Annotated in this window: 69 protein-coding genes and 1 pseudogene (2 of these 70 cut by a window edge); 12 read left to right on the top strand and 58 right to left on the bottom strand. The window is 37.8% G+C overall.

What is annotated here, in order from left to right; genetic code table 11:
- Both Q0983_RS20940 and Q0983_RS20945 read right to left on the bottom strand, forming a co-directional pair.
- Positions 1-195, bottom strand: the 5' end (the start) of a protein-coding gene (locus tag Q0983_RS20940) for a sodium:solute symporter family protein (RefSeq protein WP_299557291.1). Its footprint begins 1,683 nt before the window's first position; only the first 195 of its 1,878 coding nucleotides appear in the window; the start codon lies at positions 193-195; its stop codon lies beyond the left edge, outside the window.
- Complete coding sequence (locus tag Q0983_RS20945) at positions 192-2,456, bottom strand: GH92 family glycosyl hydrolase (RefSeq protein WP_299557293.1); 2,265 nt, start codon at positions 2,454-2,456, stop codon at positions 192-194. Before Q0983_RS20945 ends, Q0983_RS20940 begins: the two co-directional genes overlap by 4 nt.
- A 124-nt stretch (positions 2,457-2,580) precedes the next feature.
- Here Q0983_RS20945 and Q0983_RS20950 point away from each other — a divergent pair, with 124 nt between their 5' ends.
- Complete coding sequence (locus Q0983_RS20950) at positions 2,581-3,642, top strand: sensor histidine kinase (RefSeq protein WP_299557295.1); 1,062 nt, start codon at positions 2,581-2,583, stop codon at positions 3,640-3,642.
- On the top strand, positions 3,639-4,349 hold the full coding sequence (locus Q0983_RS20955) for a response regulator transcription factor (RefSeq protein WP_299557297.1): 711 nt from the start codon (positions 3,639-3,641) through the stop codon (positions 4,347-4,349). The genes Q0983_RS20950 and Q0983_RS20955 overlap by 4 nt, the downstream gene beginning before the upstream one ends.
- Before the next feature lie 52 nt (positions 4,350-4,401).
- On the opposite strand, the gene nagB (Q0983_RS20960) is transcribed toward Q0983_RS20955, so the two are convergent.
- The 5 genes from nagB (Q0983_RS20960) to Q0983_RS20980 all read right to left on the bottom strand — a co-directional run bounded on the left by nagB (Q0983_RS20960) (position 4,402) and on the right by Q0983_RS20980 (position 14,429).
- Positions 4,402-6,315, bottom strand: coding sequence for a glucosamine-6-phosphate deaminase (gene nagB, locus Q0983_RS20960; protein WP_299557299.1), 1,914 nt, complete (start codon positions 6,313-6,315; stop codon positions 4,402-4,404).
- Positions 6,316-6,740: 425 nt separating this feature from the next.
- Positions 6,741-8,105 (bottom strand): MFS transporter, encoded by a 1,365-nt coding sequence (locus Q0983_RS20965; protein ID WP_299557301.1) that lies wholly within the window; start codon positions 8,103-8,105, stop codon positions 6,741-6,743.
- Positions 8,106-8,213: 108 nt separating this feature from the next.
- Positions 8,214-9,752, bottom strand: a complete 1,539-nt coding sequence (locus tag Q0983_RS20970; RefSeq protein WP_299557303.1) for a RagB/SusD family nutrient uptake outer membrane protein — start codon at positions 9,750-9,752, stop codon at positions 8,214-8,216.
- Between the two features lie 17 nt (positions 9,753-9,769).
- The gene (locus Q0983_RS20975) at positions 9,770-13,126 is read right to left on the bottom strand and encodes a TonB-dependent receptor (RefSeq protein ID WP_299557305.1); all 3,357 of its coding nucleotides are present in this window, start codon (positions 13,124-13,126) and stop codon (positions 9,770-9,772) included.
- A 127-nt stretch (positions 13,127-13,253) separates the two neighbouring features.
- On the bottom strand, positions 13,254-14,429 hold the full coding sequence (locus Q0983_RS20980) for a FecR family protein (RefSeq protein ID WP_299557307.1): 1,176 nt from the start codon (positions 14,427-14,429) through the stop codon (positions 13,254-13,256).
- Positions 14,430-14,541: 112 nt separating this feature from the next.
- Between Q0983_RS20980 and Q0983_RS20985 the strand changes: the two genes are divergently transcribed.
- A complete protein-coding gene (locus Q0983_RS20985; RefSeq protein WP_299557309.1) occupies positions 14,542-15,141 on the top strand; it encodes an RNA polymerase sigma-70 factor in 600 nt (199 codons plus the stop codon).
- Between the two features lie 278 nt (positions 15,142-15,419).
- Here Q0983_RS20985 and Q0983_RS20990 read toward each other — a convergent pair.
- The 16 genes and pseudogenes from Q0983_RS20990 to Q0983_RS21065 form a co-directional block, all read right to left on the bottom strand.
- Positions 15,420-15,653: pseudogene (locus Q0983_RS20990) on the bottom strand (acetyl-coenzyme A synthetase); the annotation flags it as partial.
- A gap of 81 nt (positions 15,654-15,734) precedes the next feature.
- Positions 15,735-16,586, bottom strand: a complete 852-nt coding sequence (locus Q0983_RS20995; RefSeq protein ID WP_299557311.1) for a BadF/BadG/BcrA/BcrD ATPase family protein — start codon at positions 16,584-16,586, stop codon at positions 15,735-15,737.
- Positions 16,587-16,916, bottom strand: coding sequence for a hypothetical protein (locus Q0983_RS21000; protein WP_299557313.1), 330 nt, complete (start codon positions 16,914-16,916; stop codon positions 16,587-16,589). It lies immediately after the preceding gene.
- Between the two features lie 139 nt (positions 16,917-17,055).
- Positions 17,056-18,984, bottom strand: a complete 1,929-nt coding sequence (gene nagB / locus Q0983_RS21005) for a glucosamine-6-phosphate deaminase (RefSeq protein ID WP_299557315.1) — start codon at positions 18,982-18,984, stop codon at positions 17,056-17,058.
- Between the two features lie 41 nt (positions 18,985-19,025).
- Positions 19,026-20,354: a sugar MFS transporter gene (locus Q0983_RS21010; protein WP_299557317.1), complete on the bottom strand. Its 1,329-nt coding sequence runs from the start codon at positions 20,352-20,354 to the stop codon at positions 19,026-19,028.
- A 324-nt stretch (positions 20,355-20,678) separates the two neighbouring features.
- Positions 20,679-21,032, bottom strand: coding sequence for a hypothetical protein (locus tag Q0983_RS21015; RefSeq protein ID WP_299557502.1), 354 nt, complete (start codon positions 21,030-21,032; stop codon positions 20,679-20,681).
- A complete protein-coding gene (locus tag Q0983_RS21020) occupies positions 20,990-21,982 on the bottom strand; it encodes a DUF1080 domain-containing protein (RefSeq protein ID WP_299557319.1) in 993 nt (330 codons plus the stop codon). The genes Q0983_RS21015 and Q0983_RS21020 overlap by 43 nt, the downstream gene beginning before the upstream one ends.
- 36 nt (positions 21,983-22,018) lie before the next feature.
- Positions 22,019-23,362 carry a Gfo/Idh/MocA family oxidoreductase gene (locus Q0983_RS21025; protein ID WP_299557321.1) on the bottom strand — a complete coding sequence of 448 codons (1,344 nt, stop codon included), beginning with the start codon at positions 23,360-23,362 and terminating at the stop codon, positions 22,019-22,021.
- Between the two features lie 38 nt (positions 23,363-23,400).
- The gene (locus Q0983_RS21030) at positions 23,401-26,592 is read right to left on the bottom strand and encodes a glycoside hydrolase family 2 TIM barrel-domain containing protein (protein WP_299557323.1); all 3,192 of its coding nucleotides are present in this window, start codon (positions 26,590-26,592) and stop codon (positions 23,401-23,403) included.
- Between the two features lie 30 nt (positions 26,593-26,622).
- Positions 26,623-28,002, bottom strand: coding sequence for a Gfo/Idh/MocA family oxidoreductase (locus Q0983_RS21035; protein WP_299557324.1), 1,380 nt, complete (start codon positions 28,000-28,002; stop codon positions 26,623-26,625).
- A gap of 142 nt (positions 28,003-28,144) precedes the next feature.
- The gene (locus Q0983_RS21040; protein ID WP_299557326.1) at positions 28,145-29,443 is read right to left on the bottom strand and encodes a serine hydrolase domain-containing protein; all 1,299 of its coding nucleotides are present in this window, start codon (positions 29,441-29,443) and stop codon (positions 28,145-28,147) included.
- Between the two features lie 6 nt (positions 29,444-29,449).
- A complete protein-coding gene (locus Q0983_RS21045; RefSeq protein ID WP_299557328.1) occupies positions 29,450-32,089 on the bottom strand; it encodes a glycoside hydrolase family 3 C-terminal domain-containing protein in 2,640 nt (879 codons plus the stop codon).
- A gap of 28 nt (positions 32,090-32,117) precedes the next feature.
- Positions 32,118-35,426, bottom strand: coding sequence for an FG-GAP-like repeat-containing protein (locus Q0983_RS21050; RefSeq protein ID WP_299557330.1), 3,309 nt, complete (start codon positions 35,424-35,426; stop codon positions 32,118-32,120).
- A 202-nt stretch (positions 35,427-35,628) separates the two neighbouring features.
- Entirely contained in the window at positions 35,629-37,215 is a 1,587-nt protein-coding gene (locus Q0983_RS21055) for a RagB/SusD family nutrient uptake outer membrane protein (RefSeq protein WP_299557332.1), read from the bottom strand.
- A gap of 29 nt (positions 37,216-37,244) precedes the next feature.
- Positions 37,245-40,559 (bottom strand): TonB-dependent receptor, encoded by a 3,315-nt coding sequence (locus tag Q0983_RS21060; RefSeq protein ID WP_299557334.1) that lies wholly within the window; start codon positions 40,557-40,559, stop codon positions 37,245-37,247.
- A gap of 231 nt (positions 40,560-40,790) precedes the next feature.
- Positions 40,791-41,951 (bottom strand): FecR family protein, encoded by a 1,161-nt coding sequence (locus tag Q0983_RS21065; RefSeq protein ID WP_299557336.1) that lies wholly within the window; start codon positions 41,949-41,951, stop codon positions 40,791-40,793.
- Between the two features lie 105 nt (positions 41,952-42,056).
- On the opposite strand from Q0983_RS21065, the gene Q0983_RS21070 reads away from it, so the two are divergent.
- Complete coding sequence (locus tag Q0983_RS21070) at positions 42,057-42,653, top strand: RNA polymerase sigma-70 factor (protein WP_299557338.1); 597 nt, start codon at positions 42,057-42,059, stop codon at positions 42,651-42,653.
- A 217-nt stretch (positions 42,654-42,870) separates the two neighbouring features.
- Here the strand turns inward: Q0983_RS21070 and Q0983_RS21075 are convergent, their stop codons facing one another.
- The 14 genes from Q0983_RS21075 to Q0983_RS21140 form a co-directional block, all read right to left on the bottom strand.
- On the bottom strand, positions 42,871-44,460 hold the full coding sequence (locus tag Q0983_RS21075; protein WP_299557339.1) for a sulfatase: 1,590 nt from the start codon (positions 44,458-44,460) through the stop codon (positions 42,871-42,873).
- Positions 44,461-44,484: 24 nt separating this feature from the next.
- A complete protein-coding gene (locus Q0983_RS21080; protein WP_299557341.1) occupies positions 44,485-46,134 on the bottom strand; it encodes a sulfatase in 1,650 nt (549 codons plus the stop codon).
- Between the two features lie 6 nt (positions 46,135-46,140).
- Entirely contained in the window at positions 46,141-46,842 is a 702-nt protein-coding gene (locus Q0983_RS21085; protein WP_299557343.1) for a hypothetical protein, read from the bottom strand.
- Position 46,843: 1 nt separating this feature from the next.
- Positions 46,844-50,056, bottom strand: coding sequence for a hypothetical protein (locus Q0983_RS21090; protein WP_299557345.1), 3,213 nt, complete (start codon positions 50,054-50,056; stop codon positions 46,844-46,846).
- A gap of 100 nt (positions 50,057-50,156) precedes the next feature.
- The gene (locus Q0983_RS21095) at positions 50,157-51,794 is read right to left on the bottom strand and encodes a beta-N-acetylhexosaminidase (RefSeq protein WP_299557346.1); all 1,638 of its coding nucleotides are present in this window, start codon (positions 51,792-51,794) and stop codon (positions 50,157-50,159) included.
- 53 nt (positions 51,795-51,847) lie between these two features.
- Positions 51,848-55,093 (bottom strand): hypothetical protein, encoded by a 3,246-nt coding sequence (locus Q0983_RS21100; protein ID WP_299557348.1) that lies wholly within the window; start codon positions 55,091-55,093, stop codon positions 51,848-51,850.
- A 22-nt stretch (positions 55,094-55,115) separates the two neighbouring features.
- Positions 55,116-56,414 carry an aryl-sulfate sulfotransferase gene (locus Q0983_RS21105; RefSeq protein WP_299557350.1) on the bottom strand — a complete coding sequence of 433 codons (1,299 nt, stop codon included), beginning with the start codon at positions 56,412-56,414 and terminating at the stop codon, positions 55,116-55,118.
- 6 nt (positions 56,415-56,420) lie between these two features.
- A complete protein-coding gene (locus Q0983_RS21110) occupies positions 56,421-59,702 on the bottom strand; it encodes a hypothetical protein (protein ID WP_299557352.1) in 3,282 nt (1,093 codons plus the stop codon).
- Positions 59,703-59,712: 10 nt separating this feature from the next.
- A complete protein-coding gene (locus Q0983_RS21115) occupies positions 59,713-61,476 on the bottom strand; it encodes an SGNH/GDSL hydrolase family protein (protein WP_299557354.1) in 1,764 nt (587 codons plus the stop codon).
- Positions 61,477-61,511: 35 nt separating this feature from the next.
- The gene (locus Q0983_RS21120; RefSeq protein WP_299557357.1) at positions 61,512-62,888 is read right to left on the bottom strand and encodes a Gfo/Idh/MocA family oxidoreductase; all 1,377 of its coding nucleotides are present in this window, start codon (positions 62,886-62,888) and stop codon (positions 61,512-61,514) included.
- 613 nt (positions 62,889-63,501) lie between these two features.
- Entirely contained in the window at positions 63,502-66,912 is a 3,411-nt protein-coding gene (locus tag Q0983_RS21125; RefSeq protein ID WP_299557360.1) for an FG-GAP-like repeat-containing protein, read from the bottom strand.
- Positions 66,913-67,051: 139 nt separating this feature from the next.
- Positions 67,052-68,632 carry a RagB/SusD family nutrient uptake outer membrane protein gene (locus Q0983_RS21130; protein WP_299557364.1) on the bottom strand — a complete coding sequence of 527 codons (1,581 nt, stop codon included), beginning with the start codon at positions 68,630-68,632 and terminating at the stop codon, positions 67,052-67,054.
- Positions 68,633-68,674: 42 nt separating this feature from the next.
- Positions 68,675-72,058: a TonB-dependent receptor gene (locus tag Q0983_RS21135; protein ID WP_299557367.1), complete on the bottom strand. Its 3,384-nt coding sequence runs from the start codon at positions 72,056-72,058 to the stop codon at positions 68,675-68,677.
- A gap of 159 nt (positions 72,059-72,217) precedes the next feature.
- Positions 72,218-73,366: a FecR family protein gene (locus Q0983_RS21140; protein ID WP_299557370.1), complete on the bottom strand. Its 1,149-nt coding sequence runs from the start codon at positions 73,364-73,366 to the stop codon at positions 72,218-72,220.
- Positions 73,367-73,497: 131 nt separating this feature from the next.
- On the opposite strand from Q0983_RS21140, the gene Q0983_RS21145 reads away from it, so the two are divergent.
- Entirely contained in the window at positions 73,498-74,085 is a 588-nt protein-coding gene (locus Q0983_RS21145; RefSeq protein ID WP_299557373.1) for an RNA polymerase sigma-70 factor, read from the top strand.
- 143 nt (positions 74,086-74,228) lie between these two features.
- Here Q0983_RS21145 and Q0983_RS21150 read toward each other — a convergent pair whose 3' ends face one another.
- The 8 genes from Q0983_RS21150 to Q0983_RS21185 all read right to left on the bottom strand — a co-directional run bounded on the left by Q0983_RS21150 (position 74,229) and on the right by Q0983_RS21185 (position 89,135).
- Positions 74,229-77,264 (bottom strand): polysaccharide deacetylase family protein, encoded by a 3,036-nt coding sequence (locus Q0983_RS21150; RefSeq protein WP_299557376.1) that lies wholly within the window; start codon positions 77,262-77,264, stop codon positions 74,229-74,231.
- Positions 77,265-79,820, bottom strand: a complete 2,556-nt coding sequence (locus Q0983_RS21155) for a hypothetical protein (protein ID WP_299557379.1) — start codon at positions 79,818-79,820, stop codon at positions 77,265-77,267.
- A gap of 28 nt (positions 79,821-79,848) precedes the next feature.
- The gene (locus tag Q0983_RS21160) at positions 79,849-80,967 is read right to left on the bottom strand and encodes a glycosyl hydrolase 53 family protein (protein ID WP_299557382.1); all 1,119 of its coding nucleotides are present in this window, start codon (positions 80,965-80,967) and stop codon (positions 79,849-79,851) included.
- A 13-nt stretch (positions 80,968-80,980) separates the two neighbouring features.
- Positions 80,981-81,718, bottom strand: a complete 738-nt coding sequence (locus tag Q0983_RS21165) for a GDSL-type esterase/lipase family protein (protein ID WP_299557385.1) — start codon at positions 81,716-81,718, stop codon at positions 80,981-80,983.
- A 138-nt stretch (positions 81,719-81,856) separates the two neighbouring features.
- Positions 81,857-83,032 carry a SusE domain-containing protein gene (locus tag Q0983_RS21170; protein ID WP_299557388.1) on the bottom strand — a complete coding sequence of 392 codons (1,176 nt, stop codon included), beginning with the start codon at positions 83,030-83,032 and terminating at the stop codon, positions 81,857-81,859.
- Positions 83,033-83,051: 19 nt separating this feature from the next.
- Positions 83,052-84,605, bottom strand: a complete 1,554-nt coding sequence (locus tag Q0983_RS21175) for a RagB/SusD family nutrient uptake outer membrane protein (RefSeq protein ID WP_299557391.1) — start codon at positions 84,603-84,605, stop codon at positions 83,052-83,054.
- 11 nt (positions 84,606-84,616) lie between these two features.
- Positions 84,617-87,862, bottom strand: coding sequence for a TonB-dependent receptor (locus Q0983_RS21180; RefSeq protein WP_299557394.1), 3,246 nt, complete (start codon positions 87,860-87,862; stop codon positions 84,617-84,619).
- Positions 87,863-87,968: 106 nt separating this feature from the next.
- The gene (locus tag Q0983_RS21185) at positions 87,969-89,135 is read right to left on the bottom strand and encodes a FecR family protein (protein ID WP_299557397.1); all 1,167 of its coding nucleotides are present in this window, start codon (positions 89,133-89,135) and stop codon (positions 87,969-87,971) included.
- Positions 89,136-89,266: 131 nt separating this feature from the next.
- Between Q0983_RS21185 and Q0983_RS21190 the strand changes: the two genes are divergently transcribed.
- Positions 89,267-89,860, top strand: coding sequence for a sigma-70 family RNA polymerase sigma factor (locus tag Q0983_RS21190; protein ID WP_299557400.1), 594 nt, complete (start codon positions 89,267-89,269; stop codon positions 89,858-89,860).
- Positions 89,861-90,019: 159 nt separating this feature from the next.
- Here Q0983_RS21190 and Q0983_RS21195 read toward each other — a convergent pair whose 3' ends face one another.
- Genes Q0983_RS21195 through Q0983_RS21205 form a run of 3 tightly spaced genes read right to left on the bottom strand, consistent with a single transcriptional unit; the run spans position 90,020 to position 93,861 of the window.
- On the bottom strand, positions 90,020-92,371 hold the full coding sequence (locus Q0983_RS21195) for a TonB-dependent receptor plug domain-containing protein (protein ID WP_299557403.1): 2,352 nt from the start codon (positions 92,369-92,371) through the stop codon (positions 90,020-90,022).
- Positions 92,372-92,375: 4 nt separating this feature from the next.
- A complete protein-coding gene (locus Q0983_RS21200) occupies positions 92,376-93,290 on the bottom strand; it encodes a FecR domain-containing protein (protein WP_299557405.1) in 915 nt (304 codons plus the stop codon).
- Positions 93,291-93,339: 49 nt separating this feature from the next.
- Complete coding sequence (locus Q0983_RS21205) at positions 93,340-93,861, bottom strand: sigma-70 family RNA polymerase sigma factor (protein ID WP_299557408.1); 522 nt, start codon at positions 93,859-93,861, stop codon at positions 93,340-93,342.
- A 124-nt stretch (positions 93,862-93,985) separates the two neighbouring features.
- Between Q0983_RS21205 and Q0983_RS21210 the strand changes: the two genes are divergently transcribed.
- From Q0983_RS21210 to Q0983_RS21235, 6 genes are all read left to right on the top strand, one after another.
- Positions 93,986-94,411 carry a thioredoxin family protein gene (locus tag Q0983_RS21210; protein WP_299557411.1) on the top strand — a complete coding sequence of 142 codons (426 nt, stop codon included), beginning with the start codon at positions 93,986-93,988 and terminating at the stop codon, positions 94,409-94,411.
- 7 nt (positions 94,412-94,418) lie between these two features.
- The gene (locus Q0983_RS21215; protein WP_299557499.1) at positions 94,419-95,495 is read left to right on the top strand and encodes an FAD:protein FMN transferase; all 1,077 of its coding nucleotides are present in this window, start codon (positions 94,419-94,421) and stop codon (positions 95,493-95,495) included.
- Positions 95,401-95,616 carry a DUF4266 domain-containing protein gene (locus tag Q0983_RS21220; RefSeq protein ID WP_299557414.1) on the top strand — a complete coding sequence of 72 codons (216 nt, stop codon included), beginning with the start codon at positions 95,401-95,403 and terminating at the stop codon, positions 95,614-95,616. Before Q0983_RS21215 ends, Q0983_RS21220 begins: the two co-directional genes overlap by 95 nt.
- Before the next feature lie 79 nt (positions 95,617-95,695).
- Positions 95,696-97,171 (top strand): DUF3570 domain-containing protein, encoded by a 1,476-nt coding sequence (locus Q0983_RS21225; protein WP_299557417.1) that lies wholly within the window; start codon positions 95,696-95,698, stop codon positions 97,169-97,171.
- A gap of 97 nt (positions 97,172-97,268) precedes the next feature.
- A complete protein-coding gene (locus Q0983_RS21230; RefSeq protein ID WP_299557420.1) occupies positions 97,269-99,116 on the top strand; it encodes a hypothetical protein in 1,848 nt (615 codons plus the stop codon).
- Between the two features lie 709 nt (positions 99,117-99,825).
- On the top strand, positions 99,826-100,005 hold the full coding sequence (locus Q0983_RS21235; RefSeq protein ID WP_299557423.1) for a hypothetical protein: 180 nt from the start codon (positions 99,826-99,828) through the stop codon (positions 100,003-100,005).
- 40 nt (positions 100,006-100,045) lie between these two features.
- On the opposite strand, the gene Q0983_RS21240 is transcribed toward Q0983_RS21235, so the two are convergent.
- From Q0983_RS21240 to Q0983_RS21285, 10 genes are all read right to left on the bottom strand, one after another.
- Entirely contained in the window at positions 100,046-100,816 is a 771-nt protein-coding gene (locus tag Q0983_RS21240; protein WP_299557426.1) for a T9SS type A sorting domain-containing protein, read from the bottom strand.
- Positions 100,817-100,898: 82 nt separating this feature from the next.
- Complete coding sequence (fucP, locus tag Q0983_RS21245; RefSeq protein ID WP_299557428.1) at positions 100,899-102,206, bottom strand: L-fucose:H+ symporter permease; 1,308 nt, start codon at positions 102,204-102,206, stop codon at positions 100,899-100,901.
- A gap of 118 nt (positions 102,207-102,324) precedes the next feature.
- The gene (locus Q0983_RS21250; RefSeq protein WP_299557431.1) at positions 102,325-103,971 is read right to left on the bottom strand and encodes a sodium:solute symporter; all 1,647 of its coding nucleotides are present in this window, start codon (positions 103,969-103,971) and stop codon (positions 102,325-102,327) included.
- A gap of 16 nt (positions 103,972-103,987) precedes the next feature.
- Positions 103,988-105,514, bottom strand: a complete 1,527-nt coding sequence (locus tag Q0983_RS21255) for a cellulase family glycosylhydrolase (RefSeq protein ID WP_299557434.1) — start codon at positions 105,512-105,514, stop codon at positions 103,988-103,990.
- 2 nt (positions 105,515-105,516) lie between these two features.
- Positions 105,517-106,533, bottom strand: coding sequence for a glycosidase (locus Q0983_RS21260; RefSeq protein WP_299557436.1), 1,017 nt, complete (start codon positions 106,531-106,533; stop codon positions 105,517-105,519).
- 33 nt (positions 106,534-106,566) lie between these two features.
- On the bottom strand, positions 106,567-109,203 hold the full coding sequence (locus Q0983_RS21265; RefSeq protein ID WP_299557439.1) for a glycoside hydrolase family 2 protein: 2,637 nt from the start codon (positions 109,201-109,203) through the stop codon (positions 106,567-106,569).
- A gap of 1 nt (position 109,204) precedes the next feature.
- Entirely contained in the window at positions 109,205-110,725 is a 1,521-nt protein-coding gene (locus Q0983_RS21270) for a hypothetical protein (RefSeq protein WP_299557442.1), read from the bottom strand.
- Between the two features lie 48 nt (positions 110,726-110,773).
- Complete coding sequence (locus tag Q0983_RS21275) at positions 110,774-111,649, bottom strand: hypothetical protein (RefSeq protein ID WP_299557445.1); 876 nt, start codon at positions 111,647-111,649, stop codon at positions 110,774-110,776.
- 17 nt (positions 111,650-111,666) lie between these two features.
- Positions 111,667-113,154 (bottom strand): RagB/SusD family nutrient uptake outer membrane protein, encoded by a 1,488-nt coding sequence (locus Q0983_RS21280; protein ID WP_299557447.1) that lies wholly within the window; start codon positions 113,152-113,154, stop codon positions 111,667-111,669.
- A gap of 11 nt (positions 113,155-113,165) precedes the next feature.
- Positions 113,166-115,343, bottom strand: partial view of a TonB-dependent receptor gene (locus Q0983_RS21285; protein ID WP_299557450.1) — the 3' portion only. The gene runs 843 nt beyond the window's last position; 2,178 of the gene's 3,021 nt are visible here — the last part of the coding sequence; its start codon lies off the right edge, out of view — the gene reads right to left on this strand; it ends in the stop codon at positions 113,166-113,168.

Genomic DNA, 115,343 nt, shown 5'->3' on the forward strand with positions numbered 1-115,343 from the left:
ACCAACCATCCAGGCGGTTCCGGAGACATCAAACATCCCCGAGCCATTACTCAAGCCAAGGAAATACCATTTTATGTTATTGCCTCCCAGGAAATAAGATTTAAGTCCTTTGGACGCCTTTTTAGAAACCCATATTCCAACGAAAAGCGTGAGAAGCAGATATACTAATATTATGGATGTATCAACGATACTCATTCGGTGTCACTGTTTTTGATTAATCCCCAGTTCTTGTTAGGTTCGGGTCCCATAACCAAATGCAATGTGCCCCCATTCAGAATGTCCTGATGTGCAATGGATGTACCTTTGAGTGTTTCACCATTTAACGTAGCTTCCTGGATGTATATATTTTTGTTACTCAAATGTTCGGTTGTAATACTAAATTGTTTTTCAGAATTCGGAATATTGATCTGAACACTTTTAAAAAGCGGAGTCCCCAACTCATAGTGTCCGGATGCAGGATTTAAAGGATAGAATCCCATGGCGCTAAATACGTACCAGGCAGACATCTGCCCGCAATCTTCATTACCGCTCAGTCCGTTTGGCGTGGTATTGTATTGGGTATCCATAATATGCTTTGTCCAATACTGTGTACGCCAGGGTTTACCGGCATGATTGAACAAATAGGCTATATGGTGACTGGGTTCATTACCATGGGCATACTGGCCGATAAGGCCGGAAATATCAGCAGAAATATTGTCCCCTGTAATTTCAGAAGATTCAGTAAATAACTGCTCCAGGCGCTGCGTAAATATAGATTCGCTGCCATGCATATCAATGAACGACTTTGTATCATGTGGTACAAACCAGCTATGTTGCCAGGCATTCCCTTCGGTATAATCGGTATGTTCCCGGTGATTGGAATATTTGGGATCAAAAGGGGTGTTCCAGGTTTTTCCATCATCTGCCTTTCCTCTCATAAATCCGTTTTCGGGATCAAACAGGTGTATATAGGCTTTAGAACGTTCCAGGAACATCTTGTAATCGTCTTCTTTACCAAGTGCTTTTGCCATCTGTGCCACGCACCAGTCATCAAAAGCATACTCCAAGGTAATGGTGACCGATTCATCCAAAAGGTTGTAAGGTATATAGCCATATTCTTTATAGAAATTGAGTCCCCTGTCATCATTCATCATGGTGGTTTTCATGGCTTCAAAAGCCATGTTGGCATCAAACCCCCGAACGCCCTTAATATAAGCTTCTGCAATAACGGGAATGGAATGATAACCGGTCATAGTATTGGTCTCATTGGCGTAAAGTGTCCAAACCGGAAGCACACCCCGTCCTTTATAATATTCCAGCATGGAATTAATAATATCCGAAGTTTTATCAGGTTCGAGTAAGGTTAGTAGCGGATTTTCAGCCCTGAATGTATCCCAGAGCGAGAGGGTTGAATACGCGGTATAATTGTCAGCTGTAACAATACTATCATTTTCTTTTCTGAACTGGCCGTTCTTATCGCTATACGTTACCGGAGCTAACATGGTATGGTATAAAGCAGTATAGAATATAGTCTTAAGGGAATCCACATCTGTTTCAACCTGGATCTTCGATAAGTGATCTTCCCATACTTCCTGAGCTTCCGCTTTAACCTGTTCGAAGTTGAATTGGTTTTTATAATCGAGATTCTCTTTGGCATTTTCAATACTTACCGAAGATATGGCTACTTTAACTGCCAGATTATTGCCTTCATTTTCACCAAAGAACAACTGCGCCGAGGTTTTATCTGCTTCAACGCGTTTCTCATCTAATAGTTCATGATTGGCGTGGAGGTTATAACCAGTTATAGGTTTGGAAAATTCTACTACAAAGAACACCTTTTGGTTCCGGGCCCAACCTTTACTGAAACGATAGCCACTCACTGTATTTTCGTCCTCTATGTTAATGGACGTCTGTGTAGGGCTGTCCCAGTTTATGGCAAATCCCAGATCCATAACAACCGATTTCGGATCTTCTTCCATAAACGTATAGTTGTGGAAAGCCGTACGCTGTGTAGAGGTTAACTCCACATTAATATCATGGTCCTTCAGGTACACCTGATAATATCCCGGAGCAGCTTGTTCCTGACTATGGCTGTAAACGGAACGGTATGCTATGTCATCTCTGGACTCGGGTTTTACAGTCAGATCCACTTTTTTATTTACCGGTATGATCAATATATCGGTTAGATCCCCTATACCGGTTCCACTTAAATTCAAATGTGAAAACCCAACTAGCAAAGAATCCGAATAATGATAACCGGAACTCCAGTCCCAACCTCCAACACCATTAACGGGGCTTACCTGTAACATGCCAAACGGAACAGTTGCTCCGGGATAGGTATGACCGTGTCCGCCGGTGCCTATAAAGGGATTTACATAATCAGTTATTAAGTCTGTATTGGCTTCCTTGTCCCTGTTAATCTGGTTACAACTAAACATAAGGACGGTCAGTAATGAAATTAAGGTAATGTTCTTCATACGCTTACTCTGGCTATTTAGTTTATAAAAATTTGTAATTTTGGTCGGACGAAAAATAAATTTAGACGGATAACGTGTAATTGAAGCTAAACGGCAAAAAACGAAGTAATCGGTTCTTTTAAATATGAAATTTAATTCAAGTAAGTTATATCAAATCTCACTGTCTCACCATGTTATTTTCTGGTCTGTCTATTTTTTATTCAATACGTTTCGCTGGGGAAGCTATTTTAACGACTACGTGTATTCACTCCAAACCAATTTATTGGGCTTTCCTATACATATGGTTTTGTGTTATCTCAATATTTATGTATTGATGCCGAAATTGGTTTTTAAGAAGCGGTACCTCTCGTATGTTATTCTTTTACCAACCTGTATATTTTTAATGGTGCTGCTTAAATTTAATCTCACCTATTTTTTAGTGAGTGAAGATGTCTGGCCTGAAGGTCCGGAGGTCATCAATCGTATTACGCTTAATTATACCATTGATATGATGATCGGTGAACTTTATGTGATAACATTTGTCACCGCCATTAAGATCACACTTGATTTTTTGAAAGAGCATAAACGTGTAACCGACCTGGAAAAGGCACAGTTAGAGACCGAGCTCTTATTTCTAAAAGCGCAGATATCTCCGCACTTCTTTTTTAATACGCTAAATAATATTTATTCGTTGGCAGTTGAAAGGTCGAAAAAAACGCCTCAGATTATTCTCAAGCTATCGGAATTAATGCGTTATCTGCTTTATGAGACCAAGCACCGGCGTCAGTCTTTAGAAAAGGAAGTGCTCTGTATTCAAAATTATCTCGACCTTGAACGCATACGTCATGGCGAATTATTAGAGGTCAATATGTCCATTTCCGGAGACATCAGAGGTAAAAAGATCGCCCCTATATTACTGTTATCTTTTGTTGAAAATGCTTTTAAACATGGAGCCAATGCAAATATTGGTAAAGTAAAAATCGATATTAATTTTATGGTTCAAGAAGATTTTCTTTATTTTACAATCTCTAACCCGAAGCCGACCCTAAGTAAAAACAACCAAAGTCAAAAGATAAGTTCCAGCGGTATCGGGATTGAAAATGTAAAGAAGCGACTTGCTCTGGGGTACAAAAAGAACGATTATAAATTGACTTTTAATACAGACGATGATCAATTCATTGTAGACCTGAAAATAAAAGTAGCATGAAAATTAAATGCCTGATTATTGATGATGAACCGTTGGCGGTAAATGTTATTAAGAATTACCTCGAGCAAATAGACGATGCTGAGTTGTCAAATACCTTTAACAATGCCATAGACGGGCTTAATTATCTAAAGAATAACAGCGTTGATGTCATCTTTCTCGATATCAATATGCCTGTGCTTGACGGACTTGGTTTTATTAAAAGCCTGGAAAACCCTCCTTTGCTCATTATCACCAGTGCTTATGATGAATATGCCATAGAAACCTATGAACTGGATGTTCTGGATTACCTGGTTAAACCGGTTGAATTCCCCAGGTTTATGAAGGCATTTAATAAGGTGCATCGTCGTTTGGGCATTAAAAAAGCGTCTCAGGATAAGCTTAACGAACGCCCCTACCTGTTCATTAAGATAGACAAGAAGAAAATGAAAAAGATCTTCCTGGATGAGATCCTGATCATTGAATGTTTAAAGGATTATTTGAAGATCAACACCACCACCGGGAAATATATTGTGCACAGTACGCTATCTGATTTCACCAATTTATTACCCGCCAGGAATTTCATTAGAATCCATCGTTCCTATACCGTGGCTATTGATAAGATTGAAGCTGTGGAAGGCAACAGTGTTGAAATAGATGGACTTCGTTATGTTATCGGGCGTTCCTACATCGATCAGGTTAAGGGCAAAATCCTGAATTCCACAACCTGATCACCTCAGTTGCAATACGTAGATAAAAACTTGATATTTTTTGAGCCCTACTCTAGAATAAATAGCGCTTAAAAGCTTCCATGGCGGCATAATCGGCCAGCCCCATATCATTGTATTTTTTGGCTGTTAACCGGTTTCTGTCCTCCACGCGTACCCAAAACTCCCTGGAATCATCTCCCTGGAACATCACGCCATCTTTTTGGGACTGATGATAAAATATGGCATGGCGTTTTTTAAGTACCTGATCCGGGCTCATGGGAACTGCCATATCAATTTCATAAAGCTCCCACTCGTGCCAGGCACCGCGGTATAGCCATACCCAGCAATCCTTCATATAATCCTTATGCTTTAAAGCCTCTATAGCCATAAACAAAGCATCTAAACATACTTTATGGGTACCATGGGGGTCAGCAAGGTCTCCGGCGGCATAAATTTGATGGGGCTTAACGCGTTCAATGATGTCACACATGATAGCGACATCTTTTTGCGACAAATTATTTTTCTTGATGGTGCCCGTTTCATAAAACGGGAGGTCCAGAAAATGCACATGACTATCATCAAGGTTTAGATACCTGGTGGCGGCCAGTGATTCGCTACGACGGATATTGGCTTTCAATTTTCTAACTGGAAGTGTATCGATGTCATTTTCGGTTTTCTGATTTAAAAATTTGATGATAGCATCAGCATCTTTTGAATCGGTGCTAAGGGATTTAGCTATTTCGGCAAATTTCAATGCTTCTTCGTCAGATACGGCAATATTCCCGGAAGTCTGATAAGCTATATGCACCTCGTGCCCCTGCTCTACAAGCCGGTCGAATGTACCTCCCATAGAGATCACATCGTCGTCCGGATGTGGGCTAAATATAATGACCCGCTTTTGCTCCGGTTGTGATCGTTCGGGACGGTAAGTATCATCGGCATCCGGTTTACCTCCGGGCCAACCGGTAATGGTGTGTTGCAGTTTGTTGAACATCTTAATGTTCAGATCGTAAGCAGTTCCTTCTTCAGTCAAAAGACCGGACATCCCATTGTCATTATAATCCTTATCGGTTAATTTTAAAATGGCTTTATTAGTTAATTCACTTAACCAAACCACCGCTTTTAATTTTAAAAAATCGGTCCAGATACAAGAGGTTACCAACCAGGGAGTCTTCACGCGGGTCAACTCTGAGGATGCCCCCTTATCCAGCACAAAAGTTGTATTGTTGTGTTCCTGCAAATAGGTTGCGGGAACCTGGGAGGTGATCGCTCCTTCAACAGTCTTCTTAACAATATCGGCCTTACTCACACCCCATGCCAAAAGGACAATGCGCTTTGCTGCCCTTACCGTACCTACCCCCATAGTAATGGCTTTTCGGGGCACATTATCTATACCCAAAAAAGCAGGTGCCGCATCCACTCTGGTAATATGATCCAGCGTAATACTTCGCGTTCCCGAATTGTAATGCGAGCCGGGTTCATTAAAACCGATATGTCCGGTTCGGCCTATGCCCAACAACTGAAAATCAATACCTCCATACGATTTGATCTTCATTTCATAGTCGATACAATGCTGATACAGCGCCTCAGCCCTAACACTACCATCCGGTATATTAATATTTTCAGGCAGTATATCTACATGGTCAAACAAATGCTCTTGCATGAAGTAGTAATAACTTTGGATATTCTGCTTGTCCATCGGATAATACTCATCCAGGTTAAAGGTAACGACATTGGCAAAACTGAGCCCTTCTTCTTTATGCATTCTCACCAGTTCTTCATATACCTTTATTGGTGAAGATCCTGTGGCCAGGCCTAAAACACAGGTTTCATTCAGTGCTTCTTTCTTCCTGATGAGATTGGCCATTTCCCGGGCAACAAGTACGGAGGCCTCCCGGGAAGAATCAAATATGACGTTGTGGATACGCTCAAACCGGGTGTCTTCAAATTTGCCGGCTTCAGTGTAGGTAATGGTTTGATCTAACATGATTGCAACATTTCCAATTAATAAAAATAAATTTAGGTATTGTGGTTATTTCAAAAATCAAAATTTCGACCAACAACGGCTGGCACAAGACAAAGGTATTAGCCATTATTGCCCGTCAATCGGATTTAGCTATGAATTCTTAGGAGAATATATTTTACTATCAAATTCTTGTTTAAATTAAATACACTTTTATAAAATAAAAGCGCAGTACACCGCTACGCTTTTAACTAACTCAAACTAAACTAATCTTAACAATTTATTGGTGTATATTAAGGAAAACGATGAAGTAATTTTTATAAGGGCTACACCTCAAATGATATAAATGGGTGTAGCCCAACCAAACTAAACTAACTATATAATCACTCAAATAATAGAACTTTTGTATTTACGGACGTCTCTTCATTAATTCACAAATAATTTAGTCTTCAATCATTTACATTAATGCTTTTAATATCTCCTCTTTCTTTTTTCCATGTCGTTATAACCAAAAGAAGACAAAGTATTGAAGCTATGGCGCATGAGGCATACATAGCAAACCATCCAAGAGTATCGGTAATATAAGCTAAACCGACACCCGAAAACGTGGCTCCGACATAGCCAAAAATACCCGTCATGCCACATGCACCGGAAATGGCTTCTTTTACCGTAACCCTTGAAGCCTGAACGCCACTAATTAAATTCTGCGGACCATCAATGAGAAAACCAATTAACAATAAGGAAACGCCCGTTAGGATAATATTATCGGGGCCGGAATAAAAATAAAAACCAATGATACTGAAGGTTAATAAAATGAGATAAATAACATTTATGGGGACACATCGGCCATTCCAATACCGATCTGCCAAATACCCTGCAACGATACCTCCGGGTATGCCTGCTAATGGCATCAATGTCCAGAATATGGCAACACTAACTTGATCAATGCCCTTGATATCATACAAAAAAATAGTTGCCCAATCCAAGGTGCCATATCTTACAATGTAAATAAACATATTGGCGATACTCAAGATCCAAATATATTTATTGGTAAATATGTATTTTTTTAATATCTCCCAATGCGACAAACCGGAGGAGCCCAGCTTAACAACGGCTCTGTCATTTTTATAGTTTTCAATTGGAGGCAGACCTAATGACACCGGTCTATCCCTTAAAGTAATAAACAAGAAAATAGCAGTCAGGCAACCAATTATTCCGGGTACATAAAAAACCGCTTCCCAGCCAACTATTCCTTTATAATACAGATTTATTATTCCGGCAATAAGTAACCCCACACCAAAGGTACCTGCCGTATGTGAGGAAGACATAATGGTCCATTTCGTTGCCCTTTCTTTCGGGGAAAACCAATGCACCAAACCTTTCGCTATTGGCGGGAAACCCATTGAATTGAAAGCTGCGTTTAACCCCCAGAAAAAAACTATTAAATACAGACTATTCAAGTAGCCAATAAACAAATGGATAATGGAGGCTAAAAAAAGACCTATTGCCAAAAATATCCTGATATTAGCCCTGTCCGCTATCATGCCACTAATAAACTTTCCGATACCATAGACTACATAGAACACACTACTTAAAATCCCCAATTCCACAAGATCTATTTCTAACTTCTCACTTATAAGCGGTAAAGCCGGTGAAATGTTTTTTCTTGTAAAATAAAAAATGGTGTACCCAATATACATACCAATAAACATTCTCCACCGCCAATGTTTGTATGTCTTATCAATTAGGTTTTTAGGCACTTCATATTCTGAAGGCTTTATCTGCCTTAATGAAGGTAATTTTCGAAATAACATGCTGAATTGAGTTAGGATATATGTGCCTTCAACAGACACACATATCCAGCTTTAGATTAGTGATTTTAACTATTGGATTTTTTTTGAACTATTATGGTATGAAATCTATTACCAGCCTTCATTTTGAGTTATTGTACCATCACTGGTACTTATAACTAATGGTGGTATGGGCCATACATGATAAACATCCGGTTTATATTGTGGACGCGCCGGCCATATTTCTTCAACAGTAAAAGCTGAGTTAGGATCTGTTTTGTCAACATGGATTCTTCCGTGTAAGGCATTTGGAATTACTGAAGCTGCATCACCCCATCTAACCAAATCCTCATATCTTCCAAATAGTTCTCCGGCAAATTCAGCTCTTCTTTCATACTTTAAGTCATCCATAGTCGCCCCGGATAGGGATGCCAAACCGGCTCTTTCCCGTACCTCGTTTAATGGCCCGTCACCATTTTGCCCTTGCATTAATAAAGCTTCAGCCTTCATCAATAAAATATGAGAGTATCTCAATAAAGGCAGGTTTAAATCTGTGGTTGGATGATCTCCATTACCATTTAAGTGCTGCGCATCCGGATAACTATAGGGTTCCATATACTTATTAAATTGAAACCCTGACCAATTAATTGTTGACCAATATTGTCTTTCTTCTCCAAAGTAGGTAAATGTATCCCCAAATTTTAATAACGTGGCTTCTCTCCTGCTATCGCCTGAGAGATAAGATTCGTATAATTCCAATGTAGGCGCGAAATACCCCCAACCATTATATTTACCCCATCCTTTATTCTCTAAAGAAGCCCCGGGAAAAATACTGCCTCCTATTTTGTTACTTGGAACTGACCATAAATACTCCGGTCCCCAATTGTTTACAATAGTAAAGACATCTTTAAAATTAAGCTCCAGGGCATTCTTCCCTGAATTGATCACATCATTACATGCTTCCACAACTTTTGACCAGGAACCTGAGTCATATTGAGCATTGTGCAAGTGTGTACGTGCTAAATATCCTAAAGCAGCATTTTTGTGTGGTTTTCCATAATCCGCCTGATTTAACTGGTCAAAATATGGCAGCATCTCGGCGGCTTTGGTAAAGCTTTGGGCAGCAAAAGCATAACTTTCACTCACATGACTAGGTCTTTCTATAAAGAACGTCTCAGTATTTTCATCTACAATGGGAATACCTGCCCGATGGTCCCCATAAATAACTGACAACTGAAAATAACATAACCCGCGCATAAAATAGGCCTGGCCCAATGCAAAATTCTTAATATCGGTATTAATATCCATATTGGGAACATTAGTTATAATATCATTTGCACGTTTAATTACTATAAAATGCTTCCCCCAAATATCTCTTGTATAAGACCCTGAGCCATCTGTATAGAAGTTCTTAATATCTTCTATTTGCCCTTTTGATTTTCCAACGATGAAATCATCGCTTGGAATTAAAGAGTACAAGTGCATCCCTCTACCATAGGTTCCTTGAAAATCATTCATTATATATAGACCATTGGTAGCAGCCGTTACATCTTCAGCCGATTTCCAAAAAGTTGCCAAAGTTGGAGCGCCTTCGGGTTTAAGTTCCAGAAAGTCACCATCACATCCTGTTAGGATGAGTAATACAAATGTTAATTTTATAATGTTTTTCATCTCTTCAATTTTTATTATTAAAATGTTAGATTTATACCAAGCGTAAAGATTCTGCTTATTGGATATTGCCCGCCATCGATACCTTTATTCGCAACTTCCGGATCTAACCCTGAATAATTGGTAATCGTAAATAAATTTTGTCCTGACACATAGGCTCTTAACCTGCTATAAAACTTTGACTCCGGAAACGTATAACCGATCGTTAAATTCTTCAGTCTTAAATAATCAGTACTTTCAAGCCAGAAGTCCGAAGGTCTTAAGTTGTTATTAGGATCATTATTTGATAATCTAAAATTTGACGCATTCATGTTTCCGGGATGCCAGGTGTTAACAGCTTCGGCTGATAAGTTTGCCCCGGCCACTGAGGTTTGAGCCGGATAAAGGGTAGTTAACTTAAAGCCGTTATAAGCTTTAGAACCACTTACGCCCTGGAAAAATAAATTAAGATCAAAGTTCTTATAATTAAAAGTCGCATTTAAGCCATAAGTGAAATCAGGAAATGCGCTTCCTTTGTAGACTTTATCCTCACCATTGATCACGCCATCATTATTCTGGTCTTTGAACCTTAAATCTCCGGCAACTGCATTAGGGTGTGCGGTATCCGCGGACGCCTCACTATCCGATTGAAAAATGCCATCAGCCTCTAAAAGATAAAATGAGAATAATGGTTCCCCAATTACAGACTCTATAGGAAAATGGGTTGCAACCTGGGTAAAATCTAAAATATTGGTAATGCCGTTATCTAATGCTACTAATTCGTTATTTATTTTAGAAATATTTGCAGAAATATTATAGGTGAAATCACCTTCATACTTTTGATAGCCTAATGATAATTCCACACCCTTGTTACGCACTTGTCCCGCATTTACAAAAGGGGCATTACTTACACCGGCAAGCGAACTAATAGGCAGTGGTAAAATTAAATCTTTAGTATCCTTTATAAAATAATCTGCAGTAAGGGTTAATCTACTATCCAACATGGATAAATCAACTCCAAAGTTCAACTGCTCTGTGGTTTCCCACACAATATCCGGGTTAGAAATACCGTCTAAAGCAAAACCGCTTACATAATTTGGGAGCCCAAGAATTACTTGTGTTTCAGACAAGGGCACATTAGTTGGATAATTACTTAAAGATGAAATATTGCCTATTCTACCCCAACTTGTTCTAAGCTTCAAACTATTTATTGATTTACTTTCTTTTAGAAAATTCTCCTCAGATAGTTTCCATGCCAGCGCTAAAGAGGGGAAAGTACCCCATCTATTTTCTTTAGCTAGTTTGGATGTGCCGTCTCTTCTAACACTGGCAGTTAATAAATACCTGTCTTTAAAAGTGTAGTTTACCCTGCCAAAATAAGATGTTAATCTGTTCTCTTCTTTTCCTTGTACAGGTTTATCAAACGACGTTGCGTTTACCAAAAAAAGTGAATTAGAGTCCTCACTTGATAAATCCCGTCCTATAATTGAAAAATATTCCTGGGAATAACTTTGTAGTGTATATCCGCCTAATAATGTAAGCGCATGTATATCTTTAAAAGTTTTGTTATAAGAAATAGTATTTTCTAAAGACCAATCAATTTGTTTTACTTCAGCAACTTGCAAGCTGTTAGTCGTTTTCTGGGTTTTAGATACTTCAGGAACACGCGGATCAAATTCTTTATAGGATTCATTCTTAAAATTTATTCCAAAGCTTGATTTAAACTTAAGCCCCTCTAAAATGTCATAATCCAGATACAAATTTCCAAAGAGGTCTGTAGTTGGATGATCTATATCAATTCGTTTTAAAGTTGACACAGGATGAATGGTAAGTCCGTAACCGGCATCCGGCATATTAGAATAATTCCCATTTTCATCGTAAACGGACAAATGCGGAGGTGCTTTTATAGCTTGTGCAATAATACCATTATAATTGGTTTCACCATTGGCCGCCTGGGTACCGGTAAATGCACTGTTACCATTAATTCTTGTATATGAAATATTCTCCCCAACCTTCAATTTATCGTTAATTCTAAATTCTGAATTAAACCTGGCGGTTATACGATTAGCTATGGTATTAAGAAGCGTACCTTCCCTTTCATTGTAACCCAATGAAGATGAAAATATATAGTTTTGATTACCTCCACGGATACCCAGATCATAATTTTGAATAAACCCGGTCTGAAATATTTCGTCCACCCAATTAGTTCTGGTAATCTGACCATCGGGGTTCTGAGAAGGATCATGTACAGGATCTCTGGCCAAACCCGAATTATCTGCTGAAATGTTATAATACTCAGCTTGTTGTGCTGCATTTAGAGCTTTTGGCTTCTTCCAAACACTTTGTGTCCCCGTGTAGGCGTTAAAATCAATTTTCAAATCGCCATCTCTCCCCTTTTTAGTAGTAACAAGAATGACCCCACCGGCCGCTCTCACACCATATATAGCAGTGGCAGAAGCATCTTTTAATATGGCCATAGACTCAATGTCAAAAGGATTTAGAGGCCCTCCGTAATATGGCACGCCGTCAACAATCCATAAAGGTGATTCGTCTGATGTTGTACCAACACCTCTGATTCGGACTTTAGGAACACTTGTTGGGTCTCCTCCGTCACCAATAACGGTTACCCCAGACACATTACCCTGAAGTGCTTCTTCTGTATTAGTCACTGCTCTGTCCTCAATATTTTTCACACTTGAAACGGCACCTGTAAGATCCTTTTTAGCAACGGATCCATAACCGACCAGAACTACTTCATCCAATACGGATGCATCCTCAATAAGAACTATATCTATTTTTGTCTTATTCTCCACTAAGATCTCCTGAGTTTTAAAACCTATATACGATATGACCAAAGTTGTATTTCCTGTTGAAAGATGTATTGAATAATTACCATCAAAATCAGTTTGGACACCATTAGTAGTCCCTTTTTCTAAAATATTTGCTCCGGGTAAAGGTTGGCCGGATTGATCAGTAACAGTTCCTGAGACTTCATGCTCCTGCTTATTCTTTAGTGGAACAAGTGTACCCGGTTTCTTTTTAATCAGGACAGTATTATCATTGGTCACTACAATATTAAAATTACCGCTCGACAGACTTTTATTTAATAATCTATTCGCTTTTATAGTTCCTTTTTTAACCTGAACTTTAGGAAAATCATCAAAAATGCCTTCCTGATAAATAAATTTATAATCTGTTTGATCCATAATAAGATCGAAAACCTGATCTACCGTAAGAACCTTATCGCTATCTATTTTAACTTTAGAATTTTGCGAAATAATAGTATTCGGTGTCAAACCAAATACTGTTGTAAAGCACAAAAAAATAAAGGTTCTCATGATGTTAATTAATACCTTCTTTCCAATATTGGATAGAAGCTTGTTTGAATTAATTTTCATAAATTTGATTGTTATTAGTTGATTAAACATTTAATTAATTAGTAATCGATATCAAGGGGATGGAGTTTTATACTTTCCACGGTCTAAACTCTGTTCCCTTTTTTTTAGCATGATATGCTAAAAGGTCTTATTCTAGTGTAATTGTTTTTCCATTTATTTCATAGTTTTTGATTATACTTAATGTTTGTATGGTAGTTAAAATTTCTTCCAGGTTTTGATTCTTGCCTAACACCCCCTTAAAGGTAATGTCTTCCAACTGCTTATTTTTAAAAGCCACATCCACATCATACCATCTGGAAATAACTTTCATAATATCTTTCAATGGCTTACCCTTAAAACTAAACACACCTTCTTTCCAGGAAATTTCGCTTTCAACATCTACTTCAGCAACCGAAACGGTATTGCTCACTACATCTAAAATTGATTGTAGGTTTGGCGTTAAGTTTTGTTTCTTGTTATCATAACCTACGGTAACCTTACCCTCTACCAGCGTAGTATAAATATTAGTTTCGTCTCTATAAGCTTTGATATTGAACTCTGTACCTAAGACCTCTACTTCCTGTGATTTATTTAATACGATAAACTTAGAACCGTTATGCGCTGCACTTGATGTTACATCAAAATACGCTTCGCCATACACCAATTCCACCTGACGTGTTTCTCCTTCAATGAAACTAACCGGATATTTCAACTGAGATTCGGAATTTAACCAAACCTTTGTACCGTCTGACAGCACTATATAAAACTGTCCGCCTCTTGGAATGGTTAGATAATTGTACACCAGTTCTTTTGTTTTCCTACCTCCGGCTTCATAAACAATTTGCTCCCCATTACTATTGGCATTTGAAGTTTGAAAGGAAGCACCTTTTTCCAAAGGCACTTGCTCTCCATTTGCTAAAGTCAAGGTGGCTTTGTCTGTGCCCGGCGCTATGATATTTGTATTTACAATTACAGGAGTGACATTGTCATCAACAGATTCACTAAACAAATCATACTTAAAGAAATAAGCTGTCACAAATAACCCTATTATAATAGCCGCGGCGTACTTAGAATACTTTTGTATTCTTTTTAGCCTGATCAATCGCTTTTCTTCTTTTATAAGTTGATCAAGTTTCTTTCTGGTATTATCTGAATTGAACTGCTTCAAATTGTATTCTACTATAAAATTTGTTTTAACATAGTTGCTAAATTCTCTTTCATTATCCGGATTTTTAACCCATAACTCCAACTCATCCAGTTCTGAAGAAGATGCCTGATTTATAAGATATTTAGTCAGGAGTTCCTGAATTTTTTTTGACGCCATAATAATTACATTCTATACCCATAAAGCGAAGCTAAATTGAACAACCCTAACTTTTTTGATAAGTTTTTTTATATTTTCGCATTAAATCATATCAAATTTTATCATTTTACATATGCACGTAGTATTTAAAAGTGATGTTATTCTTATTAAAGCTTTAAAAGATGGTAACCCTAAGGCATACAGCTCTTTAGTTGACACCTACCACCATAAGCTATGTGTTTATGCTCATGGTTTGACAAACGACCATGACCTCTCAGAAGATATTGTACAGAATGTATTTGTTTATGTATGGAAAAACAGAACGAAACTTAAAGATGACTTTTCCGTAAAAAATTATTTATACCGATCTGTATACAATGAATTTATTGACCAGTACAGAAAACGAAAATCTGTTTTGGCTATAGAAAAGAAATATATTGATGCCTTAAGTCAAATTGTTGAGGAAGAAGAGAATTCATTGGAAAAACTGATAGCTCTGGTAAAACAAGAAATTGAAAATCTCCCCCCTAAATGCAAGCAGACTTTTTTATTAAGCAAGCAAGATGGGTTGACTAATATAGAAATAGCTGAATATCTGAACGTATCCATAAAATCAGTTGAAGCACATATTACCAAGGCCTTTTCCATTTTACGCAAGACAGTTGGTAATAAAATGGACGGTATTCTGTTTTTGCTGTTCGGAGCCAATAGAAAAAACTATTCTTCAAATTAGATCTTGCAGTAATAATTAAGTTTTAGCCAACATTTGTGATTAGTTGTATTTTGAGTTATAAATGAATCCATCCTGTAGTCAAGTCCAAATTCGGAGCGTTGCTTTTCATTCACAGTGAAGCCTATCAATGGAACCATTCGAACTTCAAAGTCATAGCCTTTTTCGAACTTCTTTAACCTTTCATTAACTACACAAAATAAAACGAAGCTATTATTTTCAAATATTGAAAAAACGTAATTGCAACTAAAACTAAACTATGTTGTGCTTCCTTTTCTATTTTATTCAACTCCTCCTATAATACTTTGAACAACCTCAGGATTCAATAATGTTGATGTATCTCCTAAATTACGGGTGTCCTTATGGGCTATCTTTCTTAAGATGCGCCTCATGATCTTTCCGGATTGTGTCTTTGGTAAGCCACTGGTGGATTGGATCTTATCCAGTTTGGCTATAGGCCCTATATGTTCCGTAATGATCTGATTGATCTCTTCCCAAAAATGCTCCGGATCCCTGACCTATTTTCTATAAACCTGATAATATTCCTCTAAATGTTTTATGTGGTAATTGCTCATATCTTAAACTTGATGTTATCTTTAAGCGATAATAGTTTCCAAATTGTTAATCACATTATCTATGGGTCTTTTGACAAATGACCTAATTTTTATATTTCTTCTTTTGGCTTCTTCCAGGATCTCACCTTGCAGATAAAACCCTATGGAACCTACAAAGTGTAACGGTTTATCTATAAGTTCCTGTTTATAACAACTAATTAGGTTATCGAACAACTCTTTTATACCCTTTTCTATAATCTCACTTAAAAAGGGCTCCGATCTATTATCTATTAAAAAAGGGGTGAATCTTGCCAGGTAGGCACTTGGATTATTAACTTCGTAAAGATTTTTGAGCACTGTTTCCAAAGACACATCAAAGACGCCCTCAAATTCCTCTTTCAGATGTAAGGGCATCTTATTATAGAAATATGCATTTAACAATTGCTTCCCGAAATAATTACCACTGCCTTCATCCATGATAATGAAACCTAAGGAAGCCTGATGAACATGTGCTTGCTCTCCATCAAAAAAACAACAATTAGACCCCGTTCCTAAAATACAAACTACACCGGGTTCATTCGTTGTCCCATGGATAGCCGCCATGAGATCTTCTTCCACAACCACCCTGGCCTTCGGAAAAAATTCTGCTAATATTTTTTTTAGAAATAATTTGGTAGTATTGGCACCACACCCGGCGCCATAAAACAGAACCGTATTTACATCCTCATAAATACTAACCAGGGTCTTATTTTGAAATAAAATATCACTAATCTGGGATATATTGAGCAATACCGGGTTTATACCCTGGGTCGTTATTCTGGAAATAACATTTCTAGTTGAATCTAATAATACCCAATCACATTTCGTAGAGCCACTATCTGCTATTAATATCATTTATATATTGTTCTTTAAATTTTGAAAGTATTTTACATGATCGTAAATACTTTTTAGCCTTAGTTTCACTTGCTCACAGGCCAATTTAGACTTCCCTTCTACTTTTATCTCCATAACAAAGCCCTCATTGCTTTTATTTAACCGTCTTATTACAAACCAACCATTTGGAAAGTATACTTTCAATGCTTTGGACTCCTGTTTTTGATATAGATCGAATTCTCCAGATACCCAATTGATATACCTTTCATAGACCTCAGTATTTTCCATATACTCATTTTGAGTCCAGTTATAAGTATAATTCATAATCAATATATCCTCCTTGATTTCCATAAACCATACATTAATTGTAATGCTTTTGCACAAAAAGGCAGGCTACTCTGATGCTAACTATAATGAAATAAAATCACCAATAGTAGCCCTATCCTTTCAACTAAACATAAAACTAACTCTTAATTTTCTTGCCTAAATCCTAATATCTATACCTTACAAAGGCTTCCATGGCCGCATATCGGGCCATCCCCAATTGATCATATAGATCTGCCGTCTCCTTATTCCTATCCTCAGCACGTTGCCAGAACTCCCTGCTGTCACTCCCCTGGAACACTACACCATCTTTTTGTGACTGGTGCTTGAATATACCCTTGCGCTTTTCTAGAACCTGGTCTGGTCCCATAGGCACGGCCATTTCAATATCTTCTACACCCCATTCTTGCCAGGCCCCTCTATATAACCATAACCAACAGTCATCCATGAACTCCTTGGGCTTTAAACGCTTCATAGCTTCAAACACTGCATCTAAACACACCTTATGGGTCCCATGTGGATCTGCCAGATCACCTGCCGCATAAATTTGATGTGGCTTTATTTTTTCTATAAGATCCATTGTAATTTGAATATCTTCTTCGCCTATAGGCTTTTTCTCTATGGTTCCTGTTTCATAAAACGGCAATTCCATATAATGAATCTGACTATCGGGAACACCAACAAAATGACAAGTTGCCCTGGCCTCACCCTTTCTTATAAGCCCCTTAATATGTCTTACTTCGGGACTATCAATTTCACTGTCCTTTTTATTCTGGAGAAACTTGAGGGCTTTTTTGTAAATGGTATTGGCCTTTTTGTTCTCAATGCCGAACTTCTCATTGTAATCACATACAAAATGGGCAAACCTTAGGGCCTCATCATCAGCCACGGCTATGTTCCCAGAAGTTTGATACCCTACATGTACTTCATGCCCTTGTTCCTGCAGGCGCTTGAAAGTCCCTCCCATACTGATGATGTCATCATCCGGGTGCGGACTGAATATGAGCACGCGTTTTTTTGCCGGCTCTGCCCTTTCCGGTCTATTACTGTCATCGGCATTGGGCTTGCCCCCGGGCCATCCGGTTATAGTATGCTGTAAACTGTTGAATATCTTTATATTGATATCATAGGCAGGCCCCGAATCGGCCAAAAGATCGCTCATACCGTTCTCAATGTAGTCGGCATCCGTTAGCATCAATATGGGTTTATCAATCTTTAATGCAAGCCCCAATACCGCCTTCCTTGTCAGTTTATCGGTCCATGTCACTTTTTCAACCAGCCAAGGGGTTTCTATACGCGTGAGTCTTGAGGCCGCAGCCTGATCCAAAACAAAGGTGGCATTGTTATGCTCCTGCAAATAACTGGCTGGAACCTGGTTGGTCACCTCTCCCTCCACCGATGATTTAATGATATCAGCCTTTCGCTCTCCCCAGGCCATCAAGATTACCCGTTTGGCTTCCATGATCCTCTTTACCCCAAGGGTTATCGCCGTTCTGGGTGTCCTGTCCAGACCCCCAAAGTCGCCACTGGCGGCGACCCTGGTGATATGGTCTAGGGCTACTAATCTGGTTTTGGAGTTCTTAAGGGAACCGGACTCATTAAAACCGATGTGGCCGTTACCGCCTATACCCAATATCTGGAGATCTATGCCTCCAATGGCCTTTATCTTTGATTCGTACTGGTCACAATAGGATGCTATGGCCTCCTTAGATAGGGTACCGTCAGGGATATGGCAGTTCTCCGGAAGGATATCCACTTGATCGAACAACAGTTCCTTCATAAAACGCACATAACTATGAATGGAATCAGGTTCCATTGGGTAGTATTCATCCAGGTTAAAGGATACCACATTCTTAAAACTAAGGCCTTCTTCTTTATGCAGGCGTACTAATTCCGCGTACAGGCCCTTGGGTGTTGAACCGGTAGCCAGCCCCAGAATGCAGGGTTGCTTCTGTGCCTGTTTGACCTTTATTAGGTCCGCTATTTCCTTCGCTACAGCCTTGGAAGCCTGCTCTGCATTCTCATAAACTACGGAACCCGCATTTTCAAAGCGTCTTTCAAAACCGGTCGACCTATCAATGTTACTCTTTAGCATTGTCTTTATGTTTTGTTTCTTGTTTCGGTTTGTATTAATGTTTATTTGCTTGTCCAGCTTTTGTACCTGTGTCCTTTAATGGCATAGAACAATATAATGGCATAGCAGGGTATCAGTATCCAATAACTACCTGTCGCTGCTTCTGCCGTTGCCCCTGCCTGGTCTATTCCCGCGGCCAACAGTTCGTGCTTTTTGGCGTCTACCAGCCTGCCGTACAATGGCGGAATGATGGCCCCTCCTGAGATGGCCATAATTAGCAGCGCAGAGGCCGTCTTGGTGAACTTTCCAAGGCTGTCCAATGTAAGCGGCCATACGGCAGGCCATACCAGGGCATTGGCAATACCCAAAGCGGCTACAAAAAGCACGGAGGTATAGCCCGACGTTTTTAATATGCAAATGCTGAAAACGATACCCAGAAAGGCACTTACCGTCAAGGCCGTTTTCTGGCTGATATATTTGGGTATCAATATCACCCCTAAGGCATAGGTAGCAACCATGGCCATAAGGGTAAATGTGGTAAAGAATTTGGCTTCTTCTCCTGTAAAGCCCAATGATATACCGTAGGCTATGATGGTGTCCCCGGCTATCACTTCGGCACCTACATAGACGAACAGGGTCAGTACGCCCAGCCAAAGGTGCGGGAACTGGAATATATTTGTCTTTACTGTGGTTCCTACAGCAAGCTCATCACTTTCTTTAGCTTCTACATGCGGTAATGGCGCTTTTCTTATTAATAAACCTAAAACGAGTAATACTACCGCCATTATAATGTAAGGGGTAAATACGCTATCGGCCATGGTATCTAAAAGCAGTCCCTTCTCTTCTATAGATACCGTGCTTAGTTTTTCTTTTACCTCATCAATACCGGAAAGCAATAATGAGCCAAATATCAACGAGCCCAGTGCTCCAGCTGTTTTATTTGCAATTCCCATAATGGCTATGCGTTTGGCCCCGCTCTCTATGGGGCCCAATATGGTGATATAGGGGTTGGCAGCCGTCTGCAGAATGGTCATCCCCATGCCCTGTATGAATATGCCGGTCAGGAACACCCAATAGGTCCTTACTTCGGCCGCAGGGATAAAGACCAAGGCCCCAAGGGCCATGATTATCAGACCAATGGACATCCCTCTCCTGTAGCCTATCTTTTTCAGAAGGTAAGAGGCAGGCAAGGCCATGACCACAAAGGAAATATAAGAAGCCGAGGCCACCAGATAGGACTGGGCCTCGGTGAGCTCGTTGATCGTCTTCATAAAGGGGATCAAAGCCCCGTTGATCCAGGTTACAAAACCAAATATGAAAAATAGGCCTGCTATGATTAGGATTGGAACTAAATTGTTTTTGCTTGATGCAGTTTCTTGTGAATTGGTCATAAATCTATAATCTCTATTTTTTATTTAAATTTTACCGACGTTAATCGGTTTCTTTATTTGACAAAAACTCATTTTTAAAATACAACCAAAATGGCTTCTTTTCCCATTGCTCTTCCTTTATTAAAACACAACAAATTCATTAAACCCTATGTTTTAATCTTTTTATTTGATGTCTCCTCTCCCAATTATGATTTTATAATGCGGTTCTAAATGCTATTCTTAATCAAACAATTTTGTTATTAGCACTATCCCACTGAACCTGTCGTTTCTGCTTATAAGTTTTTACAGCCATAGGTGTTGCTATAGCCTCTTCAAAAGCACATTCTATATTGCAGCTTGTTTTTGAGTTTTTTTTATCCATTCGGAAGTTGCATAACCACATGCCCGTAATAGTTGTTCTCCCCTAACCCCAAAACCTATAAGCCCTAATCTTATGGGCCTTTCCAAAGAATTTGGAATTATGCCAGGTTTACCGACTTCATGATAGAAAGCGCTCCAAGAGCTAGAGGCAAAAATACCAGCTCCGGCCAGACTTAAAAGTGACAAGGATCCTAAGCCATTTAACACTTGCCTTCTATTTAAACCTTTTATTGATTTTTCACTTCTCAAACTATCCCTTCTTGTTACCCTATTTTTTACTCCATTATTCTTATCAGTTCTTCCAAATATGTCTTGCAATAATCTGGAACAACTGATGTATTAAGACTTTCATTTAAAGCGTCCTTTACTCTATTTTTTTCCGAAACAGATGTATTTGGATTTGTTGCTTTCACCACTATATCAAACAAAACCTGCTTCGCTCCATTTTTCACCATAGTATTTTGTTCTGCCAATAGTACAACCAATTGGTCTACAACATCTGTTCCTAAGGCAACCGCACGTTCATGCGCCAATACACGTAACCGCTCATCTTCTTCATAAAACCCTTTGGCGACATAATCCGGATTTAAATCCAAATCTTTTATGCTTACATTTCTAAATTGGACATATTTTCCTTCTTTTTCTGCATGATTGGGTTGAAAACCTACAAACCCTTTTAATTGCATATGTTCCATTTTTGGAATGGTATCGGTATCAACCGTCATTGTTAAATTTCCATCCACAATGGTAGTAACCACTTTTCGGTCACACCGTATTTCCATGCTATGCCATTGATTCGGGGTTTCTGTTGGACGGTTTTGAACGGCCGCATAACCATATAATGCCCCTGTACAGTGAAAGTCATCTAAAGGAGGGGTCCAAGGCGAAACCAATTGGATTTCAAACCCCGTTTCCCAATCATAAGGACGCTCAGAACCGGCTCTAATAATTACTCCACTATTACCATCGTCAGGAAGTTGGTATTCAAATTTTAAATGGAAATTAACATACTCTTTTTTTGTAAAAATGAAGTCTCCTTTTTCGAATTTATCGGAGTACATCGTACTGTCTTTTATTCTGAATTTAGCATCGCCTACATCTCTTACCTCCCAATGGTCTAAGTTCGTACCATCAAACAACACCGTAATATCGGATTTAGGTTGTACTGCTACTTCTTCACTTTTTTCCTTTTTACATGAGACAAATAGCGCAATTATTAACACTGATGCTACAACAAAGTTTTTAAGTTTACTTTTATTTGGTTTCATTTTTTTATGTTTATTAGGTTTATATTTCAGTCTTAATTATTCGAATTGTGATAAGTTCCATGGTTCTCTGTATGTTCTGCTTAACATAGCATTAGCCGCTGGATCGTTTATAAACTGTTCGGTCTCCGGGTTCCATTGTAGGTTTCGTTTTAAACGGAACGAAATCAGGGCCAAATGCATAGGTAGTGTCAACTCTCGTGAGTATGCCAAATTACTTTTAGGCAGTTCCCTTGATTTCATACAATTAAAAAAATTTCTTTGATGGGGCACTAAAGTCAAGTTCCAATCTTGAAGTTCTTCTAACGAATGACCTTCTGCTCCTGGAGACCGTTTTAAGGTTATTGGTACTCCAGGAAGCTCCTTAAATGTTTCGTTTCCGATTTGAATGGTCTTAGAGAAGTAATCACATAATAAGGTGCCTTGTTCTCCTTCAAAGTACGCCCCTATACCCATATTTTCTGCACCTGATATCTCCTTGGGTGGCTCTGTTGTCCAGAACAAATTCAAATCATCAAATTTAAAATCTGCTTCGAACCAATACGGTGTTTCTGCAATGCCATTAGTTCTTCGTTTACCACGCGTTTCAATCTCTTTTAAGCCCTTAGGGCCTAAAGCCATATAAACTACATCGGTTATATGACACCAAAAATCCCCAAAAACACCTGAACCATAGTCATAAAAAAGACGCCATGTCCATGAAGCACGTGGCTCTGAATACGGTTCGTTAGGTGCAGGCCCCAACCACATATTCCAATCCAGTGTTTCTGGAGGGGTTTGAAGTGTTGGATATCCTAAACTTTCAGATTGCTCCGATTTCCATAAGCGTACGGTCTTTATTTTTCCCAATACGCCAGACTGAATTATTTCTGCAACACGGTGAAAGTTATCGCTGGAATGAATGAAATTATTCATTTGAAAAACCCGTTTGTTCCTTTGCAAGCTTTTTAACATCACCTGTCCCTCTTTGACATTGTGTGATAAAGGCTTTTCTCCATAGACATCCTTACCGGACTCAAAAGCCATAATAGCGATAAGTGCATGCCAGTGATCGGGCGTTGCAATAGATACGGCATCGATATCTTTTCTATCAAGAACCTGTCTAAAATCGGTGTAGGCATCTACTTTTGTGTGAGGTCTAAGTTCCTGTAAAAGGCTTAATTTCTCCTTTATCTTCAATTGATTGACATCACAGATGGCTACAATATCTACATCGTCATGTTCTACAAAACCTTTGATATGCATACCAGAAATACCTCCTACTCCAATAATTGCCAACCTAATTTTATCACTTGGCTTTATTAGGTTAAAACCGTGTGCCAAAAGTGGCAATCCTGCAACTCCCAAGGAGGTCGTTTTTATAAAATTTCTTCGTGTTCCCATGCTCTTATATTTTAATTTATGCTCATTTATATTATCAGCTATTTATGAATAGGCTTAATTTCAAACTGGTATTCATATTTGCCCGGTTTTACCTGATATGATTCAAGTGCCTTGGAATTTTGTGACCAGGTATCATTGCCCCCAACCCCTGTTTGCTTCAAGTCAATATTCACCGTTAAATCCTGATTAGCAGGAAGGTCATAGGTATGCTTTGCTTTTTCCAACTGGTCCTGACTCCAAGGCCAAACGGACATGCTGAGCGGTTGACTTCCACTAATTTTCATCCCTCTAGTTTGATTTTCATTAGTAAGCTTTAACCATCTCACACCAGTTCTATTGGCTTCTTCCTGTGGCATGGCATAGTTGGTTAAAAAGTCTTTAACCTGACCTGAGTAGACTCCAACTTCAGCCGATTGACTTCTATCATTATAATTCTCCCATGGTCCCCTACCATAATAGGTCATATTTGACAGCATTTTAGGTACTTGACTGCTAACACCTACTCTAAGCATGGTAGGTAACGAAGGTGCAGCTTCTACCTTATAGTTCACTTTTATGAGTCCTGAATTGTAAATGGAATGAACCATTGATATGGAAAGGGAATCAGGTATTTCTTTGATGATTGAGACCTCATATCCTTCTTTTAATTTGCCATGCTTGAATGACCTTAATTGCGACTTAGAAGCGGCCGTCTTCCAAAAACCTGCAGTTAAATGGGACTTCCAGCCCCGATAATCATTATCGGTTTGCGCCCTCCAAAAATTGGGTTGTAACTCGCCCTTTATAAGGGGGTGGTTTTTATAGATATAAGAACTTAAATACCCTGTGGTTTTATCAAAGGAAATAGATATTTTATCATTCAATATTTTTAAAGTACTATCTGATTCGGAAATCCTTAACGCTTTTCCCCTGGGCTTGCCTTTCCTGGTTATTGATTTTATTTCATTGATTATTTTGAACTGTTCTTTAGCTATTTCATGTCCAGCCAAAGCCCAGGCACTATCTTGTTTAAGATGTATACTTGTATGCAGCCAATATTCCTTTCCGGGTCTTTTTTTGAATGACTTTATACCTAGTTGCAAATCCTTAGATGCTCCAGCGGGAATATTCAATCCCTCAACCTTACCTTCCTGTAATAGCTTTCCATCTTCATGTAAGGTCCACTTCAGATAATACGTTTCTACATTTATAAAATCATGGTGGTTTGTAATTTTTACTTTTCCTTTTTCCAAATCAACGGGCGTAAAAATTATTGGTTGGTGGACATACTTTACTTCCCATAGTTGCGGTTTTACAGTCCCATCTGAAGCAATAATCCCGTTCAAACAGAAATTTAATAGGTTGGGCGTGTCTCCAAAATCTCCACCATATGCCCAAAAGGTTCCTTTTTCTTTGTCCTCAATTTTTATTCCCTGATCTATCCAATCCCAAATAAAACCTCCTATAAGATTATCATGTCCATAAATGAAATCCCAATACTCTTTAAAGTTCCCTAAGGAATTTCCCATGGCATGGGCATACTCACAGATGATAATTGGGCGTCTTAAATCCGGGTTGTTCACCAAAGATTCCAAACGTTCAAAACTGGGATACATTCTACTGATTACATCTACAAAAGGGGCATCTATGGGATTGGTATATTTAGCATCATGTTGGGCTTTATATTCGGGTGTCCCCAAAGGCAAATAATCTTCATGGGTAGGGTCTCCTTGGGCGCCTTCATAGTGGATAGGACGCGTGGGATCAAACGCTTTAATCCAACCTGCCATGGAGGCAAAATTAAACCCTCGACCTGCCTCATTTCCCAGGGACCAAAAAATGATACTAGGGTGGTTTTTATCCCGTTCCACCATGCCTATAGCGCGTTGCATATAGGCTTGATTCCAAGATGATGAATTAGCAAGCTTTGGACCACCATCATGGGTTTCCATATTGGCTTCATCCATAACATACAAACCATATTTATCACATAAATCATAGAAATAGGGATCATTGGGGTAATGAGAGGTTCTTACGGCATTGATATTAAATCGCTTCATCAAAAGTACATCGCGTTGCATTTCTTCCTTTGTAACCGTTTTGCCTCCGGTATCGCTATGATCATGGCGGTTAACACCTTTTATTTTTATGGATTTTCCATTTACCCATAACTGTCCATCCTTTATTTTCACGTCCCGAAAACCTATTTTCGCGCTTCTTGACTCTATCAATCTGCCTTCTACATCTTCTAATGAAAGTACCAATGTATAGAGATATGGACTTTCAGCAGACCATTTGTTTGGATTGGGTATGGTTGTCTCTACATGACTAAAGTATACGTTATCTGCTGTGGGCCCTCTTTCCTTAATAATTTTGTCTACCTCAACGTCTAAGGGTTCCGTTATGATACTGGTCTGCTCACTATTATAGAGTTGTGCTTTTATTTTCCAGCCTTTTGTATCTATACTTGTATCTTTTGTGACCTTAAACCGCACCTGAAGTTTGGCATCTTTATATACTTTGTCCAGTTTTGTTTTTACAAAAAAGTCATTAATAGCTACCCTAGGTTCTGAAGTAATATATACCTCTCTGTGAATGCCACTCATACGCCAGTGATCCTGATTTTCCAGGTAACTGCCATCACACCAACGAAATACCTGAACTGCCAATGTATTGGTTCCTTCTACCAGGTATTCGCCGATATCAAACTCTGCAGGTAACATACTGTCCTGACTATACCCGACCTTTTTACCATTGACCCAAACATAGAATGCCGAATACACACCTCCAAAATGTAGCACTACTTTAGTATCTAACCAATCTTTAGGAAGTTCAAATTGTTTTAAATAGCTTCCTACCGGGTTATCTCTATCTATAAATGGAGGATTATCTGTAAAAGGATATACCGTATTTGTATAAATTGGCGTTCCATAGCCTTCCATTTCCCAACAGGAAGGTACATTTATGTTATCCCAATCAGAAGCATCAAAATCGGTTCTATAAAAATCTTGCGGACGTACTTCCGATTTTGGAACAAAATTGAATTTCCAATCCTTGCCGTTCAACATAAGCATGCGGGCCTTATTTCGGTCACCTACCAGTGCATCTTTCTCCTTAGCATAGGAATAGGAAGTTGCTCGTGCCGGTAATTTGTTCATTGAAATGACCTGTTCGTTTTCCCAATCGTTTTGAGCTTTAGCAACCAAGGTCATTAAAGACAAAAAACAACCAAAAATTAGTTTATGAACCATTCTATTTCTGCTTATCATATCATCCGAAGCTTAAAATTTTACTTTTTTATCCTGCAATCGACTCTCTTCTGCTTTAAAGCACATCACATGGCTTTCTACAGACACATCGATAGTTGATGTTAATAGCGAAGGGTCTTGTTTGGATACCGCATTCAGCCAATCGGACACCAGTACCATATCACCCCCACCATGCATGTGATAGATGCCTCCTTGGTCTTCCGGGGTAATCTTTTTAGTGGTCACTTTTCCTGTTCTAAAATCTGTATGGGTGTAGGTATCCATATCTCCCACAATATCACCCATGGATCCCATGATCCGGGTGCGCCTTCCATGGTAGCCAGTAAAGCCTTCCATAGAAAAATTGGCCGTTACACCACCTTCAAACTGCATGGAGGTAACGTAATGGTCAGGCTGGTCATTATCCATCCGGTAGACACATCGTCCATAATCGGTAGTTTTTAACTGTTCCAGAATAAAGTCCCCGTGCTTGGATTTGTCCTCGGGCAAGTCAAACACATAAATATGTTCTCTATCACGATGATATAGTTTTAAAGCGGAGTATGGGCAACTGGCTTCTACCGAACACCCATCTGTGCATCTTGCCGTACTGCCTTCCGGTGCATTTTCGTTTCTAAACCATTTTAAATTCCCATAAGCTGCAATGTTTTCGCAAGGGGCATCAATAATCCATCGCATAATGTCCATATCATGGCATGATTTTGCCATGATAATTGGTGTACTGGTCTTTGAGTTGTGCCAGTTACCTCTCACATAGGAATGTGACATGTGCAGATGCTCAATTGGCTCAAAATGATCTACACTTATCAGTTCCCCAATAGCTCCTGAACTAACCAGCTTTTTGAACTCTATAAAATAAGGCGCATAGCGCAACACATGGCAGACCGCAACAATGCGTTGTTTTTCTTTTGCCAATTCTAAAATATCCAAACATTCTTGCTCTGAGGGGGATATGGGCTTTTCCAATAGTACATCATATCCCATTTCCAATGCCTTCATACATGGTCCGTAATGCAATTGATCGGGCGTTGAAATAATAACAGCATCTGCAAACTTTGGCCTTTTAAAAGCGTCCTCCCAGGTATCGAATCGGTTCTCCTTAGGAATATCATGCTTTTCGGCATAGCGCTGGTTTCTTATTTTTAAGGGTTCAGCAACACCAACAATCTTCATTTGTTCTGGAAACAACAACCTGTAGTTACTATATGTGTTTCCCCTATTGCCAGCTCCTATAGTGATAACCGTGACAGGCTTATCCAACTTCAATGGCTTGAACAATTGCTTTATCTCCTCTATATAGGGCAAATGTGAATTTCCCGCACTTAGTGCCCCTGGAATCACGGAAGCTCCGGCTAAAAGCCCCAGGTTTTTTAATAAGTCTCTTCTTTCCATGTTATTATTTTATAAAGTCCCCAGCTTGTATTCAAGCTCCTATTATTTGTATTCTTTGTCTTTGTTGGAGTAGGAAGGTTTTTTCAATCCTCCCTCCTTTAAAACACATTTATTTAATGCAACCCTAGCTATCTTAAGGTTTTTAATCATCGATGGCTTGATAAACCAATTGACGAAACCTGGCTGTAATATCCGGTTTGTAAACATCTACCTTACCTTGCTTCAAGATGATGCCTATTAATTCCTCCTTTGGGTCTGCGAAATACCCCGTATCAAAATAACCACCCCATTCATAGGTACCTTCACTTCCATTACCACCTAAATCCTGTGCTTTCTGATTTACCAGGGCAAAGGCCAATCCATGTGGGCCATACTGCTCACCATGTTTTGCCCTTAGGTCTCCTACTTGGTTTGCCGTGATGTATTGAATGGTGGACCTACTCAATAAGCGTATTCCATTTAATTCACCTCCATTTAAATACATCTGTAAAAAGTTGGCATAGTCCTTTGCCGTGCTTACCAACCCTGCACCGCCGTTAAAGTATGTCCTGGCGCCCTTGATAGGAAAATCTGGGTCGTAAAAAGTTATGGGGTGCTTTACCCATTTATTGTCAATCTTTTTCTGAAGGGGGGTTAATCTGCTTTCCTTGTTCTTAGGTAAGTAAAACCAGGTATCTTCCATTCTTAATGGATCGAATATTCTTTCTCTAAAAAACTTATCTAAGGACATTCCTGATATGATCTCAACTAAATACCCCAACACGTCTATCCCTTCTCCATAGGTAAACGCTTCTCCCGGATTGTGTATCAAGGGAAGCTTAGCCAGTTTCTTAACGTTTTGGGCAATGGTAATGTCTTTTGTGGTTACCAAATCAATGATACCGGCTTCCTTATAGATTCTCTCTATTTGAGAGTCACTTCCAATCTGTCCATAACCCAACCCCGAGGTATGTGTCAACAAATGCCTGATGGTAATGGGTGTTGTGGTGGGTTTAGTTTTATAGGTACCATCTTCATAGAGGGTATCCAATACCACCGGATTTTTAAACTCAGGGATATATTTTGAAATGGAATCATCCAGCCCAAACAGTCCTTGTTCCCATAGCATCATAACCGCTGTGGATGTAATGGCCTTGGTTTGGGATGCTATCCTGAAAATGTCATCTTTTTTTAATTTGATTCCCGCTTCACTATCGGCCAGTCCAAAGGCTTTGTGGTAGACGATTTGTCCTTTTCTGGCAATCAGGACAACAATTCCCGGGGTTTGATTCTTATCTATAGCCTCTTGTAGGATATCCAGACGCTCTAAGCGTTCTCGTGACATTCCTGCGTTTTCGGCACTGGCATAAACCAGTGGCAATGAATGCTTATTGGATTTGGTTTGGGCACTTAAACCCAATGCGGCCAGCGATAAGAAAAATATATACAAAAAGTTCTTCATGGTTTTCTAAATTTGCTCGTGCAGCTTTTTCACCTCACCGGTCAATGTTAAAAGTGTGCTTGGCGATTCTTTACCCCAACCATTTATGGTTAAGCGGAAATCACCGGGCTCGACCACGCGTTCATAATCATCATCTATAACCGACATCTGTTCTGGATTGATCTTAAATTTTATGGTAGTGGTTTCGCCTTTTTTCAAAAAGACCTTCTCAATACCCACTAGTGTTCTTATGGGAACTGGTGTACTAGCCACTTGATCACTAATGTATAACTGAACCGTTTCATAGGCATCCATGTCCCCCATGTTCTTTACTTTGACATTCACTTCTACCTTGTTACCGGCCTCTGCATTTGATGCTTTTAAATCGGTATATTCAAATTGGGTGTATGATAGTCCGTGTCCGAAAGGATAAAGGACTTCTCCGTCATAATAGCGATAGGTTCTTCCCTGCATGCGGTAATCTTTAAAATCGGGTAGATCTTCAACAGATTTGTAGAAGGTAACGGGCAGTTTTCCCGACGGACTGTAATCTCCTAACAACAATTCCGCCAATGCATCACCAGTAGCTTCTCCTGGGTAAAAGGCCTGAATAATAGCTGGTAGATTTTCATTTTGCCAATTTAGGGCTATGGCGCTTCCACTAAAGTTCACATAGATGATGGGTTTGCCCAAAGCATGTAACTTTTTTAATTGTTTCTCCTGAATGGCTGGTAGCTTAAGGTGTTTACGATCGCCTCCTGAGAAGCCCTCCAATTCCACTCCAACTTCTCCCTCTTCGCCTTCAAGTCGTGGCGAAATCCCACCACAGTATACAATGACATCTGCATTTTCGGCATTGGTGAACGCTTCCAGTTCATAATCAAAATCCCGCCGTACCCATTGCAAATGAGCAAATGGTGATGCCATGGTGCCGTACCATTTTGGCCCCAACTGATAAGTCACTTTGAATTCATAGGGTTTACCTTCTGTCAGCTTAGTGAATCCTTCTTTTACTTCTTTGTTATTGATATAGATTTTTGGTTTACCATAAAGGTGTTCCACACGTAATTGATATTCGCCTGAAACTTCAGGTTTGATTGCCCCTGTCCATTCCACAGAAAAGGACTCTTCTACCAAACCACTAATTGGAGATTGCTCCCATAGAAAATCTATGTTTTTGTCTATACGTTCCAAAACTGAAGTACCATTGGTTCCCAGACCTTTAAAATACCTTGCTTTTAAACCGGGCTGCAACCCATTTTCCGTTTTATGGAATAGTGTCGTAGCAGGAACAACGCTCATATTACCATAGAACCCCGGAACCAACGGACTTCCCAAAGCATAGGTTACATTTTCTTTTCCTACTCTTTTGACAAGACCATCCCATGGTGTTATGGGATTAATGGGCAGGCCATTGTAGTTACCCAATAATACATCCAGATTATGGGAATTGGCACCTATTAAGGCTATTTTGGTATTTTCTTTTAGTGGCAGGATACCATCATTCTTTAATAGCACCAAGGATTGTTTGGCCGCTTCTTTGGCTATGGACAAATGTTCATTGCTACCCACCTTCTCAATAGGGATATTGGTATAAGGTACCATGGAAGGTGGGTCGAACATCCCTAATTGTATGCGAGCTTTAAACAGCCGTTTTAATGCACGATTGATATCAGCTTCATTGACCATTCCCATCTCAATGGCCTCTAAAATGTTATCTGAAGTAAAGGGTTCGTTTTGCTCGCAGTTTAAATCGGTTCCTGAAGCCAATGCCCACCCCAATGCCTGTGCAGGTGTTTCCACGACATTGTGATATTCCTTTTTCCAAAAATCGCGTGTTGCCCCGCAATCGGTTACAACATAGCCTTCAAAACCAAACTCTTCCCTTAGCTTTCTTTGAAGTAATAAATCTGAACCACAACAAGGTTTATCCCTAAATCTATTATAGGCGCACATTACGGACTGTACGTTAGCTTCTTTTACTGCCATTTTAAAGGCCGGTAAATAGGTTTCATTCAGGTCTCGGTCGTTCACATAGAAATTATCGGTATGCCTTGTTGGTTCCGGCCCATTATGTACTGCATAATGCTTTGCAGTAGCTATTGTTTTGAAGTACCGTGGGTGGTCTCCTTGTAACCCGTTAATGAAAATCACGGCCATGCGCCCCGTTAGGTAAGGATCTTCACCATAGGTTTCCTGACCTCGCCCCCACCTAGGGTCTCTAAAAATATTAATGTTGGGAGACCAAAAGGTAAGCCCAGTATAATTGGAGCGAACACCATTTTTAACAAAATAATGATGTTTTGCCCGAGCTTCATCGGAGGCAACGGATGCCAATTCATACATCAGCTCTTCATTAAATGTAGAGGCCAATCCAATGGCTTGTGGAAATACAGTCGCTTTCCCTGCTCTCGCCACACCATGCAGGCACTCGTTCCACCAATTGTATTCGGGTATTCCGAGACGTTCTATTGCCGGGGCATTGTTAAACAGTTGAAATATCTTTTCCTCAATGGTTAAGCGCCCTACGATATCTGCCGCCCGTTCATCAGCTTTTAATTCCGGGTTTAAAAAGGGATATTTATATGTTTCCTTTTTAACCTCATTCTCATTTTTACATGAAAGTGCACATAAGAGTAATAAGCCTATTGCAATAATTCTTTTCATCCTTCTTTTAGGTTCTTTTCTTTTATATCTAGTTAATTTTTAAAATTTGTAGAGCGTCCTGATTTTTACCGAATACAATGCCTTTTTCTTCATTTTTTAATTTTATGGATTGACTGGATTTAACATCACCTGACAGGCAGACACCACTTTGTTCCATGGTAACAGGGTTAAAATGCCCTTTACCATCGCCTAATAACAACAAACCATAGCTGGCGTCGTTTCTCGGCGTTTCTACTTCCGAACCATACAGGTTTCCCGCTAAGAGTATGTCTAAATCCTCATCGTTATTGAAATCGCCTATCTCAACGGTATTTACTGAAGATAGCTGCGCCATATTGGGCAATGGGTATATTTTAAAAGCCCCGGTTCCTAAATTCTCGATATAACTGGAGGCAAAATTTGTTGCTTTATAATTAAGGGCATTGGCCATGTTTTGCTCCCCATATACATCTTTTAAAGTGGCCCTCCCAAAAGCATCATAGTTCTTAAACTTTTCCTTGACGAAGGGCATTTGATTGGACGAGCATTCCCTTCCCCTTAATGGTACCAGGTTTCCACTATCGTAATAGCCTAGAACAATATCTATGACCCTATTGTTATCAAAATCTTTAGCATAAATTTCGAAGGGCTCAGTGGGGCTGGCCTTATATTTATAATTTAATCCTAGATTCCCGACTATAAAATCTATATCACCGTCCTTATCAAAATCGGCATGTTCTATAGTATTCCACCAGCCTACATGACTCTCCAAGCCTGTTTTTTCTTTTTTTGAATAATAGCCTCCCTCATTCTCAAATACCGTAAGGGCCATCCATTCTCCCACGATTACCAAATCCAAGTCTGAATCGCCATCGATATCTACCCAATTCATATCAGTTACCATTCCTATATTTTCCAGTTCGGGTGCTATATTTTTTGTAACATTGCTAAACTGCACGTTACCTTTACTGGTATCATTTCTTAGAATAACCGAGCTTGTTGGGTATGGATATTTCCCCGGGGTTTGTCTTCCTCCTATACAGAGATCCAAATCACCATCATTGTCAAAATCAGCTGCCTTGACTGCCCCTCCACTAATCTTTAGTTCTGGCAATCCATGGTATTTTTTAAAATTACCCATGCCATCGTTCAGATATAATCTGTCTTGTAATTCCGATGTTCCTTCATTATACTCATTCCCGCCACTAACGACGTACAGGTCTAAATCGCCATCTAAATCAGCGTCAAAAAACAAGGATGCGATATCCTCATATTGCTTCTCTGCATGCCATAGATAGCCGGAATTTTGGTCTGCCTTAAATACTCCTTCTTCATTTTGCAGATAAATAACTCCTGAATAATCTAGTGCCCCGCCTACATAAAAATCGTCCAAGCCATCACCATTTACATCGCCAACTGCTAGGGACGGACCAAACTGTGACATGCGGTGTGGTAATAGACCTTCTCTATTAAAGTCATTGAATTGGTTTTCTTTATGATTATGATACAAGTTTTTGGCCGAGGTTACATCTTTAAAAATTGATTGATAACTCTTCTCTTCAACACTGTTTACTCCTGCTTTACTATGAAGAAGTTTATGAGTTTTATTTGCTTTTAAACCTGTTATCCGTTGTTTTTTTCCATCTGGCCAATAAACATTCAAAGTGTCAATGCTGAGGCTTGTACCTAAACCGAAATGTATTCTTTTGCTTATAGAAGATTGAAATCCCCTGCTTATGTTTTGTTCAATGATCTGTATTTTAGAATCGTGAATTATTTCAATTCTTGCCCCAATACCATTGGGGTTTTTATTGGTACCAACCAACTCAAATTGCACATAATTGTTACCAACTTCTAATTCGTTAGTGTTATTGCGATATATAAATGCAAAGTCATCTACATTATTAGTTACTATATCCAAATCACCGTCATTATCCAAATCGGCGTAGGCTGCCCCCGTGGTACTAGTTAATGCATCCACCTTCCACTGCACATTTTTCTTTTTGAAAAGTAAATTTTCTTCATTCCTATAGAAGCTATTGCTCTTTAAGCGAGACGGCATTCTCTTCATCAAATCTGTTATATAGCCTTCCTGTAGTTTTCTGATATTTTTGGATGCCTTTTTATCTTTGAGGTATTTGGCTGTTCTTTTCTTCTTATAACTGACGTAATCATTATTACGAAAATCGCGTTTTATGCCGTTTGATACGAACAAATCTTTATTCCCGTCATTGTCCATATCAAAAAATAAAGGTGCCCAGCTCCAGTCTGTATTAGATACATGGGCTAATTGAGCGATATCTGAAAATAAAGGTATATTATGTTGGCCGAGGTTCCCATTGTTTAATTGCAAGGCGTTGAACATGTACTGATGCTGCAACCCGTAATTTGTCAATTGGTAAAACCTCTCAGGGTTCATGCCACTCATACTGGTTTTGATGTCATAACTGGACTCAGATACCATATCTACCGTAACAAAATCCAATAAGCCATCGTTGTTGAAATCGGCTATATCATTGCCCATAGAAAAATTAGACATGTGTCTAAGTGCTTTATGTGCTACCTCTTTAAACGTACCATCCTTTTGGTTGAGATAGATTTGATCTTTCTCTGCATAGTCGTGCCCTACCAAAATATCAGGCCAATTATCATTGTTCAAATCACCTATTCCTATTCCCAATCCAAAACTTATACTATTATCTATAATTCCTGATTTTTCAGTAACATCGACATATTTTCCATCGACGTTTTCGTATAAACGACTGCTTTCATTTGACGCCTTTTTATTCAATAGGTCAGGTATTTTTTCAAAATCAGACATGAAAGAGGCGTCGGTTCCATGATTAAGGAGAAACATATCAAGGTCACCATCTTTGTCATAATCAAAAAAGGCTGCTTGAGTGGATTGATGCGGAAGGTCTAAATTGTATTTATTAGCCTCTTCTTTAAAAAATGGCATGCCATTTTCCTGCAGTCCATAATTAACATACAACTCATTCTTTCGTTTATCCGGGTTATTGAATTTCCCTGATTTACATACATATATATCAAGTTTGCCATCGGCGTTAATATCTACCATGGTTACGCCCGTAGAGAATCCATAACGACCTTCAATATTGGCAGATTTAGAAATGTTTTGAAATTTTAGATCTCCCTTATTTATATATAGTTCGTTGTTTTTTAAACTAGAAACGAAAAAAACATCTACCAATCCGTCATTGTTAACATCGCCTGTGGCAACACCACTTCCATTATACAAATATTCATAGGTCAGTCCATTCATTACCATACTTTCATTGATGGAATTAACAAATGAAATACCTGTTTCCTTTGGAGGAAGTATTGAAAAAAGCTTCAAGGAGTCAACATTTTTCACAATAATCTGCTCCTTTATCTTAACTTTTGTACAGCTAAAAAAAAGACATAACATTCCTAGTATGTATAATGACTTGTTCATTATCATTTGAAAAAGAGAGCCTAGAGCCTAAGCTTATTCCAAGCTCTCTTATTTAACTAAATTCAACTAAAACACGAACTATGAAGTTCTTATTTGGAGTTAATTACCAATTGGGATTTTGGGTAATGACTCCTTCATTTGATAAATCAATTTGGCTTTGGGGAATAGGCCATAAATAATGCTTGTTAGCTTCGAACTGGGTATTACCCGGAGCAATCACTTCGATGTTTTCTCCTGTAGCCGGATTTACTGACCCATATAAACCGGCAGGCATCACTTCATGGGCAATTCCCCATCTGCGAATTGCATAAAAACGATCGCCTTCAAAAGCCAACTCCACACGTCGTTCATGACGAATACGGTCACGCATTTCTAATTGTGTTAATCCCGCAGGCAGATCAGGCATACCTGCTCTTGCCCTTACCTGATTAATTGCATTGTATACTTCTGTTGAAGGTCCAGACAATTCATTGCTTGCCTCAGCCAAGTTCAATAAGACCTCTGCATACCTAATTAGTATATAATTTGTTCCAGACACATTATTGGGTAAACTGGCGTTATAGAACTTCTGAGTCCAATAACCTGTTTCTCCTGTACCCGGTGAAGTAGGATTTCCTCCCGCATCTGTCCAAGAGTCTACTATGGTTCCATTTACAACTTCACCTGGGAAAATTATAGAAGTATTCAGTCTCGGATCTCTATTGGCAAATGGATCGTTTGGATCATATCCACTTCCGGGGTCATTAATGGCCAAACCATTACTCATTTCAAATTCGTCTACCAAAGATTGGCTAGGTGCTACATTTCCCCATCCACCAAGCTCTCCTGGTAAGAAATACAATTGCTGTGCATTTAGAAGGTCCCATCCCGATGTTAAATACTGTACATCGAAAATCACTTCCTCGTTGTTCTCGTTTTCCAGTTTAAAAATGTCTTCAAAATTTGTTTCAAGGTCATGTGCTCCACCTGAAATAACCTGCTGTGCAGCCGCTACAGACGCCGCATAGTTTTCTTCAAATAATTGTACTCTACACAATAAGGCATCTGCAGCGCCTTTTGTAACTCTACCTACATCAACTCCAGAGTAAGAACTTGGTAAATCATTAGATATGGCCTCCAATTCACTAACCACAAAGTTCATTACCTCTGCTTTTGGTGTTCTGGAAATGTTCCTTGACTCATCAGGGCTTACCGAAGTAGTAATTAATGGAACATCTCCATAAAGAAACGCTAATTCCTGATAGGCAAAAGCTCTTAAAAAACGAACTTCTCCTTTGTAACGATCTCTCAAAGCCACATCCATATCAACAGCATCAACACTTTCTAAAAATGAATTTGCGCGACGGATCATTTTATAGAAAAAGCCCCAGTATTGTTCAATTTTACCAAAACTAGCCGAAAATGTACCACTTTCAAGCTGTCCATATTCTCCATAAGAATTTGAAGTGGCATCATCAGACCAAACGGTTCTTCCTGGTGCATGATACCTTTCGAACGGATCATTATCATTTAACAATTCGTATACCCCAAATGCGGCTGCTTTAACATCTGCTTCTGATTTATAGAACAATTCCAATCCAATTGTATCATCTTCAGTTACGTTCAAAAAATCTTCGCTACATGAAGTCGTCAGCCCTATAAACAAAACTGCCAAGCCCCAGAATTTATACTTGAATATTAAATTTCTCATAATTTGATATTTTTTTTAGTTACAAAACATTAAAAGTCTACATTTAAACCAAACGAAAAGGTCTTAACCTGAGGATACACATTTCCAGAGTTAAACGGTGAAATTGGCGTTTGATTTACATCTACCGCTTCTCTATCTTGCTCAAAACCAATAGAAATGGCTTCTGGATCTATCCCGTCAGGAAATTCTGAGTTCTTAAAGGTCAACAAGTTCTCGCCACTAAAGAAAAGACGGAGTTTGTTAATCCCCAACTTATCTGTAATGCTATCTGGTAAGGAATATCCAACCTGGACATTTTTAAGTCTCAAATACGATGCATTATATGTGAAATACGAATTTGTACCTGTAAATGATATTTCGTTTCCTGAGGTATTAACCGCGTGTAACGTTGGGTAACTAGCATCTGTATTTGTTGGAGACCAACTATCTAAATGCATTGTTAATGCGTTATCCTGTGAAGGGTGAATGGCACCAGCTATTAAAGTGTTTTGCACTTTCCCCGCTCCTTGAAACAATAATGAGAAATCAAAATCCTTGTAATTGCCACCAAGTGAAATACCATAGAACAATTCAGGTGTATATGACCCCAAAGACGTCCTATCATCGGTATTAATTACGCCGTCACCATTAATATCTTCGTAGCGTATATCTCCAGGAACTGGAGTTGTCCCAAGGCTGGATTGGTCAGGTGCACTTGCAATTTCCGAATCACTTTGAAATAAGCCTAGTGCCTTGTATCCGAAAATATTGGAAATTAAATCGCCGTTACTTCTACCAGGTATCTCTGATGTAGATGTTAAATCCTTAACCGTTGGTGGTGTTGTGAAATAGGTGAAATTGAAATTTACGTTGAAATTAAAATCACTGCTTAGAGCACCTCTATAATTTAAATTGGCTTCAACCCCTGCTGCCTCAGAGCTTGCAAAATTAACAAATGGCGGATCTGCACCAAAAGTTCCCGGCAATGCATCTAAGGCCAAGATATCTTCCCTATCTTCTTCAAAATAATCTGCAGATACTCTAAGTTTGTTATCAAATAAGCCTAAGTCTAAACCTATATTGGTTTTTGTAATGGTTTCCCATCTTAAATCGGGGTTATTTGATGAGGGGATAAGCGATGTTTGTTGGACTCCACCATTCTCAACAACGCCCCCAGAGATAAAGGTAGGCGCGTATGCCGAATTAGCAATTTCCTGATTTCCCAGTTCTCCCCAAGACCCTCTTATTTTAAAAGTGTTAATTGCCTTAACATTAAAAAAGTCTTCTTTTGCAAGATTCCACCCAACTGAAAACGATGGGAAAAACTCCTTTCTATTACCGGGAGCAAATCTAGAGGTAGCATCATGCCTAAAACTTGCTTCCAGTAAATATTTTTCATCAAAATTGTAGTTGAAACGTCCAAAATACGATTCCAATCTATTGGACATTATGTCACTATTATTTGTTTGAGAAGCTGAATCCCCTAAAGCCAGTTCGTCAGTTATGTTAGTATTAGGGAGTCCTGTTCTCGAGGCTTGTATAATCTTCGTATCGGACTGAATCGAGTTATGTCCAAGTAAAAGTTTAAAATTATGATTTCCTAAAGATTTCTCATAATCCAATAATTGCTGTAAATTTACATCTGTACGCTTATATTCCTGTACAAAAACCCTGTTTGGAAACTCTCCATTGGTAGAACCATCGACAGCATATAATTGTACAAACTTGTCCCATTCATTGAAGCTTTCATATTCTTGCGTAGCCGATAATATTCCACTAAAAGTTAGACCATCTACTATTTCGTAAGATATATTTATTGTACCAATAAATTCGTCTTCAATAGTTGTTTCTGTTCCGCCATCTGTGGCTTGGGCAACTGCATTTCGTTCCCCTCTATATCCAACATAATTCCCATTCACATTTCTCACAGGTGAGGTTGAAGGTGTTCTGAAGGCATTGAAGAGATTCACTTCAGCTCCACCGGATGGTTCCACAATATCGCCTCTACTTAGTGCTAAGTTGTAGGCGATATTTAATTTATCTCCAATTTTTTGATCAAAATTGGTTCTAAAGTTATAACGTTGAAAGTTCGTATTTGGTAATAACCCTTCGGTATCTAAATAACCAAAAGATGTATTATAGGTAAATTTTTCTGAGCCTCCAGAAATAGCTAAATGATATCTTTGCGTTAGGCCCGAACCTGTAATTAATTCATCCAACCAGTTAGTGCTTGGTGCTGTCCCATTTTGGAAAGCCTGCAACTGCGCATCACTGAATTCCGGTGCCAATCCGTCGTTTACCAAAGCCTGGTTTCTTATAGTTGCAAACTCATAAGCGTTAGCAAAATCAGGCAAATCTATAAACTCTTGAAATCCAACCGTAGTATTCAATTTAACCGACAATTTCCCTTGTTTTCCTCGTTTTGTCTTTACAACAATAACCCCGTTACCACCACGAACTCCATAAATGGCCGATGCCGATGCATCTTTTAATACCGATATACTTTCAATATCATTAGAGTCTACGTTGTCCAAAGAAGCTTCAATACCATCTACTATAACTAAAGGAGCATTACTTCCTCCAAAAGTCGTATTACCTCTGATGGAAATAGTTGAGCTATCTTTTCCCGGTTGCCCTCCTGTGGAGGTTACTGTAATACCAGACCCTGTTCCCGCAAGTAAATTAGAAGCATTATTAGCTACCCTATTTTCTAGGGCTTCATCGGTAATAACTGCTACCGCTCCCGTTAAATTTGTCACCTTCTGTTTGCCATATCCAACAACAACAACTTGATCTAGTAGAGCAGTATCTTCCTGTAAGACAACGTCAATCTCGGATTGATTACTAACCGAAACTTCCTGAGTCAAAAAACCAATGAAAGAAATCACAATAGTTGCATTGGAACTTGAAAGCGATAATGAGTAATTTCCATCAAAATCTGCTTGGGTTCCATTCGTAGTTCCTTTTTCTATGATATTAGTACCGGGAAGTGGCTGACCATTTGTATCTACAACACTACCTGATATTTGAAAGCCTTGCTCTTTTTTAGCCTTTTCGGGTTTTTCTTTAATGATTATAGTATTATTGACTCCTACAACTACTTCAAAATCCCCGTTAGTCAGAATTCGCCGTAATAGCTCATTTGTTCTTATAACCCCCTTTTTTATTTCTATACTGGGAAAGTCTTTGAACATATCAGATTTATAAACAAAAGAATAATCTGTTTGTCTATCGATCAAATCAAACACTTCATCAACTGTAAGCGTTTGATCGGTATCAATGACTATTTTAGAATTCTGTGAGAGAAGATCTCCAGGAGATAGACTAAAAACAGTCGTACAGAATAAAAAAATAAAGGTTCTCATGATGAATTTTAAGACCTGCCTCCCTTTGGAAAAGCAGACCATTGTTAATTTAAATTCCATAAATTTGTAATGTGTTAGTTAATAAATTAATTAATACTTCTAAAGGGAGAGCAAGGTTAGTTTGTCAGAATCTCGAACCTCTTTCCCTTTTCTTTTTTTGCTACCGAATCCCATTCGGCCAGAGCGTTGTTTTACACCATAGGCATTTCATTTATTTAATTAGTTAGAGAATTATTTAAGTATGATTGTTTTTTCATTGATTTCGAATTGAATATCATTGGTATTCCCAATGATGGACAGAATATCCTCTATACTCAATTTCTTATCCAAGCTACCATTAAAGGTGACAGTCTCAAGGGCCGGATCATGAAAAATCACCTCGGTATCATACCAGCGTGATATCACCTTCATAATTTCCTTGAGGGACTTGTTCCTAAAACTAAACACACCTTCTTTCCAGGAAATGACCCTGTAAACATCTACATCAGTAACCTCCATATCATTTGTGATCTTATTCAGGTTTAATTGTTCATTAGGCTCTAAAGTTTTAGAAGTATTTACAGCGCTTATAGCCACCTTACCTTCCACCAGCGTAGTATATATATTGGATTCATCTTTATAAGCTTTAATATTGAATTCGGTACCCATAACTTCTATATCTTGGGCGGCGTTATGTACTTTGAATTTTGCTCCTTTATGCACCGCACTTGGCGACACATCAAAATAAGCTTCACCATAAACCAATTCTACTTGTCGCGTTTCTCCTTCAACAAACGCCACAGGATATTTTAGCTGTGATTCAGAATTCAACCAAACTCTTGTACCATCTGATAATACTATGTGAAACTGCCCTCCCCTGGGAATGGTCAAGTAATTATATACCAGTTTTTTTGAACTTTGCTTCCCAGAATCATATACGATTTCCGCTCCATTACTACTGGCATTTTGGGTTTGAAAGGAGGCGCCTTTTTCTAAACTAATTTGAGAACCGTCTCCTAAAGTCAAAGTAGCCTTATCTGTTCCTGGTTCTATTTTAGTATCTACAATAACTGGCTCCACAATTTCAGTGGTGTTATCCCTATTAAAAAGCACAGTTAGCGTTACAATTATTGCTACTGATGCTACCGCAGCGTATTTAAGTATGGTATTTGTCTTCTTCCTTCTATAAAAAATACTTCTCTCTTGTTTTATCCTTAAAGCAATTTTTTCTTTTGCACTTTCCTTGTTATACTTACTCATGGCCCTATTCGCTAATGCATTGGTTTTTATAAATTCGTAAAACAAAGCTTCATTTTTAGGATTATGAATCCACAACTCCAATTGATGAAGCTCCTCTAGGTTAGCTTCCTTTGATAGAAACTTAACTATTAATTTTTCGGTTCTTTTATCCATATTTTTCGTAACGCGTATATTTGTATAACGAAGCTAAAATCGCAGTACCACCATTTTTTATTAAAAAAAATTAAATTTGTCTCGATTTAAATCTTTATTAATCCATTGCAGAAGGCTTATTCAAATCCAAAAAAACTTATTAAACACCTAAAAAAAGGCGACACTTCAGCCTACACCTATTTGGTTGAACTGTACTATGACAAACTATGTGATTATGCCAGTAATCTTGCAAGGGATGACTTTAGGTCTGAAGACATTGTTCAAAATGTTATCGTGAGAATGTGGCAACATAGAGATAAATTAAACCCAGACATCTCAATAAAGAACTACTTATACAAATCTGTTTACAATGAATTTGTGGACCAGTATAGAAAAGACTTGGCTGTTACTACCTTGGAGAAGAAATATGTTGAAGGCCTCGATTCTTTTATGGAAGCCCATGACGAGGATGAAACGGATAAATTGATAGCTTTAATAAAGCGTGAAATTGAGCAATTACCTCCAAAATGCCGGGAAACCTTTTTGTTAAGCAAGGAAGAAGGGCTTACCTATACCGAAATTGCCGAATACAAAAAGGTCTCTGTTAATACCGTAGAAAAACATATGGTTAAAGCGTTTTCCATTCTTAGGGAAAAGACAAAGGAAAAATTACATACCTTAATGTTTATGTTATTTAGGTTTAGAAAAAACCTTGAAGTCTAATACCAGAGCCCCTTTTTTTGTTTTGGTTTCCAGAAAGGCTGGCTATTTATGTAGGTTCTTATACTTAAAAAACTCAAACTTTGCACTACCGTTGTCAACTGAATACAACCCGGAAACAATAGTTTGGTTGCGATATTTTGACTCTCACCAAAAAACGAAACAGTCGAGCAAATCACTATAGCACTATACAAACTGTAAAAGTTCTTTAATTCCTTCATCAATCGATAACTTTACTGCCCCACCAATCGGCATTTGGCTGCCAGTCTGGTCTTAGATAATCCTTTCTTTGTCTTTCCAAGTTTGGTAGCACTTGGTTAAGTATGCTATCTTTTCTCTGCATTGCCAGCCTTTCGTTATACTTCTTATCGGGAATAGGCAATTTTGCATTTGCTTTTTCCAACCAAGTCATTAGCTTACGGCTCATATTTTCCATTTTATCATTGTATTTAAAGGATAAATTTTCCTGTTCGTCAATATCAGCTGCTATATTGTACAATTCATTTTTCCCATCTTCCCAATAATGAATGAGTTTCCAATCGCCTTCGATTATGATAGAAGAGGGGTTCCCGCCCTGATTGCCATAATGTGGGTAATGCCAGTAAAAAGGTCTTTTAGAGTCTATTCTTCGCCCTCCCAGCAAAGGAGCTAGACTTATTCCATCTAAATGATTGTTGGGTCTTAAATCAGCTCCTATTAAGTCAAGAATCGTAGGGTATAAATCTGTAGAGACTACTTGGAGGTTACTTTGGCCCTCAACATGCCGGCCTGGCACCTTGATAATAAGGGGTACCCTGATACCGCCTTCCCATTGCGTCCCTTTACCACCTTTTAAAGGTATATTCGATGTAGAGTAATTGTCACCCGAGACTACACCGCCATTATCTGACATAAATATTACAATAGTATTTTCTTCCAAATCAAGTTCCTTTAGGCTCTTTAGCAATTGCCCTACTGCATCGTCCATTGACTCAACTAATCCGGCATAAACTGGATTGTCTTGATACTTACGAATTGGCAAATTTTCCCCCATCTCAAAACCTACTTTTGCAAAACCTGATTTTTCCGCCTTGTCTCTGTACTTTTTCCACTTTTTTTCAGTAGTTTGAATCGGCGCATGCACAGCGTAAAATGAAAGGAAAGCAAAAAAAGGAGAATCTTGATTTTCAATCATAAATTGGATGGTTTCCTCAGCCAGTCTTGATGATAACTTGTCTCCTTTTTTTCGTTTATTTAAGTGAAAATTATCAAATGGAGCATAATAAAATTGCTTCGATGAGCTTCCAGCTCTTAACCTTCCTGTCTCAATATCAAATCCATGATCTTTAGGTAAAGATCCTTCTTGACCAAGATGCCACTTTCCAGCTATAAAAGTATTATAGCCTTCTTCCTTTAAAGCTTCTGGCAATGTTAGAAAATCAGAGGCAAGGTTATGTGCATAAAAGGCAGGTATCATTTTATCATGCCTGTTATTCTTTCTCCATGCCAACCCAGATCTTGCTCCAATCCAATCGGTAATACCATGTCTTGCCGTGAATTGGCCCGTTAGTATGCTTGCCCTTGACGGACTGCAAATCCGGCTGGCCGAATACGCTTGTGTGAAAATCAATCCTTCATTGGCTAACTTATCTATATTAGGGGTCTCATAAAATTCACTACCCATTGCAGATAAATCCTTATATCCTAAGTCATCTGCTAAAATGAATAGAACATTGGGTTTGCCTGATGTCTTCTCTTCATTTTTATTTGACTGACAACCAATTAATAAAAGATATAGATTTATAAGTAGTATATATTTTAGGTATTCCATTATCTATTCATTTTTAAACCGGTTCTATTTTGCTGGATGTATATTAATGTTTTCTTGATCTAATCTTGATGTATCTCTATACTTTAATCTCAAGTCGATTAACTCCTTATGCAATTCTTTAACCACAGTAACATAATTTGGATCCGCATATACGTTCTTCATTTCTCGAGGATCCTTTTTCCGGTCATACAATTCCCATTCATCAATGTCATTATAAAAATGTACCAACTTATATTCTTTCGTTACTATACCATAATGTCTTTTCACCTCATGCTCTGAATGGGGGTATTCATAATAATGATAATAAACTGCTTCTCGCGTCCAATTTGGTACATCTTCTGTTAAAAGCGGTATTAAACTCTCCCCTTGCATATCACTAGGTACTTTAATCTGGGCGGCTTCTAAAAACGTTTGGGCAAAATCCAAATTTTGAACCATTTCATCATTTGTAGTTCCGGCATGTATTTTGTTTGGCCATCTAATTAATAATGGGGTCTTAAAAGACTCTTCATAAATAAATCGCTTATCAAACCAGCCGTGTTCGCCCAAGTAGAATCCTTGGTCCGAAGTATAAACCACTATGGTGTTTTCAGCTAAACCGGTTTCGTCCAAATAATCCAAAACCCTTCCTACATTATCATCTACCGAAGCAATACATCCCAAATAATCTTGCATGTAACGTTGATATTTCCAACGCATCTGTTCTTGATCTGTCATTGAAGACCAACTTCGTTTGAAATTCTCAGTAATAGAATCCAATATTGGCTTATAAACTTCCTCTTGCTCAGCATTTAACCTAGCAAAATCGGCATTTTCAAAATACGCTTTGTTTCTAGGGTCATCATTTATAACCCCCGCTTCATCCAATACATGGGGCAATACTTTGGTATCATAGCTAAACATCAAATCCTTGATGTTCATTTTAGCCGCACTTGCCGCCGTACCCCGATTGCTGTAATCGTCAAATAACGACTCTGGTTCTGGAAATCTTTTTTTGGTAAATTCTTTAAATTTATCCGATCTGGGCCACCATGCACGGTGTGGAGCCTTGTGCAAATACATCATTAAAAAAGGCTTTTCAGGATTTCTCTTTTTATCCAACCAATTAATGGTTAAATCGGTAATAATATCCGTAACATAACCTGTAATAATTGTATCTCCTTTAGGGGTAATGAATTCCGGGTTTATATAATGCCCTTGTCCGGGTAAAACCATATAGTCATCCATTCCTTTGGGCGCATTTCCAAAATGAAGTTTTCCAAACATGGCCGTTTCGTATCCTGCACTTTGAAACAATTGTGGAAACGTAACTTGGGTTGTATCGAACGGTGTTATGTTGTCTATTTTCCCATTAACATGTGAGTGTTTACCTGTAAGTATTGTGGCCCTGGATGGCGCGCATATAGAATTGGTAACACAGGCGTTGGTAAATAGCATGCCCTCTTCGGCAATACGGTCTATGTTTGGTGTCTGTATCAATTTATTGGAATAGGCACTTATGGCCTGATAAGCATGATCATCAGACATTATAAATAGAATATTTGGCCTTTTTTTTGCTTTACCTTCCTTACCCTTTTTATATTGATTGCATCCTAAGACAGAAAAGAAGAGGAGTATTATATATATTTTAAAATTAACCTTTATGTCAATACTTGATATATGTTTTAAATTCATAACAACTTATTTAAAAAATTTACCCGATTCCTTAACGCTTTCTCCCCAAATCTTAATGTTATCAAACATACCCGTATCATCAAAAGACCCAAACCCTATAAACCCTTGATCAAAATGTTTATCTACCGCTTCCATGATAGGCATACTCATGTCATCAAAGAATACCTTAATCATTCCAACTTTTACATCGCGTTCAATTCTGACTTTATGCCAGTTATTTCCCCATGCAACTCCTTTTGATACTTTAGAGGTTATGTTAGTTTGTGGCTCATCATTAACTAGAAAGATGCTATGGGCATGGGGATCTGCAACGGATGAGATGTGTACGTAATAATAATTCGTGGGATCTTTCACGTTAAAGAACAAACAGATATCCCTATGCGGATATTCCCTACTTGTCTGTTTAACATCCACTTCAAGTACAAAACTCCCCACTTTAATTTGAGTTAAAACCCCTATATTGAATGGGGAGCTAACAGGCAATTCATATTTACTCAAGTTAAACAATTCCAGGGACTTATTGTTCAAGGTATCCGACAACCTCCAAGCGGTAGCATCGGTAAACTCGAAACCATGCATGTTTTGTCCATCTTCAAAATTATTTTCGTAAACCAGCGGATAGTCTTGAGCTTGCAACTGTATATTGAAAGTCACCATAGGCACTACCATCAATACAAATAGATTAAGATTTAATTTTATACGTTTCATACTAATTATTAATTTTTATTTTATGAATACCTGTACTTTCCAATGTATAATTTTGGGTGCCTTTTTGTTTATGGTACACTTCAAGGTTCTCCGCTTTTGTGGTTTGTACCGTAATTTCATACCCGCCTTCTGTATTGGAAATATCCAATACATCTGTTGTCATATTTTGTGGTCTCAAAGCAATGTCCTGAAAAACTGTAACCGTTTCTAGAACATCCCGTCTTACGTCTAACGGAAATTTTGTATCTCCGATTCTCAGGTTTGCAGAATGTGAAACCTTTTCACTCCACCAGTCAATATTTAGCAGGTAGATTGTTCTCGTTTCGCCATCGTCCCAATCCCAAGCTGCAAATTCAATATTATCTGCCGCTTCGACCCAACCATTTTGCCATTGGTTCGCTATCGCAGCCTTACCTATATTTTTTAAATCTTGGACGTACTCATTCCTGATCGGCGACTCGGCAGGATATAATTTTTGTGGATAAAAAATTACCTCTCCTTTTCCAACTTTATGTCTATATGGGGATTTCTTGGTTTTATAATCCGATCCTAAAAGTTCAATTAACACCTTATCGTCTTCAGGATATTGGGTTGGACGATTCCTCTTTAACTCAGTATTGATGTGGTTTCCTGTAAGCAATAATGTTTTTCCCTTTTTAACAAATGCAAGCATGCGTTCAAAATCATCTTTCTGATAGCTATTCCATCCCAGAAAAGCTAGCGCCCCATAGTCATCGAGCACCTCCTGAGGTGCTTCAATTGGCAATAAATCCACCAAGCCGTATGGCGTTGCTGTGTAAAATCCCTTAGGACGTCTTGGTTCATCTTTTAATAGGTAAACATGATCCATCACGGAATTTGGGTAAAACGCTTTAAGCAAATCAAAACCCTCCTCTGGCGCTCCAAATTCCCACTCGTCCCCCTTCTGGGACCAAGCATTGCTTCTCATAAAACTTTTCCAGGCATCATTTCTCCCTTGGATTACAGCGATTGGAGCAACGGGACGACCTCTACGCTCATGGGTTTGAATATAGTACAACAAATCGCTTTGCTTCTTTATATGGGCTTTCCCTTCTATGCTAAACCTATCTTCTCCCGACTCCACATTCCACACGCCTTCCTCGGTGTTAATATGGGTAGCACCATGAATATAGGATATGGCGAGGGATAAAAAGAACCTTCTGGTATGATCGGTATCATTGAAAGGGTAATTTGCCCATTGTAATGCCAAATGGGTTCCAAAATCTTTTTTATTGTATGCTTTACAGGCCCCTCTTATAGAGGACATGATTACCTCTTCTGGGCCATACATCTGCTCTGCTCCTACCCACTCATAGCCCGCCTGAAAGAAATATCGAAATAATGTAGACGGCCCTGTATGTCTTGTACTAGATCCTCTCGCTTTACTGAGGTTTTCAACAAAAGTCTTGGCTCCGTCTGCCATGTCTTTTACCCCATAAGGATCATAGTGAACAAAGGTGCTATTATTGGTGTGAATTGGTCGCGCCTTAGCAAATATGCCTCCGTAGGGCCTGAATTTTGCTGCCAAATCGGAATACAATCCCTCGTGTTTAAAATGCTCCCAATAATAAAAACTACCATCATCTTCATGTGCCTGTCTTCCCATATAAAAAGGGCTATCTATAACCTCATCCGATGGGTTGATATTTCTTCCGGGAATGGTTCTTCCCTCGGTCATGAGTGCATACGGCATCTGCAAACCTTGAAGTAAATTAACTGCCCATGAATAAAATTCGGGATCGGCACCCCTGGCACCGCTCCATTGATAGGATGGTCTCCAACAATAGGAATTCCCAATACCTTCACGCATGTGCCATTTTAAGTATTTACCCCATTGCTCTTTTGATCTGGAAATATAAATATCGTCTCCTGTAGAAATATAAACACCATCATCTTTTTTATTAATGATTTGCTTTATTGATTCGACCGCTTCGTTAGTGCCATCGGAAATACGAATCTTTTGATTTAAACTAGCATCACCTGCATTAAAAACCAGCGCATGCAGTCCTGTCTGAACAAATTCTTTTTTGTGCACAACCGGATCTATATGCTTATCCCCTGATATAATAAGTTCCACATGCGGTTTATTGGTTTCTATTAAAATTCCAAATGGGCTATTATTTGAAACAAATTTTGGAATATAAACTACCTCAAAATCACGAGCACTATTTTCGTGTATCTCGATAGTTTTAAGTAGAAATGGGTATTTGGCGGGAAACCTATCCAATAGTTTCATTGACAATTCGTAATCGCCCAATGGCAATTCCGGAAGATTCACATCAAACTCCCCAACCTCCGAAGCTCTGTCAAATATTTTTCCAATAAAAAAAGGTTTTCCATTAATGGCAAATTCAAATTCCGGCCATTCCTTAGAAGATAGGTTTTCCCCTATCCAATTTTCTTGACCCTTAGTATTTGTTTTATAGGGCTGAATAGGGTAGCATCTAAGTACTTCGTCCACAGATTTAAAAGATGGTGTTCCTACCTTGCATTCCCCAGACATATTCAAACTTATAATTTGTACTAAGATGCACGCGATATCTTCAGGTATCTCAAAATCCTTAGTTATGACTTCCCAATCGGATTCACCTTCCGGGACATTAAGTTCCCATACCTGGTCTGCTTCATCAAAAATATCATCTAATGCCCTACCTAATTTCTCCTTATACAATTGAAGTCTTAACTTAAAAAAACCTGTTGTGCCAAAGCCTTTAATCTCTCGTTTTACTGGAAATTGCACCTGAACCTTTTTGCCTTTAAATTTGGTTAATTGGTTTTGGGATAGTCTGTAATAGGCATTCTTCTCAAAAGATTCATTTTTTCCTGCAAATATCAGAGCGTAATCATCTTTTGAATATGTATCTTCTTGACTCAAATAATCGTCGATATGGTAACAATGGTTCCTGAATGTTACCTCACTTCTGGGGTTAAATATTTCGGGAAGTATGGATGCGCCTGTAACCCTCATCCGTCGCTTTACTTTATGCTCATTAACAGGTAAATTGAATATAACATTTAACTTATCTCCTGGATTCAATACATAACCAGTTGTATCAAATACAACGCTGCGGCACTCCTTATACTGACTCTGAATTGTTGTTTTTTTTGCACAGGAAGTTACCAGAAATACTAGTAGGTAAGCAAATATTGCAGTAATCTTAATAGTTCGTTTCATAAATAATCCATAGCTCATTTTGTATCTATTTATATGGTATTTTAAGACCGCCCATTCTTTTAATGCCTGTCTTCTAAAATATTCTTATTGCAAATCATGGCCTTTATAATAAATCTAACTACTCCGTTTTCTTTTCAACAAAAGCTCTAGGTGCATAACGGATTCCCTTTTGTCCCCAACGCTGTTCCAGTCCTTTTAGGGCCACTTTAAAATTGTTATAATTCTTGTGTTTTAGTTCTGTCCACCCTACCTCAGCATAGGCGGCAATTCTAGGAAATATCTGATAGTGCATTTGTCCAATGGTGGGAGTCCATTCTGTCCACATCTGGCAACCAGTACCTATTACTTGAGGATGGTATGCTTTATCAAGCCCTTTTGGAATGGGGTCAAAGGCGTATGCCCTTGCTAAGTCTATGTTGTCATAAGCATAATCGAGATACGTTTCTGAATGTAATGAATTAACAATTTCAAATCCATCACTTACTGCTTTTGTAGCCAAAGCTATATCTCCTTTCCAAAAATGCACCACAGTTCCTGGCGCAAGTTCTTGATTAGATTTGGTATCTTCTTCATCTTGATAATCATGAATATTATCTCCCAATATGTCATTCCATCCCATCATTCTTCTACCCTTACTTTTTAAATATTGGGATATGCTGTTTGTAAAATGAATTTGTAGTTCTGCTGGTGTCTGTAGTCCTCTTTCATCCATATATTTTGCTACAGACCTGGATGATTTCCAATAAGAGTATTCCACTTCATCTCCTCCAATGTGAATAACCTGAGAAGGAAATAATGCCATCACTTCGTCGAGAACATCTGTAAGAAATTGATATACCCTTGAATTGCTTACATCATATACATCTGTACCGGCTCCAATTCCAAATCTAACCGGTACATTCGTTTCTTTTTTGGTGGTTCCCAACCAGCTATACGAAGCTATCGCGGCACTGGAGTGTCCTGGCATTTCAATTTCTGGTACTACTGTTATATGCCTCTCGGCCGCATATTGGACTATTTCTTTAATTTGTTCCTGCGTATAAAAACCTTTATGAGCTTCTCCTGTTTGAATGGGGCTATTCCATTTTAATGGGCCAACTTGGGTACTACTGCGTTCTGCCCCTATTTCTGTAAGGAGCGGGTATTTTTTGATTTCTATTCTCCACCCCTGATCATCCACCAAATGCCAATGAAACACATTCATTTTCAAATAGGCCATTTCACCCAATAACTTTTTTACCTGATCCATCCCCTTAAAATGGCGGGATTCGTCAAGCATAAATGCGCGCCATGGAAACCTCGGTGTATCCTGGATTATGAGACTAGGAACCGTTAATGAAGAAACATCGTCAATTGGATTTGTACCGTTAGATAATAATTGTATCAAACTTTGAACACCATAAAACCAACCTGTTCCATTTGATGCCCAGATTTGAATGTTGTTTTTGGAAACAATAAGCTTATAGCCTTCCTTCGAAAGGTCTTTTATGTATTTGAATTGAATACCATTGGCTTTAGGTTTCTTTGTTTCTACCAACTCTAGTGAACCTCCCAATAATTCTTTAAATTGCTTTTGCAAATACAACGCTGATTTTTTACTTTCAGGCACATAGTTGATTTTGACCTGACGGTTAAGCACAAATGAATCCACCCCTATGGTTATCTTTTGGGGACGTGGAATAATGTTAATGCCTTGTGCCTTCACATTTGTAATGTTCAATAAATAGGCAGATAGCACGATAAGTAAAAGTCTCATAGTTCTTCGTCTTATTTATAGATTGAATTTTACTGCTTCATAATCATAGATTACTAAATTTTTATTTTATGAATACCGGCATTTTCCAATTCATAATTTTGGATGCCTTTTTGCTTGTGGTATACGCTAAGAACGTCTTTTTCCGTTGTCTGTATTGTAATTTCGTATCCCTGTTCTGTTTTAGAGATATCCAAAATACCGGTAGTCATGCTTTCTGGCATAACAGCTACCTCCTGAAAAATGGTTACTGTTTCTAATACATCGCGCCTTATACTATTTAATGGAAACTTGGTATCCCCTATAATAAGGCTAGCCGGGTGCGATGTTTGAGCACTCCACCAATCTATATTCAATAAGTAAATCGTTCTTATGTTAGTAGCTTCATCATGCCATACTGCAAATTCTATGTTCTCTGCCGCTTCAATCCAACCTTTTTCCAGTTGGTTGTTTACAACCTTTTCTCCTATTTCCTTCATATCCTGCTCATACTGATTTCTGATCGGTGATTCGGCTGGATATAACTTTTGGGGATAGAATATCACTTCTCCCTTTCCTACGCGGTTTCGGTATGGCTTCTTTTTATTTTTGTAATCTGGCCCTAATAATTCAAACAATACCCCATCTTTTTTGGGATATTGAGTTGGGCGATTAGGCATTAACTCGGTATTTATATGGTTTCCTGTAAGGAGTAAGGTCTTACCCTTCTTTACATAGGAAAGCAGTTTCTCAAAATCGGCTTCTTGATAGGTATTCCAACCCAAAAAGATTATAGCCTCATAATCATCAAGTACATCTTGAGGGGCTTCTATCGGCAACAAATCCACTAATCCGTATGGTGTAGCGGTATACCACCCTTTTTGTGTTCTGGGTTCATGCTTAAGCATTTGTATATAATCAAGGACGGAATTGGGGTAGTACGTCTTGATTAAATCATAACTATCATCTGCTGCTCCCATGGCCCATTCATCGCCTTGTTGAGACCAAACTGTCCCTGTTTTGTTTATGCATCTCCAGCTATCATTTCTTCCCTGGATAATGGCAATAGGAGCCACCAGATTTCCTCTACGTTCATGTGTTTGAATGTAATGTAATAAATTTCTTTGGCGTTTAATATGCGCTTTCCCTTCGGGACTATACCGATCTGTTCCTGCTTCAATATTCCAAAGACCATCCTCGGTATTAATATGTGTAGCACCGTGAATGTAAGAAACAGCTAAGGACAAAAACAATCTGGTGGCATGTTCTGTTTTATTGAAGGGTTCTGTACCCCATTGTGTCGCTAAATGTGTACCAAAATCCTTTTTACCATAGGCTTTGGAAGCTCCTCTAAGTGATGACATGGTCACTTCTTCTGCACTATACATTTGTTCTGCCCCTACCCAATCGTAGCCTGCCTGCAGGAAATAGCGAAACAGCGTAGAAGGGCCGGTATGCCTTATGCTTGGCCCCCTAGCCTTACTTAAGTTATTCACAAATGTTTTAGCTCCGTCTGCCATATCTTTTACACCGTAGGGATCAAAAAAGACATGAGGACCGCCCTCTGTATAAATGAGCCTTGACTTGGCAAAAATCCCTCCGTAGGGTCTAAATTTGGCAGCTAAATCGGAATAAAGCCCCTCATATTTAAAGTGCAACCAATAATTGAAACAACCATCATCTTCGTGTGATTGTTTACCCATAAAAAGTGGGCTATCCATAATCTCAGCGGACGGGTTGATGTTACGCCCGGAAATAGTTCTCCCTTCCGTCATTAGCGAGTAAGGCATCTTTAAATCCTTTAGCAAGCCTAAGGCCCAATTATAGAACTCTGGATCCGCATCCCTTGCTCCACTCCATTGATAGGAAGGCCTCCAGCAATATGAATTTCCAACGCCTTCACGCATGTACCATTTAAGATATTTGGCAAATTGTTCTTTATTCCTCCCAATATAGATATCGTCTCCATTGGAAATAAAAACACCATCATCATCCCTTTTTAGAATTTGCCTTATATTACCAACAACTTCATTTGCACCATCCGAAACACGGATTTTTTGATTGGTTATAGGAGCTCCTGCTTCAAAAACTAAGGAATATAAACCTGTCTCCTCAAAGGCTTTTTTATTTTCCAAAGGAACAATCTGCTCGTCACCGGATATCCTTAATTGAACTCCTGGTTTATTTATTTCGATGAGAATTGCAAACTCTTTATCGGAACTGACCATATTGGGGACATAGACCACTTCAAAATCCCGGGCACTATTTTCATGAACCTCTATAGTCTTCACTAAAAATGACAATCTCGCTGGAACACCGCGATCAATGAGCTTCATAGACAACTCATGATCTCCTGCCGATAACTCAGGTAGATTAACATCAAACTCACTAATTCCTGAAGCCCTATCAAATACTTTGCCTGTATAAAAAGGTTGACCATCTACAGAGAATTCGAATTCAGGCCATTCTTTTGTGGATAAATTTTCGCCTATCCAATCATCCTGATTCCCAACAAAGGGTTGAAGGGGATTCAGAACTAAACTTTTATCTTTTCCTTTGAACTTGGGTGTGCCTACTTTACACATCCCTGACATGTTAAAACTGGTAATTTGAACCAGAATACAGGCAATATCATTAGGAATTTCAAATGCTTTTGACAACACATGCCAATCTGAATTTCCAACGGGCACATTGAGTTCCCATATATCGTCCGCATCGTCAAATATATCATCTACATGTTGGCCTTCTTTTTTCTTATATAGCTGTAATCTTAACTTGAAGTACCCATCTTTCCCAAAACTTTCAATACTGGGCTTAACCGGAAACTGAATCTGCATTTTGCTCCCAATAAATCTCGCTAAACGATCCTCTTCTAATTTGTAGTAAGCATTTTTTTCAAAGGGTTCATTAGTGCCTTCAAATACTAAGGCGTAAGCTTCATTATAGCCATCATTTGCATCCAAATAGTCATCTATTAGGTAATGATGCTCACGGAAGGAAACTTCGTCTTTCTTTCCGAACCTCTCGGGCAATACGGATGACCCTTTGACCCTAATGCTTCTTTTCATCTTATGGTCAGGAGGAGATAAACTAAAGCTTGTTTGTATGCTCTCTCCTGGGTTTAGCACACGTCCGGTAGGATCATACAGGCCTGGTTGTACTTTCCTCATAGTATCATATACAACCGTACGATGTTCTGTGTATTGGCTTTGGAGGCTCTGGCTGTTTTCTTTGCAGGAAATTAGTAGGACCAATAACAACCCTATAAATACTATTTTGCATAGGTTTCTACCTATTATAAATCTATAATATTGCTTTATCATGTTTAAATTGTTTTTCAGGATTCTATAGACCTAGACTTGTTATGGCCGAATCACCAAATGAATAATTGTAAGCTCTCCAGTATTTTTGTTCTCCACCACCGTTGTATTTCCAAACCACTTCATTTTGAGGGGTCACCTCCCAAAACCCAAAATCGCCTTCACATATCAATGTATTTCCGTTATCCAATCGAACTGCACCTGAAATAATGGCCACGTACATATCAGGATCCGTAAAACTCCAAACGACTTCCGGTTCGTTGTTTTGATTTGTCTGTAAGTTGAAGTTGGATGGCATTTTTAATTCATAAACCGTAGATTGGTTTGCATTAGTACCATTCATAAAGACCAATACATTACCTGAACCGGGTTCATTACCTTCTAACAGGTTAGGAAAATGAACCTTGTAGAACATTCGATCTCCTTGAGTATTATTATATGCCCCAGGGTTACCAAACCTGTAAATCAAGTCACCTCCTTTACCATAATTGCCACCGGCATGAGAGGCCGCTTCTGCCTTGGTTGTACTATGATCAATAACCCATACTTCTCCATAGAAATTAACGCTAAGATAAATTACATCCTTAACGGCATCATAGTCAATCCCATTGGCATGCATAATATCACCATCATCACCAACCAAATCATTATTATTAAAGACATAGCTATGATCTATCAATTGGGGGTTTTCATCTATTTGCCCATAATTAGGCAAATTAGGATCTACATCTTGAACAAGATGATCTATACTATGCCATTCCCATTCAATTTGATTGGTACTGGGATTAACTTCAATCAAGGCTTCGGTATACAAATCGGTTATAACATTAATTCCCAATGCCTGCGCTTCAGAAGCTGCCACTCTTTCCCATACAATAAAAAGCACATTTCCGTTTGGCAACATTTCAACATCATGGTGGGCAATATAGTCTGACGAACTATATTCAAATTCCCAATCTATGGTACCATCAATGTTGACAATCTTTATTTTTCCCCCAAAACCTCCAAAGGTAATTTGAGGAATATCTGCTTTGAACATTCCCAGTAACCGTCCATCTGGTAACAACTCCAAATCGTTACCTAAATTATCGTCGAGAACCCATTCGTAAAGTTCGTTTCCTTTCTTGTCCAATAACTTGGCTTCTGTGCCTCCATTATAGATTGCAAAAACCAAACTATTATCTATTTTGTCTGCTACATATACCTCAACTTCATCTGTTAATACTAGAGGTTCTTCATTAGAAGCATTCGTATTGGATTCACAGGAAACCAATGAGACTAAAAAAAGAATTTGCAGGTATTTAAAACATTTCATCTTTTCCATAAATTATTATTCTACTTTTATTTTATGAATTCCTGCATGCCCAAGTTCATAAGATTGTGTTCCATTTTTGGCATGATACGTTTTAATGGTATCTTTCCCAGTAGTCTGTATCGTAACGTCGTAACCTGTCTCTGTTTTTGAAATATTCAGTACATCTGTGGTCATATTCTGAGGTATTACGGCCATATCTTGAGAAATGATAACCGTCTCAATAACATCGCGTCTTACATCGATTGGGAATTTTGCATCTCCTATTCTAAGTGTTGCAGGATGCGCAATGTTTTCTGTCCACCAGTCAATATTCAACACATAGATTGTTCTGGTTTTAGAATCTTCCCAATCCCAAGCCGCGAACCCAATATTTTCAGCAGATTCAATCCAACCCTTTGGTAATTGATTAACGATTGAGTTTTCACATAACTGTTTTAAATCATTATTGTAGCTATCCTTAATAGGTGCTTCTGCCGGATATAACTTTTGTGGGTAAAAAATCACTTCTCCCTTACCTACGTTTCGTCTGTAAGCTGCTTTTTTGTTTTTATAATCCTTTCCTAATAATTCTACTAATACCTTGTCATCCTGAGGATATTTTGTCGGTTTATCTCGTCTCAATTCGGTATTGGCATGATTACCGGTTAGCAATAAAGTTCCTCCTTTTTTAACAAAGGCCAACAATTGTTCAAACTCTTTCTCATCAAAGGTATTCCAACCTAAAAAGGCAATAGACTCGTAACTATCCAACACATTTTGAGGGGCTTCTATAGGCAATAAATCGACCAAACCATAAGGTGTTGCCGTATAATAACCTTTTGGCAGCCTTGGCTCATGAGCACGTAAAGTAATCTCTCCCAATTCTGAATTGGGGTAGAAGGTCTTAATCATATCAAAACTAGCTTCTGGTGCGCCATACTTCCATTGATCACTATTCTTTTGCCCCCAAGTATTGGATTGATGCCTAAAATCAAAACTTTTCCAACCGTCATTTCTTCCTTGCAACACGCCAACCGAAGCTACGGGAGTTCCTCTACGCTCATGCGTTAGTATATAATCCAATAAGTCCTTTTGCGCTTTCATATGTGCTTTCCCCGCATCGGTATACCTGTCAATACCTTCTTCCATATTCCAAACTCCTTCTTCGGTATTGATGTTCGTTGCGCCATGGATATAAGAGATGGCCAAAGACAAGAAAAAACGTCTTGCATGGTCTGTTGCGTTGAAAGGTTGGCTTCCCCATTGTGTTGCTAAATGGGTGCCAAAATCATTGGTTCCATAAGCCTTACTAGCGCCTCTTAATGACGACATAATCAATTCTTCAGGACCATACATTTGTTCTGCTCCTACCCATTCGTAACCCGCTTGAAAGAAATAGCGAAACATGGTTGATGGTCCCGTATGTCTAGTATTTTGGCCTCTTGATTCTCTTAAGTTATTTACAAACTGTTGTGCGCCTTCTTCCATATTATTGGCCCCATAGAAATCGTAGTAGATACAAGGCACTTCCAGTTCCGGTCTTTTAATTGGCCTTGCTTTGGCAAAAATACCACCGTATGGTCTAAATTTAGCTGCTAAATCTGAGTACAATCCCTCCCAAACAAATTGATCCCAATAATAGAAACTACCATCATCTTCATGCGATTGTCTTCCCAAGAAAAAAGAACTATCCATAACTTCCATTGAGGGGTTGACATTTTTTCCCGCAATGGTTCTACCTTCCATCATCAGCGGATAAGGCATTTGCAGGTCTTGCAATATGCCTGTTGCCCATTTATAAAATTCTGGATCGGCATCTCTCGCGCCACTCCATTGGTGCGAGGGTCTCCAACAATATAAATTCCCCATACCTTCTCGCATATGCCATTTAAGGTACTTACTCCATTGCTCTTTGGTCCTACCGATATAAATATCGTCCCCAGTGGAGAGATAAACCCCGTCTTTTTTCTTACTTACAATTTGGCCTACAGCACTAACGACTTCATTGGTGCCATTTGAAATACTGATAATTTGGTTAAGACTTGAATCTCCTGCCTCGAAAACCAATGCATGTAAACCTGTTTCTACAAAGATCTTCTCTTCTAAAACCGGGGTAATTTGTTTGTCTCCTGAAATAGATAACTCAATATCCTGTTTATTGACCTCAATTAAAATTCCGAATTTTTCGTTTTTAACAACATACTCCGGCACATAAACCACTTCAAAATCCCTAGCACTGTTTTTGTGTACTTCTATGGCTTTTAACATAAAAGGAAAGCTAGCGGGTATTTCCCTATCCAATAAATGTACCGATAATTTATATTCACCTGCAGGTAATTCTTCTGGCAAATTGATATCGAACTCCCCTACTTCTGAAGCTCTATCAAATACTTTTCCTGTATAAAATGGTTTTCCGTTAAGAGCAAACTCAAACTCTGGCCATTCCTTGGACGATAGATTGGCCCCTATCCAATTATCGTGATCCTTATCTTTTACGTAGGGCTGGAATTTATAAAAATCCAATCCACCATGTTTTCCTTCAAACCAAGGCGCTCCAACTTTGCAAGTACCTGACATATCCAGACTAACAATCTCAACCAAAATACAAGCAATATCTTCCGGCACTACAAAATCTTTAGATAAAACTTCCCAATCTGATGTTTCCGCGGGCACTTCCAGTTCCCAAATGTCATCTGCATCATCAAAAATATCGTCTAAAGCTCTCCCCTGTTTCTTTTTGTATAGCTGTAGCCTTAACTTTAAAAAGCCCTTAGAACCAAATCCTTTAATGGCCCTTTTAACCGGAAAGTTAACCTGTACTTTTTTTCCCTTAAATGGTTTTAATTTATCATAGGTCAATCTATAATATGCGTTCTTTTCGAATGCTTCATTTTCTCCTAGGTAAACCAATGAATAAGAATCATCCTTATAGGTGTCCTGTCCATCTAAATAGTCATCTACCAATTGGCAATATTCCCTAAATCTATTTTCTCCTCGCCTTCCAAACTGTTTTGGCAATACGGTAAATCCTGTGACTCTAATATTTCTTTTCATTTTATGCTCTTGTTGAGCAAGATTCACTTTAGTTACCAAGGTATCTCCGGGACTTAACTCATAGCCTTCTTCTACATTAAATATAACATGGCGATGTTCTATATATTCACTCTGTTTAGCCAATTGTCCTTTACCACAGGAAGCCATTAAAAACAATACGATGGTTGGTAAAACCATTGTTACCAATTTTAACTTTCTAATCATGTTCTTTTGATTGTTCACTGTTTTACTATTTTGCGGTTTTAACCGTTCTATTACGTCCATTGAATACTTGTTATTTATTTTCTTTTAAAACTTGTTGAAATTCTTTTGCCAATTTGTTATAACCTTCAGCATTTGGATGTAGGCCATCGGTAAATAATGAGGTATCGGCCTTTCCTTTTCCAGATAATAAAGTGCCTCCAATATCCTTATAGACCACCCCTGATTTATCAGCCAATTGACTTATTTTTCTATTCAGAGATAGAATGCGTTCTTCTTTTCCCACAGTGGGTAAAAGCCCCATTAATATGATATCACTATTAGGTTGCCTCTGCTTAATAGCCTCAAGTAACAGTTCAAGACCATCAGTAATCTCTACATCATCATCAACACCTAAATTGTTTACCCCAATCATTAATATTATTTTTTCTGCCTGGAACCCTTCCAATTCGTCATGATATACTCGCCAGAGCACATTTTCAATGCGATCCCAACCAAAGCCAAAGTTCCTTATGCCTAAGGGATTCATTACTTGATTCCAGGAATCGGTACCATTAGAAGTGGCAATAGAGGGTTTGCCTCCCCAGAAATTAATAATGGAATCACCAAACAAGCAGATTTTTGGTGGATTCGTGTTGTTCAACTCTAAGATGTCTTCATGCCTTTCCTCCCATTTATAGGTTGCTATATCCCTACTTTGCGTTTTGGGTATGGTAGTGGTTATAAGTCCAACCGGCTCATGTAATATTTCCCTAATCAATTTTTCATATACATTTGCATATTGCATCATGCCATAATCATTGGGATGACCGTAATCGGCATAAGAATCGATACTAAAACCAAACTGTTTATTTTGGATATGATATAGGTTTGAAACGCCCTCGGATTTTAAAGCTTCAAAAGCCCGTTTAAGTTCTTTGTCTAGAATTTGTGAATGCCTCTTATTCTTAGCATTTATCTGGCCATCAGAAAACCCTTGATGTGCTGTTATTATAATTGGTACAGATTTTCTTTTTTTCCTTATTTTTTTAACGGCACGCAATACCAGATTATAAACATCATCTTTATTAGGACTTAAATTGGGGAGACAATCAAGAATGTATAATTTGGCATCTATTTCTGTCATAAGATCTATAATCTCAGGTTCCAGCCTACCATTACCGGAAAATCCTAAATTGATTAATGGTCTTTCCAACTTTCTACCTAGAATATTAGCCCAAGACATACCTGATCGCGAAGCATTAGCCCCTTGACATATGGACGTACCATAAGCAACAATGGGCTTTTCTTTTCTTACCGGCAATGGATCTAAAAAATAGTGTTGTCGAATACCTATTTCCAGCCATTCCACCTGATTAAAAAGTGGCAGATATAGCTGGTATTCCTTTCCATAGTCTTTGTATAATTGGGATGTATCATCAATTTTAAAGACACAATTGGTAATAGAATCAAAATTGGATTCTCCCCATGCACGCATCCATTCCCCATCATACGACTTACTATATAAATCCAAGCCACTCACACCTAAGGCGGAAATATTTTTATAATGAATCTCGGTTTTCACCTTGTATTTTACATGGATTCGTTCTGCATTGGTCCAAAACCTAATGGACAACCCTGCTGGTTGTCTAGATAAACCCCAAACTGCCTTTCTTACAGTTTTCTCGGCCCTTTCCGGTAGTCTATCAAAGTATGACTTGACCTCATTGGGCCATGCTTGCCCCTCTACTACAAACAACATGTGGTCCTCCGGATTCCACCATTTCAATGTTTCTTCCTGAGCAAAGCCCATTTGGACAAGAAAACATGCAAGCACTATTTTTTTTAAACTATCCATTTTATTAATTTATAGAGACATTTATTTATTGAGTATTAAAAGTCCACCATCTTTCTACACAGTCTACTGTCTTCTGCTTTAAAACACATCACATGACTTTCTACTGACACATCTATATTAGAGGTTAAAAGGGATACGTCTTGATTTGATACGGCATTTAACCAATCTCTTACCAACAACAAATCACCACCACCATGGGCATCGTATATGCCTCCACGATCTCTTTCTACTTTCCTTTTTAATATTTCACCTGTTTGAAAATCAGTATAGGTATATGTTTCCATATCACCTACTATGTCCCCCATGGAGCCCATAATTCTAGTACGTCTACCATGGTAAGAGGTAAAGGCCTCCATTGAAAAGTTGGCCGTGATTCCGGTTTTAAACCTCATGGACGTTACATAATGATCGGGTTGGTCGTTATCCATTCGGTATACACATCGGCCGTAATCGGTAGTTTTTAATTTTTCCAAGATATAATCCTGATGCTTCGATTTGTCTTTTGGCAAATCAAACACATAGGTATGCTGCCCTTCTCTCATGTAAATCCGTTTTGCGGAATAAGGACATGTTGCTTCAACAGCACAGCCATCGGTACAACGCTTGGTACTTCCTTCGGGTGCATTTTTTTCTTTAAACCATTTTAAATCGCCATATGCTGCTATACTCTCACAAGGCTCGTCTATTAACCATCTCATGATATCCATATCATGACAGGATTTTGCCATAATGATCGGGGTACTTGTTTTTGAATTATGCCAATTTCCCCTCACATAAGAGTGGGACATATGTACACGCTCAATAGGTTCGAAGTGATCCACACTTACCAATTCCCCTACAGCTCCCTTGGCAATCATTTCTTTTAACTCAATGAAGTAAGGTGCATAACGCAATACGTGACATACAGCAACGATTCTTCCTTTTTCATTGGCCAGTTTCTGAATATCCAAACATTCCTGTAATGTGGGTGCAATGGGTTTCTCCAATAGAACATCGTAACCCATTTCCAAGGCTTTCATACATGGTGCATAGTGCAACTGATCTGGTGTTGCTATAATAACGGCATCGGCAAATTTTGGACGTTCAAAGACCTGTTCCCAGGTTTCAAATCTGTTTTCGTCCGAAATATCGTGCCGTTTTGCATAGCGGCTGTTTCTTTCTTTTACAGGTTCAGCTACCCCGACAATATCCATCTGATCCGGAAAATGTAATCTATAATCGCTATAGGTATTTCCCCTGTTCCCCGCACCAATCATAATAACCGATACCGGCTTTTTTAAATTAAAGGGTTTTATACTGTGTTTACTTGTTGTCCAATTTGCTTTTTCTAATGATGAAGCTTTCAAAATGTTAGGCAACATGGTTGCACCTGCAGCAAAACCAAGATTTTTTAAGAGTTCTCTTCTATTCATTTTTATTTATTTAAATATTGTATCAGTACTTCCATAACAGAAAGTTGTTTCTTTGTTAATACAAATCAAAATGGATACTGATCTATAGTTTTTAGTTTAGGTCTCTTTTTATATGATTACTATACCCGTTATATTATACCACTATTATATGTAGTCTTCTTTTTTATGATTATTATCCCATAATTTAACCGCTATTCCTGTTTTAAATACTTTATACGGTAGACACTCTTGATTTAAATTAGTGCGAAGCTTAATCATTTTATAACGTGTTAAAATCGCGACTATTTAATTTGATGATACGCTATTAATTCAAAGAATTATGACCTTATATTTAAGAACCCTTACTTATTTTAACCACTTATACTATATCATATTAAGTAATGAACCGGTCCTTATAAGTTTACCTATCTTCAATTGAGGTATTTTCATCATCCTCTATAACTATAACACAAGAATAGAAAGCAACCCTAGCTTTTTGGGTATTTTTTTAATACGAAGACATGATTCTGATAATTACTTATCAAAATTCATATAATCAAGAATAGACAGACTGATATAACCCTAGACCAGAACTACACCATTATTCTTTGATAACCATGTATTTAACAACGATTTATTCTAAAGTAAGTAACTGTAGATTACCCTGATTTTTAGCAAACAGAATACCTTGCTTATTATCTGTTAATTTTAAAAGTGCACTTCGTTTTACATCACCAGAAATACAAATAGCACTTTTAAACATTTCTACAGCTTTAAAGTTCCCACTTCCATCCCCTGTTAGTAATAGTCCATAGCTTGCATCATTTCTTGGGGTTTCTACTTCTGCACCATATAAATTTCCTGCTATTAAAATATCCAAAAAGGAATCCTGGTTGTAATCATCAATTTGTATGGTATTGATAGAGGATAGCTGTGCCTTATTTTCCAACGGGCGTATGTTAAATGTTCCATCTCCCAAATTTTCAATATAAGAGGTTGCAAAATTAGTAGCTTGATAATGCAATGCCTCCTCTAAATTTTCCTGACCATACACATCCGTTAAGGTCGCTTTTCCGAACAAATCATAGCTTTTAAATTTTTCCTTAACAAAAGGCATTTGATTGGAACTGCATTCTCTTCCTCTTAATGGCACCAGGCTCCCACTATCATAATAGCCCAGAACAATATCCAAAGAACCACTATCGTCAAAATCTTTAGCGTAAATTTCAAAGGGTTCTTGAGCTGTTGCTTTATACTTGTAATTGAGTCCCAAATTCCCTGCAATAAAATCCATATCGCCATCGCCATCAAAATCGGCACTTGAAATGCTATTCCACCACCCCACATGCTTTTCCAATCCTGTTTCTTTTTTTAAAGCATATGTTCCGGCATTATTTTCAAATACTGTAATAGCCATCCATTCACCAACGGCCACTATATCTAAATCTGAATCTCCATCAACATCTACCCAATTCACATCGGTTACCATACCCAAGGCTTCCAAATCTGGAGCTATTTTATTGGTAACATTTTCGAATTTAATTTCTCCATTATGGCTATCGTTCCTATATATAACCGAACTTGATGGATATGGGTACTTGCACGGTGTTTGTCGACCTCCAACAAACACATCCAAATCGCCATCGTTATCATAGTCTGCCACTTTAACAACACCTCCGCTAGTTCGCACTTTTGGCAATGATCTCGCTTTAGTAAAAAGACCATTTCCATTATTAATGTATAATCGATCCTCTAAGCCCAAAGCCCCATTATTGTACTCGTTACCACCACTTACAACAAATAAATCCTGATCGCCATCTAAATCTGCATCAAAGAAAAGTGCATCTATATCCTCATACATTTTTTCTTCATGCCATAATGTTTTATTGGTTGAGGATTTTGCAAACGTTCCGTCTTCTTCTTGAACAAATAACGCTCCTGAAAACCCCAAGGCTCCACCTACATAAAAATCGTCCAGTCCATCATTGTTTACATCGCCGGTCGCCACAGCAGGACCAAATTGGGACATTCTGTGGGGTAATAATATTTCACGTTTAAAATCATTAAACGTATTTTCTTTATGTCTATAAGTAATTTTGCGCGCCTTGGTAATATCCTTAAAAATAGGTTTTACAGAATTGATTGCTTCTCCTTTTCTTTCCGCATCTTTATAATGCAGTGCATAAGTTGTATTGGATTTAAGATTAACAAGCTTTTGTTCTTTTCCATCTGGCCAAACAATAGTCAAGGTATCAACAACTGTATTTTCACCAAGTCCAAAGTGAAGCTTTCTGCTTATAGAAGATTGAAAGCCCCTTGTTAAATTTTGTTCTATTACCTGCTGTTGTTTTCCACATTTTATTTGAACACGTGCTCCAACGCCATCGGGGTTCTTATCCGAACCCTTTAATTGGATTTGCAGGTAATTGTTTCCGTCTGAAGTTTGTAATGTGTTATTCCTATAGATAAAAGCAAAATCATCTACATTATTGGTAACCACATCCAAATCGCCATCGTTATCTAAATCTGCATAAGCAGCACCGGTAGAACTGGTTAATACATCTAACCCCCAGTCTGTATTTTGCTTTGTAAATGTTAAATCGCCATTGTTTGTATAAAATAAATTGCTCTTTTTTCTTGTTGGAATACGCTCTATTAAATCTTTTACATAGGTTTCGAATAGTAGTTTTGGGTTATTTGTTTGTTTAAGCTCTTTAAGGTGCTGTTTCGTTCTTTTTTCTTTATATATCCTAAAGTCATTATTCCTGAAGTCTCTCTTAATACCGTTTGAAACAAATAAATCTTTGTAGCCATCATTATCCATGTCAAAAAGTAAGGGGCCCCAACTCCAGTCGGTATTTGATACTCCAGCCAATTGAGCAATATCGGAAAACAAAGGCACATGGTTTTCCGATATCCCATTATTCATTTGAAGGGTATTGAACATGTATTGATGATGTAAGCCATAGTCAACCAGTTGATAAAATTCTGCTGGGTTCATACCGCTCATACTGGTTTTTATTTCATAGCTTGATTCTGACACCATATCTACAGAAATAAAATCCAATAAGCCGTCATTATTAAAATCAGCTATATCATTTCCCATGGAGAAATTAGACATATGCCTTATGGCTTGATGACTTACCTCTTTAAAAGTCCCGTTTTTCTGATTGAGGTACATATGATCTTTCTCAGAATAGTCATGCCCGGTTAATATATCAGGCCAACCATCATTATTTACATCTCCAATGGCTATGCCCAAACCAAAACTTAAAGCATTATTTGTAATACCACATAGCTTACTCACATTCGTAAATTTACCACCATCATTTCGATAAAGTTGTTCGCTTTGATTCTGGGATGCTTCATTTAACAATTTAGGGATTTGCTTAATATTTGTACTGTATAACGGATCTATTCCATGGTTTAATAAAAACATATCCAAATCCCCATCCTTATCATAGTCAAAAAAAGCTGCTTGGGTTGAATTATGAGGTAAGTCCAATTGATATTTCGAAGCCTCCTCACTAAAAACAGGAATACCCTGATTATTTAAACCTTGATTTATATACAGTTCATTTTTACGTTTATTAGGGTCATTAAACCGGCCTGATTTGCAAACATAAATATCCAGTTTCCCGTCATAGTTAATATCAACCATGGTAGCACCCGTAGAAAACCCATATTGCCCCTTAACCGCAGAGATTTGGGTTATGTTTTTAAATTGAAGTCCTCCGGTATTTAAATAAAGTTCATTGCCTTTTAAACTGGAAACAAAAAATATATCTACAAGTCCATCATTATTTACATCCCCAACAGCCACACCACCCCCATTATATAAGTACTCATAGGTAAGTCCATTCATTTGTATACTCTCCTTAATAGGATTTACAAATGAAATTCCCGTTTTGCCAGGCGCAAGAATCGTAAACCTTTTAAAGGTTTTGTTTTCCATCGATTTTGAAACTTCTATTTTTGACTTGGATTTGGAACAGTTCAAAATACCAACTAGCACTGCAAAAAGTATATAAGTGAACTTTTTCATTTTTAAAATTTAAAATAAAAAAAAGAGTTTAGGAATAAAAAACTCTTAACCCTAAACTCTTAATTAAAACTAACTCAATTAAACTAAAACAATCTATTTTTACGATAAATACATAAGAGTTTCAATCTCAGTTTTAACATTACCATCCAGGGTTTTGCGTTGTCACACCGGGTTCTGTTAAATCTATTTGACTTTGAGGAATTGGCCATAGATAATCCTTGCCAGGATCAAATACGCGCTGCGAACTGGCTACAATTGTATTACCTTGCTCATCAACCCCTAGAATATCTTGTGGTACAATATTCTCTGCTATACCCCATCTACGTATACTATAGAAACGATCGCCTTCCAGTGCCAATTCCACGCGACGTTCATTACGAATACGTTCTCGCATTTCAGATTGACTCAATCCTACTGGTAAATCAGGCATCCCTGCCCTGTTTCTAATTCTATTTATGGCATCATATACATCTGAGGAAGGCCCTGATAACTCGTTAGAGGCCTCTGCAAAATTTAATAACACTTCAGCGAAGCGAATCAATATATAATTTTGAGAAACACCTGGAGCTCCAATTGCCCTTACTTCCGGATCAAAGTATTTTACATTATAAAAACCTGTTGCAGTACCACTACCATCAAATGTCTCTCCATCAACCACAGCCCCAGGGTAAGCCACGGTCTTGGATAGTCTAGGGTCCCTCCCGTCATATGGGTTGTTTGAGTCGTAGCCACTAGTAGGATCCGTAATTGGCAAACCTGTAGCCTGCATTTCAAAGGCATCTACTAAATTTTTACTAGGTATGGTACCACCTCCCCATCCCCCTAAAACGGAAGGAAGCGTATACTGTGCTATCCAGTTTGTATAAATAACTTGTAGATGGTGCGCATCAAAAATCACCTCTTCGTTACTTTCGTTACTTAACAAAAATATATCTCCAAAATTAGTTTCCAGATCATATTGCCCATTAGACATCACCTCTTGGGATGCAGCAATTGAAGCAACATAATCCTGTTCAAATAATTGCAATCGTCCTAATAAAGCTGAAGCGGCTCCTTTAGTAATTCTGCCAACATCTTCTCCCGTATAAACAGCTGGTAGAGCAGTACTAACATCCTCTAATTCGCTTATTACAAAATCAATTACTTCTAATCTTGGGCTTCTTCCAATAGTTTTTAATTCTTCAGGTCCTGGAGATGTTAAAATAAAAGGTACATCACCGTATAGAAAAACCAATTCCTGATAAGCATAGGCTCTTAAAAAACGTATTTCATTTTTATAACGTTGCAATAAAGCACTATCCATGGTAAGCGAGCCATTGGCCTCTGCATTTCCAACACCTTCCAAAAAGTCGTTAGCACGACGAATCATGGTATAAAAGTAATTCCACATGTCTACAATGGGTTTGGAAACTGAAGAGTGGGTACCAATAGCCACCCCATCGTAGTCAAAGGCTGGGCCTATAAAACTTTGTTTCCACATGTCATCTGTCCAAAGGCTTTGTCCTATAATTTGATATCTCTGAAAGGAGTTAACATCAGTAAGCATTTCATAAACTCCAGCAACACCAAGTTTAACGTCTGCTTCCGAGCCGTAAAATGTTTCAGCATTTACTGTATCATCAAGAGTGACATCAAGAAAATCTTCACTACAAGATGTCATCAGCATTGCAAAAATCATCGCAAGGCCGAAAAATTTATTCTTTAATTTTATATTTTTCATATTCTAAAATCTTAATTACATTAATTTAAAAATACAACCTCATTAAAATGCTACGTTAACCCCAAATGTATAGGTTTTCGTTTGCGGATATATAAATCCGGTATTTGCAGCATTCAAAGGTGCAGGATCCGTATTATTAAAAGCTGCATTATTGGCAAAAGTTGAAAGGGATTCAGGATCGAAACCTTCAGGGTACTTAGAATTTACAAATGTTAAAAGATTCTCTCCACTAAAGTAAATTCGTAATTTATCAACGCCTATTTTATCGGTTACACTACTTGGCAATGAATATCCAAATTGTACGTTTTTCAACCTTAAATATGCGGCGTTATATATAAAAAATGAATTAACAAAGTTTTCATTTCTTCCATTATTAACGGCATGCAAAATAGGGTAACTTGCATCTGTATTTGTTGGTGTCCAACGATCCAAGTGTCTTTCTTGAACTTTCCCGTCCCTTACGAATGGGTGTGCAGCCATAACATCAAAAAAGGTATTCACTTTTCCCGCGCCTTGGAATAGTGCAGAAAAATCAAATCCTTTATAATTCGCGTTTAAAGAAAAACCATAAAGTAATTGCGGCGAATAACTTCCCAACGAGGTTCTATCGTTTTCATCTACAATCCCGTCTCCATTTAGGTCTACATATCTTATATCACCAGGAACTGGCGTACCTCCAAAAAACGATTGGTCAGGAGCTGCTGCGATTTCAGCATCACTTTGAAACAATCCTAAAGTTTCATACCCAAACAAATTGGATATTGGATCTCCGTTACTTCTTCCTGGAATTTCTGCATTTTCAGATAATCCACTTACAGTAGGTATTTTTGTGAAATATGTGAAGTTAAAATTCGTGCTAAATCTAAAATCGTTTCCAATAGTACCTTTATAGGTGATATTGGCTTCAATTCCTTCGGCATTGGAATCTCCAACATTAGCTAATGGTGCCTCTGCTCCTAAAGTACCAGGCAATTGCTCTAAAGCAAGGATGTCTTCCCTATCTTCAATAAAATAATCTGCAGTTACATTAAGTTTATAATTAAATAAGCTTGCGTCTAATCCAATATTGGTTTTAGTAATAGTTTCCCAAGTTAAATCCGGGTTAGAACTTCCTTCTATTAAACTACTTTGCGTAATACCACCTAGCCATAGGTCTCTTCCCCTAACATAAACTGGAGCAAATGCTAAGTTGGTAATTTCTTGATTACCTAATTGCCCCCAAGACCCTCTTAATTTTAATGTATTGATGGCATCAACTTTAAAAAATGCTTCGTTGCCTAGATTCCAACCCACAGAGAATGAAGGGAAAAACTCGGATCTATTTTCTGGTGCGAATCGAGACGTAGCATCACGTCTAAAACTGGCTTCTATCAAGTATTTTTCATCAAAATTATAGTTGATTCTTCCAAAATAAGATTCTATAGCATTTTCTTCTATTCCACTAGTAGCAATTAACGTTTCCGGGTCACCTAGTGCAATCTCATCGGAACTGTTATTTTCTGGAAGCCCATCTATACTTACTAGCTTTCTTTTGCCCTCCGATTGAATGGAATGATGTCCTAACAAAGCTTTTACATTATGCTTTCCGAATGTACCTTCATAATTTAAAAAGTTTTGAATATTGATATCTTGTCGCGTATAAGATTCCGTTTTAACACCTGGTACAGAAGCTCTTGAAAACTCGCCGGTTACCCGATACAATTCCAGGTACTTTTGCCAATTATTTACATCTTCATATCGCTGCGTTATACCAGAAATATTCGTAAAAGTCAATCCATTCACAATTTCATAACTTGCCTTAATACTTCCAATGATGTCATCTCTTTTTAGCATTTTTTCACCTTCAAATCTAGCTTGTGCAACGGCATTATACTCCTCATTGATTGCTACATAATTCCCATCGGCATTTTGAATTGGGATTGTTGGAAGCCCTCTATAAGCCATAAAGAAAACACTGTTTGCAGAAATAGATGGTTCTTTTGTATTGCCTCTACTCAAGGCCAAATTATAAGCAATATTAAGTTTATCGTTTACTTGTTGATCTAGGTTTAAACGTAAATTATAGCGCTTATAATTAGTATTGGGGATAACCCCGTCAGTATCCAAATGACCTAAAGAGGCATTATAATTAAACTTTTCAGTTCCTCCTGACAATGAAAAATGATATCGGTGCGTGGCTCCCGCCTCTGAAGTTACTGCACCCAACCAATCTTCATTAGGCAGGGTTCCGTTTTGATATCCTTGTAATTGAGCAGCATCAAATTCTGGTACCACACCATCATTTATCAAAGCCTCATTCCTTAACGTTGCATAATCAAAAGAGCTACCGAATTTTGGCAAATAGGTGAATTCTTGAAAGCCAACGGATGTATTGAAGTTCATTGTCAACTGCCCTTTTTTACCGCGTTTGGTTTTTATAACAATAACACCGTTTCCTCCTCTAACTCCATAAATAGCTGAAGCAGATGCATCTTTTAATACCGACATACTTTCTATATCATTAGGGTCGATATTATCAAGTGTAGACTCAATACCATCTACAATAATCAACGGTTCGTTGCTTCCTCCAAATGTAGTGACACCCCTAATTGAAATTGACGAATTATCGTTACCCGGGCTACCTCCTGGACTAGTAATGGTAAGACCAGACCCTGTACCCGCTAATAAATTAGAAACATTATTAGCTGCTCTGTCTTCTAAAGCTTCTTCGGTAATTACAGCGACTGCTCCAGTAAGGTTAGTTACTTTTTGCGTACCATAACCCACTAAAACTACTTCATCTAATTTAGCAGCATCCTCTTGTAATATAACGTCAATGTTGGTTTGGCCATTAACAGCAACCTCTTGGGTTAAAAACCCTATAAATGATACAATAATTGTTGCTTCTGGGTCTGAAAGTGATAATGAGTAATTTCCATCAAAATCAGTCTGAGTACCATTACTGGTACCTTTCTCTATAATATTTGCTCCAGGAAGTGCTTGACCATTGGTATCTTTTATAGTTCCTATGATGTCATGCCCTTGAATCGGGGTGTTTGACGGCTCAGATTTAGATTTTTCTTCGGGTACTTTTCTCTCTTTTAAGAAAATTTGAGTATTCAACAATTCATACGATGTTTTTGTTCCATCAAATAGTTTGCTCAAAACCGTTTCAATAGGAACATCCTCAACGGTTATAGAAACTCTACGATTCAAATCAACAAATCTAGTATTATACACAAATGTATATTTGGATGTAACCTCGATCTTGTCAATTACTTTTCTAACCGTTGTATTCTCAACATCTAAAGTTATAGCTTGCGAATACCCGTTACTAGCAAGCATACTGAAAAAAGAAGCGAAAACAAATAAAACGGTTAATTTCATTTTTAAATCAAATTTCAGAAAAGGCCAATACGCTCCTTTTCTTTCATGAAGTTTTTTCATATTTTTAATGTGTTAAAATAGTGAATGACTAATTTTGTTAGTTAATCACTTTCAATTACCGGGAAATGTGACAGCATTTTCCGGTTTTTTATTCTTGAAAAGTGATTTTTTAGTAAAATTTAAAGTTGTTGTTTAATTCATATAGTATCGTTTTTATGGTTAATTAATAAATATTGCATTATTTTTTATAGTGTACTTGACACCAAAACTTTTGTCAAACGCTTCTAAGATTTTTTCAATTGGAGGTTCTTCCTTAAACGTGGCACTAAAAATTTCATTTTTCAAATTTTTATTTGTTATGACAATTTTCATATTATACCTGCGCTCCAACTTTTTAACAATATTCTCGAATGTCATATCCCTGAAAACCAGGGCACCCTGCATCCAGGAAGTATATATACTAACATCAACTTCTTCGGTTACAATGTCCTCTGTTTTCTTATTAAGCGTTCCTTTAATACCAGGAACAATTTTCACACTTTCCGCTAAAGTATTAGTATCAGTATATAAACCAACAGATCCTTCTACTAGCACTACATCCGTAATGGCATCTTCCGGATAGGCTGAAACGTTAAATTCAGTTCCTAAAACTTCAACATTGAGTTCATCGGCATTTACAATAAATGGATGTTTTACATCGGAAGTAACATCAAAAAAAGCTTCCCCAATTAAAAACACCTGTCTTTGCTGGCCATTAATAAACTTTACGGGATACCTTAAAGAAGTTCCTGCGTTTAAATGGACATCTGTACCATCTGACAGCTGCACCTGAAATTGCTTGCCAAAAGGCACCGTTAACGTATTATATACAAGCTCCTCTGTTTCTGTGTTCTTATCATAAACTAATTGTTTGCCTTTTTGCTCACCAACCACATTACCCTCGGCATCTAAAATTTGAGAAACCCCATCTTCATTAATAATTTCAATATTTCCATTCTCCAATTGAAGGGTAATACTATCTTCAGGAATAATTACTTCAGGGGCCGGGGAAAAATATCCTGCCTGATATAAATAACCCATACCTACGAACACAATTATAGCTGCAGCATATTTCATCATTCTGGTGTACCTACGTAACCTAAATACCTTTTTCTCTTTATTAATTAACTCAAGAAACTGTTTCTTTGAGTCGTCTGCATCGAACATATCCATATTTAAATCAATTAAGTAATTGGACTTAACATAGTCTTTGAATATCTCATAATTCTTAGAATCTTCAAGCCATAATTCCAATTCATTTCGTTCGGAAAGTGTTGCTTGTTTTGTGAGATATTGTATTATTAATCTTTGTGTTTTTTGAGAAATCATTATTCACCCTTATATAATTCTATAACACAACAATTTTACGCAACCCTAACTTTTTAATAACATTTTTTTTAATTTCGCAATAATTGCACTCATCTATTATTTAAATTGCAACCCTACTTTATCATTAATAAATGAACAATAATCAACTCATATTTGGGCTTAAAAAAGGGGATTCTGAGGCCTATTCACAAATGTTTGACGCCTATCATAATATGTTATGTGCTTATGCCTACGAACTTACCAATGATAGAGATTTAGCTAAGGATATTGTTCAAAATGTTTTTGTTAATATTTGGAGAATAAGGTTGAAACTCAAAGATGATTTTGCCGTTAAGAGTTATTTATATCGTTCTGTATATAATGAATTTCTAAATCAGAATAGGAATAGAATGTATGTAGTTCCTCTTGACAAAAAATACATTGATTCTTTAAATTCTTTTGTTGAACAAGAAGACGAAAAATCCCTTGAAAGACTTATTAAATTGGTGAAAGGAGAAATTGAAAACCTGCCGCCAAAATGTAAACAAACTTTTTTATTGAGCAGGCAGGACGGTTTAAGCAATAAAGAAATTGCGGAGTATTTAAACGTTTCAGTTAAATCTGTTGAAGCTCATATAACAAAGGCCTTTAACCGTATACGCGAATCTGTTGGGAGTAAAATGGAAGGTATTTTGTTCTTGTTGTTTGGGATGAACAGAAAAAGTTATTCTGCTAATTAGATCTTGCAGTAATAATTAAGTTTTAGCCAACATTTGTGATTTATGGTATTTTCATGTACAAATGGATCTATCCGATAGTCCATTGGAACTTCTATCATTTTACTTCTTAAGTGAAACCGTAATGTAACAACGTATCTTAATTTTTAATTGATGAGTTTTTCAACTGTAACAAAACTATATCCCAGTGATTTACCATATGTAATTATTTGTTCAATAGCTTTTAATTTTTCCTGGGAATTTCCAAAATCATAATCATGAAAAAGCACAATGGCGCCATTATGCAATTGTTCTTTAAACTTTTGAAGCATGTTTTCCGAACTATTTTGAGTTTCATCCCAATCCATTGAAGTAACAGACCATAACACTGTAGTTATTCCTTTTTTTGCTAAAAAATCTATTTGTTCTTGTGTAATGGCTCCAAAAGGCGGCCTGAAATACCTGGGGCTTCCAATACCGTTAACTTGAAATTCCTTATTGGTCCTTTCTACCTGTAAATGCCATAAACTATCCGTTGGAGTTTCCCAACCGTTTTGATGGTCCCAACTATGATTTCCAATCAAATGCCCCGATTCCTTAGTAAATTTTATGATATCCCTTTTTCCGGAAAGGTTTTCTCCCAGCCAAAAAAAAGTTCCTTTTGCACTATGTTTATTTAAAAGCTTAATAATTTCTCTTGATAAGTCTGTAGGCCCGTCATCAAAAGTCAATGCCACTCTTTTTTGCAAACTATCTCCTCTAACAATACAATAGCCTGAGCTCTGATTTTCTTGCTTCAAAAAACGTTTAGGTAGCAATGATAAACTATCAACTCTTACTTTTTGTAAAACCGTTTCATCCGGGGTAAAGCTTTTAATCACCGAAAGATTTTTAGAGCTTGCTTTTATTTTAAGATCTTTAACCGGGCGCTTTGTTCTTAAAAGGATTGAAGCCACGCCGGCTTCACAGTTTATAAAACTTTCTCCAATAATTTCTGCATCTCCTTCAATAGTGAATATCACTTTACCCTTATAATCCGGAATGACAGTTTTATTGTCATCGGTTATATAGGCATGCACAAAAAATACATCTGAATCCTCTTTAAAAGCTATGTCATTAAAACCATCCATCTCAATTTGAATCTGAGAAGGCGCTTTAGGCGTATGTTTTACATAAGTAGCAGCCACTTGATTATTAATATACCCTTTTGCTTCTAACTTGCCAGCTTCAAAAGCTTCTATATGGAATGTAAACGGTGGATGTTTTAGATTGTTGGAAATACGATTTTGATCTGGTTTTTGCTGCCCGAGGCTAATGCCGTTTAATAACAATTCAACTTCTTCACAATTACTGAATACCCGAATATTTAAAGGGCTATTTTGTTTCCAGTCATTAGCAATATAAACCATTGGCTCACCATAGAAATCATCTGCATCACGCTGACTTTTATAAAAGTAATAAGCAGGTTTAGGTATCCTAAAGATGTCCATAATGCCAGAAGCTTCCAGGTCATTAGCATAACCCCTGTTATAATCATACATCACCCAATACCCATCAGCAAAGGCTGGAGTACTTAAATTATCGTTGTGAGCTTCCTGTATATTTGTTGCTTGTTGTAACAAACGAACTTCGCCAGAGCCCCTTAACTGGCGACTAGACCTGGCTTCTTGTAGTAAACCATTCCAACTATCTTGATTTAATCCGGCATTCATGGCATAGTATTCCCAATCTCCATATTCCGACACATTATAAGGCTTTGCCAAATCTTTGTCATAATGTTTTAACCTGTGTTGACGCGCCTGCAAATAGATATCGTATCCGTAAGATTGCCACCCTGCAGTAAAACATTGATCTCCCGGATATTCCTGATGGGCAATTGTTGTTAGTGAATCAATAAAGGCTTCGGGCATCCGGGATTCATTTAATGATACTTCCCAGGCTAATACCGAGGCATGATTTCTATCCCGCCTAATTAAGTCTCTTGCTGTTTGAAACACTTGCTCCTGAAACTTTCTATCCTCGCTAAAATATTGCCAGCCCAAAATGGCATCAATAGTAACAATACCCAGTTCATCGCAGGCATCCATAAAAGCAGGGGCGTGCGGGTAATGTGATAACCGAACGTAGTCAAATCCTGCTTCCTTAATTCTTTTGGCGTCGCGATATTGGGCATTATCAGAAAGCGCATAACCTATATACGGATATTCCTGATGACGGTTTACCCCCCTCAAAAATGTTTTTTCTCCATTTAAATAGAAGTCCTGACCTTCAAACTTCATAGTTTTAATTCCTATGCGCGTTATTTCCTGATCAACTACTGTTCCTTTCCTTATTAGTTCTGTTTTTAATTGATATAAATTTGGTGAGCCCGGGGACCATAATTCCGGGTTGACAACTTCAATCTCAGTAACTACCTCTTTACTATTATCCACAGATAACGCTTGCACTTCACTTTGAATCGATACCACTGTGCTATCACCTTTCAACAAGGTATTTTGAACAATGAATGAAGCTTCATTGTTTCCTTCATTTTTAATATGTGTCTGCACTCTAACTTTGGCCTGATCTTCTGACACTTCCGGACAGGTAACAAAAATGCCTCCGCCGGCCGTTTTGTTTTCAAGTATTGGATCTGTAATGTGTAACGGGTTTTTAACTATTAGCCAAACGTTTCTATAAATACCTCCATAAGTATTGAAATCCAATATTTCAAGAGGTTTAGGACCTGTAACAGGATTATCATAGTTATTCAATCTTACTGCAATGGTATTTACCTCATCGAATGTTGCCACCCTGGTAAAATCTACCACAAATGGTAAATAGCCCCCATGATGCTCCATTAATTTTTCTCCATTAACCCAAACTTCTGCTATGTTCATAGCCCCATCAAACTTTAACCAAAGCTTTTTTTTCTCGTACTTTTTAGATAACGAAAAGTTTTTGCGATACCAGCATATCCCTTGCCATTGATTATTTACAATTTTTGGTTCTACTCTAAGAGTATGTGGCAAACTAACTTTTTCCCAATTTTTATCATTAATCGCCTTCTGAAAATACAAGCTGTCTTCCTGGGATTTGGGTAGTAATATAAAAGACCAATCTTTATTAAACTTTTGCTTTTCAATATAGGTACTGTCTTCTTTATTGCATGATGATAGCACCATACAAACCATTAATAAGCATATATATTTCAAATTCTTCATTTACTCTAAATATATTTTTTGTAATTCCAGCTGTTGGTTTTCAGAGTGGTTTTCCGTTGGTATTCCAGGGCCAACAGATATTTGCAGGGCCTCAATTTTAGAAGCATCAAACTGACCTTCATCATTGGATTCAAACCAATAAGGCTGAAATACGGGATATGGTCTGGGTAATAATACTTGAGGGACTTTTTGTAGTTCATTAAATTTGACTTCAATTGGTTTCGGAGTATTTTTCATTTCCACAATTTTACCGAATACATTCCCATTTGTTAGTTGAAGCGCTATTTGCACTTTTTGGATTTCTTTGTCCCCGGAAGAACCAGTAACAATCAATTTATTTGTGCCCATGACCATTTCCTGCCACTTCTTTATTTTATCTCCTATCCATATTTTGAAAGTCATATCAGGTATTTCGGCATTTAAATCATCAATATAAAGGCTTAGCTTTTTATCAGATAAAAACTTTCCTGAGGTTATTCTTCCTTTATAGTTAACAGCTTTCCATTGCCTGGGCCAAATTGTATTTTCAATGTTTTCATTAGCATCGAACAATACTACTACCGGATCGTTGTTTACGATCTGGATTTCGTATTTGTCTTCGGAAATAAAGTCCCAATCTTCAGGACTGCCTTCAATTGTGTTAGGAAAGGTTATTGGCTTTTTATCTGTATGAACCACAATATAGTAACTAAACGTACCTCCCTTTATCTGTTCTTTTGGAATACTTACTGAATATGTGAATGCATCTTTTTTAGACATTTCATAATTTGCAGTTTTATGATACCCTGAAGGCCATACAACTTCTACCTTTGAAATCTTATTTGGAGCAACCACTTTAGCCGTCAATTGAATATCCCGGTTTTCCACTTCTTTCTTCTCAGGTTGATGCACCACGTAAACCCTATCAATATTTTCCCTGGGAGCAACATATTCGTTTAGTTGTATTCCCCGGAGCACCTGACTTGATTTAATTTCCTTATCAGCGTCTTTTTTTCTTAAGAGATAAGTGCCGGGAACGACATTGAATTGTGTCAAGCTGGCATTAGGTTCATACGTATTTCCATCATTCAATGGTACAATAGAAAAATCCGCTCCCAGGTCTTCGATGTTAATGTCCATCCATTGCTCATTCCATTTAATAACTGCTACAGCCTTGCTTAAACTTGGTTTCTTAAATGGGTCGTTTACCCATAATACATCAGGTAATACTTCCAGGCGCCATATCCCGCTATCTATTTTATCTAGAAAATATGCTCCGGTTCCGGAATATTTAACTACGGAAGATGTTCCAACTCCGGCAATGTGTTTGATTTCACTTACCGCAACAGGCTCACTTTCTGTTGAATTGGTATAATAAAATTTATCGTGACTGTTATATTCTGAAATATCTCTATCCGTATCCAATCGTGTATTTCCAAACTTTTTATTTTGAGGATAACGCCCAAACGATTGACCGCCGGACATCTCATGAAATATCTGGGAGGCAATCATTAGGGAAATTGCCTTTGAAGGCGTATAAACCAAATTCAGGTAATGGGTTTGATACTCCGTATTTGCGTAAGATAAGGCCAAAGGTTCATAGGCAAATTGTGCTGCGAACTGGAATTTAGCTTCACGAAAGCTTCTGGCCATGGCTGGATATAAATAAGACGTTGCCACATCAGCAGGGTCGAACTCATAAATAGCGCGTGCCTTATTTTTAAAATCTTTATTATCCTTAAATGGAATATTATAAACATCTACATTGGGTAAATAATTTCCTTTGAGTTCTTTATTATATACTAATCCCGTTGGGTACCATTGAAAGGTACAACCTTGTATATTTGCTTTACAATAGGCATCAATGAACTCAGAACGCTCTGATACATTATAAAAAATGGGATTTTCAAATCCGGTTCTTCGAATCACCTCCACCATTCTATTAATGTACTTTGTAGCTATTTCTCCATGATCGTGTTGGGGTTCATTATTTATTTCCAATGCAATGATATCGGGATCATTTTTATAAGCTATCCCCGTATAGGGATTGATATGATTTAAAAATTGTGTAAAATAACGTTCTTGCTTAAGTAAAATCGTTTCGTCACTGTATGTTTCAGGTTTGCTTAGGGCAGCGCTAAAGCCAGGTGCAGGAAACGGTTTTTCCGGATAGCCATTATCCCCAACTTTAAAGGGTGTAACAATAGTTTTAAACCCCCGTTCTTTCATTTTAAATAATGTATAATCTAACAGGTCTAATTGTGCTGATGGTATTAAATTCCCTTGAACATCGCTAATTTCAGCATCCCAAACATGAATTCTGAAAGCATCTAGTCCTAACCGTGCCATATGATACACGTCATCATCAATAGCCTTCTTATGGTCTTCACCTATGTAATTTATGGCCCTGAAACCATGTGCAAAAGGCAAGGTATAATTTGCACCGAACAATCGTATTTCACTATGGTCTTTTACCCATCTAAATACGCCTTCATCATCAACATATGTAGATGACTGACTGATACCGGGGAATGTTCCTAAAAAAAATATGATTACTATGAGTTCATTTATCTTCATTCTCAAAGTTTTTCAGATTACACTAATGCTAAAACTGCATTCCTAAATTGGCCTTATTATCAAAATCAAATAACGTGGCATTTTCCCAATGTGAGCCCTCACCCCATTGGGTAGCACAGTTTGTAGACACCCAGGCAGGTTCCCAGTAGATCAAACCTTCTCCACCTGCTGTTTCAATGGCTTCTTTTAATTTTTTTAAATAGTTTAATTGCCCGGACTGGGTGGCAGGGTATCCTTCTATTAATGAACTATCTCCCATTATATTATGTGCTGAATCTTTTGCCTCCAGTGTAAATGGATAGGCTGTTTCAACCACCATTAGTCTTTTCTTATAGGTTTGTATTAAAGTTTGTAAAGGCATGGAAATATTGTCCAGATCGTAGTCGGACCATTGTGGATAATATGAGAGTCCTATCCATTCAAAATCCATAACGCCACTGGCAACAGCATCTTTAAACCACCAAAGGGCATTTTCAGGTTGAGCAATATGCAGCAGTACATCTACATTTTTGTTTTTCGCTATTTCAATAGCTCTGACGGCACGAATGCCTTGATTTATTAAGTAGCTGTTTCGACCCCAATCAATTGGCCATTTCACATCTCCTTGTTGCAATATCATGGCGTTAATTTCATTTCCTATCTGAACCATTTCCGGTAACAAGCCTTCTTCAGATAGATTATTTAACACTTCAAATGTGTACTGATACATTGCATTTCCCAGAGCAACAGTATCATCCAGATAACTGATCCATGCTGCCGGTATTTCTTGCCTTCCGGGGTCGGCCCAGGTATCTGAATAATGAAAATCTAAAAGTACCTGCATGCCATAACCTTTAGCTCTGGCTATGGTTTTTTTCACATCATCATAATTGGAATATGAGGTCCAGGAAGGGTTATGCCATAAGCGCACCCTTACCAGATTTGTTCCTGCATCCGCAAAAATTTCAAAAGGATCTTGAACCTCATTAAGCTCATTCCTATAAACCGCACCGCAATCTTCCATTTCATTAACATATGACAGGTCTGCTCCTTTATAAAAATCAAGACCGGTTGTGGAAGGTTCATTAGTTTCATCTGACATTTCCTGACCAGCGCATGCCATTATTAAAAGCATCAGGAATATTATCCAAAAACTTATCTTTTTCATTAATACAAGGTTTTTAATTGAGTAAAAAATCTTTTACCTGATTTATCCAAAGCCTGTACCCATTTTCATTTAAATGTACGCCATCAGTAGATAATTCCATATCCATGGAATCATCATCCAAAGCAAAATAATTATGTAGGTCTATTAATTTGTAAGACTCTGTTGCCTCAGAATCTTTAAGCATTGTATTGGTTAATCGTATTTTGCTTTTAAGCTTTTCCGTTGTGGTAGGTAAAATAGTTTGAACATAAATTTCAGTTTCAGGACTTTCTTCATAAATTCTCCTCACTATGCTAATAATGTTATCATAAACTTTTTGTGATGACATATCCTCTCTAAACAAATCATTAATACCTATAAGTATAAAGAGTTGTGATGGCTTAAAGTAAATAAGTTCATCTAATCTGGCTAATACCCCATCTGTAGTGTCTCCTGCTATACCTCTATTTTTCACTTTTGAATTATTGAAACGGATACCCCAGTTTCCTCCCTGCTCGGTAATACTATTTCCTAAAAAAACAACATCATTATTTTCTAAAGGGTTTTCCTTAAATTCCTTTATTCTTATAGGGTAATGCCCTCTGGCCCATTCAGAATGTGTAGCTATCAATACAGTATCCGAAGGATATAAACTATTTAGGTCTTGTTGTTCTTTTTTAATTGATTCCGGTGATGTGCCACATCCAAAAATAAAATACAGGCAAACCAGGAGCACAACAGACTTATTAATTAAAAATATAGTTTTAAACATTCTAATATATTTTGATGATTATTGAGTCTTTGATTATTTGAAGCCGGTTTAAATAAAGACATCCATCCAACATCAATAATGGTATTGAATGGATTCTTTAAAACTCAACTAAAATATTAAGACTACTATTAAATACTATTATTGTGCTACCAGAACAATTGTTTTATCCAACTCATTTATCGTTATCTCAAAATCGCCTTCGTTACCAACAAATTTGAAGTGACCATCCCCATTGTCTTCCAATAAAGGATCTATTGTATAACCTAAATCTGAAAAGAAAGTATATCCATAAGCAGGATCCCAGACATCCTTTGCAATGTAAAATGAAAATGCTGACCCCCATTGCCCATAACCAAGAGCAACTATAGCTTGACGAATATAAGCTGATGTTTCTGGCATTCTGACATTATCATCAAATGTCCACCCGTTAACAGTGGTCCCGTCACCAACAATGTAATAGGAAATAGACGGTTCTACAACGATGGTTCTGTCCTTCTCATTAACGGTTAACTGATATACGCCTTCAGTTCCCACAAATTTAAAATGACCATCTCCGTTGTCTTCTAACAGAGGATCAATGTTGTAACCATTGTCAGCATAATGGGTATATCCATAAGATACTGACCAATCATCTTTCTCCGGATAAAATGAAAATGCCGAACCCCATTGCCCATAGCCCAGTGCCACCCTGGCAGTTCTTATTTTACTTTCTATTTCATCTAAGGTTACATTGTCGTCAAATGTCCAGCCATTCGCTGTAGTCCCATCACCCACTATGTAAAAAGGTTCTCCGGGAACAAATTCACTAGTCTCTTCAATCCAAAGCATATCAATTTTTTGAATATCAGAAAACATTTCAACTAAGTTTGGCGTACCTTCTCCAATTGCTGCGCGAACTCTAAAATATACTGAACCCGTATTATTTGGATCTCCATTGCTGTCAGTGGTTTCGGGATCTGAATCTAAACCGAGAACAAAAGCGAAATTTAAAAGTTGCCGAACTGTAACCGCTATGTTATTACCAGCGGTAGTACCTAACAGCTCATAGGATTCCAAAAGCGGATCTGTTGAAGCGTGTAACTCGTACATGACATTAGTTGGCACCCCAAAATCGGCTTTTGACCAAATGAAACGCTCTGCTATATTTTCTTCTGTGTCTTCAGATAATAAATACTGTGCGGCAAATGAAGTATTAAGAAAAGTAACGCTATCATTAGTTGGATCAACAATTTGAATTGGGTCAAACTCAGTATCACATGAGTTTAATGTAACCATCATTGTTACAGCTACTAAAAAGTTAAATATATTTTTCATGATTTGTTTTTTAATTAAATTAATAACCTGGGTTTTGGGTTAGGTTTGGGTTAGCCAACAGGTCCGGAGTTGGAATAGGGAATAAATTAAATTTTGGGTCCACGGCTGTTCCTCCAATTACCCCGCCTTTCCAGGCCCATAAATACGTGCCGGTTGTTAATCTGTCAAACCTGATTAAATCAGTTCTACGGTGCATTTCCCAGTACAACTCACGTGCTCTTTCATCAAGAATAAAATCTAATGTCAGTTCTGAAGAGTTAATATTACCAAGGGCACTTGACGGATCACTATCATAGGCACGACCTCTAATTCTGTTTATATAATTAAGTGCCTGGGATTGGTCACCTCCCTGTCCACCTCTTAATACGGCTTCAGCATAGATTAAGTATATTTCGGCCAATCTAAATACCGGAAAATCTATATCCGACAAATTTCCGAAGGTATTGTTTTGCGGCATTGGGTTACCTTCACGATCTACATTTCTGTACTTGAAGGCTGAAAACCCATCTGTGCTTTTCTTTATATTTTCAACCTCCAGTTGCTGACCGTCCGTGTAAAACTGAGCCCTTTTATCAATGGTAGTATCATAAGTAGGAAACAGGGCCGGAATTTGTTGGGTAAACCTAAACGCGCTCCAAGAACCGGACATACCGTTTATAGACTGCGGCACTCCCGCAGCACCTAAGGCTAAGAAGTTTGTTCCATACCAGGTTTGAAAACTACTGTCATAATTAATGGTCCAAATGAATTCCTGGCCATTTTGGCTATTGTCCCCAAGCATCAGCCAGGAATAATCTGAAATTAATGAGAACCCGGATGCAATTACTTTACTCGAATAGGTGATGGCTTCGGTATAATGAGGTTCTCCGGTATAAACCTCAGCATTCAAATACATTCTTGATAACAGAGCCCATGCTGCAGCTTTATCCGGTCTTCCTCGCTCATTAGTTCCGGGATCGAGTAATTTGCTTTCAATTTGAGTTAATTCAGATTCTATCCAATCGAAAAGATCCGCACGTTTGATTTGCTTCGGGCTGGAATTTCCTAAGTCTTCAACAGTTGGAAATGGTGGATTGCCATAGTGATCCATTAAAACCCAGAAACAGAATGCTCTTAGAAACTTAATTTCTGCCTGAAACACTTCAATTTCTTCTATCTCAGAACTTGAAAAGCCTCTTGCATTTAAATTATCTGCAGAAGACTCAATAATAAAGTTATTACTCTCTGTAACAATTTTTAATACATCGTTGTATAAGAAAGATAAGGCTGGAGTATCGGCGCTCCATGCTAGATCATGGTACAGTAAATTATTGTCGTCTCCCCAAGTACTTACCGCCATATCCGTGGTATATTCCTGCATTTCCCAGTTATACCTTAAAAAGGTTCCATATATTAAATTGGAGTATACAGAGGCTAAACTTTGCTTATAACCTTCCAGATCCGAATATTGTATTTCGTTTGTGATAATATTCGTAGGTGTCTTTTCCAGGTCATCTGTACACGAAAAGAAGCATACAGCAAGTATAACGAAAGCAAATAAACTGCCAGAAGTGATTTTGATTAAATTTTTCATTTTCAATTTTTTTAAAAGTTCAGATTAACACCTAAAGCATAAATTCTTGGCACCGGATACGAATTCTCATAGCCTCCCAAAGCCTCAGGATCACGACCTGTATATTTGGTTATGATAAACACATTCTGTACCGATAGGTTTACATTTAAATCTATACCCGAATTTTCCTGTAATTTCTTAAATGTGTATCCCATATTTATATTATCTAACTTCAGGAATGACGCATTTTGTAAATAATAGTCACTGAATGACTGAGTCCCATTTTGATTTTGAAACCCTGTATTAAAGTAGGACTCATGCAAGTTTTGAGATACCTGCCAGGTAGTAATTGCTATGGCATCATCCAAAGGTTTGTAAAAAATATGATGTCCGATATTAGCATGTGCTGCGGCCCCAAAGTTCCAGTTTTTGTAATTAACGGCTGTTGTAAATCCCAGAAGGTAATCCGGAATGGCCGATTTATCTGTTATGTACCTGTCATCTTCATTAATTATTCCGTCATTATTAAGGTCTACCATTTGACCTTCGATTGGATGGCCATTTTCATTATAGACTTGCCTGTATAAATAAAAAGTATTACGCTGATACCCGATAGTATTCACTAATGTTGCATCACTAAACAGGCCTACTTTGTCATCATCATTATCTGTCAACTTGGTAATCTTTCCATCGTTAAAAGTGAAATTCAGATTTAGTCGCCAATTAAAGTCTTCTTTTTGAATAGGAACGGCATTAAGAGCTAATTCAACGCCCTTATTCTCCATGTTACCTATATTTAGTAGCAATTCATTATCAAAATTAGCACCTAAAGGAATTACCGTTCTGTTTAAAAGGTCTTTTGTTTCCCTGTAGTATGCATCAATGCTACCCGACAATCTGTTGTTAAAAAACCCAAAGTCCAATCCAACATTATAAGATTCTGTTTGCTCCCATTTTAGATTCGGATTGAAAGCACTTGGAGTCACAGTGCTGAATCTATTATTGCCCAATATATATTGAAATGATGCTTCTCCCTGGTTATATCCCGGTATATATTCATAATTTCCAATACCATCTTGCTGACCTGTTACACCATAACTTAATCGAAGTTTTAAATCGGAAAATGTTTTGCTCTCAATAAGAAAATTTTCTTGATTTATTTTCCATGCCAGTGCAAATGCCGGGAACGTCCCCCATCTGTTATCTTTTGAAAACCTGGAAGACCCATCATGTCGCACAGAGGCTGTTAACAGGTATTTGTTGTTAAAACTATAATTTAATCTACCATAAAATGATATCAATGCGTTACTTGGCTCATCAAAAGGAAAAGCAGGAACACTATTAGGAAATACTTCCCCGTTAAAATTTGTTGTAGGGTAATTGTAATTTGTTCTTAAAAAGTCGTTATACGAATAGCCAACGGTTAGATCGAATTTGCTTTTCAGTGATTCTAACTCTTTACTATAAAACAGATAAGATTCAAGGAGTTTGTTTTCAACTTCATTGGACGGATTAGCATCAAAGACAGACCCGCCTGAAATAGCCGATGGGAAATAATTATCCGGGGCAACTTCTCTCCATTGTCCTCTTGCTAAATCTATTCCTGCATTAAGGTTTATGTGAAGATCCGGGAGAAAATGGAACTTATAATCTAATTGGAGATTACCAATGAATCTTTTGCTTTTATTCCTTCTGTCTAATTGTTCCAAAACACTAACCGGGTTGGGTATGGCCAGTGCCGGATTGGTAGCAAACTGAGTATATTGAAAGTAACCCCCATAGGTCTGGTCATCAACATATACAGGCTGCGTAGGGTCGAATGCCTGAGCTAAATAAAATATATCACTCGCCAGTTGCTGATCTTCTATGGATCCTTTTAAGTTTAAATTTACCTTCAAATGATTATCAAAAAATGAAGGACTTAGATTTAACAGGGCTGTTACTCTTTCATATTCGTCTGTTTTTACTATACCATCTTGCTTCAAATAACTTAAAGAGGCGCGATAGGGTATGTTTTTAACAGAGCCGCTAGCACTTAAATTCATTTCTGCTGCCAATGCTATTTGATAAATCTCTTCTTGCCAATTGGTATTTGCATCTCCAACCGGGGTAGAACTTCTACCTAAATCATCAACTACACTTCGGTACTCATCTCCGGTTAATACAGGTATTAATTCCATAACTTCAGACACCCTTGTATTAGAGGTCACATTGATATTAAAATCACCTAACCTCCCCTTTTTTGTAGTTATGATTATGACACCATTGGAAGCTCTTGACCCGTATATAGCTGAAGCAGACGCATCCTTTAGCACTGTAAAATTCTCAATATCATTTGGGTTTAACTGACTTAAAACACCGGGGCCGTTATTGCCTCCTTCCAATGGTATGCCATCAATTACTATTAGAGGGTCATTACTTGCATTTAGTGATGCCCCTCCTCTTATTAAAATATTACTACCGGCACCCGGGCGACCACTTTGAGGTGTAATTTGGATACCTGGTAATTGATTTGCAATGAGGCCTTCCGCATTTGTTACAGGCACATTATGAAATTTTTTCGAATCGATTGATGCTACGGATCCCGTTAAGTCTTTCTTTTTGGTTGTTCCATATCCAATAACGATCACTTCATCTAAATTTGCTGCATCTTCTTGTAGCTTTACGGATAAATTTGTTTGACCATTCAGCTCCAACTCGATGGTTTGAAAGCCTAAATATGAAATAACAAGCACAGCATTTACATTACTTACGCTTAATGAAAAATTACCGTCAAAATCTGTTTGGGTACCATTGGTGGTTCCTTTTTCAATGATATTAGCTCCCGGTAAAGGTTGATTGGCTTCATCTGTGACCAATCCGGTAATTTCAACGCTTTGTTCAACATCTGTTTGATTGACATTAAAGGAGGATGAATCTTTCTTAATAATAATAGTCTCATTACTTGAAACTTCAAATTTCCAATTGCTGGAATTGAGGCTTTGATCTAATAGTTTTGTCAATTCGATCTCCCCTTTTTTCAACTGAATTTTAGGGGTATTCTTAAACAAACTTCTGGGATAGATGAAACTATAATTTGTTTGTTTCTTAATTATTCTAAAAACCTGATTAACTGTTACCAATTGATCTTTATCGATAGTGACTTTTGTCTGAGAGAATGAACTTTCAGATGTAAGACTAAAGACGGTGGTACAAAATAGAATGATAAAAGTTCTCATAATAATCAACAGCAGCCGTTTTCGCAATCGGAAACCGTAATTAGTAAATTTAATTTTCATAAATTAGCTTCGTTTAGTTAGACATTTAATTGTTTAATTGAATCTGAAAGAGGGACGAAGTTGACGCACGACCAAATGTTTGACTTCGCTCTCTTTTTATTTTCATTTATTTAATGATCAGAATTTTGTCTTTAAATTCGTAGTCATTTATAATTCCAAAATCTTTAATTGCAGCTATTATTTTCTCGATATCCTGATCTTTTCTTAAAAGACCAATAAACTCTTCGTCTTCAACACGCTCATTTTCAAAAATAACCTCCATATCATACCACCTGGACAATACTTTCATTATATCTTTTAATGATGCATTTTCAAAACTAAAAATGCCATCTTTCCAGGAAATTTCATTATACACGTCTACCGTGGACACTTCAACTGTACCTGAATTGATATCTAGTTTTGATTGTTGATTTGGAATTAAATTTTGCTTTTTATTCTCAAAATTGATAGTTACATTACCCTCTACTAAAGTCGTATAAACATTAGTCTCATCTTTATAAGCTTTGATATTGAACTCCGTACCTAAGACTTCTACTTCTTGTGATTTATTTAATACGATAAACTTAGAACCATTATGCTCAACACTTGAAGTTACATCAAAATACGCTTCGCCATAAACCAATTCCACCTGACGTGTTTCTCCTTCAATGAAACTAACCGGATATTTCAATTGAGACTCTGAATTCAACCAAACCTTTGTTCCGTCTGACAGCACTATATAAAATTGTCCGCCTCTAGGAATGGTCAGGTAATTGTATACCAGTTCTTGAGTTTTCCTGTCTCCGGCTTCATAAACAATTTGCTCCCCATTACTGTTGGCATTTGAGGTTTGAAAGGAAGCACCTTTTTCTAAAGACACTTGCTCGCCATTTGCTAAAGTTAAGGTGGCCTTGTCTGTGCCCGGCTCTATGATACTTGTATTTACAATGACCGGTTCAACAATATCAGTTGTCCCTTCTCCTTTATTTAGAAATACTGTAAGCGCAACAATTAGCAGTACAGATGCTGCCGCAACATACCTATAAATTGGTTGTTTCTTGATCCTGTAGATAAACGATTTCTCCTTTCTTATAGCTGTCAATAATCGTTCTACGGCAACATCCGTTTCAGGATCATTCATACTATAGTTAATAGCGAAATGGGCCTTTACATAGTCCTTAAATAAGGCTTTATTGGAATCCTTTTCAATCCATTCTGAAAGTGTATCCAAATCGGACACTGATGCCGAATTGGTTAAGTATTTAACTATTATTTTTTCAATCTTTGGAGTCATTTGTTCTGAACATTCATTTTACTTATAGCAAAGCAGAATTAAAAAACCCTTGCTTTTTTAATAAGTTTTTTTAGTTTTTATTAAATTTTTAATGACTTTTACGTAAAATTTGATTGATTTTAATTGCTATTATGTCTTCAAAATTTGAAAATTCAACGATATTAATTTCCAGCCTAAAACAAGGTGATGAAGAAGCTTACAGGTATTTGGTAAAAACCTATCACAAGCTGCTTTTTAACTATGCCATTAGCTTAACTAATGACAGAGCGATGGCGCAGGATGTGATACAAGAGGTCTTTATGAATATTTGGAGAGATAGAAAGAAGCTACATGAATCGTATAATCTAAAGAATTACATCTACAAAATAACGTATAACAAATTCATTAATCAATATCATAAAAACAGAGCGATTTCTTCTATTGAACGGGCTTATATGGAAGCACTGAATGAGTCTGTAGATGATAATAATGCCGAATTATTAGAACGAAAGATTGCTCTGGTTACCGAAGGCATTGCCAACTTACCAAAAAAATGTAAAGAAACTTTTCTGCTGAGTAAAAAAGAAGGCCTCACTAATATTGAAATTGCCGAGTACCAGAATATTTCTATTAAAACGGTGGAGGGACATCTAACGAAAGCCTATAGCCTGCTTAGAGAACGTGTTGGTGAGCAACTGAAGCATATGTTGTTTTTATTATTTAAAAAGGGAGCTTCTAAACTATAACATTATGCCCGTGTTATTGATTAAACTGCAGATTTATTTCTTCAACACTTTCCAAAAACCACTTATTTATTATCCCAAATGCCAGGCTCCAATAGAAAACATTTAGATAAATCGATTAGCGTTCGCACCGAATGTCAAGTATGATTTCCTTGAGACCAATTAAAAAAACAACCTAAACGACACATTTGGCGTGAAACCCAGGGAATACCGCTGTATAACCTGTTTAAGCTCTAAGCCGGCATCTTCTTCTTCAGTTCTGTAGATAATGGAAATAGGTTTTATGCGGTTATAAAGATTCAACACCGAGAATCCTAATTGCCCTTTGCTGTTTTTCTTTTTATCAAACTTGAAATTGTAAATAGCTGACGCATCCAATCGGTGATAATCCTCCAGGCGGGCACTATTAATATCTCCAAAAGCAACTACTGAGTTCGTAGGATCAAAGTTTGCAATGGGTGTAAAAGGTTCCCCGGTCCTGTATTGCCAGCCCAGAGACAGTTGAAAATTATTTAGTTTTAGCGTGTTGGAAAGCCTAAAACTATGGGTAATATCGTTGTTACCGGGGAAAGCTCCGGCCTGAATGCCGGAAAAATTGAAATCAATGTCATTATAAGTGTATCCTAACCAAATACGATAATTATCGATACGCTTTTTAATCAAGACCTCCATCCCTTTTATGGTACTTTTCCCTTCCTCCAGTTCTAATTGAGGTGTGCTAAAACCATTGGTAAATGTTGTCAGTCCCGATAGTTCTTTTAGGTAAGCATCAAAATCAATGGTCCAGCCCTTTCCATGAAATAAAAATCCTCCTGACATTTGGTTACTTTGTAAAAGTGGATAAGTGTCACTGTCTGACAACCTCCATAAATTATTTTCCAATCGCAGTTCCGTTTGATTAAACTCTACCAATTGCGAAATAGGCTGATTTCTTCTTTCAAAACTACTTTTGATACGTAATTGATCACTAATGGGATACTCTATATTTAGGCGTGGTTCCAAAAACAAATCCCCAACACTCCCATAATGAACGGTACGTAACCCGGTACTTATTAAGGCCGAATTTTTGGCCGTATAGGTATATTCTCCAAATACGGCATTTTTGAAGTTTTTAGCTTTATTAATAAAGCTTTCATTTTCTTCAGGTGTTAAAGGCTCTGTCTTGATTAAGTCCACGGACACATTACTGTTAGACATTTGGTACCCAAACTTAAAGGATTGTTTTTCATTAATAATACGATGCGACGTCAGGTTCAGGCCAAAATCGGAAATAGTGTTCTCCCTTATATTCGTTTCTTCCAACAGCGTACCAAAATGCTCTTCGTTTAAATAGAATGACCTGTACTTCGAAAAATAAGCCGTGATCTCCTCATGCCTGGCATCAGAACTTTTATGTTGCCATTTTAAACTAAGGCCATTATTCCTGGTGACCAGGTCATCTGTTTTGGTTTCCCCATCACCGGTAAAAGAGAAATCCAATGTGTTTCGTGTAAACAGACTACTTAAGATAAGTTTGTCTTTTGCTGTAATATCATATATGATCTTGGCATTCAGGTCATAAAAAGAGAAGGTATTTGTACTGGTGTCAACGGTGTAATCATCATCATTTTCAACGGACAGGATACGACCGTTGATATCTTTTACTATCCCACTATTTCTGAATATTTTTTTTGCATAGCCATCATAAGTCGGGGTCTTTAAAGCGTCCGTATAAGAACGCCTGGCAAACACATAGACCGCCAGATTGTCGGATACCGGGGTTTTCACATAGGCATCTGCGCTCAAACCATCCATTCCAAATCCACTGATGGTTTTTTCAGGAACCTGTTCTCCGGTTGAAATATCGATGATCCCGGAAATGCGATCTCCGTAAAAAGCACTGGTTCCCGCCTTAAAAAGTGTGACCTTTTCTGTGGCATAGGGATTAAATGCTGAAAACATACCATATAAATAACCGGAGTTAAATAGTTTAATACCGTCGAATAAAATTAAATTTTGATCAGGCGACCCGCCACGAATCTGGATACCCGAAGCCGACTCATCCAGGCTGCTTATACCAGGCACCAGCTGAATGCTCTGTAACAGATCCGGTACTACCAAACCAGGTAAAATACCAAGTGAATTGCTCGTGACATCAATAGAGCCGTCCTTATTTCTGTCAATACCTGAAGTCACATAACCGGAAATAATAACCTCTTCCAAAATTTGGTTACTAAGTGTTGGTTGTTTGCCGGTAATTATGATTTGCGATTTTGAAACTTTTTGAAAGCTAAGGCCGGTTTGGGCTTCCAGTATGGTTAATAACTCATCTAATGCTATTGGGGTATCTGTAGTCAGGGTTATTACTTTTTCGTTCACTATATCATTGGCAAACGAAAACAGGATCTTATGTTTTTCCCGGATCTCAGCAATAACTGAAGTAAGCGGGGTATTGCTATAGGTATAATGTTGTTTTTCCTGAGCCTTCAATGTCAACGAAGTACAAAGGATAAAACAGACAAATATGTATTTCATTTTTCTATTCAGATAAAACAATAACATGGTTATTGGCGGTCATTTGGTATCCTATTCCCATAGGAACCAAGGTGGTGTGTAACGCGTTCTTCAAGTCATCATGGACAAAGCTCCCCGTGAATAGACGGTTGGTATTGATAGTGCTTCTGTCAAATGTGATTGGGTAAATATAACTTAATTCATCCAATATCACAGAAATAGGCTTATCAATAAAAGTTGAAATGCCGGTTTTCCAGCTTGGTGCATCCTCATTAAATGTATCTTCTTTTATCACACCATTCTCCATATGCAATTGCATGCCTTTGGTAAGTGTATACATTTGAGAGGTATTTAAATCGGAAAATTGAACGGTACCTCCATAACATTTTATTTCAAAATCTGATCGGTCCCTGATATTAAACTCAGTACCCAGAACGTTTACAGCTCCCTTAGATGTATTTACAATAAAACCGGTTCCCTCTTTAATTGTAAAATACCCCTCGCCTTTAAGTGTTACCATTTTATCATGCATCCAAAAGAAACGCTTTAATGATATACTTGAGTTGGCATTCAGGTTAATAACAGAGCCATCCTGAAGTGTAATATTTTGTTTTTCACCTATACCGGTCACATAGGTCTGATCAGAATTTAAAATGACGGCAAGGCTTATTAAAAGAATAGCAGCGGCGGCTACCGAATACCATATACGAATGACCTTTGATCTTTTGGGTTTAGGCAGGGTTTCAATTTTTAATTTAACCTGCTTCAGAGCCGCTTCCACATCTATTTCAGGGCCCTCTAATTTTTGCGATTCCTCGTTAATAAGACGAAACTGTTTGTAAGCGTCGGTTTTCTCAAAAGCAGTACGCTCCGCTTCGGAAAGCGTTCCCGCCATCCAACGTGCTAAAAAAGTATCGTCTGAATTGTAATGTTCCGTCATTTACATACCGTCTTATAAATTAGACATTTAAAGCATTGAAAACCCTATTTTATATTTTAATTTCTTTTCCCAGCATATTTCTTAATTCAAGCAAAGCCTTGCTCATCCTTCGTTCTACGGCTTTTACTGTTAACCCGGTGATTTCAGCAATTTCATTATAGGTCTTTTTTTCAATTCTGCTTAATAGAAATACTTCGCGCTCTTTAACGGACAAACTGTTTATTGCGGCCTTTAGTTTTTCTCTAAATTCGTCTACTTCAATTAAAAAGTCGGGGCTTTCGTAATTGGTATAATCAGTAACCGTTTGCTGGTGCTTTAATACCACTTTTTGATGCTTTACTTCATTATAAAATAAATTATTACAGGCCGTATAAATATAAGATTTGGCCTTCGAAAATGTAATGGAGGCACAAAGCCTCCACAAACTTACAAACGCATTTTGTACAATATCTTCTGCCTGTTGTAAATCACCGCATTTGTAATAGATATACCTTGTAACCGGTTCATAGAACTTACGAAACAGCAGGTTGTAATTGGTTTCCTCGCAAATAGAAGGTTCTTTTTTAGGCATTTTTTAAGCTAAGTAAGAGGTCAAAAATAGACAAAGTATAAAAATAAACGTAAAAAAAATAGGGTGTATTGTTTTTGGATTGTCATAAAACTAACAGTTGAACACAAACCCAACAATACTACTTATGAAAAAAACAATGTTCTTATTATTATTTGCAGCCTCTTTTGGTTTTTCCCAGGAATGGCATACAAACCTGGAAAAAGCTAAAACGGCTGCTAAAGAAAAACATCAACACATCATTTTAGTCTTTTCAGGGTCTGACTGGTGCGCACCCTGTATGAAATTAGAGCACGAAGTATTACATACAAAACGGTTTCAGGATTATTCAAAAGCACATTATACCTTGCTAAAAGCAGATTTTCCCAGGAGAAAGAAAAATGCCTTGCCAGAGGCACAACAAACACATAACAATAGTTTAGCAGAACAATACAATAAGCAAGGTTACTTCCCATTGGTGGTTGTCTTAGATGAAGATGGTACGGCTTTAGGAGAAACAGGCTATGTTAAATCGACTCCCCAGGACTTCATAGATCTGTTAAACGCTTTTTGATATCATGATGAAGCAGTTTGTTATATATGGCATTCTTTTAAGTTGTTTTGGGATTTACTCACAAGAAACCTATAAGCGAACTCTGAAGTTAATGGGGAGTCGATTTGATATTACCGTAGTGGCGGCGAATGAAGATCAGGCCCATAAGTATATTGATTTGGCCGTGGCTGAAATTTCAAGAATTGAAACTTTGATCTCATCCTGGGATCCTGATTCTCAAACCTCTTTGATCAATAAAAATGCTGGTATTCGGCCTGTGAAGGTAGATAAAGAGCTTTTTGAGCTTATACAGCGGTCTAAACATATTTCCAGGCTTACCGATGGCGCTTTTGACATAAGCTATGCTTCCATGGATAACATCTGGAGGTTTGATGGCAGTATGACCAAAATGCCCACTGAAGATGTCATAAAAGCATCGGTAGACAAAGTGGGTTATGAACGTATTATACTGGACGAAAAAGAACAAACCGTGTTCTTAAAACTAAAGGGTATGAAAATTGGTTTTGGTGCCATAGGAAAAGGCTATGCCGCCGATAAGGCCAAAAGGCTCTTAAAAGAAACAGGTGTTCCGGCCGGGATCATTAATGCCTCCGGAGATCTGAATACCTGGGGGAGACAAATTAATGGAGATGACTGGAGCGTGGCTATAAAAAACCCACTGAATAAAAATAAAGTATACGCTCTACTACCCGTTTACGAAAAAGCGGTGGTGACCTCCGGTAATTATGAGAAACGGGTCTCGTTTAACGGAAAGACCTATTCACATATTATTGATCCGAGAACAGGATACCCAAGCACGGGTCTGGTAAGTGTTAGTGTTTTTACTAACAGCGCCGAATTAGCCGATGCCCTGGCTACATCCATTTTTGTGATGGGTAAAGCCGTGGGGCTGGATTTTATAAATCAGTTGGAAGGCATAGAATGCATTTTAGTGGATGACCATGGTAAAGTACACTACTCTAAAGGAATTGATCATAAACATATAGAAAATGAAAAAGTTAATAACAGGTCTGTTAGTAATAACAAGTTTGAATTTGACCTCATGCCTGGCCGTAAAAGAATACGAAAAAGTAAATCTAAATGATCCGGATATGAAATTATCATCCATGTCTGTAGAGCGGTTTGAAACCAACTTTCAGGTTTATCGGGAAGCGGCTTCGGGTGCTAATGGAGGAAAAACCGGTGGAGGTTGCGGTTGCAATTAAGCGAAGTTAAACAAGAGGGCTGAACATAGCAAATGGGGACCTTGTTTAAAATCAAAACTAAAAGAATTTGATAAACTATATGAAATATATTATAGGCGGTATGGTATTGTCGATTACAACTGGTGTATTCGGGCAGCAAAGTCCTCCCGTTAATACCTATAAAAAACGCGTTTTAGAAGCTACGGAAGTTGATTTTTTAATGAGTTATTATCGTCAGGACGGAGATCATGCCTCGGTTACCGGCGGTGTGGGAAACGAGGAGCTTACCGATATCACACCCACATTTGTTGTCGCCATTCCTTTAAATGCAGATGATGTTTTAACCATAGATGCCGGAATTTCAACCTATACCTCGGCATCATCAAGTAATTTGGATCCTTTTGATGCCAGTGGGGCTTCCAACGGAAATGGATACGATGATGATGACGACGATGATAAAAATGTAAATTATAAAAATACCATGCCCGGTAATGTTACCGGAAGCCCCTGGGTAGCCTCTTCGGGGGCCTCGAGCCAGGATACCTGGGGGAGTGTCAATGCCAGTTATAGCCATAGTTCTGATGATAGAAATTCTATCTTAGGGGCCAACGTGGCATTTGCTACGGAGTATGATTATACCTCGTTTGGTTTTGGAGGTAGCTTTACCAGGCTATTCAATCAGAAAAATACAGAGCTATCCTTAAAAGCACAGGTTTATCTGGATTCCTGGGCTCCCGCATACCCAACCGAGTTAGACTCCTATTTGGAATCCGGACAAAATCTCAATAACGGTTTCTTTAACGGTATAGACATTTTAGATCAGAACGGTGCCATCATTGATAAAAATGGGTCACAAGTATGGACACCATTAAATTCAACACTCATTGAAGACAGGTCCAGAAACTCCTATACCCTGTCCTTAAGCTTTTCACAAATATTGAGTAAAAAGGCACAGTTCTCGGTATTCTTTGATCTGGTACAACAAGAGGGCTGGTTGGCTAATCCGATGCAACGGGTGTATTTTTCAGACAGGAATAATTATTATATTGGTAATGCGGCCAGTATTGCCAATTATACATCTCCTAATAACACGGATGTATTCCATTTGGCCGATGATATTGAACGCCTGCCAAATTCACGATTTAAAATTCCAATAGGCGCACGTTTCAACTATTATATTAATGAGAACGTATCATTAAGAACGTATTATCGTTATTATTTTGACGATTGGGGCATTAATTCACATACGGCCAGTATTGAATTACCGATAAAGCTGGGTGCTGGTAAATTTACATTTTATCCAACTTTCCGGTATTACACGCAAACGGCTGCTGACTATTTTGCCCCTTATGAAACCCATGTATCTACTTCGGAATTCTATACGTCAGATTACGATTTGGCTGAATTTAATAGTAATCAGTTTGGGCTGGGCTTACGATACACTGATATTTTCACACGCTTTAAACTCTTTAGCTTAGGGCTTAAATCGTTTGATTTAAAATATAGTTCCTATAACCGAAGTGATGGCCTGAATGCCGGTATCATTTCGGCAGGGTTTAAGTTTGTACTGGACTAAAACATGTTTTGTATACTTTTTTGTATACTTTGTTTTGATTATTTGTATGAATATAAACACACATTTAAGGTAATTTTGAAAATTAAAATAGCTATTAATGCCGCGGTCATTAGTTTATACCTTTATAATAATCATTTGCTCAGGTCTCACCTATGCGCAGTCTAAAAGTGATTCACTTCTGTTGCGACTAGAATCGGCCTCAGATAAAAACGACTACTATCACATTCTGGACACCTTGTCAAAAGAGATGGTAAGAAGTAACCATCCCCAACAAATAACATATCTAAAGGAATTTGTTGAATTGGCTCTGAAGAAAGAAGCTTTTGATGCCGCAGCAAGCAGATCCCGGTTTATTATACAATGGTATATCTATAGGGGTGAAAACAAAAAGGCTTTTGCTCTTATAGATAGTATGCTGGCCTATAAGCCAAAATTTACCAAGCCTAATTCTGAAGCCCATCTCCTATTAAAACGCGGTGGGGTCTATTTTGCCGAGTTTGATTATGTTTCAGCCATTAAGGATTATAAAGCTTCCATCCCTTTGTTTCTTAAATCGAAGGATTCCATTTATATGGCCGACGCTTATTTTTTTACAGGACAAGCGGCCTTAAATGCCAATCGTTTTGTAGACGCCGTATTGAATTATGAAAAGGCATACGAGCTTTACAGTATATTAAATGATTTTTCATACACGGTTCATGTAGGTGCGAATCTGGTTGAACTATATTACAGAAATGGGCTGGAAGAGGAAGCTACAAAAAAAAGAGAGGGGCTCATTGCACTCTGTGTGGAGCGGGAATCGTTTGGTTTATTGGTGACATTATACAATAATTATGCAGTTTACCTGCTAAGGCATAAACAATACCCTGAAAGTTATAAGGCCTTAGAGCTTTCCAGGGAAGCAAAGGAGCACTCTGGGGATGATATCAATGAACATTATGGCAAGATTAATGACCTGATTGAACTGGAGAGTCTATATTGCCTGTATTACCTCAGGCAAAATAATTTGGAAGTCGCAAAACAGTATTTGGATAAGGCCGTATTGTTAGAAAGCCAATTAGGCAATAAAAATGCAAAAATGTATTTGAGCTATTTCAAAGCCTTATATTATAAGAAAGTAGGCGATTTTGATAAGGCCCTGGAGATAGCGATGGCCTATAAAAATCAGGTAACCAATAATAGGTTTAGCTATAATTCCATTGAAATAGAAAAACTTTTAGGGGAGCTCTACAGGTCTTTTAATGACTTTAAAAAAGCCGATGAACAAATGCAGCTTTATACGCGGCTTAAAGATTCAATATACAACGTGTCTGCTGCCAACTTACTAGCGTATCATCAAGCGCGTTTTGATACCAGGCAAAAAGAAAAAACCATGCAAGAGTTAAAGAATGATAATGTAGTTATCAGTGAGAGAAATAAATTACTCTGGATACTATTCTTTTCACTTACCGGTCTTGCCATAGCGGTAATATTGTACATTAAATTAAAAAACAAGCGTATATGTAAGAAATTAAACAGTATTATTAATCAAAATCAAAATATGTTTACGTTTCAGTTATTTAAAAAAGCTGAAGAACAAAAAGTACTGTCCGAAGAATTGCAAAAACTAAAGAACTCCTTAGATAAAAATGCAGTGGATAATGAAATCAAACACATGGAAAACCTACTGTCATCAAAAATTTTAACCCATAGTGATTGGGAGTGCTTTAAACACAGGTTTACATTGGCCTACCCCCATTTTTTCATCAAGTTGAAATCTAAAAATTATCATTTCACAAATTCTGAAGAACGCTTGCTTGCCTTAGAGCATTTAAAACTTAGTAATGAAGAAATAGCTAATATGCTGGGGATTTCTGTGCGCAGTGTTATTACCAGCCGGTATCGCTTGCGCAAGAAGATCGCTGTTCCCAAAAAACTTTCCGTATTGGAGTATTTAGATGTTTAGAAGTGGTTTTGTACACTTTTTTGTATACCCTTTTTAAAAGTGTTTTACCTGAATTACCAGTACTTTTATTTAAGATAAAGATATTCACGGAACTTATATGGTCTTTTTGAAAAAGCAAAAAGCACACCTTATTACCTGATTTAATAGTAAAACTGATAATAAATATTAATGGGTTAAGCGGTTAGCTATCAGTTTTTAGTAAAAGGCTACCTGATTTTTAACGGGTAGCTTTTTTTTATTAAATCTCAAAGAAAACGACTTCAAGTTCTTATATATAGAACTGTTTAAAAGTGTGTTCTGTTGTTGGATGTTTTTCGGTTAATCTTCAACTCATATGGTTCCTGCTTGACACTTTATATATAAGTTGACTGCTTAACAACCGGGATTAATTCAAAAGTGCTAAGATTGTTAATTCCAAAAATCTCCCGAAATATTCCGGGAGATTTTTTATTAAAGGTTTCGGGAATTAAACAGCCCAATACATGAAGGCTGCATAATAAAAAGCCCGTTTTAATGCCATAGGCTTATGTATACTCTTTTGTATACCAACGCTTTGTTAAAATTCGTACAAATACTAATACCTTAGATCGCATATTTGCCTTAATAATGAGCCATAATATGTCCTGAATAGATGCCGTGAAACAGGTTTACTCATATAATTTTATTATACCAATAATATAACACAAGACCTGAAATTAAATTGACTATAATGAAATCCTTCGAACCCATTACCGCCATTATTATAGCCTGTATGCTCTACGTTTTGTTTGAAATGCATTTCAAGGGCTTTAAAACTCGAAAGAAAAAAAAGAACAACTATTACATTAAATATTTAAAAGGGTATTACCAGGCTTATAGAAAGTCGGCGGGGAAACCCAAAGTTTTTTGAGAGGCAATCACTTTATACGATACAAGGTTAGGCATAATACTTATCTTTTAAGTACTTTAAAAGTTCTAAAGTTATTGTCTGTACTAACTTTCACAAAATAAATCCCTTTATTTAATACGCTTAAGTCAAGTTCATAATCCATACTATTGACATTTACACTTATTACGGTCTTCCCTAAAACATTAGTTACCCTAACTTGTTCTATACCTGAACTATGACGGATTTTCAACATATCTCTCACAGGGTTAGGATAAACCAAAAATTCACTTGAATCCAAAGCATCATTTTTTGTAGATAATGTAGATGACGACCACGTTACATCATCAAAGTAATAGACATGGCTTCCCGAACCAACATACGGGTCAAAAAAGAAAACTACTTTCTGCAGCGATTTTGTATTTGCAGCTTCATCACTATAATCAAAAGAAAACTCTTGCCATTGCCCAACCTGACTTGCTGCACTACCCCTTGTGGCACTCTGAGTATTACCAGCATTTTCGAGCTTGGAAAGCAGCTCAATAGATCGCGTTGGACTATAAAGTTTTATCTTTAATATGTTATTAACAGATAAATCTATGGGAGCACCAAAGTCTATTACTAAAGCGTCCCATTGGTTAGAAGCATCATCTGTATAAGCTCCAATATTAGCACTTGTATTGATTCCTCCGCTAAAAGCATTTGAAGTGCTACTATAAACACCTGAAACAGTCTGTACCGGTGTACATTCAAAGTTCATCATTACGGGCGCTACACAATCTTGTGAAAAAGTTGTGGTTGAGATCAATCCGATAATTAGTAATAATTTTTTCATAATTAAATTTTTAAACAGTTATACGTAACGATTAAGCAAAATTTGAGGATATATTTTGTATTGCCCTAAAAGCCATGAACCATTAATTCAACAGACGCTTACGCGCTTTATTCCCGTACCACCCTATATAAACAAAGCATAGTAATGGCAGTACATATGAAATGTTTACTTCAGGCACACCAATTATTGAAGTATCCGCAACACCTTTACCACCAATATCTATCATCATGGCCTGTAATTTTGGCATTAAAGCACCACCAACAATAGCCATTATAAGTCCTGCAGATCCCACCTTGGATTGTTCTTCAGTTAAATCACCCAACGCCATACCGTAAATAGTTGGAAACATTAAAGACATGCAAAAAGATATACCTACCAAACTATATAAGCCTAACATGCCATGAATTAGAATGGCTCCTGTAGTAAAACCAATTCCCAAAAGCGCGAAATACAACAACAACCTTCCGGAACTAATAAATCGTAACATATAGGTGCCAACCGCACGTCCTAAAGTAAAAATTACGAAAGCCGCCATTTGGTAATAACCTGCAGATACACTATCCATACCAATGGCTTCGGCATATTGATAAATGTATGTCCAACACATTATTAAACAACCGGTATGACATATTTGAGCTAAAACACCAAAAACATAGGTTTTGTTTTTACCCAAAGCAGCGAAGGTAGCTCCAATTTTTGGCATGGTTCCCTCATCTTTAGATTGTGGCATTTTGCTGACTATAAACAGTACAAAAACAGCCAAAATAACAATGCCTAAAATCACATAAGGATTTCGAATTATCATTAGATCTGATGTCTTTACTAACAGCTTCGATGTTTCATCTAAGGCACTAAAATTTTCAATATCATCTGATTGTAAGTTTTTCAAAACGAATTGTTGCGCTACCAACAAGCCTACTATAAGCCCCACAGGGTTAAATGCCTGAGCTAAGTTTAATCGCTGGGTGGCTGTCTTCTTTGCTCCCATAGCCAGTATGTATGGATTTGCTGCAGTTTCTAAAAAGGCCAGTCCAAATGTTAAAATATACAAGCCCAAACAAAAGAACCAAAAGAGCTCTGTAGTAGCTGCCGGATAAAAAAGTAAAGCTCCAATACCATATAATGCCAATCCAATTAAAATACCGGTCTTATAAGAATACTTGCGCATAAACATGGCTGCCGGCAAAGCCATACAAAAATACCCCCCGTAAAAGGCTGTTTGCACCCACGCCGCTTGCGAGTTAGACAACTCCAATACTTTCTTAAATGCCTGAACCATAGGATCTGTAACAGCATTAGCAAAACCCCATAAAGCAAATAGCGAGGTTACTAAAATAAATGGCAGCACAAACGATTTTGGAACGACCTGTAAGTCTTTATTTTTTTTCATTTTCTTTTAAGAAGAAGAACCAGATAAGTAGTATTTTAATCCGGCCCTTCTTGTGAAACCAGTTCATACCATTGATAATCAACTATTTGAACCTTTCTTAAACAACTAAAACTATTTTTTAATAATACAAGGCATACATAACAACACAGCTCAGTACCAATAATAGTGAAAGCACTCTAAAGTTTTTATACCACACAACACCCTTTAGTGCCTGGGTCTCTTCGCTCCATAGCGCTGTGGTCCATGAATTCTCCTTGACTTTATTTATATCGGGAAGCTTTGTCAGATAACTGATAATAATATTAACAAGCATACTTAAGATCATAATTATAGGTGCCATGATCAGAAAATGTATACCAGGGTTAAATGCAAGGCCATATTTTGCAATCATCATTCCTGCAGCCATGACTAATCCGGACATTAATCCGGCAAAAGCTCCCTGTGAATTAGATCGTTTCCAGAATAATCCTAAAAAGAAAGTTCCAACTATAGGGGGTGCCAGATAAGATACTATCTCTTGATAATAGGAAACCAAAGAATCAAATTTTGCAATGAATGGTGCCCAAACAACGGCAACAACTAACATTATAGCAGCTGTAACCCGTCCTACCCGAACTAACTTTTTACTATCTGCTTTTGGATTTACCTTCGAATAAAAATCCATGGTGAATAATGTAGAAACCGAACTAAGTGTGGCACTCAATGTAGAGGTTAGAGCCGATACCATGGCCGCCAAAATAATCCCTATAAGCCCCACAGGTAAGAGTCGGGTAATTAATCGTGGATAGACTTCATCTGTATTAATACCATAATGTTCTTTTAATTCTAACCCTGCAATCATTTCCGAAGGTAGATTATCTACTCCAAATAAGTCTATGCCCCTACCTATTAACCCCGGAATTATAAAAATAAATAGTGTTAAAAGGTATAAGAATCCTACTAAAAGGACCCCTTTACGTCCGTGGTCTATTGATTTAGCGGAAAGCACGCGTTGCACCATAACCTGATTATTCCCCCAGAAGTAAAACCCCAATATGGGAATACCCACAATCATACCAAGCCATGGCACAGTGGGATCATCCAGAGGTCTGGTAAGTTTTAACCAAACACCTTCGCTAAATCGATTGTGAAATTCTGTCCAACCTCCTATTTCATTAAAGGCATATATGGATAATATACAGGACCCCACTATCAATATAATGGCCTGAATCATGTCTGCATTGATGGCTGAAGACAACCCTCCTATAATGGTATAACTTCCTGCGACCAGAGCCATAATTACAATTATGGTAAATAAATCGGCTGCCGGAAAAATAAGCTTCACAATTAAGGCTCCTGTATATAGGGTGGCCGCTGCATCCAGAAAAACATTTCCGATAATAGTGATAAACGAAAAATAGGTTCTTGATTTTCTATCAAACCGTCGTTCTAAAAACTCCGGTATGGTATATATTTTTGATTTGATATAGAATGGAAGAAAAAACATTCCAAAAAATACCATAACCAAAATAGACACAATATTGTAGTTAAAAACGGCAATACCACTAATAAACCCTTCGCCTGAGTGCCCCATCAAAGTAGAACTGGACACACTGGCAGCAAATAACGACAATCCTACAATGGGCCATTTCATATCACGGCCAGCCAAAAAATAAGAGTCTGAATCCTTACTCTTACCATGCTTTAAGGCCCACCAAATAATAAGCGCAAAATAGGCTAGCAGAATTATAATATCGGTAATACTAATGTTTACATTGTTTAACATGTATTCTTCAGTTTTATTAAAGGTTAACTGACGTAAATAAAATGAAACTATTGGCTGGCACCTCAATCCTTTCCGGTAATGCAATTGCTTCTTTAACGGGAACAGGGAAACCATCGGCATCTACAAGTCGCATCTCATTTGTATAAACATATTTTTTAAACTTTAACTCACTACTTAATCCATCCATAGAATAGGCTATTTCCTGATCATTTGAGGCGTTATTTATAATGGCAATGGAAACAGCATCTTTTCCGGTTAAACCGGAAACTACACGTAAACCGTCCACATTTGTTTCATCTGTTTTTATAATTTTTGTCCCCTCAGGAAAATATCTACTCATAAGAGCCCAGGGATAAAACCAGGGACGAATATTTTCGTCGTCCGGGTTATTACAGATTTCCGTACCCAAAATATTCCACATACCCCATCGTTTCAGTTTAGATTTTTCTCCCGTATCACCAACAGTGTGCATGGCATCATCCAAGTCCCAAACAATGATACCGTCTATACCTACATTTAAACTTTGAATCAGAGCATCGGCCACATCAATGCCATAAAAGAAATCGTAAACAAACATATTGGAATCGTTTTCACCAGCGTAAGGATCTGCTTTACCGAGCGCTTTGTTTTTTTCTCCTAATGCGCCTTTATATTTTAAACCCAACTCTCCTAAAATAAAGGGCTTTCCAAAAGGTTCCGTAGCTTTAACCATAGGCCGGTATAACTTTGAGAACTCACCGGACTTGACAATGTCTCCCGATGGATATGAATGGACATCGTAACATGTTAATACATCCTGAAGTTGGTTAACGGACTCGTATAACCATGTTTCTCCATTCAAGTATTTTGATTTTGGGTTTTCATAACCTTGCACTGTGTCTGGTCCCGCCACTTGAATATGTTGCCAAAGCCCATTTTCTTTTAAAGACGTTGTAAGCATCTCAACACCTTTTTTCCACTGATCCCAATCACCATCAGTCGAAGCCCAGTAGCCGTCAGGTTCATTAACAAGGTTATAATATTTAAGGCATGTGTATTTTTTATCTATAATTAAATGCTTTAAATATTTTGTAATCATATCAATCCACCGTGGGTCATCGGCTCTGTGTATATTCCCTGCTACACCCCACATCCCGGGGGCGCCCCATTCTCCAAATACAACGGTAATATTATTAGCCTCGCAGTAATCTAAAATCTTATAAAGTGATTGTACCTCTTGTGTATTAAAGTCCGTAGTTAAAGTACCATCTTCTGCAACACCGGTAAAATACCTCCAACTGGCCTGATCCATTACCCGAATAATATTGGGTCTCATATAATCAAGTCGTTTATAGACCTTATTCCATTTTTCCTGAGTCATTAAATGTCCCCATTCAGCATCATCGGAATCGGCATGCGGATAGGCCGACCATTGTACGCCTGCTCCAATGATGCTTTCCGAAATAACCGTATCGCTGTAACTTGAAATAGCAATTGGTTTTTTAGTATTACATCCTAAAGCAAGAAACATAAGAAGTAATATGGATAGTATTCTATTATTCATTTTTATGATTGTTGTTTCAAAAATTCTAAAAGCTCAGATACTGAACATGTAGCCAAACCGACATATTTGTCTGCCCCTCCGTAGTAAACGTACAACGTATCATCTACAATAACATTTCCAGTAGGAAATACACAGCCCTTGTAATAACCTTCAATTTCATAATCGTGTTCCGGCTCCATAATCCAGTCTTTTGCTCTGGCTATCACTTTTGTTGGGTCTTCAAGATCTAATAATGCCACGCCTACACGATAATATCCTAATCCTCCTTTTTCTACACCATGATATATAATTAACCAACCGTCTTTAGTTTTTAGAGGTGGGGTACTCCCTCCTATTTTTTCTTCCCAGGAATTTTCTCTTCCGGATAACAATAATTGACTGCCTCCATTCCAAACCATCATATCTTCTGAAAAATTAATCCAAATTGAAGGATACTTGCAGCCATATTTTTCACCTATCCATTCTTTAGGACGATGAAGCATTACAAACTTGCCGTTTATCTTTTCAGGGAAAAGGATAACATCCCGATCATCTAAATTACTTTGGGTGATTCTGCCAAGCCTTCTCCATGTTTTAAAATCCTTAGTAACTGCCAAACCTGAATTTGCTATGTTCTTTCTATATACCGCCGGCGAATACTCTCCTGCATCCGGCAAAACAATTTCATCATGACCAAACTTCCAGTATTGTCCCGGAGGACTTGGTCTGTAGGCATAGGTCACGAAGAATTCATCCCCAAATTTCACAATTCTGGGATCTTCAACCCCACCCATATCCGGTCCATTGGTACTTGGTCCAAAAACAGGTTCATCTAACTCGCGTTTAAAATTAACGCCATCTGTACTTGTAGCCAAACCAAAACGAATATAATGCTCTTTGTCATCACCGGCTGCCCTATACACCATATAAAACTTTCCATCTTCATACCAAGCACCTGGATTACATACCACAATATTTTCCCATTGATTCTCTGGATTTGGTTTTAAAACAGGGTTCATTGTATGTTTAATTAACTTCATTGTATTTTATTGTTTGTTTTTTTAATTATTAAATTAGTTATTGGCATTCCAAACACTTGTTAAGGAAAAGCTATTTTTAGTTATACTCCCATCATCTTCAATAGGAATAAATTGGATACGTTTTGTTTCTCCCGGCATCATATCGAAATAATTGTCGCTAAACCTGCCATTTAACACTTCTGAAAAGACTCCGACATTTTTAGCAAAATGCTTCGAAGTTATTTTGATGTTATAGTTGTTATCATGGACTTCCCAGGACATTTCCAGTTCTGGTTTAATAAGTGCCAAATCTTTAACAGGAACAAAATAATGCCTGTCCTTAAAGATGGGCTTTCCTGCTTCTTGCAGCTCCAGCTCCAGCACAAGATTATTTGAATGTTCCTTTATTTTATTGGATCTTAGAAATTCTGTAACCAATTGAGGCTCCATAATAGAAATGGCACTGTTTGACGGTAGGATGTATTCTTTATTAATCACAGAAAGTGCTTCGCCTTTCAGATTTTTTATTCTTATAGTACTCTCAATATTTGTATCTTTTAAACGGTCTGAAACCATATGAAGACTAAGATGATCATTTTGTTGAATTGGCACAAAAGCAACATCTGAATTAGCCTTTTTCACAAAGTATTGCAACGCCTTCCAGTTACCAAAGTAATCGATGGAAGACCAGGACATCGTTGGCCATACATCGTTAAGCTGCCAATAAATCGTTCCCATATTCATAGGTTTTGATTTACGATGAAAATTAATAGCCTTTTTTATCCCCTCAGCTTGATTCAACTGACTTAAGTATATAAAACTCTCAAAATCCTTAGGACGTTTATAATAAAAATCCATGACCTCTTGCATACGGATATTGCCCGGGAAAGACCGTTGTCTACGGCTCATTAAAGGAGAATCGAAAGCCATATCTTGTGCTTCAGCCACCTTCCTCAAAGTTTTAATCTCGGGGAAAGACTGAAATCCATACTCACTCATAAACCGCCCTGTATTCTCATAAAAGGTCTCAAATGGAATGTTTCCAAACCAAACCCCCCAATAATGTCTGTCTCCCGATCTATTATTTTGAATATAGCGTATTCCTGACTTTCCTTGCTTAGCACTGGGTGAAGAGGCCCAATAGGGTTTGGTCTCATCGTGATTGCCAATCACATTAGGTAATATATCATAGAATATCTTCTCGTAATCGTTATAGATTTTTGTTGAATCTTCTTTTGAGTACTTATATTTCTCAGACCATCGCCATGGTTCCCAGCCTTCTTCAATTTCGTTATTTCCGCACCACAGAGCTATACTGGGGTGGTTTCTAAGGCGCTTTACATTATAAACAGCTTCTTCCTGAACACTTTTTAAGAAATCTTTAGTTCCCGGATAATGCATGCAGGCAAACATAAAGTCTTGCCACACCATAATACCATTCTTATCGCAGAGCTTATAAAATGCTTCATTTTCGTAAATGGCTCCACCCCACACCCTAAGCATATTCATGTTGGTTTCTTTCGCAGATTCTACCAGCCATTTATACCGGTGCTCTGTAACATTAGGAATAAACATATCTCCGGGCACCCAGTTAGCTCCTTTTATGAAGATATCTTTACCATTTAATTGAAACTTAAAGGATTCACCGAAATCATCTTGTTCCTGAACCAGTTTTATAGTCCTGATACCAAAATCCACCGTACGTTCCTCAATCTTCTGTTTAGATTTAATTTGCCCTGTTAGTCTATATAAATAAGGGTCCCCCATACCATTAGCCCACCATAACTTTGGGTTGGCTATTTTTAAGTCTAAGACATATGAATGTAGGCCTTCTTTAACCATTATATGTTTTGAGGCTAATTCATTTGTATTATCCTCACTAGCCACGGAAAGTAATAATGCTTGTTCTGTATTTGATTCGATTTCGAAAGTTGCCTTTACTAAAGCCTTATCAGATTCCAGCGCTCTAACACTATAAAAAACATCTCTTAATTTAAATGTATTCCATGCTTCCAAATACACCGGGCGCCATATCCCCATGGTAACAAGTCTGGGAGCCCAGTCCCATCCATAATGATAACTTGCCTTTCTTGTAAATGGCGCCGTTTGTTTTCCAATTTCAGCTTGTTCTGCAATAGTTGGCAATAAATAGGGATAGTTCGACAACTTTTCCTCCCCTGTTACAGAAGGCGATCTGAACACAACGTTTAGTACATTCTCTCCTTCATGAAGGTAAGGTTTAGCATCAAACCTATACAGTTTATGCATATTATCGGTTTGCCCTACTACCTCTCCATTGATAACGATATTAGCATAAGTATCTAAACCTTCAAACACCAACTCTACATGGTCGTTAGCTAAATAAGCTTTTGTACAATGAATGGTTTTTTGATATTCCCAGTTTTCTCTTTCAATCCATTGGATACTATCTTCATTAAATCTATAGTATGGATCATGAATCACTTTATTTTGAACCAAATCGGTATGCACCGTTCCGGGTACTTTAGCAGGTAACCACGCTCCCTGGACTCCAGATTGTCTGAAATACCAATCCTCCTGCAAATTTAGTTTTAGATTATCTTCTGATACCGGCTTTTGGCATGCACCAAAAAATGTAAAGAGTATAAACAAGCATAGCACTTGCATGGCTGATTGTAACAGGTCTTTATGTTTATCAAAAAACAGTTGCATATTAATAGTTGAAATTTGTAAACAAGACGAAAGATTGTCCTTTAACTTCTAAAGTATACCCATCGCTTAGGTTTAGTGAAAGCCCCATATTATGAGGTACCGGCAAACCATTGCTATCTGTAGGCCTTGTAGCTTCTTCATAAACAAATTGCTTGACATTATTTAAGGTCGTACCGGAATCAAACTTAAGATCGGCAGTATAGCTGGAAAAACCGCTATTAACTATAGCAATAGCATATTCGCTACCATTGGTAACAGCTATAGCGTTTACCCCTCTTTTATCAGGCATATCAACTTTTAATACGCTTACACCTGTTTGCATATATCTACTTAAAAGGGCATAGGAATAAAACCATGGTCTTATTTCTTCTTCTGCAGCTCCACCAAATAATTCTTCTCCAAGTATATTCCAAAACCCCCATGTTTTAAGGTCTTTACCACTACCGCCATTGGTATTATGCATGGCATCATCTAAATTCCATACTACAATCCCGGAATAACCGGCATTTATAATTTGCATGGAGGCGTCGGCGATGTCAATACCATAGAAAAAATCTTTAACATACATATTGCTATCGGTATTTGAAGCAAACGGATCGGCTTCAGCCCGTTCCAGGTTCCCCCGATAAAGTGGCGCATCTAAATTGGCATCGTACTTAAAGCCCAATTCGCCCATAATCATCTTTTTACCGGCAGGCACCTGATCAATATAAGCCTTAATGACATCTGTATAATCCTTATTCTTTACATGGATCTGACCTGGGTAAGTATGTATATCGTATAAACCAATTTTTTCGTCACCTATATCCCTGGCAGTATTCTGAATCCATGGCACTTCATTTGTTGTCCAAATGGCAATATCCGGAGCAACAAGTTTAACTTTTGTCGCTATCCCAATACTCTCCATTTGCTGATAAAAATAATTTACCGCATTGACCCACAAATCATAATTTCCTTTATTGGAAGACCAGTTACCATTAGGCTCATTAATCATATTATAATATTTAATACACGTAAAGCCTTTTGTATTTACCAGGTAGTCTACAAACCTTGCGGCATTGGTTAAATTAGTTTCATTAATAGCATTGGTATCGGGGTTTACCAAATTACCTCCCCAATCTCCAAACATAACCGTTATGTCATTATCTGTACAATATTGAAGTATCCTGGCCAAAGGCTCCAGATTAAGCTCCGGTTCATAACCACCGTTACCAGCATAGTTTGCACCGGCATCAATCATTACCCGCATTAACCTGGGTTTCATAAAATCAAGACGCCCTTGTATCTTCTGCCAGTCTGATTCAGATAGCGGTGAATTCCAATTTAAATAGGCTCGCGGATAGGCATCCCATTGCGCACCGTTTCCTATATAACTACCATTAATTACTTGAGCGGTGTTAATTTTTATCACATCATTATCACTACCTCCTGTTGGTCCCGGATCTACGGGTCCATCATCGCCACTCTGGCAGGCCATAAGTACTACCATAAGCAATAAAAACGCTATAACTTTTTTAATCATAATGCAGGCAATTTTTTAATTTAAAATTTTCAATCTAATCCACTTGGATTACTGTCTCTTAAGCGTATAAAGCACGTCCCACGCAAAATTTAAAGCGTTTTCAGGATTTCCAAAATAATCACCCCAATCTATTTCCCAGGTTTGTGGTCCCGGATCTAACTTGATTAAAATGGTATTCTCATCAATAGTCTCAATACTCTTAGCAGTTGTAACTGCATTATTGCTATCGGTAAAAGTCACGGTGCCATCGGCATTAATTTGCCATTTTCCTGCTGGTCCCGTTATCCTGTTAAACTTATCACTATAATCTTTACCTGTCGCCTCATTTATAAAGCCTGCGGATTGACCATCTGCTCCGGTGGTTCTGGTATAGCTTCCATAGACGATTCCGGCATCGTCAACAAGTTCTATTGCCGAAAACGTAATGATGTCATCAACTCCCGGTGCACTTTGGGGTAATTTATCAGCTAATGGCAAGACACCGCTGTTTCCCCATCCAAACCAATCGTCCCAGTAGAACTCCAACTTTTCGATTCGCCAGGTTCCTCCAACAGGATTTACATATTTATCTACAGTTATTTCCCAATCCTTAGATAGTCCTGATTCCGAAGTCACAGTATATATATATTTATTACCATTGGAAGCAAAATCTACTGCCTGACCAGACTCAGGAGACACTGTTGCTCCCGGGGACACCACAATATCTAAAGCCAAATTGGAAAAATCCAATTCCTTAAAAGTTGTAATGGTTGTCGCCGCATTTTCATCCAATGCACCGGGTATGTTAGGTGTTCCTACTTGTCCATCTATCCCAACGGCCAGTATGCGTCTTTCATTATTATTAGTGATCTCCTCTGTTTCGCTACAATTAAACATCATAGATGCCACAAACAAAACCAGCCATGTCTTATAAAACGTTTTCATAATCTTATTGTATTAAATTATAAACTTGGATTTCTATCTATTTCTTCAAAAGGAATATCAAAAAAGTATACGCCGTTGGTCAGGGTTTTAGCATAAGGTGCATTTGCCAAAACCGCTTCCATTTTACCGGTCCTTCTTAGATCATATAATCTGTTAAACTCATAGGCTAACTCCCAGGCTCTTTCCTGAAGCACAGCATCTCTAAAAGCTGCATCACCGGCAAAATCACCCATTGTGTAAGTACTTAGATTAGCCCTTGAACGAATTTGATTTAGGGCATTTATACCTTCTGCTGTATTGCCACAGGCTTCGGCATAAGTGAGTAATACCTCTGAAAACCTGACTATAGGAATGCGGTTTCCGGAATTTTCTCCACCGGAACGATTAGCATCCAAATACTTTAAAGTATAAGGTCTATCACCATTTGTATTGACCTGGTTCCCGGAAGCATCTATATATGAAGTCATAAACAACAATTGTTTTCTTCGGTCATTATCGTCAAACGAATTATAAAAAGGCGTTTCTACAATAACATGGTCCCAACCAAAATCTATGGTATGCCCTCCTTGTTCCGGAAGCAGTGTAAATCCGGTCTGAACAAAAGGTGTTGACAATAAACTCATCATGTTTGTTGGCCCTATTTCAGTTCTGGACGCTACTACGCTAAAAATATTTTCCGGACTCGATGCCGGGTCTAAACTTTGAACAGGGTCAAAAATATTTTGAATATTAGCATCTAAACCAAACTGCGTTTGTCCATTTACCACCTCGCCGGAATATTGCTTAGCTAAATTGTAATTTGTATTGGCATCTGCAAAACCATAACCGGCAAGCCCTGATTGAGACGCCGAAGCCAAAAACAGATGTACATTGGCTAACAAGCCTTGCGCTGCTGTTTTGTTTGCCCTACCATATCTGTATTGCGTATCCATTAAAGTGATGGCTGCCTGTAAATCTTCAATGATATAGGCATAAATGTTTTCAATAGAAGCAAGCTCTAAACCGGCACTATTAAAATCGGTCATAAGCTCCTTTCTTAAGGGTACCTGACCGAACAAGCGAACCAGGTTGTAATAATTAAATGCTCTCAGAAAATGAGCCTCACCGATAAGGTGATCTTTGTAGTTTTCATCCATTGCTATGGATGGCACATTATTAATTATTGGAAATGTTCTATTTATGGTTAAATAGCAGTGACGAAATACATTGGCTAGATCTGCTGTAGTATTCGTTGTAACATAATTATCAAGTTCGTGTTGTCCCGCCTCTGCATCCGATTTTTGAGTAAACTCCTCCGTAGCACAATGTGCAACATAATAGTAATATCTGGAAAAGTACCCTAACTCAGGAAGTACTGCATAAGCATACAAAACGGCTGATTCTGCATCACTTGCCGATTGATAAAAATTTTCTTCATTGAGAAACCCCTTTGGAGTTTCATCAAGAGAACAAGCGGTGAATAAACCACTTGCTATAATTAAAAATAAATATTTAATAGTTTTCATATTAAGTTTTTTTATAGTGTTAGGTTTAATCCAAAAGTAAATGTCCTGTATTTCGGATACGTTCCATAATCAACGCCTCCCTCTATTTCCGGGTCTGCACCGCTAAACCTGGTGAACGTATATAAATTGGTGCCCGTTACATAAAGTCTTAAATTTTGAACTCCCGGGATAGTTTCAGAGGGTAAACTATAACCTAAAGTAACGTTAGATATGCGAAGGAATGAACCGGCTTCTATCCACCAATCTGATATTTTATTCAAACGCCCTCCTCTTAAACTTGGCCATTCGTTGGTTCTATTGTCAACGGTCCACCGGTTTAGTGATCGTAACCCTTCAAATTTCTTTATCGCTACGATATCATTACCAATAGTTCCATATACCTGGGCACTAAAGTCAAAATTCTTATATCTAAATTCTGATGTAAGTCCAACTACAAGATCTGGTTGTGTACTCCCTATTACCGTTCTGTCCAATTCATTGATAATTCCATCCGGTACACCGTCAGGCCCACTGATATCAACATATTTAAATTCACCCGGCATGGCTTCATCTCCTACTAATCCGGCTTCCTGACCTTCTGCTAAGGACTGCACAATACCATCTACTTTATAGCCAACAATGATGTTCATTGGCTGACCATTACGCCATCTTGTTGGATAATCTCTAAAGGATTCTATATAACCTCCGGTCCTTAGACCTTCTCCAACGCCTTCTTCTCCAATATCTACAACTTCGTTTTCATTATGCGATAACGTTCCTAAGATATTCCACTGAAATTCCCCTTGCAATATAGTAGCGTCTACAGAGAGGTCATATCCGGTATTCAATATCTTACCTCCGTTAATCCAAACATCGTCAAATCCAGATGAAAATGGCAATCTTTGTTTTCTTAATAAATCTGTAGATTCTTTACGATAGTAATCGGCCGTTATGGAAACCCTATTGTTAAACAAGCCTAAATCCAGACCAAAATCTAATTGCGATGTTGTTTCCCATTGCAAGGCCGGATTTCCATTTTGATAGGGCCCATATCCTGTGACCAAAGTCCCGTTTGCAAAATATCTTCTTGACCCATATTGGTTAAGTGTCGCATATGGTGTAATCGCCTGATTTCCTGAATACCCGAAACTGGTTCTTAATTTTAAAGTTGATACCACATTTTGATCAGACATGAAGTTTTCGTTATGCACTTTCCAGGCAATGGCTCCTGAAGGGAAAAATCCGTACTTATTTAAGGCTCCGAATTTAGAAGACCCGTCGTATCTTCCCGAAAGCGTCAACAAATATCTGTCGTCAAATGCGTAAGTAAGCCTTGAAATAAAAGATTGTAATGTTTGTTCCTGAAACCAATTTTCTAATTTTCGAGTCATGGCTGCATTTAAGTCTTCATTCCCCAGGGCGTCGTTCACAAATCCTTCTCCCCTGAGTTTAGAAGTTCGTATTTGCCTTTTTTCACTGGAATATCCCGCCATAGCACTTACTTCATGTTTTTCAGAAAATGTATTCTTATACGTTACATAGGCCTCATTTAAAAGCGTGTACCCCGTATAATTATTAATCTCTCCAACACCGTTAAACAAATTACCGGACGATGTTGTTCTTGGCTCATAATAATCGCCAATAGAATGCCCTAAATTAATCCCGGATTGCGCCCTTAAATTTAAATTCTTTACAACGTTCCAGTCTATATATGCCAGTGCATTAACATCGTATTCATTGCTAACATCGGTAACTTCATTAGCTAACATTACGGGATTGAAAAAATCTCCGGCGCCATTGGTGAAGTAACTCCCATCCGGGTTAAAAACGGGTATAAGAGGCGAACGCCCAATACCAAAACCTGACTGGGTTCTATTTCTTTTGACATAACTTAGCGCGAGGTTTGTTCCATATTTAAACCCGCCTCTGGCCTTCTGGTCTAACCTACCTCTAAACGTAAAATTTTGATAATCATTACCAATAAGCACTCCCGTTTGATCAAAAATATTTCCGGAAACAGCATAAGCCGTATTGTCATCCCCTCCAGTTATACCTATATTGACATTTTGCGTTAAAGCTTCTCTTAAAATCACATCTGCCCAATCTGTATTTATACCCCAGGAACCATCTGCTATCTCTAACAGAGAAGGGTAATAAACACCGGTTGACGGGTCTACGGCACCAACATATAATGGCGTTACATTTCTTGT

The organism is Seonamhaeicola sp. (assembly GCF_028281565.1).
Lineage (GTDB): Bacteria > Bacteroidota > Bacteroidia > Flavobacteriales > Flavobacteriaceae > Seonamhaeicola.

Coding starts and splice junctions, on each gene's coding strand:
- Q0983_RS21105 (WP_299557350.1), bottom strand. CDS start 56,414: ATGGAAAAGATGAAATGTTTTAAATACCTGCAAATTCTTTTTTTAGTC.
- Q0983_RS21100 (WP_299557348.1), bottom strand. CDS start 55,093: ATGATAAAGCAATATTATAGATTTATAATAGGTAGAAACCTATGCAAA.
- Q0983_RS21145 (WP_299557373.1), top strand. CDS start 73,498: ATGAACAATAATCAACTCATATTTGGGCTTAAAAAAGGGGATTCTGAG.
- Q0983_RS21130 (WP_299557364.1), bottom strand. CDS start 68,632: ATGAAAAATATAAAATTAAAGAATAAATTTTTCGGCCTTGCGATGATT.
- Q0983_RS21235 (WP_299557423.1), top strand. CDS start 99,826: ATGAAATCCTTCGAACCCATTACCGCCATTATTATAGCCTGTATGCTC.
- Q0983_RS21155 (WP_299557379.1), bottom strand. CDS start 79,820: ATGAAGATAAATGAACTCATAGTAATCATATTTTTTTTAGGAACATTC.
- Q0983_RS21065 (WP_299557336.1), bottom strand. CDS start 41,951: ATGGATAAAAGAACCGAAAAATTAATAGTTAAGTTTCTATCAAAGGAA.
- Q0983_RS21055 (WP_299557332.1), bottom strand. CDS start 37,215: ATGAGAAATTTAATATTCAAGTATAAATTCTGGGGCTTGGCAGTTTTG.
- Q0983_RS21260 (WP_299557436.1), bottom strand. CDS start 106,533: ATGAAGTTAATTAAACATACAATGAACCCTGTTTTAAAACCAAATCCA.
- Q0983_RS21240 (WP_299557426.1), bottom strand. CDS start 100,816: ATGAAAAAATTATTACTAATTATCGGATTGATCTCAACCACAACTTTT.
- Q0983_RS21250 (WP_299557431.1), bottom strand. CDS start 103,971: ATGTTAAACAATGTAAACATTAGTATTACCGATATTATAATTCTGCTA.
- Q0983_RS21000 (WP_299557313.1), bottom strand. CDS start 16,916: ATGGAAATCAAGGAGGATATATTGATTATGAATTATACTTATAACTGG.
- Q0983_RS21010 (WP_299557317.1), bottom strand. CDS start 20,354: ATGACCAATTCACAAGAAACTGCATCAAGCAAAAACAATTTAGTTCCA.
- Q0983_RS20955 (WP_299557297.1), top strand. CDS start 3,639: ATGAAAATTAAATGCCTGATTATTGATGATGAACCGTTGGCGGTAAAT.
- Q0983_RS20945 (WP_299557293.1), bottom strand. CDS start 2,456: ATGAAGAACATTACCTTAATTTCATTACTGACCGTCCTTATGTTTAGT.
- nagB (WP_299557299.1), bottom strand. CDS start 6,315: ATGTTAGATCAAACCATTACCTACACTGAAGCCGGCAAATTTGAAGAC.
- Q0983_RS21080 (WP_299557341.1), bottom strand. CDS start 46,134: ATGAATTTAAAACATATATCAAGTATTGACATAAAGGTTAATTTTAAA.
- Q0983_RS21045 (WP_299557328.1), bottom strand. CDS start 32,089: ATGAAAAGAATTATTGCAATAGGCTTATTACTCTTATGTGCACTTTCA.
- Q0983_RS20965 (WP_299557301.1), bottom strand. CDS start 8,105: ATGTTATTTCGAAAATTACCTTCATTAAGGCAGATAAAGCCTTCAGAA.
- Q0983_RS21110 (WP_299557352.1), bottom strand. CDS start 59,702: ATGGACGTAATAGAACGGTTAAAACCGCAAAATAGTAAAACAGTGAAC.
- Q0983_RS21270 (WP_299557442.1), bottom strand. CDS start 110,725: ATGATTAAAAAAGTTATAGCGTTTTTATTGCTTATGGTAGTACTTATG.
- Q0983_RS21280 (WP_299557447.1), bottom strand. CDS start 113,154: ATGAAAACTATTAAATATTTATTTTTAATTATAGCAAGTGGTTTATTC.
- Q0983_RS21090 (WP_299557345.1), bottom strand. CDS start 50,056: ATGAGCTATGGATTATTTATGAAACGAACTATTAAGATTACTGCAATA.
- Q0983_RS21035 (WP_299557324.1), bottom strand. CDS start 28,002: ATGGAAAGAAGAGACTTATTAAAAAACCTGGGGCTTTTAGCCGGAGCT.
- Q0983_RS20975 (WP_299557305.1), bottom strand. CDS start 13,126: ATGAAAATTAATTCAAACAAGCTTCTATCCAATATTGGAAAGAAGGTA.
- Q0983_RS21030 (WP_299557323.1), bottom strand. CDS start 26,592: ATGGTTCATAAACTAATTTTTGGTTGTTTTTTGTCTTTAATGACCTTG.
- Q0983_RS21255 (WP_299557434.1), bottom strand. CDS start 105,514: ATGAATAATAGAATACTATCCATATTACTTCTTATGTTTCTTGCTTTA.
- Q0983_RS21180 (WP_299557394.1), bottom strand. CDS start 87,862: ATGAAAATTAAATTTACTAATTACGGTTTCCGATTGCGAAAACGGCTG.
- Q0983_RS21265 (WP_299557439.1), bottom strand. CDS start 109,203: ATGCAACTGTTTTTTGATAAACATAAAGACCTGTTACAATCAGCCATG.
- Q0983_RS21125 (WP_299557360.1), bottom strand. CDS start 66,912: ATGAAAAAGTTCACTTATATACTTTTTGCAGTGCTAGTTGGTATTTTG.
- Q0983_RS21210 (WP_299557411.1), top strand. CDS start 93,986: ATGAAAAAAACAATGTTCTTATTATTATTTGCAGCCTCTTTTGGTTTT.
- Q0983_RS21165 (WP_299557385.1), bottom strand. CDS start 81,718: ATGTTTAAAACTATATTTTTAATTAATAAGTCTGTTGTGCTCCTGGTT.
- Q0983_RS21220 (WP_299557414.1), top strand. CDS start 95,401: ATGAAAAAGTTAATAACAGGTCTGTTAGTAATAACAAGTTTGAATTTG.
- fucP (WP_299557428.1), bottom strand. CDS start 102,206: ATGAAAAAAAATAAAGACTTACAGGTCGTTCCAAAATCGTTTGTGCTG.
- Q0983_RS21205 (WP_299557408.1), bottom strand. CDS start 93,861: ATGCCTAAAAAAGAACCTTCTATTTGCGAGGAAACCAATTACAACCTG.
- Q0983_RS21150 (WP_299557376.1), bottom strand. CDS start 77,264: ATGAAGAATTTGAAATATATATGCTTATTAATGGTTTGTATGGTGCTA.
- Q0983_RS21115 (WP_299557354.1), bottom strand. CDS start 61,476: ATGGATAGTTTAAAAAAAATAGTGCTTGCATGTTTTCTTGTCCAAATG.
- Q0983_RS21135 (WP_299557367.1), bottom strand. CDS start 72,058: ATGAAAAAACTTCATGAAAGAAAAGGAGCGTATTGGCCTTTTCTGAAA.
- Q0983_RS21195 (WP_299557403.1), bottom strand. CDS start 92,371: ATGAAATACATATTTGTCTGTTTTATCCTTTGTACTTCGTTGACATTG.
- Q0983_RS21085 (WP_299557343.1), bottom strand. CDS start 46,842: ATGAAACGTATAAAATTAAATCTTAATCTATTTGTATTGATGGTAGTG.
- Q0983_RS21120 (WP_299557357.1), bottom strand. CDS start 62,888: ATGAATAGAAGAGAACTCTTAAAAAATCTTGGTTTTGCTGCAGGTGCA.
- Q0983_RS21225 (WP_299557417.1), top strand. CDS start 95,696: ATGAAATATATTATAGGCGGTATGGTATTGTCGATTACAACTGGTGTA.
- Q0983_RS21140 (WP_299557370.1), bottom strand. CDS start 73,366: ATGATTTCTCAAAAAACACAAAGATTAATAATACAATATCTCACAAAA.
- Q0983_RS20950 (WP_299557295.1), top strand. CDS start 2,581: ATGAAATTTAATTCAAGTAAGTTATATCAAATCTCACTGTCTCACCAT.
- Q0983_RS21190 (WP_299557400.1), top strand. CDS start 89,267: ATGTCTTCAAAATTTGAAAATTCAACGATATTAATTTCCAGCCTAAAA.
- Q0983_RS21160 (WP_299557382.1), bottom strand. CDS start 80,967: ATGAAAAAGATAAGTTTTTGGATAATATTCCTGATGCTTTTAATAATG.
- Q0983_RS21200 (WP_299557405.1), bottom strand. CDS start 93,290: ATGACGGAACATTACAATTCAGACGATACTTTTTTAGCACGTTGGATG.
- Q0983_RS20970 (WP_299557303.1), bottom strand. CDS start 9,752: ATGAAAAACATTATAAAATTAACATTTGTATTACTCATCCTAACAGGA.
- Q0983_RS21175 (WP_299557391.1), bottom strand. CDS start 84,605: ATGAAAAATTTAATCAAAATCACTTCTGGCAGTTTATTTGCTTTCGTT.
- Q0983_RS21275 (WP_299557445.1), bottom strand. CDS start 111,649: ATGAAAACGTTTTATAAGACATGGCTGGTTTTGTTTGTGGCATCTATG.
- Q0983_RS21185 (WP_299557397.1), bottom strand. CDS start 89,135: ATGACTCCAAAGATTGAAAAAATAATAGTTAAATACTTAACCAATTCG.
- Q0983_RS21075 (WP_299557339.1), bottom strand. CDS start 44,460: ATGGAATACCTAAAATATATACTACTTATAAATCTATATCTTTTATTA.
- Q0983_RS21095 (WP_299557346.1), bottom strand. CDS start 51,794: ATGAGACTTTTACTTATCGTGCTATCTGCCTATTTATTGAACATTACA.
- Q0983_RS21020 (WP_299557319.1), bottom strand. CDS start 21,982: ATGAAACCAAATAAAAGTAAACTTAAAAACTTTGTTGTAGCATCAGTG.
- nagB (WP_299557315.1), bottom strand. CDS start 18,984: ATGCTAAAGAGTAACATTGATAGGTCGACCGGTTTTGAAAGACGCTTT.
- Q0983_RS20995 (WP_299557311.1), bottom strand. CDS start 16,586: ATGATATTAATAGCAGATAGTGGCTCTACGAAATGTGATTGGGTATTA.
- Q0983_RS21040 (WP_299557326.1), bottom strand. CDS start 29,443: ATGAAGAACTTTTTGTATATATTTTTCTTATCGCTGGCCGCATTGGGT.
- Q0983_RS21170 (WP_299557388.1), bottom strand. CDS start 83,032: ATGAAAAATATATTTAACTTTTTAGTAGCTGTAACAATGATGGTTACA.
- Q0983_RS20985 (WP_299557309.1), top strand. CDS start 14,542: ATGCACGTAGTATTTAAAAGTGATGTTATTCTTATTAAAGCTTTAAAA.
- Q0983_RS21215 (WP_299557499.1), top strand. CDS start 94,419: ATGAAGCAGTTTGTTATATATGGCATTCTTTTAAGTTGTTTTGGGATT.
- Q0983_RS20980 (WP_299557307.1), bottom strand. CDS start 14,429: ATGGCGTCAAAAAAAATTCAGGAACTCCTGACTAAATATCTTATAAAT.
- Q0983_RS21025 (WP_299557321.1), bottom strand. CDS start 23,362: ATGGGAACACGAAGAAATTTTATAAAAACGACCTCCTTGGGAGTTGCA.
- Q0983_RS21060 (WP_299557334.1), bottom strand. CDS start 40,559: ATGAGAACCTTTATTTTTTTATTCTGTACGACTGTTTTTAGTCTATCT.
- Q0983_RS21230 (WP_299557420.1), top strand. CDS start 97,269: ATGCCGCGGTCATTAGTTTATACCTTTATAATAATCATTTGCTCAGGT.